The organism is Weissella thailandensis, assembly GCF_001932615.1.
Taxonomy (GTDB): Bacteria; Bacillota; Bacilli; order Lactobacillales; family Lactobacillaceae; genus Weissella; species Weissella thailandensis.
Map to the genome: position 1 here is coordinate 1,842,121 of NZ_CP014332.1, position 115,343 is coordinate 1,957,463.

Below are 115,343 nucleotides of genomic sequence, written 5' to 3' on the forward strand. Positions count from 1 at the left end.
TTCAGTGTTGCAAGTAAATGCTGAACGAATAGTTACTGTTGTAATACCTGCTTCATCAATACGCTTAGCAATATCCTCAGTAATCATTTCATTATGACCAACCAACTTCTCACCAGTTTCTGGATCAAAGACAGACTTTTGGGTATAACGACCTAGGATACGGTCATATAGTGGCTCAATGACTTCGTTACCGTTCAAAATAGCCGTAACATCCAAACCACGATCACTATGGCAGTCTTCTTCACGGATAATGACATCTTGCGCAACATCAACCAAACGACGCGTCATGTATCCTGAATCGGCAGTCTTCAAGGCCGTATCAGTCATTCCTTTACGAGCACCGTGAGTAGAGAAGAACATTTCCAAAACAGATAGTCCCTCACGGAAGTTAGCGATGATAGGTAGCTCCATGATACGACCATTAGGTGCGGCCATCAATCCACGCATACCAGCTAGTTGTGAGAAGTTAGAAATGTTACCACGAGCTCCAGAATCCGACATCATAAAGATATTGTTATCTGGCTCGAATTGTTCAATCAGCTTTTCAGTAATGTCATCTTTAGCCTTATTCCAAACAGCAATAACGCGTTCATAACGTTCTGAATCTGTAATCAAACCACGACGGAATTGCTTTGTTACAGTTGCAACTTGCTTGTGGGCATCAGCGATAAGTTCTGGCTTTTCTTTCAAGTCAGTAACATCGGAAACTCCCACTGTCAAACCAGACTTTGTTGACTCATCGTAACCCAAGTCCTTCATACGGTCCAACAACAATGATGTTTCAGTAACTTTATAAACCTTGTAGACCTCAGCAATGATGTCTGACAAGTAACCCTTCTTAAATGGTGGCAAGATTGGTGTCTCAGCGTAACGTGCCTTGATATCCTCACCTGGCTCCAAGAAGAAACGATTATCAATTTCGTGTAAGTTAGCTTCTGTTGGCTCATTCAAGTATGGGAAGTCTTCTGGCAGAATGTCGTTAAAGAACAACTTTCCAACAGAAGTCATCATAACACGTGAACGTTGCTCAGCTGTAAATGGCTTTGTGGCTGGCAATGAACTTGTTTGAATACCAATACGAGTATGCAAATGTACATACTTATTTTGGTAAGCTGTCCGGACCTCATTAAGATCCTTAAAGATCATACCTTCACCTTCACGACCTGCTTCTTCAGTTGTTAGGTAGTAGTTACCAATAACCATGTCCTGTGATGGTGCAACGATAGGTTGTCCATCCTTAGGTGCCAAAATGTGACCAGCAGCTAACATAAGCAAACGAGCTTCAGCTTGTGCTTCATCAGACAAAGGCACGTGGACGGCCATTTGGTCCCCATCGAAGTCGGCGTTGTAGGCCTCAGTTACCAATGGGTGCAAACGCATCGCTTTACCAGAAACTAGCACTGGTTCGAACGCTTGGATACCCAAACGGTGCAACGTTGGTGCACGGTTCAAAAGCACAGGATGCTCCTTGATAACATCTTCCAAAACATCCATCACATCTTCATCACGACGGTCAATCTTACGCTTTGCGGCACGAATGTTGCCAGCTAATTCGCGGTTAACCAATTCCTTCATGATAAATGGACGGAACAACTCCATAGCCATTGGGCGTGGTAGTCCCATTTGATTCATCTTCAAGAAAGGACCAACATCGATAACTGAACGACCAGAGTAATCAACACGCTTACCAAGCAAGTTTTGACGGAAACGTCCCTGCTTACCCTTAAGCATGTGTGACAATGACTTCAATGGACGGTTACCTGGACCGGTAACTGGACGACCACGACGACCATTATCAACCAAAGCATCAGCTGCTTCTTGCAACATACGCTTTTCGTTTTGCACGATAATTCCAGGTGCGTTTAACTCTAACAAACGCTTCAAACGGTTGTTACGGTTAATCACACGACGGTACAAATCGTTCAAATCTGAAGTGGCAAAACGGCCACCTTCAAGTTGAACCATTGGGCGCAAGTCAGGAGGAATAATTGGAATAACATCCATAACCATCCACTCTGGCTTGTTACCAGACTTAACAAACGCTTCAATGATGTCCAAACGACGAACAGCACGAACACGCTTTTGTCCAGTTGCTTCACGCAACTCAGCCTTTAGTTCAGTAACTTCTTCTTCCAAGTCAACTTGAGATAGCAAGGTTTGAATAGCCTCAGCTCCCATGCCGGCTTCAAAGGCATTACCATATTCGGCCTTTAGTTCACGATATTCACGTTCTGAGATCAATTGCTTTTCAGTTAGTGGTGTATCACCACCCTTTGTAACCACGTATGAAGCAAAGTAAATAACTTCTTCAAGTGAACGTGGTGACATATCCAAAACTAGTCCCATACGTGATGGGATACCCTTGAAGTACCAAATGTGTGATACTGGCGCAGCCAATTCAATATGACCCATGCGCTCACGACGAACCTTAGCTGACGTTACTTCAACACCACAACGATCACAAACGATTCCCTTATAACGGATTCGCTTATACTTACCGCAGGCACATTCGTAATCTTTTGTAGGTCCAAAGATACGTTCATCAAAAAGACCATCTTTTTCGGGTTTAAGTGTTCGGTAGTTGATTGTCTCAGGCTTTTTTACTTCACCATAAGACCAGCTGCGAATCTTATCTGGACTAGCCAGACCGATTTGCATGCTTTCAAACTTATTGACATCGATCAATGGTTCGACCCCTTTCATAGGTTCTTTATACAAGTCCGATCCATAACGCCACTAGATTTGTGCTTAGTATTATTGTCAATTCAGACCCTAACACTAAGCACAAACCTAGCAAACGCTAGGTCGGCTAACACTTTATTTAATTCGTATATTAATTAGCAGAATTATTAGTGTTTGTAACACTATCTGAATTTGCCGTCTTGCCAGCACCTTCAGCGTTAAATTCTTGTGCTAATTTGTCAGTTTTCTTATCTGCTGAATCGATGTTAAGAACTGTATCATCCTCATCCATATCACGTAATTCAATTTCACGTTCATCGGCATCTAAGACCTTCATATCCAAACCAAGTGCTTGCAATTCCTTAACTAACACACGGAATGACTCAGGCACACCTGGCTTAGGAATCTGTTCACCCTTAACGATAGCTTCGTATGTCTTAACACGTCCAACAACATCATCAGACTTGTAAGTCAAGATTTCCTGCAACGTGTGTGCAGCACCATAAGCTTCAAGGGCCCAAACTTCCATTTCACCGAAACGTTGACCACCGAATTGTGCTTTACCACCAAGTGGTTGTTGCGTAACTAATGAGTAAGGTCCGATTGAACGAGCGTGAATCTTGTCATCAACCATGTGGGCTAGCTTCATGTAGTGCATGATACCAACAGAAATACGCTTATCGAACGCTTCACCAGTACGACCATCATACAAGATTGACTTTCCATCGGCTGGTAAGCCAGCTTCTTGGATAGCATCCCAGATATCCGTGTCAAGGGCACCGTCAAAGACAGGTGATGCAACGTGGATACCAAGTTCACGTGCGGCCATACCTAAGTGTAATTCAAGCACTTGACCAATGTTCATACGTGAAGGCACACCCATTGGTGACAACATAATGTCAATTGGCGTTCCATCTGGCATGAATGGCATATCCTCAGAAGGAACAATCACTGAAACCGTTCCCTTGTTACCGTGACGTCCGGCCATCTTATCACCAACTTGAATCTTACGACGTTGTGCAATATAGACACGGACCATTAGGTTAACACCTGGTGACAACTCATCACCGTTTTCACGAGTGAAGATACGAACATCTTGAACAACACCGCCACCACCGTGAGGAACCTTCAATGAAGTATCACGTACTTCACGAGCCTTCTCACCGAAAATAGCATGTAGCAAACGCTCTTCGGCTGATAGTTCAGTTACACCCTTAGGCGTTACCTTACCAACCAAAATATCACCGTCTTCAACTTCAGCACCAATACGGATAATACCGCGTTCATCCAAATTCTTTAACTGATCTTCACCAGTATTTGGAATTTCACGAGTAAATTCTTCAGGGCCAAGCTTTGTATCACGTGCTTCTGATTCGTATTCCTCAATGTGGATTGATGTATAAACATCATCACGAATCAAACGCTCATTAATAATGATGGCATCCTCGAAGTTATATCCTTGCCAAGTCATAAAGGCAATCAATGGGTTTTGACCCAATGCCAATTCACCTTGCTCCATTGATGGACCATCAGCCAATACTTCATCGGCATCAATCTTATCACCAACTTTAACAATTGGACGTTGGTTGTAGTTCTTACCGGCGTTTGAACGACGGAACTTCATCAATGAATACTTGTCTAATGAACCATCTTCACGACGAACACGAATTTCGTTACCATCAACGTACTCAACAACACCAGGATATTGTGAAATAAGCGCAACACCCGCATCATGAGCAGCCTTATATTCGATACCAGTACCAATTAATGGTGCATGTGGATCAATCAAAGGAACCGCTTGACGTTGCATGTTCGCACCCATCAAAGCACGGTTTGAGTCATCGTTTTCCAAGAAAGGAATAGCGGCCGTAGCAACCGCAACGATTTGCTTAGGAGAAACGTCCATGTAATCAACTTGGTCAATTGGTACTTCAGTGTTCACATCACTATTACGCGCCAAAACAGTATCCGTAGCAAATGAGCCATCTTCGTTTAAGACAGAATTTCCTTGTGCAACCACAAAGTTATCCTCTTCATCGGCTGTTAAGTAATCGATTCGGTCAGTAACCTTATGCGTTGTCCAATCAACACGACGATATGGTGTTTCAATAAATCCATACTTATTAACACGTCCATACGTAGCCAATGAGTTAATCAAACCAATGTTAGGACCTTCGGGTGTTTCGATAGGGTCCATACGTCCATAGTGAGTATAGTGAACGTCTCGAACTTCATATCCGGCACGGTCACGAGTCAATCCACCAGGTCCTAAAGCTGACAAACGACGCTTGTTAGTTAACTCACCCAATGGGTTTGTTTGATCCATGAATTGTGACAATTGTGATGAACCAAAGAATTCCTTAACAGCGGCAACAACTGGACGAATGTTAATCAATTGTTGTGGTGTCACAGTATCTGGATCTTGAATTGACATACGCTCACGAACAACACGTTCCATACGGCTCAAACCAATACGGAATGTATTTTGTAGCAACTCACCAACACGGCGGATACGACGATTACCCAAGTGGTCAATATCGTCAGTAACACCAACGCCCAATGGCAAATTCAAGAAGTAGTTCATACCAGCGATAATATCAGCTGGCTTTACTGTACGAATAGCTGGATCGAATTGACCATTACCAATAATTGGTAGTGTCTTTTCAGGATCTTCTGGATTCTCAACCAAGATTGTTTGCAAAACCATTGGTTCAGTAACAACTGCATCATCAGAAGGTGTGAAAGTTGTCCGCTTGAAATCTTCACGATCCAAGTAAGGAGACAATGCTGACATAACCTTCTTGTCAATGACTGTACCCCTTTCGGCAATAATCTCACCTGTATCTGGATCAGCCAAAGTCTCACCCAAAGTCCAACCCATCAAGCGTGACTTTAGTGATAACTTTTTGTTGATCTTGTAACGACCAACTGGTGCCAAATCATAACGCTTTGGATCGAAGAAACGTGCAGTCAACAAGGCACGTGCTGAATCCGCTGTCTTAGGTTCTCCCGGACGTAAACGTTCGTAGATATCCTTCAAAGACTCTTCAACTCGTGAATCCTCGATGTCCTTATGCACATCTTTATCCAAGGTTAATGAAATAGAATCATATTGATCACCTAACATTTGTAGGATTTCTGAATCTGATCCGTAACCCAATGCACGTACCAACTCTGTGATTGGTAACTTACGAGTACGGTCAATACGAACATAGCTAAGACCCTTAGCATCTGTTTCAAATTCCAACCAAGCACCACGACTTGGGATGAATGTCGTACCGTAATTTGGGCGTCCGTTCTTATCTAATTCTTCATTGTAGTACACACCAGGAGAACGTACTAATTGTGAGACAATAACACGTTCAGCACCATTAATAATAAATGTTCCTGCTGGTGTCATTAATGGGAAATCACCAAAGAACACGTCTTGTGATTTGATTTCACCAGTTTCCTGATTGGTTAAGCGCAACGTAACGTGCAATGGTGCTGAATAATTAGCATCATGGTTACGAGCTTCTTCTACTGTGTACTTTGGCTCCATGAGCTTATAGTCCACAAATTCTAGAGACAACTTACCTTGGAAATCCTCAATTGGCAAAATGTCCATAAACATTTCACGTAATCCTTCATCCAAGAACCAGTTGTATGAGTCCGTTTGAATTTCGATCAAGTTAGGCAAATCAAGAACTTCCTTGATTCGTGCATAACTACGACGAACACGGTGTTTACCATACTTTACAAGCGTTCCTACCAAGTTTTCCACCTCGCTTTGAATTGGCCAACTGTGCACCCAGTTATATTACAGTTTGTTAACAATTTCTGATTTTTACTGGTTTTTAAGTGCAAAAAAGACAACAGCATCCCCATACCTGAAAACGCTCTTGTCGTTAATATGCAGGCTTCCAGGGACAATATTTCCTATCAGCCGTTGTCTTATACACAATTAAACTAATGATAAGTATACAAGAAAAAGTAAGCATTAGCAAGAAAAACAAATCTTGTCAACGCTTACTTTTTAATTATTTATCCAGTGACGGTTTCAACGTCTTTTTTGGGTTGTTTTACCGTGATATTGATCTCACCACTCTTAGCACCAATCGTCACTTGATCGTTAACCGTAACCTTACCAGTTAACAATTCTTCAGATAATGCATCTTCAATCTTCGACTGCAATGCTCGTCTAATTGGACGCGCACCATATTCTGGATCAAAGCCAGCTTTGGCAATCACATCAATTGCCGCTGGCGTAATTTTAACCTTGAATCCTTGTTCACCAATACGTTGCAGAACTGACTTTGACATCAACTTAACAATTTGGTGAAGTTCATCCTTATTCAATGAATGGAAGACCACAACTTCATCCAAACGGTTGATAAACTCAGGGCGGAAAGTTTCCTTAACTGTCTGCATAATCGTATCACGCATTGCATTATAGTCAGACATCTTATCAACAGCGCCGAATCCAACTGACTTTTCATCACGTAGACGAGTTGCACCAAGATTTGACGTCATGATAATAATCGTATTCCTAAAGTCGACCTTACGACCCTTAGAGTCCGTTAAGAAACCATCGTCAAAGACCTGCAGCATCAAATTGTAGATATCTGGATGTGCTTTTTCGGCCTCATCAAGCAATACGACTGAGTATGGTTGACGACGAACTTTTTCAGTTAGCTGGCCACCTTCCTCATAACCAACGTAGCCAGGTGCTGATCCAACCAAACGGCTAGCTGAATAAGCTTCACGGTATTCTGACATATCAACACGAATCATATTATCTTCTGAGCCAAACATTGCTTCAGCTAAAGCCTTCGCTAATTCAGTTTTACCAGTTCCGGTCGGTCCTAAGAACAAGAAGGTACCAATTGGTCGTTTAGGATCTTTCAAGCCTGAACGCGCCCGGCGAATTGAACGTGCGATGGCTGAAACTGCTTCATCTTGGCCAACAACGCGATCATGCAGCACCTTTTCCAAATTGATCAAGCGATCTTTTTCAGACTTTTCCATTTGTGTTACTGGCACACCAGTTTGCTCAGAAACGACCTCGGCAATATCATGCAACGAAAGTACCAAGTCATACTTTGCTTGAGTATCACCATCACTATCAGCCTGTGCATCTAGTTGTTTATCAATACGTCGCTTTTGACTCATCTCTTTCTTACGCAATTCTGCAGCTAACTCAAAGTCTAAGCGTTCAATGGCCGCATCTTTTTCTTGACGCAACGTCGCTAACTTCTCTTGCTGTTTTGCTAATGGTGTTTCATGACCAACTCGGTCAATTCGTACCTTAGCTGCTGCTTCATCCATAATATCAATGGCCTTATCAGGTAGGTAGCGTTCCGTGACATACCGCTCTGAAAGTTTAACCGCTTCAATAATCGTTTCATCAGGAATAGCTACTTGATGATGCTTTTCGTAACGATCCTTTAATCCCTTTAGAATTACGATAGCATCGGCCTGCGTTGGTTCATTAACGCCAACCTGGGCAAAACGACGCTCAAGGGCTGCATCTGTTTCGATATATTTTTGATACTCATTTAGTGTTGTTGCACCAATCGTTTGCAATTCACCACGAGCCAAAGCTGGTTTCAAAATATTCGATGCATCAATGGCACCTTCCGCACCACCTGCTCCAATCAGCGTATGTAACTCATCAATAAACAAGATAACTTGGCCATCGTGCTGAATTTCATCAATCACCTTTTTCAAACGATCTTCAAATTCACCACGGTATTTTGTACCCGCGACCAATGATCCCATATCCAGCATCATCAAGCGCTTTTGTGTCATATCTGATGGTACATCACCAGCAATAATTTTTTGTGCCAGTCCTTCAGCAATCGCTGTTTTACCAACACCTGGCTCACCAATCAAAACTGGGTTGTTTTTTGTACGGCGTGACAGAATTTGGATGACCCGCTTAACTTCGGTCTCACGGCCAACAACTGGATCCATTTTCTTATCACGCGCTAATTGGGTCAAGTCACGTGCTAAGGCATCCAAAGTTGGTGTTCCTTCAGTTTGCTGAGCTTGGTTGCTACGCTTACGACGAGGGTCACGTCGCTTAGGCGCTTCACTAACACCTAGTTTACGTAAAATAGCTCGGCGCATTTCTTGTGGGTTCACCCCTAAATTGATCAAAATACGCGATGAAAAAATCGTTTCATCCGATAATAAGGCCAATAGCAAATGCTCAGTTCCTGTACGCTCTTGATGCAATTTTACAGCACTCTCGTTTGCTAGACGTAGTATCTCAGCTGCCTTTGGTGAATAAGGTAAATAAGATTCTTTTTCAGCACGAGATAATGTACCATAACCCGTAAATTGTTCAATTTGACTTTTAATGTCATCATCAACCACATTGAATTGTTGCATAACCTTGCTAGCAATACCTTCTTTTTCGATTGCTAAAGCAAGTAACAAATGCTCAGTACCAACGGCTTGATGTTTAAAATATTTTGCTTGTTCCTGTGCAACGACTAAAACGTTTTTTGCACTCGGTGTATATTGATTATCCATATTAATCACGCTCACTTTCAAACCGTAAACGGTTCAATAATTGCTGTAATAATCTTGCTCGTAGTTGATCTTGTATCGCTACGTCACCAACGGCTAACGCTTCCTTCGATAACATTGTTAAAAGGAGCTCACCTTCACGTTGCGTCAAAATCTTTTCTCGATACAAGCTAGATATCACGGCTGTTGCTGTTCTAAAGCTAACAATCTCAGGGAGACTCTGTCTCATTTCGTCAATGAGATCAGGCTCTGTTCGTAATGCCATTTTTACAATACGAATATAGCCACCACCGCCACGCTTTGATTCTACCAAATAACCATTTTCAGCACCAAATCGTGTTTTAATAACATAATTAATCTGTGATGGCACGACGTTAAAGCGGCGGGCAATTTCAGCCCGACGAATTTCAACTTCATTCGCCTGCTGTAAAATTTGTTTCAAGTATGCCTCAATATTATCCGACATATTTGAATCAGCCATGTCCTTCACCCCCTTGACCAATATTGACATAATTATAAAACGCATTGCAAGTCAATGCCACTAAACATTCACATCTTTTTTAAAAAATGTGAATTTGGCATAAAAAGAGGTTGAGACAAGTCTTGTCTCAACCTCTTTAATTGATGCACCTAGAAGGATTCGAACCTTCAACCTTCTGATTCGTAGTCAGACACTCTATCCAGTTGCGCTATAGGTGCATATTATTTAAAACTTCCCAAATTGGAAGAAAGCGAACAACGGGATTCGGACCCGCGACCTCTACCATGGCAAGGTAGCGTTCTACCAGCTGAACTATGTTCGCATGGGATGCCGACTACTGGATTCGAACCAGCGACCTCTTCATTACTAGTGAAGCGCTCTGCCAGCTGAGCTAAGTCGGCTTCTGTATCGATAATCGATATACGGATGACAGGAATCGAACCTGCACGCCCTAGGGGCACTGGAACCTAAATCCAGCGCGTCTGCCAGTTCCGCCACATCCGCAACAGACGTCTAACGAGTGAAACACTCGAGACAACTTTTATAGTATATCCAATCTATGAACAAGTGTCAACACTTTTTCAGATCTTTTACACTTTGTGGTTAGTGCGCTATGACTAACAACAACTTACTACTTGATATATAATACTAGGTTTTATCACTTCTTGCAACTCTTTTTTAGTTATAATCTGTTATAACGCGTTTATGCTACATAATTTATAGAATTATTGTTAATGCATTTAAAAAAGAGATTGGGACATTTATTCTGTCTCAATCTCTCTACGTTCAACTGTTATTAATTACAAAGAATCTTCAGACACGATCTTATCAGCACCAAAGTATGGGCGCAAAACTTCTGGAATCGTCACTGTACCATCTTGATTTTGGTAGTTTTCTAAGATTGCAGCAACCGTACGACCAACGGCCAAACCAGATCCATTTAAGGTGTGGGCAAATTGCAGCTTACCGTTTTCATCACGATATTGAATACGTGCACGACGAGCCTGGAAAGCTTCCGTATTTGATACAGAAGAAATCTCACGATAAATATCTTGTTGTGGCATCCAAACTTCCACATCATATGTTTTAGCTGCTGAGAAGCCCATGTCTCCTGTTGATAGGGTAATAACGTGGTATGGTAAGTTCAACTTTTTCAACAAGCTTTCTGCATTGACCGTCATATCTTCTAATGCTTGATATGAATCTTCTTGCTTAGTGAATTTTACCATTTCAACTTTATTGAATTGGTGCATACGAATCAAACCACGCGTATCACGTCCAGCTGAACCAGCTTCTTGACGGAATGCTGGTGATAAAGCAGTCACGCTATAAGGTAATTTATCAGCGTCAATAACTTCTTCACGGAAATAGTTAGTCAAAGGCACTTCAGCCGTAGGAATCAAGGTCATATCGTCATTAGTACCGACACGATAAGCATCATCCATAAACTTTGGATATTGTCCCGTACCATACATTGCTTCATTTTTAACAAGGTAAGGCGTGATCATTTCCTTATAACCTTCTTTTTGATGTTCATCAAGCATAAAGTTATAAACTGCTCGCTCTAAACGGGCCCCTTGACCAACATAATAAACAAAGCGCGCACCAGATACTTTGGCACCACGTTCAAAATCCAAAATACCTAAGTCTTCACCAATTTCAAAATGGGCTTTTGGTGTAAAGTCAAAGCTAGGAATTTCACCCCACTTGCGCTCTTCACGGTTTGAGTCCTCATCTGGTCCAACGGGGATCGTCTCATTTGGCAAATTTGGGAAGTGCAAGGCACGATCTTTAATTTGCTTGTCTAACACTGTGACCTGTTCATCCAGTTCTTTAATTGTAGCTGAAACTTGTTGCATCTCAGCAATCACGTCACTAGCATCTTCCTTTTGGCGCTTCTTAAGACCAATTTGATCTGACACAGTATTACGACGTGCTTTTAGTTCTTCAGTTTGGACTAATAGCTCACGACGCTTCGCATCATCGGCTACCAATGCATCAACTTCTTCCGGAGCAACCCCACGCGTTGCTAAACGTTCTTTTACTTGTTCCGTCTCATGACGAATTAGCTTCATATCTAACATAACATTTACTCTCCTATTCACCCTGTAAGCCCAATTCACTAATTTTTTGGTCAATTAATGCTAATACTTTTTTTGCTGCTGACTCATCAGCCACAAAATCATATTGGTCACCATCAATACTTAACTTTGGGGACCGGTCATAAGCATCAAACCAAGCCACATAGCGTTCATTCAAACTCTTATAATAGTCGTACAATGATGGATCATTGGCTATTTGTTCATAATCACGTCCACGCTTTTTAATACGTTCTAGCATCGTATCAAAACTAACATGAATATAAATCAACAAATCCGGTGTTTTGACAATGGCTTCATCTGAAAAGTCGACTTGCTCCATAATGTTATTTAACAAATCACCATAAATTTGCACTTCAGTTTGCGTTGCTCTATCTAAGTCTGCATTTAACTTGAATAACAACAAATCTTCAAAGATAGATCGATCAATCACGTTTAATTGACTACCTTGTGCATCTTTGATGTTATCCAAACGCTTATTCAAAAAATAATTTTGCAACAAGAATCCGTAACGTTTTGGGTCCTCATAAAACAATGGCAGAATAGGATTGTCATCAACGGATTCGTATAAGGCTTCGCTTCCTAAATGTTCTGCGAGCATCGTTGTTAAGCTGGTCTTCCCAGCACCAATAGTTCCCGATAGTACGATCATCCTGTTGTCCTACTTTCTTTAATCAATATTAAGTCTATTTTATCAAATTTTACGACGACTAACACACCTAGTTTTATTAACTCGACATTTACACAAAAAATACGTCCGTACAGGAAAATTCCCACACGAACGTATTTTATTGATAAACGTTTATTCGTTCAACTAGTTACTTGTTACCAGTAACTGCATGAATACGATTAACCGCACGCATTAAAGCAGCTTGTGCACGCTCAACATCATCTGTATCACCGGCAGCTATATGCTTTTCAGCACGTTCCTTAGCTTGTTCAGCACGCTTGACGTCAATGTCTTGCGTACGCTCTGCACTGTCAGAAACGATCGATAATTGATTTTCAGAAAACTCTGCAAAACCACCACTAATTGTAACGGTTTCTTGTAAGCTTTCTTCTTCGTTAATGACCTTCACTTCGCCAATGTGCAACGATGTAATAATTGGTGCATGGTTCGCCATGATTCCTTCTTCACCATTGATTGTATCTAGTACAACCAACGATGCAGTTTCATGTCCAAACACCACACCATCTGGCGTTACCACCTTAACATGTAGGGTGTGTTCACTCATGGCACCGCCCCCTTTGTTTAGTTAGCCATCTGAGTAGCTTTTTCAGCTACCATTTCAACGGCACCAACGTTACGGAAGGCATCTTCAGGATATTGGTCATACTTACCATCCAAAATTTCCTTGAAGCTGCGAACAGTTTCATTAAGTGGTACGTATTGTCCTGGCAATCCCGTAAATGTCTCAGCAACTGAGAATGGTTGTGACAAGAAGAATTGAATACGACGAGCACGATTAACAATCGTCTTCTCTTCGTCTGACAATTCATCCATTCCTAAGATAGAAATGATGTCTTGCAACTCACGGTAACGTTGTAATGTATGTTGTACTTCAGTTGCGACATCATAATGCTCTTGTCCAACAATTTCTGGGGCCAAGGCAGTTGATGTTGAAGCCAACGGATCCACGGCTGGGTAGATTCCTTGTTGCGTCAATGAACGCTCCAAGTTAGTTGTCGCATCCAAGTGCGCGAATGTCGTCGCAGGAGCAGGGTCAGTATAATCATCGGCAGGCACGTAAACGGCTTGGATTGATGTAACTGAACCCTTCTTCGTTGAAGTGATTCGCTCTTGTAATTGACCCATTTCAGTAGCCAAAGTTGGTTGGTAACCAACGGCTGATGGAATACGCCCAAGCAAAGCAGAAACCTCTGAACCAGCTTGTGTGAAACGGTAAATATTATCGATGAACAATAGCACATCTTGACCGTTAACATCACGGAAATGCTCAGCAATCGTCAAACCAGTCAAGGCAACACGCATACGTGCACCAGGAGGCTCATTCATTTGACCATAGACCATGGCTGTTTGTTTCAAAACGCCAGATCCTTGCATTTCATAGTACATGTCGTTACCTTCACGGGTTCGCTCACCCACACCAGTAAAGACAGAAATACCATTGTGACCTTGTGCGATGTTGTGAATCAACTCTTGAATCAACACCGTCTTACCAACACCGGCACCACCGAATAGACCAATCTTACCACCACGAACATATGGTGCTAAGAGATCAATAACCTTGATACCAGTTTCTAGAATTTCTGTTGATGTTGACAATTCATCGTATGCTGGTGCATCACGGTGAATTGGGTCACGTTGTACGTCGTCTCCTAATGCTTCTCCGCCATCAACTGGCTCTCCTAGCACGTTAAACACACGTCCCAACGTCGCCTCACCAACAGGGACACTGATTGAACTTTCAGTGTCTGTTGCCGTCATTCCACGCCGCAATCCATCAGTTGAATCCATGGCAATCGTACGTACGACACCATCACCCAATGACAAAGAAACCTCAACTGTTAATGTGCTTTCATCATCTTTCTCAATAACCAAAGCATTGTTAATATCTGGAATCTTTGCATCTGATGGAAAGGCAACGTCAACAACGGGACCAATGACTTGAACAACTTGTCCGGTATTCATTGTCGTTTCCTTCCTTCATTTGTAATAAACCTGATGCTGGATACTTCTAATCCAAAGCGGCCATTCCACCAGTAATTTCTGTAATTTCAGTCGTAATTGCACCCTGACGCGCACGGTTGTACTGTAATCCAAGTGAATCAATGATTTCCTTGGCGTTATCAGTCGCTGAAGACATCGCATTTGCAGATGCCGCATGTTCAGCGGTTTTCGCATCAATAATGGCACCATAGACTAAACTCTCGGCATATTGTGGTAACACAACATCCAAAATCTTTTCAGCTGATGGCTCCATCTCATAGTCAGCCGTATACTTATTATCGTCTTTAGATTCTTCCAAGTTTTCTGTTGAAACGGGAAGCATCTTTTCTAGACGAACTTCATTTGAAATACGACTCAAGAAATGCTGATAACCCACGATTAATTCATCAAAGACTTCGTTATCATACATTGTCGTAGCTGTCTTAACGATTTCACGAACCTCTGTAAAGGTTGGCACATCAGACACACCACGGTATTCGTATGCAACATCAAATCCGCGCTTCTTAAAGAAGTCGGCACCATTACCACCAACTGCCAAGATGACAACCTGATCAGGTGTTAATTGGCGTTCATTGATTCGAGCCATTAATTCCTTTAATAGCGTTGAATTATAACCACCAACCAAGCCACGGTCAGATGATAGGACTAAAAATCCTACCTTTGACACGTGTCGTTGTTCAAGCAACGTACCTGCCACATTATCAATATGAGCAGTTGCTAGGTGTGCCACAACGTCATGAAGGGCATCGGCATAAACCGTATATGAACCACCATGACGTTGAATTTGACTTAATTTAGCAGTCGAGACCATTTGCATGGCACTCGTGATTTGACGCGTCTTTTTCGTTGAGGCAATTCGGCGTTGAATATCTTGTAAAGAAGCTGCCATTTATCGCCCCTCCTTTATTATTCTGCTGAGCCAGCAAATGTTGCTTTGAATTCCTTAATTGCTGCATCCATTGCATCTGTATCAGGCAAGTTCTTTGTCTCGACAATCGTCTTAAACAAATCATCATGTGATGCATGAACAGCAGAAATTAATTCTGACTCAAAACGTAGAATATCATCAACCGCAACATCATCCATAAAGCCATGTGTCAAAGCATATAATGCTAACACTTGTTCTTCAACTGGCAATGGTTGGTGTAATGGTTGCTTCAATAGTTCAACGGTACGACGACCACGGGCTAGCTTAACTTGCGTTGCTTCATCCAAATCTGAACCGAATTGGGCGAATGACTCAAGCTCCTTGTATGAAGCCAAGTCCAAACGTAGTGTACCAGCAACCTTCTTCATAGCTTTGATTTGTGCATCACCACCGACACGAGAAACAGAAGTTCCGGCATCAATGGCAGGACGAACACCAGCATAGAATTGGTCGGCATCCAAGAAAATTTGACCGTCAGTGATTGAGATAACGTTGGTTGGAATATATGCAGAAACATCACCAGCCTGTGTCTCAATAATTGGCAAGGCCGTCATTGACCCACCACCTAGCTCGTCGGATAACTTAGCCGCACGCTCTAACAAACGTGAGTGCAAGTAGAAGACATCACCAGGGTAGGCTTCACGTCCAGGTGGACGACGAAGAATTAATGACAGCTCACGGTATGCCGTTGCTTGCTTTGACAAATCATCATAAATGATTAGCACGTGCTTACCGTTGTACATGAATTTCTCACCCATAGCAGCCCCAGCATAAGGTGCTAAGTATAGCATTGGAGCTGGTTCAGAAGGGTTAGCAGTAACAACGATTGTGTAGTCCATAGCTCCCATACGACGCAAAGTTTCAACTTGTGTACGAACAGTTGAAGCTTTTTGACCAATAGCAACATAGACAACAATCATGTCTTGATCTTTTTGGTTCAAAATCGTGTCGATGGCAACTGATGTCTTACCAGTCTTACGATCACCGATAATTAACTCACGTTGACCACGTCCAATTGGTACCAAAGAATCCACAGCCTTTAGACCAGTTTGTAGTGGTTCAAACACAGATTTACGCTCCATAACACCTGGAGCTTTAACTTCAATAGGACGTGTCTTTTCTGTTTCAATTGGGCCCATACCATCAACAGGTTGTCCCAAAGCGTTAACAACACGACCAATCAGCTGCTCACCAACAGGCACTTCCATGATACGACCAGTACGCTTAACGGTATCACCTTCACGAATACTGTCATAACCACCTAGAATAATGATACCAACATCATTTGATTCCAGGTTTTGTGTCATACCATAAACACCATTCTCAAATTCGACAAGCTCACCGGCAAGGGCATTTTCCAACCCAGTTGCACGAGCGATACCATCACCAATATAGGTAACAGTTCCAGTTTCTTTAACTGTTAAGTCGTCTTGATAATTGGCTAATTGCTTTTTGATGAGTGAACTGATTTCTTCAGCTTTGATGCTCATTTCAGCAGTTCCTCTTTCTTTATAGTGTGTCTATTCATCACACACAACATCAATTTCGACTAGAATTTCGATTACTAGCGGATGATACTCTGACGAATAGCAGCTAACTTAGTTGCTAATGATCCATCCAAAATTTGGTCATTGGCTTTCACAATGGCCCCACCAAGTAAGTTCTCATCAACGCTTTGCGTCAAACGCACTTCGTTAGCCTGATAACGCTGAGCAAGTTTCTCTTTCAAACGTGAAACTTGTTCATCACTCAATGGCACCGCTGTTTGTACCTCTGCATTCACAATACCAGCAGCTTTATGAACAAGTTCTTCATACTTAGTAATAATCACTGGTAAGTTTTGGATACGGCGATAGTCATAGGTCATCTGAATTAGATTACCTACGACTTGGCTCGTTCCTTCAGATAAAGCCGCCAACATTTTTTGCTTAGCAGCTTCATCAATACGCAAAGATAGCAATGCTTTCGTAAATTCTGGATTTTGTTCTAATACATCACGAAGCGCTGTCAATTCAGCCAACGTTTCTGTATCAGTACCTTGATCATGGGTTAATTCGAACAAAGCAACGGCATATCGCTTAGCAATCGTTGCTTTATCTAATGCCATTACTTGTTACCTAACCCTTCAATATAAGCGTCAATAAGCGCTTTTTGATCATCTAACTTTAGTTCTTTTTGGATAATCTTTTGTGCGATGGTTACTGATAGGTCAGCAACTTCACCCTTGACGCCAGCCATTGCTTCAGAACGTTCTTGTGCAATTTGTGCACTTGCTTGTTCTTTTGTAGCTTGAGCATCTGCCTGGGCGTCAGCAACGATTTGATCACGTTGCTTGCCGGCTGCTGTCTTCGCATCGGCAACGATACCATTAGCTTCAGTACGTGCCGATTGTAACTGCGTTGACCGCTTAGAAGCCATCTCTTCGGCTTGTTGACGTGCTTCTTCAGCAGTGTCTAAGTCGTGAGCGACCTTCTCCGCACGTTTTTCCATCATTTTTACTACTGGACCCCAAGCGTACTTCTTTAATAGAAGCATCAAAACTAGGAATGCCACTAGCACAAACAACATGTTACCCAAAGCCAACCCTTCGCTAGCACCTGCTAGAACAATTTGATTTAACATAATTTAGTTGGCCTCCGTATCTCAATTAGCGTGCAAGCAACATAAATGCAAGCGCAATCGCAATAATTGGTACGGCCTCGACTAGTCCAACACCAATGAACATGTTGGTACGTAACTTACCTTCTAATTCAGGTTGACGTGCCATACCTGAAAGCATACTTGAAATAACAATACTGTTACCAATACCAGCACCGATAGCAGCGCCAGCAGCAGTAATTCCAACACCTATGGTTGCAACATCCATTTTTATAATCCTCCAATTAAATATAAACAGTTACTGTAGTTACTCTGTCTTTTCAGAAACATAGACAGTTGTCAAAGTGACGAAGACGAACGCCTGAATGGCCCCGATAAACAGTGAAAATCCTTGCCAAAGCATTGTTAGTAAAAATGCCGGTACAAACGAAACAACGCCAGCTGATTGTGCCAATTGCCACAATAGTGATAGCACCATTTCACCAGCAAAGATATTACCGAACAAACGCAATCCCAAAGTCAAAAAGCTTGTGAATTGCTCGATTAAATTGATTGGCAATAATGCACTGAATGGTGAAAAATAAACTGACTTAACATATCCTTTGAAGCCAAGCTTCTCAACTCCCAAGAAATGGGCAATGCTGATCGCAATCAATGCTAATGTCATCGTAACCAACGGATTAGCCGTTGGTGAGTTAAGGAATGTATCGCCACCAACACTTACGCTGAAAGCAACTCCTAACTGATTTGACATAAAGATGAACATAAACATCGAGAATGCAAAGAACTTTAAGTTATTACCAGTTTTATTTGGTAATGATCCATCAACAATATTATTTGTAAAATCAATGACCCATTCTAACATGTTCTGCTTGCTCTTACCGGATGGCTTGATTACTAACTTACGAGACATCCAAAACGCTAACAGAAAAACAACGAGCACTGAAATTGTTGTTGATATAATTACGCTCCAATCAAACGTCAACCCTGCAATGGTAAAGGTTGCGCTTTCCTCCACTGAAATTCACCTCTTTCCCTTTTGAAATATCATCAAGCGGTATACAAAATCATACAGCACCGTTTAACTTTTACCCCCTAATATTACCCCTTTTTTGAGCTAATTCAATCATTAACAATCACCCCTATTTGTCCCATTATCGAAACGCCATTTTATAAAGCTTGTTATAACACGATTTCTGTTATTCCAAAAAAGAATAGGACGAATTTAATATCCAAAAATGAAATATTCACTACAAAGAAATAGCCATAAATAAAATAAAAAAACAGCTTTTTTACAAAAACTGTTCTCAATTATTATTTTTCAGAAGCTGCTTTTTCAGGCAAAATCAAATTCAACACAATACCCAAAACTGTTGCAATAGCAACACCTGAGAACTGTACAATGTTATTTCCGTGACCAATTTGTAGGTAGGCATTTCCAATACCGATCACCAAAACTGATGAAGTGATCATCAAATTACGCTTTGAATTAAAGTCAAGTTGATTTTCAACAATGATGCGTAAACCAGATGCAGCGATAACACCAAATAACAGGAATGATACCCCACCAGTTACGGCGCCAGGGATACTTTGAATAACTGCTGATAACTTACCAACGAATGAAAATAGGACCGCAAATGTTGCTGCACCAATCAAAACGTACACTGAGTGAACTTTCGTGATTGCCATAACACCAATATTTTCACCATAAGATGTCACTGATGGTCCACCAACTAATCCAGCAAACAGAGAAGCAGCTCCGTCACCAGCTAAAGTACGGTGTAGACCAGGATTCTTAATATAATCACGTCCTGTTAAATCATCCAAAACCATCAAATGACCTAAATGCTCTGTGATCGTAACTAATGCAATTGGCGCCATGACTAATACTGCGCCCCAATGCATCACCGGTTTGTAATCAACAAATGGGATATCAAATTCTGGTAAGGCAAACCAAGCTGCATCTGAAACTGGCTTTAAATCAACTAAGCCAACCATAATTGCTAGAACATAACCAACGATAATACCCAATAGAATTGGAATCAAACCTAGAAAGCCACGCAGATACATATTAAAAAAGATCGTCACACCCAACGTAACCATAGCAACTAAAAATACGCGAATATCGTATTTACCATCTAATAAAGTTGCTGATTCTGCGGCTGATCCTGATAATGACAATCCGATAACCATGATAATTGGACCAACAACGATTGGTGGTAATATTTTTTCAATCCAGTCGGTACCAATTAATCCAACCATTGCTGCCACAATCAAATAAACAATACCAACAGATATAACCCCAGTGGCAACACCTGGATAACCAGTCGTTTTCATCAAAGCAACCATGGGAATAATAAAGGCAAAACTTGAACCCATGTAAGCAGGAATTTGACGTTTCGTAATTAAAATATGCAATAGTGTTCCAACACCAGAACTAAACAGGGCAATCCCTGGGTTCAATCCAACCAATAATGGGACAAGAACCGTTGATCCAAACATTGAGAACATATGCTGTAACGACAGCCCTACCCATTGCCAGAAACCTGGCTTTTCATCCACATCTAATACGACATCACGTTTAACTTCCATCGTGTTATTCCTTTCATATATAAACTTATAACCTGAAATAAAAAAGTTGAGGTATAAAAATACCCCAACTTGATAGTTTTCTCTAATATGATAGTTTCGCTTACCGCCAAATCAACACGACAGCACCAAAATAATCTTATTAGCCTCACAGGACCAAGTTAAAGTTATTTTCAACGGTTATAATTATATATCAGTTAACAAAATTAGTAAACAGAATTAAACAAAGGTTAAACGTTTAAATTATTATAATTTGGCAATGGCTGTCGCAATATCAGTTTCACCATCCCCCATTGGCAATAATTTGCCATAGGTATTTTCAGCATTCAAAATGCCGGCTAATACATCAGCAACATTTTCAATACTATTAGCAGTTGCTGACTTTGGGTTAAATTGCACCTTACCTGAACCAGTTTCTTCTAACAAAGCACCTGGTTGCAAAATCGTGTAATTTAATGTCGTATGATCCATCAACCAATTATCAGCAAAGAACCGTGCAATATAATAATCCCTTAATTCTTCACCCCAACCTTTAGGATTAGTTGATTGCCATGCACTCAACATGATAAATCGCTTAATGCCCGCTTTTTCGGTCGCATTTTCTAACTTAACAGCACCGAAAGCATCGACTTGTAATACGTTCTTACCGCGCGATCCGGCAACAAAATAAACAGCATCCAACTTTAAATCAGTTAATTGAGTTACTAGTTGCTCTTCATTGACTAATAGATCAATGTTAGCTAGCTCGACCTTGTCGCTATTAAACTTGTCGTCCAAGTGACGGGTACCTGCAATGACTTCATGCCCTGCAGCGGCCAATTTGTCGACTAATAAATGACCTACTCGTCCACTTGCACCAGATACTAAAATTCTCATAATTTCCCCTTTCCAAATAAAACAAAAAAAGGTTGGTAAAAAATTTACCAACCTCCCCAACATTTCAATAATGATAAAGTTTTGCTATTAATGAGTACCAAACAAACGATCACCCGCGTCACCTAGACCCGGAATAATATAACCATGTTCGTTAAGTTTCTCATCCAAACCAGCTGTATAAATATCAACATCTGGATGAGTTTTTTGCACCGTCTCAACACCAATTGGAGCTGAAACTAGTGTAATCAGCTTAATTCTTGTGGCTCCACGCTTCTTTAATGCATCAATCGCCATCACAGCAGATCCACCAGTTGCTAACATTGGATCAACAACCAAAACTTCACGTTGATCAATATCTTCAGGCAGCTTTACAAAGTATTCCACTGGCTCAAGTGATTCTTCATCACGATACATACCAATATGTCCAATTCGAGCGGCAGGAATTAACTTCATAATACCGTCAACCATTCCCAAACCAGCACGCAAAATTGGTACAATTGCTAGTTTCTTACCAGCAAGTGTTTTTTGTGTTGTCGTTGCAACAGGTGTTTCAATAACCACATCTTCAACTGGTAAATCACGTGTTACTTCATAAGCCATCAATGAAGCAATTTCGTCAACAATTTCACGAAATTCTTTTGTACCAACATCTTTATTACGAATAATCGTTAATTTGTGTTGAATTAGTGGGTGATCAAAAACCGTTAGCTTACTCATTTCAAAGCTCCATTTCATTTTTCTCTATTATACGCTTTTTTAATTTGCGTGTTCAATCCCCGATAATGGGAATCGACTTGTTAAGTCCAATACTGACTGTTCAACTGATGCAAGGGTTGCTTCATCTTCTGGATTAGCCAGCACCTGTAAAATCAACTCGGCAACTTCTTTAGCATCCGCTTCTTTGAAACCACGGGTGGTAATGGCAGGTGTTCCAATACGAATACCTGATGTCACAAATGGACTACGTGGTTCATTTGGAATAGCCTCTTTGTTCGTTGTAATATGCACACTATCTAAAATGTTTTGAGCCTTTTTACCAGAAATACCTGTCTTTGTCAGATCCAAGTTAAACAAGTGATTATCTGTACCACCTGAAACAACGCGTACAAGATCTGATTGTGCAAAAACATCAGCCATCGCTTTAGCATTAGCAACAACTTGTTGGCCATATGCCTTAAAACTTGGTTGCATTGCTTCATAGAAAGCTGTTGCTTTACCAGCAATCACATGTTCTAGTGGTCCACCTTGTGTCCCTGGGAAAATTGCTGAATTAATGGCCTTACCCAATTCTTTTTTGGCCAAAATCAAGCCACCACGTGGTCCACGTAATGTTTTATGCGTTGTTGATGTCACAACATCAGCAATCCCAACTGGTGATGGATGTACACCTGCAGCAACTAAACCAGCAATATGAGCCATATCAACCATTAAGTAGGCACCCACAGAATCAGCAATTTCACGGAATCGATCAAAATCAATAAAACGTGAATAAGCTGAAGCACCAGTAACAATTAGTTTTGGTTGGTACTCTGCTGCTAATGCAGCTACTTGGTCATAATCAATTCGCTCGTCATCATTTAATCCATAGGCATGGAATTGATAAGTTTTACCAGAAAAGTTAACTGCAGATCCGTGTGTTAAATGGCCCCCCGCATTAAGGTCAAGTCCTAAAACATGATCACCAGGTTCTAACAAGGCAGCATAAACAGCAGCATTTGATTGTGAACCAGAATGAGGTTGCACATTGGCATACTCTGCTCCGAATAATTCTTTTACACGATCAATCGCTAATTGTTCTACTTGATCAATATACTCCGTACCACCATAGTAACGCTTATTAGGATATCCTTCAGCGTACTTATTAGTTAGAACACTCCCTTGCGCAGCTCGTACACCTGCAGATGCAATGTTTTCTGAAGCAATCAACTCGATATTATGTTCTTGACGATTGGCTTCACGATCGATTGCAGACCATAGTTCGGGATCAAAATCACGGTAATTTGTCATTGGGGTTGACCTCCTTTAAGTCAAAAAAGCTTAAACATGTAACAACTCACTAATCCAGTGTCCACCTGATGCTTTACCTAAGCGGTTATTATAAGCGCCATTCACATCAACTTGTGGCATAGCAGCAACAAGAATCGTTTGCACATCCTTCTTATCATCAAAATAACGCAAACCGGCAAACAATTTTGCTGCAGCTGTGTCATTATTATCGCCTAATGACCAGATAAAATCCATCCCTGCTAGCTGATGCTTTTCAATTAGATCATTCGTCAACATCAGTCCAACTGGTTCTAATTGTGACTGCATCCAAATAATTGCTTGTGTCCAATCTTCTGGTGCAACCATATAAACTGCTTTATCAGGGGCATAGTGGCGATATTTCATTCCTGGTGCTTTGGGCGTTTCGTCATCAGCAACGTGATGAACTTCAGAATCAATAGCCATCCCAATGACCGCTTCTATTTGTGCTGGCGTAATTTTTCCAGGACGCAAAACTGCTGGCATATCCGATGATAAGTCTAACACCGTTGACTCAACACCAATCTTAGTTGGCCCATCATCTAAAATACCCGCAATTTTACCATGTAAATCATGGTAGACATGCTTGGCCAATGTTGGTGAAGGTTTTCCAGATGTATTGGCTGAAGGGCCAACAAGTGGCTTACCGCTCTCACGAATCAATTGGCGAGTAGCATCATTGTCAGGCAAACGAACGGCTACTGTATCTAGTCCACCAGTGACTGTCATTGATAATACGCCTGGCTTTACTGGTAAAATCATGGTCAATGGACCTGGCCAGTAAGCCGACATCAATTTTTGTGCGCGCTCATTAACAATTGCAAAATCAGACACTTGTTCTGGATCCGCAACGTGCACAATCAAAGGATTATCTGAAGGACGTCCTTTAGCTGCATATACTTTACCAACTGCCTTTTCGTTATAAGCGTCGGCACCAAGCCCATAAACAGTTTCTGTCGGAAAAGCGACTAACGAACCACGTTGAATCGCACGCGCCGCCGCGTCCATTTCGTTAACTGTCCATATTTTTGTTTCTGTCATTTCTACATCTCCCGCAATACTTTAATCATTCGATCATGACCACTTAAATCTTGATGTAACGTTACTGTGACCTGAGGTAATGTTCCAAATAAATCAACAAGTTTGCCCCCTTGTTGATAACCGATTTCAAAGTATGCAGCCCCACCTGGCTTCAAAAAAGCCAGCAGGTCTGTTGCCATTTTCTTATATAACGCCAATCCATCATCATCCGCGTAAAGGGCAACGTCTGGTTCAAACATAACCACTGATTCATCCATCACTGATTGTTCACCACGGCTAATGTAAGGTGGATTAGCAACAATAATGTCAAAAGTGCCTGTAACATCTGTAAACAGATCACTTTGCACCAACTGTACTGTTGGTGCGTATAACTGCGCATTTTCTTTCGCAACGGCCAAAGCATCTGTTGAGATATCAGTACCCGTAACATCCCAATTCGTACGTTCTGCATTTAGTGAAACAGCAATTGCACCAGAACCAGTACCAATGTCTAATACGCGTTGTTTGTCATTTGATGGATGGTCTTTGAGCACCCATTCCACTAGTTCTTCCGTCTCCTGTCGGGGAATCAACACACGACGATCAACTTGAAATTCACGTCCATAAAACGCAGCATGTCCAAGTGCGTATTGCACTGGTTGACCACCTTTAATGGCACGAACAGCGACCATAAATCGTAGTCGTTTTTCGTCTTCTAGAACTGTGTTTAAGTTGTTTCCTAATTGTGCGTAATTCCAATCCATCATTCCTGTTAACAAATAATCGATTTGAGCCATACGCTCTTCTTGATCATGAATGTAGGGTTCTAATTGCCAATCGCCCCATTCACGAACAGCTTGAATCGTCCATTGTTCATCAAACATACGTTTATTCTATCCTTGCTTCAAGGCTTCCAGCTTTGCTGTCTGATCAGCAATCAACAAAGCGTCGATGACATCTTCTAATTCACCATTCATAATACGATCCAACTTATTCAATGACAGACCAATACGATGATCAGTCACACGATTTTGTGGATAATTGTATGTACGAATACGTTCAGAACGATCACCAGTTCCAACAGCTGTCTTACGTTGTTCAGCATACTCAGCTTCATTCTGTGATGCGTAGTAATCGTAGACACGTGTCTTCAAGATTTCCATCGCCTTCGCACGGTTCTGTTGTTGTGAACGTTGATCTTGCATCGCAACAACAATACCAGTTGGCAAGTGGGTCATACGTACAGCTGATGATGTCTTGTTAATGTGTTGTCCACCAGCACCAGATGAACGGTAAACATCCACACGCAAATCCTTGTCTTCAATCTCAATATCGACATCTTCATATTCCGGCATCACACCAACAGTGGCTGTCGAAGTGTGCACACGACCAGCAGATTCAGTTTCGGGTACTCGTTGCACACGATGGGCACCATTTTCAAACTTTAACTTTGAATAAACATTATCCCCAGTGATCATCAAGACAATTTCTTTATAACCACCAATTTCGGTCTTGTTTTCATCAATGATTTCAACTGTCCAGCCTTCTTTTTCGGCATAGCGAAGATACATGTCATAAAGATCAGCCGCAAATAAAGCACCTTCATCGCCACCAGCTGCGCCGTGAATTTCCATGATAATGTTCTTGTCATCATTTGGATCCTTAGGCAGTAGTAAAATCTTGATTTGCTCTTCTAATGATTCTTTTTCAACACGTAAGTCTTTTAATTCTTCTTTGGCTAACTCTTCAAGTTCAGAATCATTGGCTTCTTCACGCAAAATCTCTTCATTTTCTTCGATACTTTCAACGACTTGCTTGTAGTGCTTGAAAGTTTCAACCGTCTCACGCAGACTACCCTCTTCTTTAGATAGCGCCAAAAAACGTTTTGTATCGGCAATAACGTCGGGATCAGAAATCATTTCGCTGACTTCGTCATATCGATCCACAACAGATTGCACTTTTTCAAAAATTTCATCCATGTGTTTTTTTATTCCTTTATTTTTATTTTGTATTTAATCCAGTCCGACGGGCTAATGCTTCTAAATCAGGATGATTATAATGGTTACGGCAGACCGGCATGTAGGTCTCATCCCCACCAATCTGAACTTGTTCACCTTCGTAGACCGGTTGTCCATTTGAAATGCGCAAGTTCATAACGGCTTTACGTCCACAAAATGAACAGAGAGTCTTCATCTCTTCAATTTTGTCAGCATAAATTAGTAATGCTTCTGAACCGGGGAATAACTCGTTAAACGCATCGTTTTTCAATCCAAAAGATAGTACTGGAATATTTAATTCATCGACTACCCTGGTTAATTGCAAAACTTGTTCTTTGGTCATAAACTGCGCTTCATCAATCAACACAGCGGCAATTGAATCACTTTCTGAAATCAATTTAAACAAGTCGTCTGTGGGATGAATCGCCTGTGCTGCACGCTGCATACCTATTCGTGAGGCAATTGCGCCCACTCCTGATCGGTCATCAAGCGCACTTGTTAGGAGCAAAACGCGTCTTTGTTGCACTTCATAATTATGTGCAACTTTCAAAATTTCAATGCTTTTACCACTGGCCATTGCACCATAACGAAAGAATAATTGCGCCATATTTTTCTGCCTTTCTCCTGTAAAAATCCAGTTTGCACTCCAGTCTAGTATAACAAAAATGTCAATAAAAAAAAGAGAATGGCGCTATCGTTCCATCCCCTTTTCGATTTTGCAAAATTGCTTAAAAAAATTCTGGCGTAATCGCTGCAATTTTATCTTGCCAATTAACATCTGGATATCGTCGCTCTAAAGCTAGTTGCAAGATGTGTAAGGCTAAATTACCATTACGCGTCAAGATAGGACCATGGAAATATGTCCCATAAACGTTGCGGTACACCAAACCTTCACCACCGTCTTCACCATTGTTACCATTACCCTTGATAACTTTACCAAGTGGGCGTTCATCATCTCCTAAGAAAGTACGTCCTTGATGGTTTTCAAATCCACGGTATTCCAAATCATTCACTTCATCATGAATGGTTATGTTACCGATGAAACGATTATCCGGTTGATTTAATGTATAGTGACTTAGCGCGCCGATACCATTTACTCTAGTACCATCAGCTAGCAAGAAATACTGTCCTAATAATTGAAAACCACCACAAACACCTAAAAATGGGCCATCAGTTTCAATATATTGTTTCAACGCAGGTGCTTTATCTGGCAAATCATCAGCCACAATCATTTGCTCGTAATCCTGACCACCACCAAATAGCACAAAATCATAAGTTGTCGGATCAAAATCATCGCCTAATGAGATAATTTTTTCATCCACTTCGGCTCCAATTTGATGCGCATAATATCTGAGAGCAACAATATTCCCAAAATCACCATACGTATTCATCAAATCACCGTACAAATGTGCTGTATGTAACTTATAATCAGCCATTGGATTATTCCCCCATTCCTGTATGAATATAACCTTGTTGCTTCAATTCAGTACGTAACTGTAACATTGCCGTATACGTTGCAAGTATATAAACGCGCTTGGTTGGCATTTTTTTAATTGCTGGCACAATCTGCTTTAAGTCTTGATAAACCGGATGATCGCCAAAGTTGGCCATCTTCAAGCGAACATACAAATCTTTATATCGTTCACCACCTGTTGCTACTGCTTGGATGCCAGTATCGTGTAATGACTCAAAATCTGCATCCCAAATCCAACTGGTATCAATACCATCAGCATAATTTGCATTAAGCAAGGCAATCATTGAGAAAGGTTGATCATCCGTTTTCATCATGTCAATGACCTGATTTGCACCCACCGGATTTTTGATCAAGACAATCGTGACTTCTTTATCATCGACTTTAACTGCTTCTTGACGTCCAAATATTTGCGCATTAGATGAAAATGCTTGCTGAATCTGGTCAGCTGATACACCCATAAAACGCCCGACAGCATATGCTGCTAGCGCATTATAAATATTGTACATACCACCAATTTCAATTTGGAAAGTTTTACCATCAATATCAAAATTCGATGAAATTGGTGTTAGTTTATTAAGCTTTGTGACTGCATAATCTAAGGCTGGACGCTTAAAATCATCAGTAACTGAGAAATAATCTCCTTGATTACCGAATGTCATAAAATGATAATGCAAAATTGAATGGTCTGTTGGCGATAACACACCGTCAGTATTATGCGGCGCTTTCATGTCACCAGTAGCTGGTACATGATTAAAGCCATAATAGACTTTTGGATTTGGTAAATCCCCCCGCATAAAAATTGGCGAATCCGCATTCGCAATAACAGTTGCTTCAGGAAATAAACGAATTCCCTTTAATATCTTTTCATATGTTGTGTAAATCTCACCGTAGCGATCCATCTGATCACGGAAAATGTTTGTTAACACAAAGGCTTTAGGTTTTAATTGTTTAGCAACTGCCTCCACGTTGGCTTCATCGACTTCTAGTAAAGCCACCGGGCGTTGTTGTTTATCTGTGACCTTTGATGTCAACATCGTTCCTGTAATACCCTGCATCATATTCGAACCCGAAGGATTAGTAATGACATCGGCATATTTTTCTCGTAAGACGCGCGTTGTTAACGTTGTTGTCAAAGTCTTACCATTCGTTCCCGTAATCAGAATAACATCATATTTTTCAGCATAGCTTTGCATAACATTGGGATCGATTTTTGTTGCTAACTTACCAGGCAATGATGTACCACCCCGACGTAAGATATCATGCAATACAGTATATGTTCCCTTCCCAACCAAAGTTGCTAATCCACTTTTAAGGCTCATGTTATCCTCCTAATTGTGCAAACAAATCACGCACGCCTTTATCTGCAATATCTTTTCAATAATCATCTATCAAATTTTACCATTTTGAAATAAAGAAAGACACCACTGTTTATGCAACAGTTAGCGCCTTTAACATAAATGTTACTATCCTATTTTTACAGTGACTTAGGGCCTGGTGTCGATGTAATTAGTGTGGCATGTCCATTGAGTTTCCATGTCTCAACATCATTCGGCAAAATAAAACTGGTTCCTTTTGCCAAGTGATAAGTCACACCAAAGACGGTTAATTCAACATCGCCATCAACCACTGTTGCCAATGTATAAGGAGCCGTTGCATCCACCGTTGCACGACCAGCAATTTGCCACTTCACCACATTAAAGTATGGGGCTGTAACTAACTCTGTGAGCGTTAAATCTTCAATATGTGAAACTTTTTGCGTTGGTTTATTAGGAATAAATGGCACAGTTGTCACATTTTTAGCATCAGCCAAATGCAAATCACGCTTAGCACCTGTCTTGGCATCAACCCGATCAAAATCATAGACCCGATAAGTCACATCTGAAGATTGCTGTGTTTCTAACGTCAAAACACCCTCACCAAGCGCATGCAACGTTCCAGCAGGCACATAAAAGAAATCGCCAGCCTTCACAGGAACTTTCTGTAACAAGTTATCCCAATCTGCATCATCAACTTCTTGATCAAATGTTTGTTTGTCTTGTGCTGTGTGACCATAGTAAATAGTGGCACCTGGCTCCGCAGACAAAATATACCATGATTCAGTTTTGCCTAACTCACCAGCATGTTCATTAGCATATTTATCATCTGGATGTACCTGTACTGATAAATCACGATGGGCATCTAAAATTTTTACCAATAAAGGAAATGGTCGATCCACATCTTGGTTAGCAAATAACGTTGGCTCATCATGCCATAATTCTGCCACGGTTTTACCCGCATGTTTACCATTAGTTACGGTAACTGGACCATTAGAATGTCCAGAAATTACCCACGCTTCACCAGTACTTTCTGATGGTATATCAAAATCATAAACGTCACGTAATGCGGTACCGCCCCAAATTTTTTCATGTAATGCTGGTTTTAATATCAATGGTTCTGTCATAATGTCCCCCGACTAATTACCATAATTAATTACTTATTCAACAACAAATAAATAGCCGATAACCATCCTTGCTGCGCAACATGGTACCATGTAACGCCTGAAGGATCGACGACTTGTTCCGTCACTTCTACCGAAGTACCATGCTGTATGCGACCTATTTCATGTCCATACGGCTGTGAATAAACGACCACTTCTTGACTAGGAATATAGTCGATTTTACCCTGAGCACTGATTGGCGTTGGCTGCCAAACTGTTGGTCGCTTCCATTCAGCAACCGGTTGATTATGCTGACCATCATTATCAGTGAGCTTCATAGTCTGCATATCATACTTGATCCATCTTGAATCAGCTAATTGATACCAAAAATCACCTGTTCGTGTCGCCATGCGTTGCGAAACCTTAACAACAGAGCCAGACCACAATTTCTGACCAGTTTCAGTTAAATCTTCCACATCAACAACAGGCTGTACATTTTCCAAAATACGTAAATATTTATGTGTCAGCTGCTCTGTTTCAGCAACATCCTCACGTTGATAGTAAAATGTCGCCGAATACATGGTTTGTTCATCAAAGGTTCCGGTTAACGTCCCCTCTGAAGACACAAAACGGTAACCTGATATTGATTCCGGATCAATTGAAAAAGTGTCACCAATATAACCTTCAATCAATCGTGCACGTGTCAGCGCACTTTTTGTATCAACATCTTTTGCATACACCCATACGGGCATCCCTTTTAGTTGAAAGTCAGCCATCTGCGCTGCCCCCTAATCGTCATTTATTAACTCTATCATACCAATTAAATGAATTTTTTTCTTGTTTTATTGACATCCTTTTACTTTTTATTTAATATTATTCTCGTTCCAGAATAATTATTAAATTTTATTCATTTATGTGGTTGACTTTTAATTTATCACAGTGTATATTTAATGTATTCGCTGGTTAATTATTGCTCTGTAGTTCAGTGGTAGAATAACTCACTGTTAATGAGGAGGTCGCTGGTTCGAACCCAGCCAGAGCAGTTATATAAAAGCAATACCAAGACTATCTCAAGGCATCACTTTTATATTCAGGTAAATTAAAGAAATTTCATTTACCTAGTTGACTTTTAATCATAAGCGTTGTATATTTATCACATTGCTTGATGCGATGATTGCTCTGTAGTTCAGTGGTAGAATAACTCACTGTTAATGAGGAGGTCGCTGGTTCGAACCCAGCCAGAGCAGTAATTAAGAAAGAAACCGAGACACAAGATGTTGTCTCGGTTTCTTTTTGCATAATATTTATTAATTGTAATTTAGTACATTTCATATCCGCATATCACATAATAAAAAACCTGTCACCGATCAACAAATCAGTAACAGGTTTAGCAATTAAAATTGTTTTAATGAACTAAATTTATTTTAAATTTATGTGAATTCATCATGGTCGTAATTCGTTTCACAAGACGAATGCGACACTAAAATGTTTTAATCTAATCATTTTCTAGAACATTGTCCGACTAATCAAAGTCCATTTGATTCTTATACAATTCAGCATAAAAGCCATTTTGTGCTAATAGTGTCTCATGGTTACCCTGCTCGATAATCCGACCGTCCTTCAACACAACAATCTTGTCAGCATTCAAAATCGTTTTCAAACGATGGGCAATAACAAAACTTGTCCGACCAGCAATGACATTATCCATCGCCCGTTGAATTTTTTCTTCGGTCACTGTATCCACGTTAGAAGTTGCTTCATCTAAAATCAACAAATCCGGTTGCGTCAAAATCGTACGGGCAATTGACAATAGCTGCTTTTGTCCCGTAGAGAACACTGAATTTTCATCAGAAACTTCTGTCTCATAACCATTTTCAAGGGTCATGATGAAGTCATGAATATTTGCTTGCTTGGCAGCATCAATGACTTCTTCATCCGTCGCATCAGTTTTTCCAAAGACGATATTATCACGCACTGTTCCCGTAAATAATACTGACTCTTGCAAAACAATTCCGACATTATCACGTAATGATTTAATATTCATATCACGAACATCAATGCCATCAAATAAGACCGCACCTGATGTCACATCATAAAAACGATTCAATAAATTCATGACCGTTGTTTTACCTGATCCGGTTGGACCAACTAGCGCAACCATCTCGCCCTTTTCAACATCAATATCAATGCCATGGATAATTTCACGTTCCTCATTGTAGCCAAAATGAACATCTTGTAACTGGATATTGTTTTTCACGCCATCAAATTGTACGCCGTCCTCAGGATTGACTTCTTCATCTTGGTCAAAGATAACATTCAAACGATGAACACCAGTCATCGCTTGTTGCATCATATTATATAATGAAGTAATTTGCGAAATGGGTTGAAAGTATTGTTGTGAGAATGAAACGAAAGTGACGATCAAACCTAAGCCAGCCGCACGTGAAGCTACATCCCCAGTTAACGCTAACTTGGCACCGAAGAAAATAACAATCGCCAAATTAAACAATCCTAGTCCCTGCATAATCGGATTAAGCACACCGGACCAAGCTTGTGAACGGACCATAGCTCGGCGAACTTTTTCATTATGTTCAACAAAGCCATTAATGGAATCTTCCTGTAGACCATTCGTAATAATCACTTTTTCACCATTAATTTGCTCATTAATGTAACCATTCAAGTGACCCACTTCAGCTTGTTGGATATCAACATATTTCTTCGCTTGAATCATAATGACAATCCCAACAATGATAACAAGTGGCGTTGTGGCCATCGTGGCCATCGCCATTTTAGGACTCTCATTAAACATCATCCAGATAACACCAATAAACATCACGACTTGTTGCAAAATTTGGAACAAGGCATTATTCATCGCATTAAAAATGTTATCCAAATCTGATGTAAAACGAGATAAAATCTCACCATCCTGATGGTTATCAAAATAACGTACGGTCATCCGTTGCAGTTTGGCAAACAAGCCGGTACGCATATCATTTACTGATTTAGGTGCCACAATAGCTTGTAGCAAACCATTCAGGAACAAGGCAATCAAAATCATTAAAGTAAACAGACCAAACAGCAATAACGCTTGGTGAAAATCACTTAAACTGGCTTGGCTTTTGGTTACCGGGTTAAGATAAGTCATCAAATACTTTGACAGCTCAGTGATTGAACGACCCATATAAACAGGTGCTTTAACTTGCAACCAAGTCGCTAAAATCGTTAATACAACAATAAAGAACAGCGCTACTTTAAAATGTTTCAAGTAATGGGCAAAGAATTTTGCAGACTCTTTAACATTATTCTTCATTATTCTTTGCCTCCTTTGCTTTTTGCGTTGCATAGATTTCTTGATAAACCGGTGAAGTCTGCATCAATTCTGAATGTGGTCCATAAGCGACCATTTCACCATTATCCAAAACCAAAATATTATCCGCATTAATCACTGAAGAAACTTTTTCTGCAATAATAAACGTCGTCGTATCACTTAATTTCTCATCCAATGCTTGCTTGACTAACTTTTCAGACCGTGCATCCAGTGCTGACGTTGAATCATCTAGAATCAATATCTTGGGTTGGCCAATCACACCACGGGCAATTGACAAACGTTGTTTTTGACCACCAGAAAAATTAGCTGAGCGTTCCTCAACAACATGTTCATATTGATCATCATATTGCTCCACAAATTCTGATGCTTGTGCAATATTGGCCGCACTTTTCATATCTGTCAATTGTGCAGTAGACATTCCTTGGCGCAAATTATCAGCAATTGTTCCAGAGAACAATGTCGCTTTTTGTAGTACAAAAGAAACGGTCTCACGTAAGGAATGTTCATTAACATGTTTCAAATCGACGCCACCGACCTTCACCGTTCCGGCGCTCGGATCATAAATACGTGGAATCAACTGTGCCAAGGTTGATTTACCAGAACCCGTGGCACCCACAATTCCAATCATTTCACCAGGCGCTGTTTTAAAGCTAATATGCTTTAGCGTTGGTTGATCGTCATCTTGATAAGTAAATGACACATCATCAAATTCAACGCGGCCATCTAAGTTTTGTTCGTTGTCGTTATCATAAGTAAAGGTTGGCTCAGTATCCATAATTGATTGAATACGACCCATCGATACAAACCCACGGGTTGCAAATGACATCATCATTCCACCAACAATAATAGCGTTCATAATAATCATAATATAATTGGTAAACCCGGTGATTTGCGCCAATAACTCTGGTTGCGTATTTACCATATTACCAACTGAGTAAATCGCAACAACCATTAGGCCTTGGCCAACAAACATAAAGGCTGGCATAATCAATGCAAAAAAGTAACCAATTTGAATGTTAACATCACGCAATTCATTCGAGACATTTGTGAAGCGCTGTTCTTCATTCGCTTCTTGATTGAATGATTTAACAACCCGCATCCCTTGCAGATTCTCTTTCGCCTTAGCATTAACTTTGTCCATCAACCATTGGATTTTTCCAAAACGTTTTCCCAAATTCTTAACAACAAAGTACGAAATACCGCCGACCAGAATGACCATCAAAATGATGATCCACCATAGTTGCGGAATTGATCGTACGGCTAAAATAAAGCCACCAATAAATAAGATTGGCATACGCATCAATGGCTGTAATACAAGCATTAATACGTTTTGAATTTGAGTCACATCATTCGTTAGTCGAACAACTAAGTTTCCAACTGAAAATTTTTCAATATTTGAAAATGAAAATGTTTGAATTTTACGATAGGCACTTTCACGGACATCTGCTGAAATCCCCTGTGATGCCCGAGCGGCAAAAATCGTATTCAAAATACCAGCAGCCAGTCCAATGATTGCTAGTACCAACAATTGCGCCCCAATCTTATTCACTTTCTCCATATTGTCATCTGTAATTGCTTGTACAATATTACTGAGTAATGTTGGTTGTAACAGCATCGCCACTGATGCAATAGCAACCATCAAAATAGCAACTGTCAAATCAAGTTTATAGCGCCCGATAAAAGGCTTGAGCAACTTCATTTGCTTTCCTCCCATTAACCTTATGTTTTATCCGCTTAGTACGCCATTGTATCACTTTTGCGCTGACAATTGTCAACCAACTTCACAAAGCGACAAAAATCGTTTTGAACCATAATAAAAAAAGGTTGAGACGTTTTCGTCCCAACCTTTTTGGATCTACAATTTTACTTTTTCACTTCATATTCTGAAAAACGAGCAGCTTGAATTGGTGTCAATGTCACTGTCAAAATCGTACCAGTTTCATCATAGTCTAACTCGTGCACCGCTGCCTGCTCATTCAATTCATTAACAACTTGTCCTTCATCAAATGGGACATGTAGTGTTAGCGTCACGTAATCAAAGAAAACATGTTCTTTGATCACATCTACCAATAAGTCTTGTGAGGCATCATCAGTTGCAGATAATATCAGCGTATCAGCTTCACGCTCAGGGTATGTTTGCTCAGGTATTTTGTCAGCCTTATTGTATACCGTAATCATTGGGACATCCCCAACACCGATTTCTTTTAGCGTTGCAGCCGTTGTCGCCATCATCTCTTGATAATGCGGATCTGAATAATCAACAACTTGCACTAGTAAATCAGCATCCGCTGCTTCGGCTAACGTTGCACGGAATGCTGCTACTAACCCATGCGGTAACTTCGAAACAAACCCAACGGTATCAGATAATAAGAAGTTCTGCTTGTCTGGCAATTGGATTTTGCGGACCGAAGTCTCTAAAGTTGCAAACAACATATCTGCTTGAAAAACCGTCTTATCTGGATTGTCACCGAAACGTTCAAGTAACCCATTCATAATAGTAGACTTACCGGCGTTAGTATAACCAACCAAGGCAACATTACGAATACTCTGTTTGGTTCGGTATGCGCGGCGCGTCTCATCGTCGGCCTCAATATTAGCCAATTCAGCTTGCAATAATGATATCTGATGTTGAATATGCCGACGATTAGTTTCCATTTTTGTTTCACCAGCACCACGACTCGTGAAACTACCACCGCCACCACCAGTTTGCTGATCAAGGCGCACATTCATCGATGTCCGCAAACGAGGCAGTTGATATTTTAATTGCGCAATTGCCACTTGTAACTTCGCCACTTTGGTCTTTGCTCGTGAAGCAAAAATATCTAAGATCAATGCGGTACGATCCATGATATCAGCAGATGTGCCGGCTTCTAAATTACGAAGCTGTGAAGGTGACAATTCATCATTAGTCACCACCATATCAGCGTCATAGTATGTCAAAGCTTCCTTTAATTCGACCACTTTACCCTTACCAAAATAGGTTGAGGCATTGGGCTTTTCTAACTTTTGAACAATCTGACCGACAACAGTCATATTATTAGCCGCAGCTAAATTAGCTAATTCAGTCATCTCATAATCAAAATTTTCATTTTGTTGATCGAGACCAGCCAAAATCACCTGACGAGTCGGTTGCTGTTCGTTTTCTATCATATTATTCTTACCATCTTGTTGTTGTGTCATTATATACCTTCAGTTTCAAATCATCATCGGTTACTTCCCAAACCGTAATCGATCCATTTAACGGTTTTTCAGCAGCTAATTCATGTGATGCATAATGGTCAACCAAATTACGAATCAATGTGCCGTGTGAAACAAGTAAAACATTTTGACCATCGCGCGTATTTCGACGTAGCATTTCTAATCCCTTGTTAAGACGGGCCCAAAATGTTTGCGCATCTTCAGCATCATCAGTTGGGTCAGCTATATGCATCGCATCCATGACTTCATCTTGACTCAGATTTGCCATAATATCACTGTATGTATCAATATCCTTCAAACCGTTTTTTTCTGCAATTAATTGTGAACTTTTCGCACTTGGCAATCCTTCAAAAAAACCGAAAAATTGTTCACGAAATTGTTGTAGTTGCTCTGGCTCTGTTAAATCGCCACTTTGCTTGTTACGTGACAGGACGAACTCCGCTGTCTGAATCGCACGTTGTAAGTCAGAAGAATAGGCAGCATCAAAACGAATATTCTCTAGGCGGTCACCAGCAGCGTATCCATCTGCAATTCCCTTATCGGTTAGTGGTGCATTACTCCATCCTTGCATACGTTCGTAATGATTAAAAATTGTCTGTCCGTGACGTACAAGATATAAATTGAATGACATTGTTCTGACTCCTCTTCACTGTTCACATTTTATTTTGTAAGCTATCAATTAATATTGTAACATTAAGTCCTCTATTCCTCATTAACTTAACGACCACACTTGATTTAAAAAAATGCAAATAATACACAATATTTATTAAACAATCATATTGACAGAAAGCTTGTTTCACTGTATAGTTAATTATTGTTGTTAAGACAAGGATGATAGCATTGGCCCAATGGTCAAGTGGTTAAGACGTCGCGTTCTCAGCGCGGAATCCAGGGTCCGACTCCCTGTTGGGCTATTTTATTAGATAGCTTTGCTACAATTTATCATCATGGCCCAATGGTCAAGTGGTCAAGACGTCGCGTTCTCAGCGCGGAATCCAGGGTTCGACTCCCTGTTGGGCTATATATTAGAGATCACACCTAGTGATTACACGTTAAAAGGTTGGGACATTAAAAATGTTCCAACTTTTTTTGCGCTAAAAATGTCTTGCATATAAAAAACTAGCGGCCTGACATGACTTTATTTTGGTCATCTCAGTTCGCTAGTTTTTATTTTTATTATTACAAACTAAAGCCATCAGCCATTTCTAACTTGATTGGGGCGTGATCCTGCCGAGCACCTGTATCAATCACTGACAATTCACTGATTTGGTCAGCTAACCGGTTAGAAGTTAAATAGTAATCAATCCGCCAACCAGAGTTATTAATCTTTGATGTTTTTGAAATTTGTGCCCACCAAGTATAGACGCCTGTCTGATCAGGATGAAGATAACGGAATGTATCTGTGAAACCAGCGTCTAGTAACCGACTGAAATGCGTCCGTTCCTCATCAGTAAAACCAGCCTTCTTATGGTTAGACTTTGGGTTCTTTAAATCAATTTCTTGATGAGCAACGTTAAAGTCACCCGAAAAAATAACTGGCTTTTTAGCATCTAGCGTCTGGATATAGGCGCGATAAGCATCATCCCAGGCCTGCCGGTCGCCTAAACGTGCTAACCCACTACCAGAGTTTGGTGTGTACACAGTTGATACATAATTATTTTCAAACTCCAGAGTAATGACCCGTCCTTCAATGTCCATTTCACCAGGTGCACCAATCACTGGCATATCAACACTGAGTGGTTCATGGCGTGTCAACATCATGGTTCCTGAATAGCCTGAACGTCCAGTACTCATCCGTAAATACCGGTAGTAATTTGGAAATAATTCATCCAAGGCTGTTTCCTGCTTTTTAGTCAATCCAGTTGCTTTTAGTTTGGTTTCTTGAATCGCCAGCACATCAGGACGTTCTAAGGCAATGTTTTGCAACACTTCCCAGGTCATTTCACCACGTACTGACTTATGCTCAACAGCTGCATTGATACTATCAATATTCCATGATATAAAATTCATTTTGCCACCGTTCCTCTTTGAAAAATCATTTTTCTTCATTATAACAAAAAACAAGCCCAGACTAACGGACTGATTTGTTAGTCTAAGCTTGCTTCATATTACTTATTAAAATTGATCCTTCAACAAATGTTCGATCTCATTCAAACGTGGTTGACGGGGATTTCCTGGTGTCGTTTGATCATTGTAAATCAAGTCCATCAAACCTGAAAGCTCACGATCAAAGTCTTCCTTCTTCACACCATTACCAGAAAGTGTCAGATCCATATTCAACTTTGTAGCCAAATCCTTAATCTTATTGATCAATGCTTGTACCAATTCGGCATCATTCTTACCAGTCAAACCAATGTGACGAGCAATATCAGCATAATCCTTTTGCGCTGTATATGTCTCATAACGTGGGAACGGTGTCCGCTTCACATTACCTGTCACACCATTAAACTTAATAACATGTGTCATCGCAATTGAGATTGCTAATCCGTGAGGCAAACCGAAAGCACCACCAGTCTTGTGGGCAATCGCGTGGTTCAAACCTAAGAAGGCATTTCCAAATGACATACCAGCTAAGGTTGATGCATAATGCATCTTTGAACGAGCAAGTTCACCTTCCTTCGTTGGATTCTTTGCATCGTATTTGTATGATTCTTCTAGATAATCAAAGATTAACTTGATAGCTTGCAAAGCCCATGGACGAGTAAACTCTGAAGACATGACTGAAACATAAGATTCTAAGGCGTGTGACAAAGCATCCATACCTGAATAAGCAACTGTACGGCTAGGCACCGTCATGACAAATTCTGGGTCAACAATTGCAACTTGTGGTGTTAACTCATAGTCGGCCAACGGGTACTTAACATGGCTGTCATCATCAGTAATCACCGCAAATGGTGTTACTTCAGATCCAGTACCAGAAGTTGTTGGAATAGCAACCATCTGCGTTAAGCGTTGGTGCTCAAACTTAACAATACGCTTACGGATATCCATAAACTTTTGTGCTAATTCTTGGAACAACTTCTTTAGTCCTTCATCATCATACAAGATGTCAGGGTTAGTTGCTGAATACTCATATAAGAAGCGGGCAATCTTACCGGCATCAAGGGCTGAACCACCACCTAGAAGTACAACTGTATCTGGCTTAAAGTCTGCCATTTGGCGGGCGATTTCAATTGCTTGTGAGATAGTTGGATCAGGGCTTACTGAACCATAGAATGATGTCTTCACCTGATCTTCACGTAGTGCAAATTGATCCAAAATCTTATCAACAAAACCAAACTTTACCATACCAGGATCGGCCACGATAAAGGCACGGTCAACATCTGGCAATTCTTGCAGATAAGTAATCGCATTCGTTTCGTAGTAAATGTCCTTTGGCAAACGGACCCATTGTGGACGATTACGACGGCGAGCAACTGTCTTAACATTTAACAGATCATAAGTTGATAGATTATGCGACAATGAATTCTTCCCCCAAGTACCAGTTCCAAGTGTTAGTGATGGTCGCAAAGCGTCTGTATAAATGTCCCCGACACCACCAATTGAATCAGGTTGGTTTACTAGGATACGTGATACTTCAACGCGATCGGCATATTCTTTTACAAACGGATCGTCTTGTGCCCCAATTTGAATAGCCGCATTGTGACCAGCCCCCTGGTAGTTCAATAATGCGCGCACAATTTCAACTGCTTCATCACGATCCTGTGCCTTGTAAATTGACAATAATGGACTCAACTTCTCAGATGATAATGGCTCACCAATGCTACGCTTCTCAAGCTCGAATAGTAAGACATCTTTATCTTCTGGCAACTTCAAACCAGCTTGTTCGGCAATCCAACGACCTGAACGTCCAGCAACTGGTCCAGTTACACCATATCCCTCGCCAGTTGGCTTGAAAACAAAGTCAGAAATCTTTTGATAATCTTTCTTTGGTGTTAAGTAAGCCCCTTGCTCTTGCAGCTTCTGTACCATTTCATCATAAATTGATGCATCAATAACAACTGAATTTTCTGATGCACAAATCATTCCGTTATCAAAACGCTTTGATAGTAACAAGTCAGAAACAGCCCGATCAACATTAGCTGTTTTATCAACATAGACTGCACCATTTCCAGCACCAACCCCCATTGATGGATTTCCAGAATGCAATGCTGCGTTGACCATTGATGGACCACCGGTTGCCAAAATTGAAGCAATCTTCGGATTCTTAATCAATGCATTTGTCGCATCAATTGAAGGTGTTTCGATCCATTGAATGAAGTTTTTAGGTGCACCCGCTGCAACCGCTGCGTCATAGACGACCTTAGCCGCATGAACTGAAGAACGTTGTGCTTGTGGGTGAAAGGCAAAGACAATCGTGTTACGAGTCTTTGCTGTTAACATCGACTTAAAAATAGCCGTCGAAGTTGGATTCGTTGTTGGGACGATTCCGGCCAAGATACCAAGTGGTGCCACTAATTCGACCTTTCCACTAACCTTATCTTCTGAAATCACACCAACTGTTTTATCATTTTTAATCGCATTATAAACAGATTCTGATGCAAAACGGTTTTTAGTGTCTTTATCTTCAATAACACCACGTCCCGTTTCATCATAAGCTTCGTGAGCAAGTAGCAAAGCATTTTCAGAACCAGCTAAGGCCATGGCTGCGACAATCTTATCAACTTGCTCTTGCGTGTAAGTTTGAAATTTTTGTAGAGCAACTTCTGCCTGGTCGACTAACTTATTAGTCATTTCTTCAGCAGCTGCATAATGAGCTGCTTTTTCCTCAGGTGTCAGTGTCTTCTTTTTCTTAGTCGTAGTAGTCATTATATCTACCTCTCAAATTGTTTGGATTCGTTAACTTTGCTCAACTTTTAACAATGTTAATTATAGCAAATGCACCCTGTGTGTCAATAGATTAAAACGCATTTTATCAAGCTTTCATCGTAGTTTTCACTATTTTTCACAAACTTTATAAATATCAAAAACGTCGACTTTGCTCATTTATTAACAAATGAAGCGCTTACAAATTTTTGCGTTTTCAAATAGTAAACAAGCCAAATATTTAAAAAAAAATTGGAACAAAATAATTGTTCCAATCTCCTGATTGCTTAAAGCACATTATACACAAATTTGTAATTCTTACACATAAATATGTTCCAGCCAAATGCCAGACATCTTTTGCCTTACTCGCGACTCTATTAGCTAGTCGTCAGTTTTGACTGACCAAGTAGTACTGAACTAATCACAACAGACAACGAACTAAGTGCCATTGCAACACCTGCAATTTCTGGGCTCAAAATAAAGCCAAAACCATAAAATACACCGGCCGCAACTGGAATCCCCAGCACATTGTACACAAAGGCCCAGAAAAGATTTAATTTGATTCTGCTAAATGTCTTTTGACTCAAAGCTAAAGCAGTATCAACATCACGTAAATCATTTTTGACCAATACGATTCCACCAGCATCAATCGCAACATCTGTTCCTGCCCCCATGGCAATACCAACATCTGCCGTAGTCAAAGCTGGGGCATCATTAATACCATCCCCAACAAAGGCAACCGAATAATTTTCCTGTAATTTTTTAATTTCATCGGCCTTTTCTGCTGGCAACACATCGGCGATCACATCATCAATGCCGACTTCGTCAGCAATTGCTTGCGCAACTTGTTGGTTATCACCGGTTAACATAACCGTCTTTAAACCACGCGACTTTAACGCAGTAATGGCTTTTTCAGAGGTCTCTTTGGGTGTATCTTGAATGGCAATCAAGCCAATAACTTGTTGTTGTTGACCAACCAAGACAACGGTCTTGGCTTCTTTTTGCAGTTGCACCATCTGCTGTTGCAGCTGATCATCAATGGTTGCATCTTCTAATAGCCGACTATTACCGACAAAGGCACGTTGGCCATCTACAGAAGCCTGCACGCCTTTTCCGGACAATGCTTGAAAATCGGAAACTGTAGGCACATCAATTTTTTGTGCTTGCGCTTCCTCGTTAATTGCTAACGCCAATGGATGTTCAGAGCTAGCTTCTAATTGCGCAGCCAGTGTCAGGACTTGCTTTTTATCCCCAATAATATCTGTGACCTTAGGCTTACCGACAGTGATAGTACCAGTCTTATCGAACACCACTGTATCCACAGCATTAACTTTTTCAAGTACTTCACCATCTTTAATTAGAATACCCATTTTGGCACCACGACCAGTTCCCACCATTAAGGCGGTTGGAGTCGCTAAACCAAGGGCACATGGACAGGCAATCACGACAACTGAAACAGCAAAAATCAATGAATTTGCAACATCATGGCCAATAAAGACATACCAAATCAAAAAGGTTAAGATGGCAATCATCAACACAACGGGTACGAAAACATCAGACACACGATCCGTTAATTTTTGAATCGGCGCATGACTAGATTGTGCTTTTTTAACTAACGTAACGATTTGGGCTAACATTGTTTGGTCACCCACTTTTTCAGCACGAAAGACAAAAGTCCCGGTCATATTAATGGTCGACCCAATCACATCATCACCAACTTGTCTAGTAACTGGCATGCTTTCACCTGTTACCATCGACTCGTCCACGGTTGACGTTCCCTCAACAATTTTACCATCGACTGCGATTTTCTCTCCGGGACGTACCCGAATCAAATCATCAGCGACCACTTTATCTAATGATAAACGAACAAATTTCCCATCACGCTTCACTTCCGCATCTTTTGCTTGCAGATCCATCAACTTCTCAATCGCTGACGAAGCATTATCACGCATTCTCTCTTCAAGAACTTGTCCAAGCAAAACAAAGGTAATAACAAAGGCAGCACTTTCAAAAAAGACCGCTTTACCGGTAAACATCGCATAAATACTGTAAACATAGGCAGTACCTGTTCCAACAGCAATCAGCGTATCCATATTTGAGTGATGCTTTTGAAAAGACGACCAGGCACTCGACAAAAACGGCCGAGCGGAAATCAACATAATCACTGTCGTTAAGACCAGCATCGTCACTTCACCACCCGGTAGCATCCAATCCGTGAACGGCATGACAATCATGGCAATTAACATTGGCAATGACAGAATTAATGATATCCAAAAACGTGTGGTGATTTTCATATGACCACCTACTTTACAATAACTTTGCCATGGAACATATCCATCCCACAGCTAAAAGCAAATTCGCCAGCCTTCTCTGTATTAATTGTCACTGTTTTCGGTTCATCAATGGGCAAATCTTCTTCAAAACCCAATTCTTTAGAATGAACAACGTCTAAACAACCCTGTGTACTGGTACGAGTAAACGTCACTTCAGCTGGGACACCACGCTTTAAACTAACAACTTCTGGTTCATAACCACCAGCAACCGTTACATCTACTTTTTGTAATTCACTCATTCGTTTTTACCTCCTGGATATAAAACTTATTTAATGATGACTTTGCCGTGGAACATATCCATCCCACAAGCCCATTCATATTCACCTGGTTTATTTGTATCAATCGTGACCGTCTCTTCTTGATTTTGTGGTAAGGCTTGATTGATCCCAAAATCAGGGAAAACAACATGATCCAGACAGCTAGATGGATCAGTCCGCGTAAAATGTAATTTCGCCGGCACACCTTGCTTTAAGACCACTTGCTCAGGTGAATAACCACCCTTAACCAAGATATCGACATCCTGTTGATCTGATGCGACAGCTGCCGTTTCAGTTTTTGCCTCATGCTTACCAAAGAACCACCAAGTAATAAAGCCAATCATCAATATACCAATAATTAATACCATTATTCTTGCCATGCATGACTCCTTTCTAGACCATCATTGGATGATCTTCACAATTTTCACAACTCATTGGTGCAATACAATCACAAGCCACTTTTTCCGGTGCGGTCGTTACTTTTTCTGCCAAAATTTGCTGCAATTCTTGAATGTCAGTTTGGCTCAACGTTGTATCGGCGACTAACTTTGCAATGGCGTGTCCTCTTTTCATCCGACACAAACGATCAAAAGTTTCAGCCGTCATCTGATCCATTGCCTCCTCTTCACCAATCAAAGGTTGATAAATAAACTTTCGCCCAACTTTACGCGTTGTTAAGGCTTCTTTCTTTACCAAACGACGTAACAAAGTTTTGATAGTTGATTCAGTCCAATCCTTTTTACTCTGAATCACTCTAATAATGTCACTGCTACCGGCTTCATGCATTGTCCAAATAACTCGCATTAATTCCCATTCAGCAGTAGACATATCCTGTGCCTGTGCCATAACATCATCTCCTCATTCTCGTTTACATTTGTAACTATATTAAGTATATAATTTTTTGTTTACAACTGTCAACAAATACGCAAAAAGGAGGTCAGGGCTAATTAAATGCCCCAACCTCCTTGTGCTAATCATGTATTAAATTTTATAACACCGATGCGCTTTTCTCTTGGTATCGTATAAACACGTCCCAAAAGTCTGAAGCTTCGATGTAATACGTTTACCAAATCATTGTCCGATCACTTGGTGCCCGATACATCCCATCATTCTCTTTCACATCAAATGTCTTGTAGAAATCATTAAAGTTCGAAACAATGACATTAGTACGCGCTTTATTAGGTGCATGAACATCCACCGCGGCAAAGAACTTCATCAACTCTGGACGAGCCTTCATACGCCAAATCGTCGCCCAGCTCACAAAGAACTCTTTAGCCGAAAAGTCTGCTTCTCGTTTTGCCGCTGCCAACGCCGCAGCAAAGCCACCTAAATCAGCAACGTTTTCAGAAACCGTCAACTTACCGTTCACCTTAGCACCATATGAATCCAACCCGTCAAATTGGTCAATGATTTTTTGTGTCCGTTCCTTAAAGGCCGCAAAATCCTCATCAGTCCACCAATTATTTAGGCTACCATGTTCGTCAAACGATGACCCATTTGTGTCGAACGCGTGTGAAATTTCATGAGCAATCACTGCCCCAATCCCACCATAGTTTGCTGAATCAGATTGATCCAAACTGTAGAATGGTGCTTGTAAAATAGCCGCTGGGAAAACAATTTGGTTTTGCTGTGGATCATAATATGCGTTTACGATATGGGCTGGCATATGCCATTCATCACGATCGACTGGTTGATGCCATTTTGCCCATGTACGTGCAATACTTTGTTGCGTGAACTTTTGCATGGCTTCAAATAATGTTGCACCATCCGCAACCACTTTATCTTGATAATAATCCGGCAACTTTTCGGGATAACCAATATGTGGTTTGATAGCATTCAATTTAACCACTGCTTGATCGCGTGTCGCTTGTTGTAACCAAGTTGTTTGCTGCAAACGCTCTTTATAAACATCAATCATCGTGGCAACTTTATCCTCAACATCAGCCTTTGCCGCTGGTGAGAACTTTTTATGGGCATACCACAAACCTAATGCTTGGTTAAATGGTCCTTCAGCTAGATAATAAGCTGACTTTTGACGATTCTTTGGTTCTGGTATACCAGATAACGCCCGACCATAAGCACCCCCTAGTATCCGGACATCATCTGATAAGTAACCCGTATAGCTGTTAGCAATACTAATAATCAAAGTAGCCCGCAATAATGGCCAAGCCACTTCTGAGAAGAATTGGTCAGCTGCATGCCAGAAACGTTCTTCAGGCACAACGACCATGTCTGGTTCCTCACCAATCATCTCAGTCACAATTTCATTTAGTGGTAACGCTGGTGCCAAAGCAGTGAAGTCTGCCCATTTATAAGGTTTGTATAACTTCACAAACTCTGAAGACTCTTCCTGACTCAACACAACTTTAGCCACACGTGCATCAAATGCAATGGCTTTATCTAGCAAGTCTTTAATTTCACTTTCACTAAAGCCAAACTTAGGCAATAGTTGTTCTTGAGACTCACGCCACTTCTTCAACAACTCTGCCCCTTGTGGATGACCAGGTTCATAATAAGTTGTATCTGGCAAAATCGTGCCTAAGGCATCTGCCCATAAAACATAAGTTTGGGCATCTTTAAAATCAGGTGCAATTCCTAATGGTAAAGCATTAGGCAATCCTTCTTTTTCCAAAGTAGCAATGTTTTGCGCAAAATCTGCAAATGATTTAAATTGTTGATAACGTTTGATAATTGGCAAAACAGGCGCAGTACCGACCTGATTACGTGTTTCCCAATCTGCTGCTAATCGATGATATTTGATAAAGTTGCGTAACACCTTATCATCTGGAACATCTTCACCAGCTAACCACTTATCAGTTGTTGCTAACATTAAATCTTCAATTTCATCAGCTAAGTCAATGAAGCCACCAGTTCGTGACTTATCATTAGGAATCACAGCTTGTGCGACCCAATCTTCATTGATTGCTTCATAAAAATCGTCTTGTTGACGTGTCCCCATATTTTCACCTCAAAATTTCATTTTTCTTATAGAATAAGATACCACAAAGAACAGAGCGTGACAAAAGACGCCTTGCAGCCATTTTAAATATAAAACGGGGTTGGAACACTTATTTCTGTTCCAATCCCGCTTCGTTAAAATTATTAATATTAATTCTTTAAATGACCTATTGTTCTTGTTGCCATTTACTAATTTGATTAACGATATCTACCTTCAACTGCTTCTGTGAATCGCTAGTTACTTTCTTAACGATATCATCTTTCAATTTATTTTGACCGTCCTCATCATCAACAAAGTCTTCGTCCGCTTTAACCTTTTTAGCAACCTGCTTATTGATTTCATCACGAACTTTGTCTGAGATGTCAGATTCATTGTCCTGTACCATCTTTTGTAAATCATCAACCTTGTCCTTAGGCACAACATACCATCCCTCAGGAAGTGTTAACTTATAGGTTGTATCACCTTTTTCAACTGTTTTTTGTCCCAAAAGCAAGAATCGACGCCAGGTTGAATTGGCTTGATAAGTCATCACGGTTGTTTTCAAAGTTGGTTTTTGACCAGCAACCACTTTAGTTTTAGCTTGTTGCGTCAATGTTTGATATGTTTTGTCATTTGTTCGGTATGTATAACGCAAGCGTCCATTACTACCTTTTTCTGTTGTTATTAAATTGAAACCATCAATAGTAACAGCAGGCTGAATTTTTTGTGTCTTTGAGAAAGGAACTTCTGCCATTAAAAAATGCTGTTGTTGTGCACGTTGCACACCCAAACCCATAAAAATAGTCAATAAAAGACCAATCGTAATCGGTACCCATCGTACTTGATGATGCACAACCCCCTGGATAGCTGCATAGGCCAACAGCACAATTCCTAAAACAAATAAGACAATCATTAACTTTCTCCTTAAAAACATATTCAACCATTACAAATTATACCAAAAAAAGCTCATAACCGCCAATGTTTAGCGATTATGAGCTTTTATTTTATCGATTCAGCATTGATCTGAATAGTCGATTACTTGTTTAAAGCAGTCCACTTCCAGTCAGTAAACTCTTCGATATCGCGTCCCTCGTTACGAGTAACATCGAAGTGCTTTGCTAAGATAGCATCCATCTTCTTGTCAAAGGCTTCTGCTTCAGCAGCATCAATTACGCCCTTGTCAGCCAAAACGTTTGCAGCTTCCTTAGCTTGGTGGAAACGATCCAATTCTGAGTATACACGCATATCGTAAGTAGTTGTGATATCACCATCTTCACGGTAACCGTGAACGTGTGCACCTAAGTGTTGACGCTCGTAGAAGATTGACTCAATCAAGTCTTCGAATCCGTGGAAGCCGAACATAACTGGTGTTCCTGACTCACCGAACAATGCAGTAAACTTGTCATCTGACAAGGCACGTTCGTGGTTCATCTTACCATTCTTGTTTAGCAAACGGTGCAATTCAACAACGTTGACATAACGCATCTTAACAGCTGGGAATGCTTCGTTGATCAAGTGCAATGCAGCAAGTACTTCGATTGTTGGCTCAACACCAGCTGATGCAAAGACGATATCAGCATCTTCACCTTCAGCAACAGTTGAAGCCCAGTCAATGACCTTAACACCTTCAGTAGCTAGCTCTTGTGCTTCATCAACTGAGAACCATTGTTGACGTGGTTGCTTTGAAGCAACAATGTGGTTGATCTTGTGACGTTCAGTAAATGCACGACCAAAGACAGCCAACAAAGTGTTACCATCAGCTGGCAAGTATTGACGAATAAAGTCAGCCTTCTTCTCAGCCAAGTGTGACAAAATACCTGGATCTTGGTGAGTGTAACCGTTGTGGTCTTGTTGGAAAGCAGTTGATGTTGAAATCAAGTTCAATGATGGGTAATCATTACGCCATGGTTGTTCTGACGCATGACGCAACCACTTGAAGTGTTGTGTAATCATTGAATCAACAACGCGTAGGAATGACTCGTATGATGCGAACACACCAACACGACCAGTCAATGTGTAAGCTTCTAGCCAACCTTCAGCTTGGTGCTCTGACAATTGCGAATCCAAGATACGTCCTTCGTGAGCTTGGTGTTGATCATTAGGTTCTTTGACTTCTTCCATCCATTGACGGTCAGTAATCTTGAACATCTCCCACAAACGATTTGACATCGTTTCGTCAGGTCCGAAGATACGGAATGACGTTGGGTTCAACTTTGAAACTGCAGCGAAGTAAGTTGATAATAGGTTCATATCCATGTTACGGCCGCCTTCTGGCAATTCCGTTCCACGGTTATCAGCCGTCACTTCGTTAGCAAAGTCCTTCCAATTTGGCAATGTCAAATCAGTAGGCTCATCACCACGGCGACGTCCACCATTAGCAACTGGGTTAGCAGCCATACGCTTGTCACCCTTTGGTGCCATTTCAGCAATTTCTGCCTTCAATGAACCATCAGCGTTAAACAATTCAGTTGGCTTGTATGAATTCAACCATTCTTCGAATTCAGGCAAAGTTTCCAACTTTTGTTGTGCCAAAGGAAGTGGCACTTGGTGGGCACGGAATGAGTTCTCAATTGGCTCACCAGCAGCGTTATGAGTTGGTCCACCCCAACCCTTTGGCAAGCGAGCAATGATAACTGGCCATGCAGCAACTTCACCATCAATGTAGCGACCGTCTTCACGGGCAGCCTTTTGAATAGCATGAATATCTTCAATAGCCTTGTCGAATACATCAGCAGCCAACTCGTGGTATGCCATGTAGTCATGGATATCATCATTTTCAATGAAACGTGGTGAGTATCCCAAGCCTTCGAAGAACTTAGTAATTTCTTCATCACTCATACGTGAGAAGATTGTTGGGTTTGAAATCTTAAATCCGTTCAAGTCCAAAATTGGCAATACAGCACCATCGTTCTTAGGGTTCAAGAACTTGATTGAGTGCCATGCAGTCATTGCAGGACCAGTTTCGACTTCCCCGTCACCAACAACTGTGAAAGCAATTTGGTCAGGGTTGTCCAAAACTGCACCAGTTGCGTGTGATAGTGAGTAACCTAACTCACCACCTTCGTGCAATGAACCTGGTGTTTGTGCAGTCATGTGTGAACCAATTCCACCTGGGAATGAGAAACGCTTAAACAAACGGGCCATACCGTCAACATCTTGAGTGATTTCAGGATAGCTTTCAGTATAAGTACCGTCTAAGTATGAGTTCGTAACCATCACTTGGCCACCGTGACCGGGACCACCAATGTAGAACATGTTCAAATCAAACTTGTTGATCAAACGGTTTGCATGAGCGTATAGGAAAGTTTGTCCTGAGATAGTTCCCCAGTGACCGATAGGCTTAACCTTAACGTCGTCTGCTTGAATTGGTGTGTTAGTTACTGAAAACAATGGGTTGCTCTTCAAAAAGATCATACCTGCTGAAAGGTAGTTGGTAGCACGCCACCAAGCATCAACCTTTTCTAGATATGCTTTTGAATCAAAATCTACTGCCATTTTGATTAAATCTCCTTTTTACTTTTGAGAAAGGTTCCATCGCAGAAGTTATCTTCTGGATTACAACTATTATAATAACAGATTTACAAAAGGGGTACAATAAAAAACTACTAATTGGACCGTCCCAATTTGAGACATTGAAAATTTGATTATTCACCATCTAAACTAACGAAACTGTTATAGCGCATATAGCTATAATGAACGCGCATTTGCCCAACTTCAAAAGGTGTCCCATCATCTAAAAAGTACACACCAGACATTACGCCAACTGGTTCTGTCGGTGCCAAATTCAAATATTGTTGATCTTCGTCACTAGATGGTTCAGCTGTAACTGTCATGAATGATTTGGTAACTGCTTTGTTAGTTGTCTGTTCAGCATATTGAAACATAGAATGTGTCATATCTTCAGCCGTTAACATTGGCAACAATTTCACCGGAATAACCGCATTCTCGATCATAAACACTTTATCTTGCAATGTACGTAAACGTTTAATACGATAAACTTCATCGTCAGGCTCTAAAAACAATGCCTCACGATCTTCATCATTCGCAATTTCTTTTTCAAAAACTAATAGTTTGATTGCTGGCGTTTCACCCTTAAAACGAAAAGAATCAGAAACACCTAAATTTTGTCCCACAGCATTAAACATACCTTGGTTTTTTAAATACAGTGGATTAACAAACGTTCCTGAGCCACGTTTTTTAAAAATAATCCCTTGTTGCACCAAAACATTGAGGGCTCTTTTAATAGAACTTCGCGAAACATCATATGAGATAGCCAAAGACCGCTCATCTGGTAACTTTAAATTTGGGAATTCTTGCGCATTGATACGCCGGTTTAAGTCATTAAGCACTTTCATGTACAGTACTTCTCTAGCCATTTTGAACCTCCTGTTCACTTCAGGCTACTATCATAACATAAAAAGTGGTCCAACCAAAATAGGTCGGACCACTTTCTATTTAGTCATTTTCTTGATGAACATGACGATCTTCATCAATGTATTGCCGATCTCGTAATAATCTCGTTAATAGTAGCGCTGTAACAACCAAACCGGTCGCAATCCAAAAAGCGACATGAATTCCGCTTAAGTCAGCCATCACTTGGGTCTGCCCTGCCTTGACACCAGCAGATGTTAAGCCATATGCCGTAATTAAAGCAGCGGTCCCAAACGATGCCGCAACTTGACGAATAGTTGTATAAACCGCCGAGCCATCAGGTACCATTGCGATTGGCAATGAATTAAAAGCCTCTGTTTGAATTGGCATCGTTACCATGACCAAACCTAATTGGCGAATCAACTGACCAAGGGCTGGTAACCATAACGGTGAATCTAATCGCAAGTTCGCTAAAATAATCGTTCCGACGACAACGATTCCTAACCCAATTGGGGCTAATCGGCGGGCCCCAAACTGATCGTACCATTTACCTGAAGTTGGCGATAGAATTGCTGTAATCAACGCTCCTGGTAGTAGAACTAGTCCAGAAATCAGTGCTGATTCACCACGTACCGTTTGCATATATAAGGGTAGCATCAAGGCACCACCATATAAGGCACACATCAACACGACGTTAATAATTGTCGCAATCGTAAAGTTGTGGTATTTGAACACATTAAAGTTTAGCAACGGATTTTTCGCATGGGTTTGTTGGTAGACAAATAGCATAGTGACTAAGATACCCACCAGCAAAAAGCCCCAAACATTTGGACTTGACCATTGACCATCCCCCGCATTCGAGAAACCATACAACAGACTACCTAGCCCGATACTTGAAAGTAACACGCCTAAGAAATTAAAACGCAAGAACTTTTGTGTACCAATATTTTTTAATAGGAAAAAAGCTAATATTAAATCTAAAAAGATGAATGGCGCAATTCCCCAAAACAACCAGCGCCATGAATGACTTGAAACAATAAATCCAGATAACGTTGGTCCAATCGTCGGTGCAAAATTCAACGCTAACCCGATGATTCCCATCGCTTCACCACGTCGATTAGCCGCAAATATGTTCATTACGACAACATTCATCAAGGGACCAAAAATTCCTGCTCCAGCAGCCTGCACCATTCGTCCCAAAATTAAAACAAAGTAAGTTGGTGCAAAACCAGCAATTAAAGTCCCAATAGCAAAAATCAATAATGCGTTTAGATATAATGTTCGCGTTTTTAATCGCTGAATCAAAAAGGCTGTTAATGGCACCATAATACCATTCACTAACATATACCCATTTGTCATCCACTGACCAAGGGAAGTCGAAATTTTAAAATCCGCCATAACTTGTGGCAACGCTGTATTCATCAACGTTTGATTCAAAAATCCTAGAAAAACTCCCACCATCAATATTAACAGGACGCCACGTTCCTTTTTTGATATTGAATTCACACACTCACTCCCTTCTTATTAGATCAATAATCCTTTTGTTGCCATTCTAATTCAAACTGGGTCACAAAATCATGCATTAGCTGATCTCTTTTTTCGCCAATTCGTTTGCCCTCATTTGTGTTTAAATAATCTTTTAGTAAAAATAATTTTTCATAAAAATGATTCATAAGGGTTTCACCATCTGCCTGACGATACTCAGCTTTTGTCTTCGCCTGCCTTGGTTTGATGTCTGGGTTATACAATTCATGGCCATGAGCAACTCCATATTGAATCACTCGTGCAATGGCAATAGCACCAATCGCATCCAAGCGGTCCGCATCCTGAACAATTTGACCAGCTAATGATAATGGTTCTGGCTTGCCAAATCGTTGCTTACTCCATGACATATTATCAATAATTTTAAAAATTTCTAATTGCTTTTCCTCAGATACACCAATCGTTGTCAGCTTATTAGCCACCCGAGCCTTTGCCTGATCAACGTCATCAAACAATTTATCATCATAAGTATCATGTAGAAGCGCTGCCGCTTGTGCAACAAATGCGTCAGCAGTTGGTTCCGTCGTTAAAATATGCTTTGTCATATTTAGGACGCGCTGAATATGTGTCATATCATGCCCCGTTTGATCTGCAGATAATAGTTGTGTCGTAAAATCTGTCATGACCGCCAACTGATCATCTTCTTGTGAATTCATTTTTATTCCCCCATTCAAATTATCAATCTAGAATATGTGCGATTAGTAGCATTAAAACGCCAATACCAATATCAATTAGCCAAACAATACCCAGCCAGTAACCAACCGTTTCAAAAATCAGCCAGGGATCCGAAATAAAGACACCAACGATTAAACTTATCAACAACAGTACCACACTATAATAAGCCAATCCCTGCCAAACGTTTGACCAATCCGAACGACTCAGGTTCATAGCCAAGTTCAAATTGACCACAATGTATAGCCAAATAACTAACTGCCACCAAGGTACACTACTAAAAACTTGCCACTCAATGGTTTGCACAGCAAACAGTTCCGGCCATAATAACTGCGTCGTTAATCCCGTTAATAACGTAATCCCAATCACTGGTGCTAAACCAATAAAAAAATTACCAAACTGTTGGTAAATATTTTTGGGCTGCCATGAATGTGCAACATATCCTAATCGCTGTTCCCGATCTGAACGAAAGGGATTGGTTAAAAGCACCAAGCGATTGATTTTATGCCCAAACAAGATAGCCATACCAGCATGCGATAATTCATGAACAATAACTCCCAGCCAACCAAATAGTAAGGGGGCACGAGTCCCAAACCGATTTATCAAATGCTGATTTGTTTTGGCCGTAATTGCAGAGACACAGTAACTAACAACTAGTGGTCCAATTAGAAAAATGATAAAGAGATACAGTACTGTATGCCAAATAATTACCCCTGACATAATTAGTCAACCGACCGGATATCTGCAAATTGTGCATGGACAAATTCAGCTAAAGTCTCAGCATCAATACGAATTGAGCGACCCACTTCACCTGCCGAAACAGTGATTGTCCCCGCCTCTTTGGCACTATTGTCAAAATAAATCGGAAACTTTTTCGTTTGCCAAATACCGACAGGATTGTTCGCACCATGAATATAACCCGTTGTCTTTTGCAAGTTCTTAGTCGGAATCATATTAACCTTTTTATTACCAGACACAGCGGCTAATTTCTTTTCATTTAAATGATTATCAACCGGAACAACGCCAATAACTGGTCCAGTCACATTACCGTCCAAAGCTAACGTCTTATAAATGTCATGATCTGTTAACCCATAGGCATCCAGTTCTGCCTGGTTACGATTCATTCCTCCTGAAAATACAATCGTTTCATAGGGAATATCCGCCTTATCCAAGATTTGTTCGACAAGAATTTTTTTAATACGTGCTTTCTTTGACATCTTCCTTCTCCTTAATACTCTATGCTTTTTAATATACGCTATTCCTACTTTTTATAAAAGTTTCTGGCCCCTGAAAAATATGACAAAAAACAGGGTGCACATCGCTGTCCACCCTGTTTTGCTATATGACATTCAGGCCAATTAACCTAATGTCTTATCAGATTTACGTAATTTCTTTTCAAATAAGTTTAACAAGCGACTGATTCCAAATGTCAAAATGAAATAGATAATCGCTGTAATAATCAATGGGATAAATGGTTTGAAGGATGCTCCTTGAACCACCGATGTTTGGAAAGTCAACTCACCAACACCAATAACTGAAACAACCGAACCTTCCTTGATGACCGTAACAAATTCATTACCCAAAGCTGGCAAAATATTCTTGATTGCCTGTGGCAAAATCATATAACGCATCGTTTGATTCTTGGTAAAGCCAAGTGAACGCGCCGCCTCAGTTTGTCCGTCTGGCACTGCCTGAATACCTGAACGAATGATCTCTGCCACATAGGCTGCCGAATTCAAGAACATGGCAATTGCACCAGCTAAGAAACTTGAAATATGCAATCCAATGGCTTGTGTACCAAAGTAAACAATGAATACTTGAATCAACAAAGGCACACCACGGACTGCTTCAATGTAGGCTGAAGCCAACCACTTAAATACTTTGATTGAAGATAATTTCATTAAGGCAAATAAGATACCTAAGATAATTCCAAAGAAGACGCCGATGACCGCTAAACCAATCGTGTAAAGCGTTCCCTTAACGAAATAAGGTGAATATTTAGAAAAGAAAGATTCTTTTTTATTCATCAATGCAATGGCATCATCCTGCATCTTTTGCAGTGGTTCACCAATAATGTGGTCATCCAAAATCTTATTGACCTTTGACTGCAATACCGTAGCATTCTTATTCATCACCACTGAAGAACCATTAGAAATACCTGGTAATTTGGCTGGTGAGACAGCAAATTGATCACTTTGTTCTAAATAACTTTTTGCTGTTGTACTAGCAACCACGACACCATCAACCTTTTCTTGGTTTAATTGCGTCACTTCGTCAGTGATTTTCTTTAATGAGACAACCTTTTTATCGGTTATTTCATGTGCGATATCATCTTGCTTAGATGAGACTTGCGCTGCCAATTTTGCTTGACGAAGTTGCTTTAACGTTGACCACTTTTCTTTATTCTGCTTTAAAGTTAGCACAACATTTTTATCAACAAAGTAAGGCTTTGAAAAGTTAACTTCTTCGGAACGTTCTGGCGTTTCCGTCATACCTGCCACAACAACATCAACTTTTCCCGTTTTTACAGCACCCAATAAGGCATCAAAACTCATTTCTTGAATCTCAGTTTTTACACCTAATTGCTTACCAATCTCACGGGCAGCTTCGATATCAAAACCAACAATTTTGTCTTTACCGTGCTCGGTTGTATGGAACTCATAAGGCGCATAATCGGCTGAAGTTCCAACGACTAACTTACCAGATTTTTTAATACGCTCTAATGTTGGATCAGTTTCTTCAGCGTTGACTGTATGCATATTCAGCATACCCATACCGCTGCTCATCACTAGTCCAAATGCCATTACCAACATAATGAGCTTTTTTATCCATTTGTTCATGATTTAATTCCCTCTCTTACAACATCTTTGCTAAGAAATTCTGCGCACGTTCAGAATTAGGATTTTCAAAAAAGCTAACTGGATTATCGTAGGCCATCATGTCGCCGTCACTCATAAACCAAATTTTTGAAGCCACTTCGCGGGCGAATCCCATTTCGTGAGTCACGACTAACATCGTCATCCTCTCTTGGGCAAGCTCACGCATCGTCTTCAAAACTTCCCCAACCATCTCTGGATCCAGAGCTGACGTTGGTTCATCAAATAACATAATTTTTGGATTCATTGCCAAAGCACGGGCGATGGCCACACGTTGTTGTTGCCCACCAGATAGAGATGCTGGATACACATCAACCTTATCGACCACCCCAACTTTTTCCAAGAACTGCTTGGCAGTTGCTGTTGCTTCACCATCAGCAATGCCTTTTACCTTAGTTAGAGCAATTTTTACATTGTCTAAAACGGTCATATTTGGGAACAAATTAAAACTTTGGAAAACCATGCCTAATTCTTGACGAATCTTGTCCAAACCAGCTTCACTAGCTTTGGTAATGTCTTGATCCTCAAAAATCACCGCGCCTGAAGTTGGATATTCCAACATGTTCAATTCGCGTAATAGCGTTGATTTACCTGTACCTGAAGGTCCTAAAATCGCAATAACGTCACCCTCTTCTACTGTGGCATTAATTGACTTTAGAACAGTGTTTTTACCGTACTCTTTATGTAAGTTTTTAATTTCTAAAATTGCCATATTTCTACTCCCATTCATTACTGACCAGTAAATATTACCAGTAGTTGAAAGTATATGCAATAATTTATACTTAAAACCCTTAAACTTTCTCTTTTTATTCAAAAAAGCTGAATATATACACGTGATTTTGTGTATTTTCAGCTTTTTTGTCGGTATTTAATTTTTTATCAGATAGGTCTGTTATCCAAATGATTTATCAGATTTATGCAACTTCTTCTCAAACAAGTTCAACAAACGCGTAATTCCGAATGTCAAAATGAAGTAAATAACGGCTGTGACAATCAATGGTAAGAATGGTTTAAAGGATGCCCCTTGAACAACTGATGTTTGGAAAGTCAACTCACCAACTCCAATAACCGAGACAACTGAACCTTCCTTAATAACAGTCACAAATTCATTTCCTAAGGCTGGCAAAATATTTTTAATTGCCTGTGGCAAAATCATATACCGCATCGTTTGATTTTTAGTGAAGCCAAGCGAACGTGCTGCCTCAGTCTGACCGGCTGGCACTGCCTGAATTCCCGAACGAATAATTTCTGCCACATAAGCTGCTGAATTCAAGAACATGGCAATGGCACCTGCTAAGAAGCTCGAAACATCGAGCCCGATGACTTGTGTACCAAAGTAAACCAAAAATACTTGGATCAATAGTGGTACACCACGAACAGCTTCAATATAAGCAACTGCCAACCACTTCAATGGTTTAATTGTTGACATCTTCATCAGTGCAAACAAGACACCTAAAATAATTCCAAAGAAGACCCCAATTACTGCTAATCCGACTGAATATTCGGTACCCTTAATGAAGTAAGGCATGTATTTTTTAATAAATGAATCTTTTTGGACAGCTTCCTTAAACGCCTTATCTTGCCACTTCTGTAATGGCGCCCCAATAACGTGATCCTTCAGGATTTGATCAACTTTTTCCTTAAATACTGGTGAATTCTTGTTCATCACCGTAGAAACTGCATTTCCTGTTGTAATTGGTAACTTAGCTTTTGTAATGGCGAATTGGTCACTTTGTGTCAAATAACTTTTGGCACTGGTTTGGGCAAGTACAACCGCGTCAACTTTCTTTTGACTTAACTGCATGACCAAGTCAGTAATCTTTTTAACTTGAACAGTTTTCTTATCTGTTAAGCTACTAGCTAACTTTGATTGACTTGACGACACTTGTGCTCCTAATTTTGCCCCACGGATTTGGTCAAGCGTTGCCCATTTATTTTTGTTTTCTTTTAGTGTTAGAACAACATTTTTATCATTATAATAAGGCGTTGAAAAATTAACTTCTTTTGCACGTTCTGGCGTATAAGTCATCCCCGCAATCGCCATATCAATCTTTCCTGTCTTAACTGCACCTAGCAAAGAGTCGAAACTCATATCCTGCACTTCTAGTTTAACGCCTAAATGCTTAGCAAGCGTTCTAGCAACGTCCATATCAAAACCAAGAATTTTATCCTTGCCATTGACCGTCGCGTGAAATTCATAAGGTGCGTATTCGGCAGCCGTTCCAATAACTAATTTACCCGACTTTTTAACTCGTGATAACGTTGGATCAGTTTCAGCAGCACTAACATTTTTTACACTAAACACACCAGCACCACTGCTGATAAACATACCAATCGCCATTAATAATATGGCTACTTTTTTCATCCACTTTTTCATAAATCCATTCCCTCTTTTACAACATCTTTGCTAAGAAATTCTGCGCACGTTCTGAATTAGGATTTTCAAAAAAGCCTGCTGGATCGGTATACGCTGTCATTTCACCATCACTCATAAACCAAATTTTTGAAGCCACTTCACGAGCAAATCCCATTTCGTGGGTCACAACTAGCATGGTCATACCTTCTTGGGCCAGCTCACGCATGGTCTTCAAAACTTCCCCAACCATCTCTGGATCTAAGGCTGACGTTGGTTCATCAAACAACATAATCTTTGGATTCATGGCCAAAGCACGAGCAATCGCCACACGTTGTTGTTGACCACCAGATAGAGATGCTGGATACACGTCAACTTTATCTGCCACGCCAACCTTATCTAAAAACTTTTTGGCTGTCGCTGTCGCTTCATCATCAGCAACTCCCTTAACCTTAGTTAAAGCAATTTTTACATTATCCAAAACGGTCATATTTGGAAATAGATTAAAACTTTGGAAAACCATCCCCAAGTCTTGACGAATCTTATCCAACCCTGATTCATTAGCTTTAGTGACATCCTGATCGTCAAAAATAACTGCCCCAGAAGTGGGATGCTCTAACATATTTAATTCACGTAACAACGTTGACTTACCCGTTCCAGAAGGGCCAAGAATTGCAATCACATCCCCCTCTTCAACTTCAGCGTTAATTGATTTTAAAACCGTATTTTTACCGTACGCTTTATGTAAATCTTTAATCTCTAGAATTGCCATAAATCTACTCCCCGTTCTTGTTGATGAATAAATATTAACAGTTAATGATAATTTATGCAATAAAAAACTAATAATTCGCTTAAAAAACTTTTATATATACAAAAAATCCGAATATATGCATATAATTATGCGTATATCCAGCGTTACTTGTATAAATTATAATTTTTACATCATTTTTTGAGAATTATCAAAGATGATTTTTTTATTACTTGCAACTAACGTAGCCATATATGGCTCACCCAAAGTCATCGGTTCCCCTTTAGTATTTAATAAAAAATGAAATGATGCTAGTTTCACCATGGCTTGATAAACCGATTCACGGTCTAGTGTCATTGCTGGGTGCTTAATCTTGATCACTGATAATTTTTTGGTCGTATCCGTAGCCTGTTGTCCCGGTGCCAAAAATGATAGTTCCAGTACTTGGTTCATATTCAATTCTCCCTTAGTTAGTAATGGTATTTGGATTAAATAAATGCGCTTTTGTGTCCACTGTCGTTATCTTATCAATGGCAATTTCAGCACCTAGTTGTAACATTAACTGAGCTAACTGGTTTAGTTCAGTAATAGTTGTCCCCTGCTTCACATAAAATTGACGGCTTGTAACAACGTCTTCATTTGTCTTACCAATAATTTTGACCTTCAACATATTGTTGGGCAATTGCTTCTTTTCTACCATAACTTTCATCCTCAATTCTTTCGTTTTTTCGAACGGCCATTCGATTATCAGCCAAATGCTGACATCTATACTAACGAAACGGAGGAAGGAATATGTAACACTTTTTTTAGAGAGTGTGAGCGAAAGCGGTTTGAATTCAGGTGTAAGGCTGTTTAGGATAATTTTGTTCGTAGCAACGCGAAGAACAGGATTATTCTAAATTGCCTTACATTGAGAATTCAGCTTTAGTGAGCACGTTTATGAGAGAGTGTGAACCACAACGCTTTGAACTCGGGTGTACACAAAAAAGATTGGGACAACTGAAACTGTCCCAATCTCTTCATGATTTCAAATATTGTTTAGTGATGTGGATACTGACGTCCACGTTCATAGACTTGCTCAGGTTCTTGGCTAATTCGTGTATAAGTATCCAATGCATCAATCGCCGCAATCTCTTCCACCGTCAGTGAAAAATCATAAATATCAGCATTTTCAATCACACGTTGTGGGTGAACAGACTTTGGAATAATACTAGTACCATGTGCCAAATGCCATCTCAGGACAACCTGTGCTGGTGATTTGCCATATTTCTCAGCAATCGAAACAATGGTTGGTTCAGCTAAGACCGATCCACGTCCCAAAGGTGCCCAAGCTTGCGTCACAATATTATTTTCTTGCAAAAAGTCGCGCAATTCGGGTTGAACAAGATGGGGATGGTTTTCAATTTGGTTCACTACTGGCATCTCATTAGCTTGCGTAGCCAAATATTGTAAATGAATCATCCCAAAATTTGACGTTCCCAAAGATTTGACGATACCCTCTGCCTGTAAGCGCTCAAAAGCACGCCATGTATCAAAGAATTGTTCATGTAGTGGCCAGTGAACCATTAATAGATCAACATAATCCATCTGCAAGTCCTTCAAAGACTGTTCAACAGATGCCAAAGTTTTATCATATCCCTGGTTCGCCTCGGCTACTTTAGTCGTCACGAAATAATCCTCACGAGGCATTCCCAATGCACGCAAGCTTTGACCAACTTCGGCCTCATTTTTATACATTTGTGCCGTATCAAATAAACGGTATCCCGATTTCCATGCTGTTTTAATAACCTCAGTCAAGTTATCTTGGTCCGTTACTTTGTATAATCCCAAACCTTGTTGTGGCATTTGATAACCATCTGCTAATTGAAGCTGTGTTGTAATATCCATCTTATGAATTTTGCCCCTTTTGATTGAATTCTATCATTTGCTAATCTCAGTTTCCTCAATACTACATCATAACAGATAACGTAAAAAGTCAGCAATAATATGTCTTAGACCATATCATTACTGACAATTCACATGAGAGATTTTATTTTATATTGTTAACTTTTATATGAGATTTTAGGTTTTATTTTTTGATTTTATTATTAGGTTAGAAATTTTAGATTAATGAATAATTAGTCTTTGATATCAACGTATGTCAAGCCGAACATCTTTGACAAGTCTGACAATTGTTCTGAATCAACATCAAATGATAGAACAGTGTGGTGTCCACCACCAAGAGTCAACCAACCAACTGATCCGTCACGCAAACCTTGCTTTGGTGTCCACAATTGCTTAGCAACTGGTAGGTGTGGCATCTCAGCTTCAGGCTTGTTTCCAGTAACGTCATATGACATCAACTTGAACTCATCACCGTAGTCTGCAAGGGTTGCATCAACTGCATCACCTTCCATACCAGTAAATACCAAACGTGCAGGATCAGCCTTGTCACCAATGTCCAATGGGTGAACTTCAACACGTGGCTTGTCTGAGGCGATTGTTGGATCAACTTCAAGCATGTGTGATCCAAGGATAGCTTCGTGACCCTTACGCAAATCAAGTGTGTAATCTTCCATGAAGACTGTGTGCTTGTTGTGTGAAATGATCTTCATCAAACGATCCAAAGCAGCTGTCTTCCAGTCACCTTCACCAGCGAATCCATATCCTTCAGCCATCAATAGTTGTGATGCCAAACCTGGTAATTGTTCTAGACCGTACAAGTCCTCAAAGTTATCAGTGAAGGCTGTGTAACCATGCTCGTCCATGAAGTGCTTCAAACCGAAGTACTCACGGATTTGATACTTTACACTGTGCTCAAACTTCTCTGGTGTGTTGTCACCAACAACGAAGTCATATTCCTTTTGTAGTTCTTCATACTTAGCATCGATGTCTTCGTCACTAACAGCGTTAACTGCTTCAACCAAGTCACCCATTGCCCAGTAATCTACACGCCAACCAAACTTGATTTGTGCTTCGATCTTGTCACCATCAGTAACGGCAACGTTACGCATCTTATCAGCAAATGCAGCAACCTTGATCTTGAATGATTCGTTGTATGCAACAGCAACGTCCATCCACTTACCAATCTTGTCTTGAACATCCTTATCAGCCCAGTGACCATAAACAATCTTGTTGTTTAATTGCAAACGAGCATTGATAAATGCGTACTCACGGTCACCGTGAGCTGATTGGTTAGCATTCATGTAGTCGAAGTCGATGTCATCATATGGCAATTCTTCTAGGTATTGTGTTGCAAAGTGTAGCAAAGGCTTTTGTAGTAATTGAGTACCACGGATCCAGTTCTTTGCTGGAGAGAATGTGTGCATCCAAGTAATGACTCCGGCAACAGAATCATCATAGTTAGCTTCCTTCATAACATCAGCAATATTTTCTGAAGTTGTTGCAACCAACTTAAATTCTACTGGGTATGGCAAGTTTCCTGATTCATTCAACTTGTCAACAATATCCTTAGCGTCAGCTTCAACCTTATCTAATACTTCTGGACCATAAAGGAATTGTGATCCTGTGATAAACCAAAACTTGTAATTCTCTGTGTTAAACATGTTCTATTTCCCCCTGAAATATATAATATAACAACAACGACTAGTCCTTAGACTTTTGACCATAATATGCATTAGCACCGTGCTTACGCAAATAATGCTTATCCAACAACGTTTGTGAAACATGGATGCTGTGTGGGTTTAACATAATCGTGTGGTAAGCCATCTTAGCTGACTCTTCCAACACAACTGCGTTATATACTGCCTTATCAGCAGATTCTCCCCACGTGAATGGTCCATGATCCTGTGCCAATACAGCTGGCACAGCCATTGGATCAATACCACGCTCCTTGAACGTTTCGATAATTACATTACCTGTTTCAAGCTCGTACTCACCATTGATTTCCTCATCGGTCATCTGGCGAGCTACAGGCACATCACCGTAGAATGTATCTGCATGTGTCGTACCTGCAGCTGGTAGGTCAATCCCAGCTTGGGCAAATGACACTGCCCATGGTGAATGCGTATGCACGATTCCACCCATTTCTGGGAATTCCTTGTACAAAATACGGTGCGTTTCTGTATCACTTGATGGGTTAAGGTCACCCTCAACGATCTTGCCATCAAGATCAACAACAACCATATCTTCTGGCTTTAATTCATCATATGGAACCCCGGAAGGTTTAATGACGAACAAGCCACTTTCACGATCGATTTCAGAAACGTTTCCCCAAGTAAATTTAATCAAGCCATGCTTTGGCAAGGCCATGTTAGCGTCATAAACACGTTGCTTAACGTCTTCTAACATTATTAATTAATCCTCCTTAGATGTCTCAACTGGCATCTGATCAATTGCTGTTTGTTCAATTGATAGACCAGCTTTGTACTCTTCCATAAACTTACCAAATCCAGCAACATCTTCTGGGTCTGGTTCGATTGTCGTACTCTCTTGAGACTGGAATACTTCATCTTCTAGGTAATCAGCAAGTGATTGACCGTCCTTGTGGCTCACAACGAATTGTGACAAAACAGCCATTCCCCAAGGACCACCTTCACCGGCGTTCTTCATTAATGTTACGGGTGCATCCATAACCCCAGCTAAAATCTTTTGGGCAACAACTGGTGTTGTAAAGATACCACCTTGGGCAACAACTGAATCCATGGCAACCTTTTCTTTTGCCAATACATCCAAACCAATCTTCATTGCACCAAAGGCACTATACAAATGCATACGCATCAAGTTAGCTAATGTAAACTTAGCATTTGGTTTACGAACAAATAGTGGACGACCTTCATCCATACCAGTAATGTTCTCACCAGAATGATAACCATAACTTAGCAAACCACCAGCATCTGGATCTGACTTCAAAACACTGTTGAACAATGCGCTGAAGATTTCACCACCGGTAACCGTTGCACCGATTGCAGCGGCAAATTCAGTGAAGACACGCGCCCATGAATTAATCTCAGATGTACTGTTATTAATGTGAACCATGGCAACTGGTGAACCATCAGGTGTTGTTACCATATCGATGTTCTCATTAACTTGTGATAATTCTTTTTCTAAGACAACCATGGCAAATGCTGAAGTACCAGCAGATACGTTTGCGGTACGCTTCTTAACTGAGTTTGTTGATACCATTCCAGTACCAGCATCCCCTTCAGGAGCTGCAGCAACTGCGCCACTCTCCAAAGAACCAGATGGGTCAAGTAACTTTGCACCTTCTTCAGTCAAACGACCGGCTTCCTCACCAGCTAACTTAATTGTTGGCAAGATATCTCGTAACTGCCACAAGTATTGTTGCACTGACTTAAATGCATTGAACTTATCCATCATTGCTTGGTTATAATCATGAGTCTCTTCATCGATTGGGAAGACTCCTGAAGCATCCCCAATACCGATAACCTTTTCACCAGTCAAACGCCAGTGAACATAACCAGCCAAAGTAGTTAAGTAATTGATTTCCTTAACGTGTGTTTCTTGGTTCAAGATTGCTTGATACAAGTGAGCAATACTCCAACGTTGTGGAATATTGAAATCAAACAACTTTGTTAATGCTGCTGCAGACTCACCCGTAATTGCGTTACGCCATGTACGGAATGGTACCAATGACTTATCATTCTTATCAAAGACCAAGTAACCGTGCATCATAGCTGCAATTCCAAATGATGAAAGCTTGGTTACTTTAACATCATATTCGTCAGCAACGACATCTGTTAAATTCTTATACGCACTTTGTAGACCTGACCAGACATCTTCCAAAGAATATGTCCAGACACCATTTTCAAGTTTGTTCTCCCAATTGTGGCTACCAACTGCAATAACTGATGAATCAGTTGCAACTAGCACGGCCTTAATACGGGTAGAACCAAACTCAACACCAAGGGCCGCTTGCCCTGTAGTAATTTGTTCTTGAATTTGTTCTTTATTCATTAATCTATTCCCCTCAAATGAGAATCAAAGTTTTTGTAACCGTTTACAAGTATTATAGTAAATCATTTGTGCGGACAAATCAAGTGTTAAAGCAAAAATTTGTATGTACAATTCCATACATCATCAACAAACGCGATGATACCGCTATTTCTGGCAAAAAATTTTTTTGCCAATTTGCTCAACAAATCACGACATTGAAATACTGATTGATCGTTAACGTTAACATTAGCGTCATCCTCATCGCTAAAAATAATTCAAAACAACTATCTTGCCATTACTAACAATTAATAAATAGCTTTTTAACTATGTGAATTTTTTGTATAATAAATGTATTATATGTTTTGGAAATGGAGCTATCGAAATATGGATACGAAATATGACATCGTGAAGAAAGGGCTCCGCAACGACATTATTTCTGGAAAATTTGCGATTGGTGAAAAATTACCCACTGAAGCAAACTTAACTGAGCAATATAATGTGAGCCGTTACACAGTCAGGCGTGCCACAGCAGGATTGGAACAAGAAAATTACTTATACCGTATCCAAGGGGATGGTATGTACGTTAATGATTGGAAAAAAGTTCCCGCTGCTAAAACTGAAAACAAAGTCATTGGTGTCATTACAACCCATTTAGCTGACTACATTTTCCCAGAAATTATTAGTGGTATTGACCAAATAATTTCGGACGCTGGTTATGCTTTATTTATCAGTAATACACACAATACGTTCGACCGTGAACGACGCAGCCTATTACGGATTATTGAAACTGGCATTAGCGGCTTGATTATTGAACCCACAATGTCGGCACTGCCCAATCCCAATAAAGATTTGTACGATCAAATTAAGCAACTAAATATACCAACAGTCTTTATTAACTCAAAATATGAAAGTTTGGACTTCAATTACCTCGGCGTTAATGATGTTGACTCCGAAGCGCAATTGGTCCGTCACTTAATCGCTCAGGGACACAAAAGGATTCTAGGTGTCTTCAAGGTTGATGACATCCAAGGCGCCCACCGTATGCAGGGCTTTTACAAAGCTTTCCAAACACAACCGGATTACGCCTTAGACAGTAATATCATCATGTATCAATCTGATGATGAAGAAAATAACACCCTCATCTTAAATAAGATTGAAAGCTACTTAGAATCACCCCATCGCCCAACTGCCTTAGCGCTATATAATGACTCATTAGCTATTCAAGCCAGTGATTTAGTAAAGTCACTTGGCTTCCGAATCCCAGAAGACATTGCCATTGTTGGGTTTGATGATTACAGCCTCTCAACGTACATGACACCTAGTTTAACAACTAATCGTCATCCCAAACGTAAAATGGGACGTGATGCTGCCCAAATTCTACTCGATCTCATTGATGGGCAACCTGGTCATGATGTGATTTATGAACCCGATATGATTGTTCGTAACTCGACTGCTACGCCATTAGCTGCAGATGAAACACGAGAATAGTAAGGAAGAGCGAGACAAAAGTCGTTTTGAAGCCGGTGTGTAACAATGGTTGCGTTATTTTGGCTCGTAGCGTAGCGCAGAGACGGAATTGCGCAATCGTTGTTACATTGAGGCTTCAGACTTTTGGAACGCGTTTACGCTATAAAATTTACAGGTTGATAATTAATCCATTTTTAGTAAAAAATAGGTTGGAACAATGATTTTGTTCCAACCTATTTTTCATTATTCTAGCATACTTATTTCCTCTGGATTATGGAGTTTACGCAATCGCTTGACCATCCGTAACCATGCCGGGATCAAGAACAATAGCGAACCTAACCAAGCTAGTGGATTAGCTAAACTAGCTCCAAAGTAACCTAACCAGCCAACCAATGCGAAGGCTGTGACTGTACGCATCACCATTTCACCCATACCGGCATACGTTGGCGTTCGTACATCGCCAAGCCCTTGTAATGTATAACGTAATACGAACAAGGTACTTAAGATAAAGTAGAACGGTCCATTTGCCCAGAAATACTCTTGCGCTAAGTCCATCACGTGATGTTCACCAGCACCAACAAATAAACTAACCAATACACGACCAAAGATAACCTCAATGGCTCCTAATACAAAACTCATACTGATCAACATCTTCAAGGAACTCTTCACACCTTCTAAAATACGATCATATTTACCAGCACCGAAATTTTGCGCTGTATAAGTGGCCATAGCAACACCGACTGCCATCATTAATTGCGTACTAATTTGGTCAACTTTTGAAGCAGCTGTATTCGCAGCTACCGCATCGGTTCCCAAAGTATTCACAGCTGTTGCTAGTGTAACAGCTCCAATGGCAATAATTGATTGTTGAAAGCCCATTGGTAATCCAGCCAACAGATGTTTTCGCAGATCGCCTTTTTTGAGTTTAAAATCCGACCAACTTAACCGTAACGTATCCGTATACCGTGTAATATGTAAGTACGAAATCACAACCGTTACAAATTGTGCAAATACGGTTGCTGTGGCTGCTCCTTCAACTCCCCAATGGAATTTAATAATCAGTACCAACTCTAATGATACATTAACGATCATTCCAATAATTAAATAATACAACGGTGCTTTACTATTACCAACCGCTCGCAGCGCATTGGAAACCACATTATAACCCATCGTCATAATGGTTCCAGCTAAGATAATCCCAATGAATAACTTAGCTTCTCCATAAATCGCTGCCGGCATTTGCATAGCATCCAACAAATTATCAATAAAAACCAGGCTAGTAATTGTTAGGACAATCGATGTAATCAATGCCGCGACGATACTAGCAGCAAATGATTCACGGATACCACGAACATTGTGCGCACCATAACGTTGCGCCGTGATAATAGCCATTCCCGAACTAAAACCTTGCACGAAACCCATAACTAAAAATTGAATACTTCCAGTTGCCCCAACTGCAGCCAACGAGTTAACGCCTAAAGTTTGCCCAACAATCAATGTATCGGAAATATTGTACAGTTGCTGTACCATATTCGTGAGCATTAGAGGAATGGCAAACATTAGAATAACCTTTGCCGGCTTACCACTTGTTAGATCTTGCATGCTTACCGCTCCTTAACTAATTATATATGTATTAGAAACAAGTATAGAATAGCTTTTATTCTTTTGTCTATCGATAAGTTTGCTAGCAACTAAAAATAATAGGACAAAAAAAACGAGACATTTTCATGTCTCGGTTTCTTAATTTTATTTAATGAACAATCAACCAAGTAATATCATTACTTAGCTGCCTTGTCAGCACCAATCTTTTCGATTTCTTCAAGTGAACGACCACGTGTTTCTGGTACGCGGAACATAATGAATGCAACAGCAACCAAGCAAATAACACCGAAGATGGCAAACACAACTTCTTGTGACATTGAAGCAGTCATGATTGGGAAGACCAACGCAACAGCGAATGATCCAACCCAGTTCATTGATGATGCCAATCCTGAAGCACGTCCACGAATAGCTAGTGGGAAGACCTCACCAACTAGAACCCAAGTTAATGGGGCCCATGTAAAGGCATAGAATGCAACGAAGATGCACAAGAAGACAACGATCATCATAGGATTTGTATCCATAAATGAGTTAATAATCGCTGGTAGGATGAATGAAAGACCCATCACACTTCCACCAAGAATCAACAAGCCACGACGGTTAAACTTTTCAGCAATTGCCATGTAGAACAAAGCTCCTACAACCAAGATAATACCTTGAACAATAGGCCATAGCAATGCATCAGAGGCAGCTTGACCTGTAGCCTTTTCAACAATCAATGGGATGTAATAGAAGATTGCGTTAGCACCCATGAATTGTTGGAAGAAGGCAACCATCACACCAGCAATAACTAGGTAACGGTAACGACCATCTAACAATGAAGCCCATGACGTTGACTTCTCAGCTTTTTGCTCAATCTTAGCAGTTTCAGTAATACCTTGAATTTCAGCTTCAATTTCTTCAGGCTTACGAATCCAGCTCAACACTTTACGAGCTTCGTCCTTACGACCAGCCTTGATCAAGAAACGAGGTGACTCTGGCAAACGTAACACACCTAGGAACAAAACCAAGGCAGGAACAGCAGCCATAGCAAGCATCAAACGCCATGCAATATGCTCAGGCAATCCCTTTAGCAAGAAATCAACAACGTATGAAATCAACATTCCAGAAACAATCATCAATTGGTTGATTCCTGACAAACTACCACGCTTCTCAGCTGGTGACATTTCAGACAAGTATGCTGGCACCAAAGCAGAAGCAGCACCAACAGCAACACCCAAAAGAACACGGGTGAAAATCAAGTAGGCAACCCCATTATGAGGTGAAACACCGGCTAGCAATGCACCAATCATAAACAATGCGGCTGAATACAAAACCATCTTACGACGACCTAAACGATCGGACAATTGACCAGCAATCGCACCACCAAACACAGCTCCTAGCATCAATGATGATGTGATCCAACCGGTAACTCCACCACCAGATAGATTCCAATCACTTTGCAAGAATGGCAACGCACCGGTCATAACACCAATATCGTATCCGAATAGGATACCTCCAAAGGCTCCGAAGAAGTAAATAAATTTACTTGAAATTTTCTTCTCAGACATGAACTAATCCCTCCAAAATCATATCCTCTGATATGATCCTAAACTTAAAAAATTTTAAATTGAAAACGACTACGAGTTCCCCAAAATGAAGTTCAAAAATAAATACCTGCAATGATTTAAATTCAAATAAACCCCATGAAAATTTGTAACCGTTTTCATCAACAACATTATTATACATGTTGTGCGGACAAATTAAAAGAGTTTTGTGCAAAACATACAAATTTACGTACAAATATTTAATGATAAACTTCACAAGATGCCGTCATATTGCGTTTTCATCCGGTCAATTAATTAAATATTAAGTTTTTTTAAAGCAACAAAAAAACCACAAATACAGCCAGATAACCGGCTATATTTGTGGGCTTGTACAATACCACTAAAATTTGTTGCTATTTTACCGACATTGTCAGCTATTGCATTTTATAAGATGACATTCTTTGCAGCTAATTGTTTTTGCACTTCAGGGTGATCCATGAATTCATCATAAGTCGTTTCGGCACGATCAACCACTCCTTGATCAGAAACGACAATCACATGATCAGCAATTGTTTGTGCAAATGTGTGGTCATGCGACGTGAAAATCAAACCACCCTTAAAGTTAATTAAGCCATCATTCAATGACGTAATTGATTCCAAGTCTAAATGGTTAGTAGGATCATCAAGAATTAGCACATTAGCCTTCGTTAGCATTAGCTTTGAAAGCATTACGCGAACTTTTTCTCCTCCTGATAAGACATCCAATGTTTTATCAGCATCTTCACCCTTGAATAACATCCGACCTAACAAACCACGAAGGAAGGTATTATCGCTTTCTTCCTTTGAAGCAAAGTCACGCAAGTAATCTAGAATTGGGCGTTCTGGATTAGGGAAGTTAGTTCCCATATCCTTTGCCAAATAATCTTGAGTTGTTGTAACACCCCAAGTGACACTACCAGAATCAGGCTTTACCTTACCCGCAATAATGTCCAAAATCATCGTTGCCGCAACATCGTTATCAGACATAATCAACGCTTTTTCATTTGGACTAACTGTAAATGAAATGTTATCCAAAATTTTGACACCATCGACACTCTTTGAAACGCCTTCAACACGTAACATATCATTACCAATTTCACGTAACGTTTCAAAATTGATATATGGATACTTACGTGATGAAGGTTGGATATCATCCAGCGTAATCTTATCTAATTGCTTTTTACGCGATGTCGCTTGCTTTGACTTTGATGCATTAGCTGAGAAACGCGCAATAAAGTCTTGTAGTTCTTTAATTTGCTCTTCTTTCTTAGCATTAGCTTGTGATTGCAAACGTTGTGCAAGTTCTGATGATTGCTTCCAGAAATCATAGTTACCGACAAAGAGCTTGATTTTACCAAAATCAACATCAAGAATCATTGTTGCCACTGCATTTAAGAAGTGACGGTCGTGGGAAACAACTAGCACTGTATTTTGATAATCAGCCAAGAAATCTTCTAACCAGGCAATCGTCTTCGTATCCAAACCATTAGTTGGCTCATCCAAAATCAAAATATCAGGGTTGCCAAACAAAGCTTGTGCTAACAATACCTTAACCTTGCTTACTTCGGGCAAGTCTGACATCAATGCTTGATGCTTACTCTCAGGAATACCAATACTCTGCAAAAGTTGAACTGCTTCAGTCTCAGCTGTCCAGCCATCAAGTTCTTCAAAACGAGCAGATAGTTCACCAACACGAATACCATCTTCGTCTGTGAAAGGATCATGCATGTAAATGCCATCCATTTCAGTTTTTACATCATATAGTTCTTTATGACCCTTCAAAACAGTATCCAAAACTGTAAATTCATCAAACGCAAAGTGGTCTTGTACTAATGATGACATACGTTCATTTGGACCCATTGAGACATTTCCAGTAGTTGGTTGTAGTTTACCTTCCAATACCTTCAAAAAGGTTGACTTCCCGGCACCATTGGCACCAATAATACCGTATGTATTACCAGGGGTAAATTTTAAGTTAACATCGTCGTATAATTTTTTCCCAGTGAATGATACAGAAACATTCGAAACGGTTAGCATATTTTTATCTTCTCCTACAAAATAGTGTTTTATTTTTTACTCATTAATTACCACTTGCGAAATGCAAGCATACCACTAACAACTCTATCAAATGGCTTATTTATAAGCAAGTTAAATCACTCGAGAGCGTGAGAAAAGACGTTTTGAAGCCGGTTGTAACGATGATTGCGTTATTTTGGCTCGTAGCGCAGCGAAGAGACAGAATTTCGCAATCGTTGTTACATTAAGGCTTCAGTCTTTTAGAACGCGTTTATGCATAAAATAACCAGGACGTCTTTTGTCACGCTCTATCTTCTTTTAATCAAACTAATAAAGTAAACGCCTGCTTCGATAATGGCAATAAAGAATGAGACTGGCAAATCAAGCCAATATGATAGCACCAATGCCAGCCACACACCAAGAACAGAGAACATAATTGCTAACCCGATAATCTGCCAAACTGTCCGCCCCCACCGCATGGCAGAACTAGCTGGTAAAATCATCAAGATAAAAATTAATAACGAACCAACAATCTGTGCTGAAACGGCAACGGTTGTCGCCATCAATCCAAGAAATAAAACTTCAATCAATTGGATATTCTTTAAACTAAAACTAGCTGTTGTATAGTCAAATGCAAAATGACGCAAAGGTCGGAACATCATTAATGTAATTAGGATAACCAATGTGGCTAACACAACCACTTCCCAAACATCTGTTTGATTAATACTAAAAATCGAACCAAACAGAATACCGGTTGCGGCAGTCGCATTTTTATTAGATAGAGACAAGAAAGCAATTCCTAACCCAATTGCCACCGCACTAACTGCGGAAATCAACGATTCAGAACGCTGCTCCTTCATCCCAAGCTCACCAACACTCATTGACGCTACGACTGAAAATAGCAACATTCCTACCAATGGTGACCAACTCATGAACAAGGCGAAAGATGCCCCTGCAAAACCAATTTCACTTAGTGTATGTGCGAGAAATGACATGCGACGAGCAACAATAAATGGTCCAATCAGACCACTCATAATCGCAATCAATGTACCCGCAACAAAAGCGTGCTGCATAAAAGGAAAACTAAACAAAATTTTCGCCTCCTTCACGTAACTTAGCCACATCTAATTGATCAATATTACCGTACTCACTACCGTGTTTTGTTAGTAACAAATATTCATCTGCATACCGTTGCATAATATCAATATCATGACTAACCATAATAGTCGTTAGCTGATAATTTTCTTGATATGCAGCAACAACATCCATCAAGCCATATTTGGCAACATTATCCAAATTGGCTGTTGCTTCATCCAATATCAACACATTAGGTTTCTGAACCAAAGCTTGCGCCAAATAAGCTCGCTGTCGTTCACCACCCGATGCCCGATCAATTCGTTGATCAGCAATACTTGTCAAATTAGTGATTGCCAAAATATGTTGTAACCGATTTTTCTCTTCTTTCGATAGCCATGGTCGCAATCCCTGATCAAAAGTAAGACCAACAAAATCCCGAATACGTAGCGGAAAAGCTTGCATATCAGGCCGATACTGTGGCACATAAGCTATTTTATGTTGCCCATCGTCATACCATTTAAATTCACCTGTTGTTAAGGGAATTTTACCCAGCATGGCACGAATCATAGTTGTCTTACCAACACCATTATCGCCAATCAAAGCCAGATTATGTGCTTGATTTAACTGGAAATTCACTTTTTGATAGAGCCATCTATCATCAAATTTAATCCCAATATCTTTTCCATCTAAAATCTTCATTCTTGTAGTGCCTCGTTTAATGCGTTTAATTGTTTCAGCTGCCATGCAATATAAGACGTTTGTGCAGGTTTTGTTTCACGTGCTTGTACAATGGGTACATCATGAGCCTTAGCATAATCAACACCTTGCTTAGCCAATTTGCCCGTTGCTTGCGGATTATCAATGACAGCAGCAATCTGACCTTGCTTAATCAATTCTTGCCACTCACGGACATCACTCGGCGTTGGGTCATCACCTTCTTCAACAGCACGAGCAAATTGTTGATCCTGCATATCTGCACCTAAAGCCAACAAAGTATTATCAAAGACTGGTTCAGTTGCTAACAACTTTTTACCGTCCAATCGCGTTTTTACTTGATTTTGCAAATCGACTAACTTTTCAGCCTTTTTCTGGTAATTCTTCGCATTCTTCTCGAAATAAGTCTTTTTTGCTGGCATTAATTGGCTGTATTTTACGGCGAGCTGATTCGTTAGGCGGGTCGTGAGATCAGTTTTATACCAAAAATGTTCATTACCACCACTGGTACCGTCCTTATAGTTATAAAGATGAGCCAAATTAATTGTTTTAGCAGCTTTATTTTGTTTTGCGAAATTTAAACTCCAATTATCAAAACCACCACCATTAGAAACAATGACATCAGCTTTCTGGTATTGTTTCGCAACATTGGCAGTGGGTTCATACTCATGTGGATCCATATTCTGTTTATTAATGATGCTTGTTACCGTTCCTTGCTTACCTAGGACAGCCTCGGCCATCTCACCATAACTATCTAAACTAGCCACAACAGTAATCTTATTTTTACTTGTACTAACCTTAGTTTCCTGTCGTTGCCAAGCACTGTAGAAAATCATCCCCAGTAAGATAACCACTAGAATAGCTGGCACCCAAATGAATTTTGTTTGTTTATTACTCAATCTTCTCTCCTGTTAAGCATGCAGATAGTTGGGTCAAAAAGCGACTAATAACCGCTTGTTCGTCATCAGAAAATTTGGTCAATATCTTTTTATATTCATCAATCGTCTCACGATGTCGTTGTGTATGAGCAGTCGCTAGTGAGCCACCTAATGTTGTCAATGACCAACGACTAACTCGACCATCTTCTGGATCGGGGATGACATTAACCATAGGTTCATCACGAATATACAGACTTTTCATTGCCTTGGTGACGGCTGCACCAGACACATGCAGGGCACGTGACAACTCTGAATTAGTTTGCGGCCCATTCTGAGCTAACAACATCAGTAAATGACCTTGTGTGGTAGTAATATTAGTTTCATTTTCGCCAATTAATACTTCTCGTTGGTTTTCAGAAAGTAATTTTAGATGATTTAAAAATTGGTCGATTTGTCCGGCGTATGATTGTGTTGTCATCGTTTACATCTCCTTAACTGGTTAATTAACCAGTTAATAATAACACGTACAAAAAGTTAGTGCAACTTTCTATGAAATAAAAAAATCCGCGTACCCACCGAATAGTATCGGTAAATACGCGGATTAGAAAACAACAAAAATTTCTCTTACTTTTTCTGGCCCTGCTCGGCCATCGCTTTGGCAATCAAACTAGTATATTGTACAGAACCCGTCTGGTTTGGATGAACGTGATCGTCACCCAACCAGTTAGAATGGTCCTTAACAAGTGCTGCCCAATCAACAATATGTAAGTTTTTGTGTGTCTTAGTTTGCTCCGTTAAGAAGTTATTATTTTGTGATACCCAGTCACGATCAGCATAGCCATTGATCCAATAAACCTGGCGATCATGACCAATAATATCCATAATCTTTTTAAAGTCATTTTCACCAATCGCACCATTGGTACCAATTGAAATCACAACATTTTGTGATAATAGTCCTTGGCCATCATATGATTGTAAAATCTCTGGTACTGAATAAGGTTGTCGTCCAACTGTTGCATTCGCAACGGTATTGGGCATCAACTCTTGTAAATCAGGAGCGACATCGACCATAACTGAATCACCAACTGCCGTCACTCGATTATCACGGATTGTTGTAAACTGCTCCGCATTCAAACCATATTTGTCCATCAAATCGCGATCTTGTTGTGATAACGACTTAGGATCAACCTTTTGGCTAGATGATTTTGCACTACTTGATTCTTTCTGTGCCTTTTTAGCTTGAGAAACGGCTTTCTTATTAGCCTCATTAATGCGGTCTTTATTACTATCCAAGCGTTTTTCTAGATTATTCTTTGGTTTTGCATGGGCGGACTCATTAGCTGAAACCGCATACCCTGTCCCAGCCATCAGCATCACGGCAACTACCAACATCGCTTGTACTGAATGTGAACTAAAAAATGTTTGATACCATGAAGAACCAGTACCTAAGGCCGGTTTCTTAACCCTCCGGAAAACATTCTCAACATAACGATAGCTCAATTCCGACAAAATCAACACAATCATGATTTTCAAGATACCCATCAAAAATGTACTGTGATTGGTAACGACTTTATCAAAGAATACAAAGACTGGTAGTTGGTATAGATAAATACTATACGAACGCGTTCCTAAGTAATTCAAAAACTTATTATCTAATGCATGACTCAAAAATGATGCTGGGTGCGCAGTAATCGCAATCAAACTAGTAATGATCGCCGTTGCGACAAACATCAATCCCATATAGGTTGCACGCCATTCTCCATTTAATCCAAAAAATGTGATAAGGGTCAATGCCAAAGCAATCCCACCAAGGGTATTCAAATTCCGTTTCACACGTGGTGACAGAATATATTTCATACGTCTAGATGGCCAACCAAAGGCAAGGGCTGCTCCAAATAGCACCGCAAATATACGTGTATCTGAACCATAATAAGCCCGGTTGATATTCATTGGATCGTACAACACACCTAGCAAAATGGCAGACACGCCAGCCAATCCAATCAACGCAGCACCAATCGAAATTCTACGAATACGTAATCCTAGCAGAATCATCACAATAATGGGCCAAATTAAATAAAATTGTCCTTCAATAGACAATGACCACAAATGGGTAAACGGTGACGACCCACCCCATGAATCAAAATAAGAGTCACCGTGTTTGGTTGCCCAAATATTATACACATACAACATATTGCTAGTTAAAATTGACCGCAAATTATACAGCAAATCACGAGCAAAAAAAGCAATATACGTGGCTGTTGCAAATAGCATCATCAAAAGGGCCGGGTATAGCCGCTTCAGACGCCGCCGATAAAAGCTCAGCACATCAATATGACCATTACGATCATATTCCTGAATTAAAAGATCTGTAATTAAATAACCTGATAAAACAAAGAACAGTGGCACTCCCATCCAACCACCGGGTAAAGCCTTTGGCCATAAATGAAATACAATTACGCCAATAACTGCAATTGCTCTAAGTCCATCAAATCCAGTAATATAACGTGGCTTATTTGTTACATTTTGGTTCATGTCATCTCTTCCTAAATAAATATTCTACTCTAATAAACTAATAACTTAGATGGATTAATTCTGATTATTATTTAAATAATCGTACCTTACCAATTTTAGCGCTGTTTTGCAGTCACCACAAACAAAACGTGCCGTATTGATGCGCCGTTGCCGATATATTTTATGGCCTTTTTCGCAGACGTAAAGCCAATACTTTTTCTGATTTTGCATCTTCGAAATTCTTGGCGCATATCTCAATCCGTCAACTTGCTTTAATAACTGTTTAAATTCTTTATCGCGATGCATGTGCGGTAAATGACGTGTATGTAAATGATAATGAACCAGTTCATGTTTAATGATGCCAGTAAGATTATTTAAGTCGAACTGAGAAAACATTAAAGGATTGATTTCAATATCATGAGTCGCTAACAAGTATCTACCACCCGTTGTACGTAAACGTTTATTAAACCTTGTTTTATGTTGAAAAGGTTGACCAAATTGTTCAAGTGAAATTTGTTCAATCAGTTGCTGTAATTCTTGATTTGTCATTTTACTGCTTGTCAGTTACAGTTCATCATTCTCATCAAATCGCATGGTTGGGCGTCGTCCTGACTCACCTTTGCGAACGGCTAAATAAAACTGTGCTAATGTTGCCTGGTAGTATGGGACAACAAAAATTGCTGCAATACCATACGTGATGGCCACAAAAATCCACCATAAGATAAAACTAACTTGTAACCAAAATAGCTTCATCCGATAACCACGCATCATCTTTTCTGATTTTTTTAGGTAAGCCGTCAGTGATGAAATTTCACGACCAGCACGCACATCTTCAGCGTACAACAAAGGTGCTTGTGAATAAGAATAGGTTTTCATAATTCCGGGAATTATGAAGACAAATGTCCACAAAATTGTGAAGATAAACCGTAATCCCAGCAAGACAACGATATCAACGATTGTTCGCTTACTCCAAAATTTGAAACTAGCACGGACTGGTCTTTCAGGTGCTTCTTTCTGTCGATGCCACTGAACAAATGTCCAAGTCACTCCTAACGTAAAGACACCTAAAATGACTTCAGACAATAAACTTGTCGTAAAAATCTCCGTAAATATTGGTAGAGCATTTCCCGCTAATTCCGAAGAATACTGTATAGCAGCATTATCCGAATTATTAGCTGTCTGATCGATAGCGCCCGATATTGCTTCTCTATTTGATCGAATTGCTGTACCAATTTGATAAATAATTAAAATAATTGACAACTTTATCGCTGTGCCAAAATTATCACCGCGTACATAACTTTTCGCTTGTTTTTTTAAATCGTAATTAGTAAACATACGTCACCTTTCATTAATTAACTTCTATTAAGTTTACCATATCTTAGGGCTTATTTTATTCGTTTTCACCAAACATTGCACCTTATCATTATCACCATCGGTCACTTTTTTAAAAGAAAAAAGCACCTGTTCAACTGGACAGATGCTTTCACGAATAATTACTGGGATAGCTGGATTCGAACCAGCGAATACACGGTACCAAAAACCGATGCCTTACCGCTTGGCCATATCCCAATGTTTGCGACTTAACTATTTTAGTGCTTTTTATTTTTACTGTCAATAATTATTACATAAAATAAAAAGCCAACAAGCGTAATCGCTCATTGACTCTTTTTAGCTGGGATAGCTGGATTCGAACCAGCGAATACACGGTACCAAAAACCGATGCCTTACCACTTGGCCATATCCCAATAATATAATGGGGGCTATAGGATTCGAACCTATGAACCCGAAGGAATGGATTTACAGTCCACCGCGTTTAACCAGACTTCGCTAAACCCCCATGTTCGTATCAGGCATCTCTGCCCCGACAACTCTTATATCATACCAATTAAAAAAATAAATTGCAAGAGATTTTTTAAATCAATTTAGTAACCCATAAAAAAAGAGTTTGTATGTCATCACATACAAACTCTTTCATATAATTACCTATTGCACACCAGCCATCAATCGCTTGATACGTGGTACTAAGAATACTAATAGGATTCCTAGGGCAACTGAAGCTAGTCCAAACCATGTAAAGTAAGCAACTTCATTATCTGATGAATACAATTTTACTAGTTGGGCATTTAAGGCTGACCCAGCAGATGAGGCCAAGAACCACATTGACATCATTTGCGACATAAATGCCTTTGGTGCTAACTTTGTTGTGACTGATAGACCAACTGGTGAAATCAACATCTCACCAACAATAACTAGGGCCCATGAACCAACTAACCAAAGTGGTGACACATGACCTGAAGTACCAAACAAAGTACCTGGCAAGGCCATCAACAAGAATGAAGCTCCAGTGAACATTAGCCCAATTGCAAACTTCATTGGTGAAGAAGGTTGATTCTTCTGCCACTTTACCCATAACCAAGCAAAGAATGGCGTATATAGCATAATAAATAATGGGTTCAATGACTGGAACCAGGCAGCTGGGAACCATGACGTGTCAACACGTTCAGCAGCAAAGGTTGCCAAAACAATTGATCCTTGTTCCTCAATTGCCCAGAACAATACAGCAGCTAAGAATAGTGGAATATACGAGAAAACTCGTGAACGTTCTTCCTTAGTCACTTTAACCGATGTCGTCATTAACACAAAGTATGAAATCGGCAAAATAATCGCAACAATCGTCAACAAATTAACGTAATTTTGTAGACTATTCCAACCCATCAAGTTCATCAATACAACAATCAATGCAAAGAAAATAATTCCTAAGATGATTTTAACAATTAATGGCTTAACTTCTTCTTCTTGTAGAGGATCTGGCGCATACTTTGAATCTTCATGTAAATGCTTACCACCAAAGTGATACTGTACCAAACCAAAGAACATACCAATAGCAGCCAATGAGAATCCGGCATGGAAACCAACATTTTCTTGTGTCCAACCAACCAATAATGGCGAAATAAATGAACCTAAGTTAATTCCAAACACAAAAATTGAGAATCCTGAATCTCGTGAACTATTATCATCTTCATCATCATATAGTGATCCAACCATTGATGAAACATTTGGCTTTAGCAACCCCGTTCCAAGAACGATCAAAACCATTGAGACAAACATTGCTGTTGCTCCGAATGGTAGTGCCAACGCAATGTGTCCAAACATAATGAGCACACCACCCCAGAACACGGTACGTCGCTGTCCTAGAACACGATCGGCAATAAACCCACCAACAACCCCAGATAGATAAACCATCGAGGCATATATTGCCATGATTGATGCAGCAGTAGCCTTGGTAATATCTAAATCACCAGTACTAATTAAGTGCCACATATAGTAAAGCAAAATGGCTTTCATACCATAGTAACTGAAACGTTCCCACATTTCGGTCATAAATAATGTTTTAAGACCGAAGGGTTGTCCCAGGAATTTCTTTTCCGTTTTCATGATAAAAACTCCTCATTCAAATAAAGTGTTCTTCTACTCTGAACATTGTGACAAAACGTCACTTGTTAAATTTTACTTGAATTTATAACTATCTACAAGCGCAACCATCATTTTCTACTAATTTTTTTATCACTTTTGTTATAATCAGTCTATGAAATAGAGTAGACAAGGAGTTTGTATGACTAAAATTATCGTATCAAGTGATAATCACCTGGATGTTAACAAACAAGATATTTCGCAAGTACTTGTACAACAGGCAACTACACTACATCAATTACAACCTGATTATTACTTAATTGCTGGTGACCTATTTAACGATTTTGAAAAATCATTAAAGTACGTCCATGAATTACAGGATGCTTTATCAACAGATACAAAAGTCCTATTTATCGCTGGTAATCATGATATGGGACGTAATATTTCATTTGCTGAATTAGAGACCCCACTTGACCCACTCTATCTACATAATCAATATTTCGACATCCCCAATACCAACTGGCGCATTATTGGCCATAACGGTTGGTATGATTATAGTTTTACACCAGATATTGCCCACGAAAGCATTGCCCGTTTTCGGTCAGGATTTTACTACGACCGAGTGATTGATCAACCAATGAGCGATCCGGATCGCATGGCCTTAGGACTCTATCAAATGAAGCAACTGTTGGATGATGCAGTGCAACAACACAAACAAGTCATTTTCTTTACTCATTTTGCACCAATTAACGACGAAATTTTTTATCCCGAGCATAACTCACGATGGGCAATGGTCAACGGCGTACTGGGTTCAACCAAAACAGGTGAATTATTAGCGCAATATGATAACATCCAACATGTTTTCTACGGACATATCCATGTCACGGTCCCACCTCGTAAAAAGCACTTAATAACTTATTACAATCCTAGCGTCGGTTATAATCGTCATAAGCTACAAGAATGGACAGCTAATACTTTTTATCAGTCATGGTTAAACAAAATAATACAAATAGTGTTGACAAGTAATTAACTATTCTGTATAGTATATATTCGTTGAGGTGATAAGTTAATTATTACTCATCAGACATATGGGGGTTTAGCGAAGTCCGGTCAAACGCGGTGGACTGTAAATCCATTCCTTCGGGTTCATAGGTTCGAATCCTATAGCCCCCATTATATTATTGGGATATGGCCAAGCGGTAAGGCATCGGTTTTTGGTACCGTGTATTCGCTGGTTCGAATCCAGCTATCCCAGTTAAAAAGAGTCAATGAGCGATTACGCTTGTTGGCTTTTTATTTTGCTCAAAAATCGAAGGTATAATAAAAGAACTGGCTGGAACACACAAACGTTCCAGCCAGTTCTTAAACGATATTAATTAATGTTTCATAAACCTTATTGCATAGTTTCCGTCTTAAATTGCGCGGGCATTTTAGCTGCCTGAACAATGGTAACCATTGCAATTAATGTCCCAATCATTAAGACGCCTGCCATCCCCCAGTCATTCGTAAATTGTGATAGTGAAACCATCATACCAGAGATAATATTTCCCACTGGACGTGTTGCAGCAAACGCACCCGAATAAGCACCAATTTGTTCCGGATTCATCATATCGGCACGCATGGTCTGACTTGACGGCACATTAATGATTTCACCCAAGGTAAAGACCACTGCCACAATAACTAATGGCCAGAAATCACGCAACAAGAATGATAGCGCAAAGCCGAATCCTTGAATAAATGTACCAATAGCAAAGCTTTTAATTAATGGCCAACGATTAGTATAGCGGTTGATTAAATTCATCACCAATACAATCATGACCGTATTAATCACTAACATAAATGATAGCATTCGTTGACCGTAGAAATGAATCCCCATGAAGGTATAATCATGGAAGAATTGTGTTAAATGAGCGGCTAAATAAAAATCGGGCTGTGAGTAAATCACAACGGAGAAAATTGATCCGAACATGAATAATACATACCGCTTATCAGATAAAACGCGACCGTAAGACCGGACAGCACTCCAGACCGATGAATTTGCATGCACATTCTCCATATTAAGCGTCTCTGCCATCCCGAACTTGATGATTGATGCGTTGACAACACCCACAAAAACAGATCCTAACAACAGTTCAAATAGATAATCACGGAAGAACCACCCACCAATGGCTGCCCCTAACATGACACCAATATTGATTACCCAATAAATCAATGCGTAAACAAACTTTCTATTTTTGATTGTTGATGCATCAATCATCATCGCCTGTTCAGCTGGATCGGCTAACGACGACCCAATCGATGCCGTTAAAAAGCCAATAAAAGTGATATATGGATTTGTATACCATGGCGCATTCATTAACATTGCCAGCGTGTAGCCAGATATAATTAATGCTGATCCCGTCAACATTGTCCGTTTACGTCCCCACACATCCGATAAATGACCACCATAGAGTCCTGCAATAAATCCAGCCACGGAAACAACCATTAATAAAAATCCCGATACAAAAGCGCCAAAATATTGTACATAATAAATTGTCATATTGGGACCAATCGAACTACCAAGTAAGACCGTTAAAAAAACCGTTAACGTTCTTAATTTTAAGTTGCGATTTAATGCCATGAATTCTTGCATAACAATTACCCTTCCGTCCTAAAAAAATCAAATTGTAACCATACTATCACAAACCCGCACCACTTGTCCGAATTTTCTTCGGTCCTTTCGAGTCATGACACACCCAACTTTTTAGTCTAGACCCAACCATCATTTAGTTTCACAGTCTAGATGTGATATAATAACAATACAATCTACGATGATACGAGGTGATAAATCATGACTGTAAACAAGTTGAACAAAAATAACTTTGAAGACATCGTTTTCCCACACTGGGATGAACTACCAAATTTTGATCTCTATATGGATCAAGTCGTTGCATACATTAATCAAGTGTTAGCACCACTAGAGATGCCTACTGTAACTTCAACAATGATCAACAACTATGTTAAGAAAAAGATGATTCTAGCGCCCGTAAAAAAGAAGTATCAAACGCTACAAGTAGCTGACATTTTGATTATTTCATTACTAAAGCCCATCTTCTCATTGGACCAAATCCGGGCAGCAATCGATCAAATAACCATCGATAGTTACCCAAAGAAAGCTTATAATTCTTTTGTTGATACCCTTCTAGGGTTTTTCAAAAATCCCACGAATCAACCGCTTGAAGGCGTATCACTAGAAACACAGCTGATGCAATCGGCTGCTAGTGTCCTTTTCCATAAATTAGAAGCCGAAAAAATTTTGGGTACGTTGCAGGAACAACATCCTATTAAAGAAGTACCAACAACTAAATAATGCCATTAGAAAAAAGGTTGGAATGAACTGAACCCCAAAAATTGGAGAGAAGTTTAAGCAACTAGCTGGTCGGAAAGACTTCGGTATTGAACCGGAGTTTTTCCGGCCAGCTTTGTTTTAATCCGCTTATTGTTGTAGTAATAGATATAATTATTGACGGCAGACTTCAGCTCGTCATAGTTTTGATAATGGTTATTATGGACAGTTCCTACCTTCAAGATATGAAAGAAGCTCTCTGCCATAGCATTATCTAGACAGGTCGCTTTGCGACTCATACTTTGAAACACATGGTTGTTCTGCAAACGTGAGACATATTCATAATTTTGATACTGGAATCCCTGGTCAGAGTGAATCGTCAAACGGTAATTTAATTTGGGCCTAGTATTTAATAGTTCATCCAGTGGTTTCGTAACGAAATCAACGGTTGGATGAAGATCAATATTCCAAGTGAGAATCTCACCACTATAAACATCAATATAGGCCGTAAAATATGCTCGTTCAGATACTGTTCCAGAACCCCAACGCATTTCAGTAACATCTGTGAGCACTTTCTGATAAGGTCGGTCTGTTATAAATCGACGTTTAACACGATTTGGTGCAATACGACCAACTGTTCCGACATATGAATTGTACTTACGAGTTATTCGGTTAAATGCAGTACAAAGAATACCGTTCATTTTCATGATTTTCAATACAACCTTATGGTTGGTATTAAACCCTTGGTTATGCAATTCCTGAGTGACACGACGGTAACCATAATCGGGATTTTCATTACGAACTGCAGTAATGGCATTAATCAAATCACGAGGATATTCTTTATATGCTCGCTTGCAAGCATCATAGTAGCTACTACTAGACATTTCTGCTACTTGAAGAATTAATTTCAATTTACATTTCAATTCCTGCCTTAACACAGTAATTACTACCGCTTTGTCTTGGTTTGTAATTTCTTTTTCTCTTGTGCTAAGGCCTCGAGTTTTTCCAGATAGGCTACCTTAATACGCAGTAATTCATTCTCTTCTTCAAGTTTCTTAATTTTATTATCTTCTTGCTTAGTCATAATCTTTTTCCGCCTTTTCTTATTAGATTTCAGGCGCCCAGATTCCAGTGCTCTTTCCCATTGCCAAATGGTAGCTGGGGTACGAATATGAAATTTCTTAGCAGTTACCGGAAGCGAAGCTTTGTGCTCAAGGCGCCATTTAATTACCTTGATTTTAAAGGAATATTGATAATTTGTCTTACTTTGACTAGCGTTGTTTAACCCATAGATACCAAGCTCCTTGATGTTAGTAACCCAGTTACGAATGGTGTCTGTTCCTTTAATACCAAACTTTTTCCGTATTTTATAAGGCGGAATACCTTGTAGGTACATCGTGACTGCTTCAATTTGTACTTCTTTTGAAAACATAGTAAAACCCCGTAAGTTTTGGAAATTACTCCAACTTACGGGGTTCAGTTCAGAACAAAAGCAAATGTTCCAACCTTTTTGTATTAAAAATATTTTTTATTAATCCGGTAATTCGTCTTCTTCTGGCGTTAATGGCAAATTAATAATGAAGCTAGTAATGGCATCATCTGACTCAACTCGCACTTGTCCACCATGCGCATTAATTACGCCGTTAACGATTGCCAAACCAAGTCCTGTGCCACCAGTTTTCGTATTACGAGAGCCTTCTACCCGATAAAAGCGATCAAACAGACGTTTAATGGACTCATCAGGAATTTTAGCGCCATTATTCGTCACACGAATTTCTACCTGATTGTCATCTGGCATAACCTTTGCTGATAATCTAACAAAAGTTGCGCCTTCACCGTACTTAAAGGCATTATTGATTAGATTCATAAAGACACGCGCCAGTCGGTCAGGATCACCAACCATTTCAATAACCGTTGGATTTGAAACAGCCGAAATCACAACACCCTTTTCCTCAGCTTCAAGCTCATAATTCACTGCCAATTGCTGGAGTAACGCTGCTAAATCTAACGGTGCCCAATGAAGTTTGAAATCAACTTGATGAACTTGCGTGTAATCAAATAAATCTTCAACTAATGACTGCATTTGACCCGACTTATCAAAAGCCGTTTGGGCGTATTTCATAATCTCTTCACGTTGCAATTTTTGTTGCTCACTATCGTTAATGATTAATCCAAGGTATCCCAAAATCGACGTCAAAGGTGTCCGCAAATCATGAGAAACATTTGTGACCATTTCATCTTTAGACCGTTCAATTTCATGCTCTTCAACCATTGCTTGTTGCGCAGCTTCAAAAACTCCGTTAACATTCTCTGCTAATGGTTGCAAGCGACGGCCCCAGCGCTTAACCTGTAATCCCTGACTCTTTGTATCACCAACCTGTGGTACTAATTTATTCACTGCTACAATCAATTCTGATAACTTTGTTTGTTGATAAAACTGCCATAGCAATAGCAACCAGACAATTAATAAAATACCCCCGACAATACCGACAGTTGCTGGTGATTGCTGTGATATCCTAACTAATTCTGACCACAAATTATTTGTATCCCAATGTGGTTGAATCATGAGAACAATACCAATTCCCATGCATACAAAAAGCAGGGCGGAAACCACTGCCTTGACCGTTAATTTTAGCCAACTCAGTATTCTTAGTTTCATCCCCACTGCCTTTCTGTATTAAAGTACTTCGATTTTATAACCAACACCCCAAACAGTTTGCACAACCTGGTTACCACCAGTGGCTTCTTCTAATTTATCGCGTAAATGTGACACGTGAACCATCACTGTTTTTGCTGAAACAACAGATTCTTGTTGCCAAACACGTTCAAAAATATCATCAGCGCTAAATACTCTATTTGGATGTGATGCTAGTAGGTACAAAATGCCAAATTCCAAAGCTGTTAAATTAATATCAACACCGTCCGCTGTTCGCACTTCGTGACTATCTTTATTGATTGTCAATGGACCGACATCTAACACCTCTGGTGTTGCCTGTGCCAAGCCATTTTGCGCCCGACGTAGTAATGCACGTACACGCGCCATAACTTCCAATGGATTAAATGGCTTTGTCACGTAATCATCAGCACCCGTAATTAGGCCTTGAATTTTATCCATCGCACCTGACTTTGCCGACAATACTAAAATAGGTACTGAATTATCCTTACGAACTTCTTTTAAGACCTCAGTGCCACTCATTTCAGGCATCATAATATCTAAAATAATCAAACCAATATCGGGATTTGTCCGAATCTTAGACAGCGCCTCTCTACCATCGCTAGCAACAACTGGCTCATAGCCTTCATTTTTCACATAGATTTCTAGCAATTCCGCAATTTCTTGGTCATCATCAACAATCAAAATTTTCATCAATCTACCCTCACTGCTTCTTTGGCTATTTCTTTCGTGATTGCGCTTGTGCGTTTGCCCCAAGGAAACCACCCTTGATTCCTGTCTTTGAACGCCAGTAACGGAAACCAACAAAGGCAAGTGCTGCAATCACAAGATATACCCAACCTGGTAATAGTGGATTAATTACTGGTGGTAAGAAGGCAAAGCCTAGGTATGCCAAGAACCAAATAGCAAAGGCCCCTACTGTGACACTAGCCTTTTTCAAAAACGATACATGTTTACCATCGCGACGTGGTGCAAGGGTCAATGTAACAGCCGAGAAGAAAATACCACCTAAGACTGACGTCAAAATCAATGAAGTAATTCCGGCAGCACCTGCTGAACCATCCGCTGATGACTTCATGCCACTAAAGATCAATGTTAGTCCAAACATGAAACTAAACATCATAAAGAAGGCAATGGCGTTATCAACTGCAAGTGGCCAAAAACCATAACTTGCATAACCACGAGTATCATCGCTCTTTTCTGCCTCAGTCTTTAGCCCCATTGCTTCGGCTGGCGTATTATATAATTGCTTAGCTGTCACCCCTGTTTTTTGGGCAGTTAATAATTTTGCGCCAACTTCAGTAATCAATTGTGCTTTAGACTCATCACCATTAGCCAGGATGACCATTTGACGAATAAATTCTTGGTTACGTCTTGTTAATCCTGACGTTGCAAGTTCTTGGATGGTTGGCAACGTTGGCTTTGGCGCCTGTGATTGTGTTTGTTCCTTTGACTCTGTCATATTTCTCCCCAATTAAACGTTGAACAAGAATTCAATGATGTCTCCATCTTGTACAACGTATTCCTTTCCTTCTGAACGACGACGTCCAGCCTCTTTGATCGCCTTCATTGATACATAATTGTCCAAATCTTCAAATGACACTGTTTCAGCACGAATGAAACCACGTTCGAAGTCTGAATGAATAACACCGGCAACTTGAGGTGCCTTCATGCCAGCACGGAATGTCCAGGCACGTGTCTCTTTACCACCAGCAGTAAAGAATGTGCGCAAATCAAGCATATGATAAGCAGCACGAATCAAACGATTCAATCCGGGTTCAGTAATGCCCTGCAATTCCATGAACTCCGCTTTATCTTCATCATCCATTTCGGCAATTTCTTCCTCAGCACGTGCAGAAATACCGATAACACCGGCACCTTCTGATTCTGCGTATTGCTGAATCTGTTGATAATATTCTGATTCTGATGGATCAGCCATATCATCTTCTGAAACGTTGGCCACGTAAAGCACTGGCTTTGAAGTTAGCAAGAATAAATCATGAATGATTTTTTGCTCATCTTCATCCCAATCAATTGAGCGGGCTGGTTTACCAGCCTCTAATGCAGGCTTTAGTTGTTCTAGAACGGCAAGTTCAGCAATAGCATCTTTATCTTTAGCAGACTTTGCTGACTTTTCAACACGACTGTAACGCTTGTCAATTGATTCTAAATCAGCTAATACTAACTCTGTATTGATTGTTTCAATATCTTCTAATGGATCAATCTTACCTGACACATGGGTAATGTCATCATCATCAAATGCACGTACCACATGGACAATGGCGTTAACTTGTCGAATATTTTCCAAGAATTTATTTCCAAGTCCCTCACCTTGTGAAGCACCTTTCACGATTCCAGCAATATCAGTAAATTCAAAAGTTGTTGGTACAACTTTATCTGCCGGAATCAATTCTTGAATACGATCCAACCGATCATCAGGCACTTCAACCATACCAACATTTGGTTCAATGGTTGCAAATGGATAGTTTGCCATTTCTGCACCTGCTTTAGTAATTGCATTAAACAAAGTTGATTTACCGACGTTTGGCAAGCCAACAATTCCTGCTGTAAGAGCCATTTTATTTACCCATCTCTCTTTTCATTAATTAATCTTGTGCACTTTTTAGTACACGTTTAAAACGTTTATCAAAATCATGACGTGTCATGACAATTTGTCGCTGACAACCTTGACACACGATTTTCATATCAGCGCCAACACGCATAATCTGCCATTCATTTGCACCACATGCATGCGCCTTTTTCATTTCAACAATATCATGTAAATTATACATCACTGCCTCCACTATTCCGCGTCCAAGTCAATGTCTAGTGTTTCAAAAATCCGGTTTAAGTCTTCATCTGACAAATAGGTGATTTCAATTTTTCCAGCACCTTTATTGTTACGTGTCATATGGACTTTTGTCCCGAACTTGTTTTCCAATGCCGTTGTCGATGCTTTAATATAAGGAGACAAACTTGGTTGTTCCTTAGTAGGTGCTGACTGTTCATTTAATTTATTGACCAATTGTTCTAATTGCCGAACTGTCATGCCTTCAGCAACGGCACGCTTGGCAACAGGGACAATCCGACGCTTATTGTGTAATCCTAATAACGTACGAGCCTGCCCCATTGATAGCTGACCTGCATTTAACAATTCTTTGACTTCATCAGGTAGATTCAATAAACGCAAGAAATTAGCAACCACCGACCGAGCCTTACCCAATCGTTTAGCCACTTGTGCTTGTGTCAAATTAAGACCATCCATCATATCACGATAAGCCTGCGCTTCTTCTAATGGCGTCAAATCTTCACGTTGTAAGTTTTCCAGAATTGCCGCTTGCAACATTTGATCATCATCTAGCTTGCGCACGATTGCCGGAATAGTATCTATATTAGCAATCTGTGAAGCTCGCCAACGACGCTCACCAGCAAGGATTTCGTACTGACTACTGTCTTTGGGATTATGTCGAACAATAACTGGTTGTAAGACCCCATTTTGCTTAATTGATTCAGCTAATTCCTGCAGTTTATCCTGATTGAACACCCGTCGTGGTTGGAACGGATTGGCAACCATCTTTTCAATCGCGATTTCACGGACTTCATCACCATTAGAAGCTGAGTTATCAAGACCTTGATCAGCAAATAAGGCTCCTAGGCCACCGCCCTTTTTCCCAAAGCCACCTAATCCTGTTTTTTTAGATTTCACCATGAGATTCTAGGACCTCCTTCGCTAACTTTGTATAGACCTCAGCACCTCTTGATTTTGGATCATAATCAATAATTGACATTCCCCGAGATGGTGCTTCAGACAAACGAACATTGCGCGGAATAACGGTATCGTACACTTCACTACCAAAGTACTCACGCACATTATCAATAACATCAGCTGACAAATTTGTACGTGGATCGACCATGGTCATCAGGACACCTTCAACCTCTAAGTCAGGGTTGAAATGACGTTTGACCAATTTCATATTATTCATAAGTTGGCCAAGCCCTTCTAACGCATAATACTCAGCTTGAACCGGAATCAAAATTGAATCCGCGGCTGAAAATGTATTAATCGTCACTAATCCAAGTGAAGGTGGATTATCTATTAAAATGTAGTCGTATTGTTCGCGAATGTTACCCAGCGCATTTTTCAAGCGTAACTCGCGGGCCATTACTGGTGCTAATTCCAGTTCTGCACCGGCAAGTCGAATCGTTGCCGGTACAATATCAACGCCTTCATGAGAAGTTTGTAAAATGACGTCGGCTATGGGCACGTCATTAATCAAGACGTCATAAATATCTTGCTCAATATTTGATTTATGAACACCAGTTCCTGATGTTGCATTACCTTGCGCATCGGTATCAATAATTAATACTTTTTTGCCAAAAGATGCTATCGAAGCAGCCAAATTGACTGTTGTGGTTGTTTTACCAACACCACCTTTTTGGTTTGCTAATGCAATAATGTGTCCCATTATTTTCCCCTTCCTACAATGGTTTGCGTGCTGGGTCTCCTGGTTTACGAGGATAACGGTTAGGTGTTGAACTTACCTTATCAATGACAATAATCGTCCGAGGGTCACCGTTTGGTAAGTTGACTGGTACTTCTTCGCCAATCTTGCCACCCAACTTTGTAATTGCGCCTTGTGCTTCATGCAATTCTTCGCTGGCAGCACTACCTTTCATGGCCAATAGTGCCCCACCAACTTTAACAAGTGGTAGTGTCAATTCGCCCAAAACATTTAATCGAGCTAATGCCCTAGCAGTTGCTACATCAAATTGTTCGCGATTGGGGGCCTTTTTATGACCAAACTCTTCAGCTCGCGCATGGATGACCGTCACCCCTTCGAGGCCTAGTTCATTCACTAGATCCTGCAGAAAATTTATCCGCTTATTTAAAGCATCAATAATAGTAATCTGTAATTGTGGAAAGGCTATTTTTAGCGGCAACGATGGGAATCCAGCACCTGCACCAACATCAATCATACTAAGTTGGTCAGTTTGTAACTTAGGATAGGCCCATGCTAAAGTTAATGAATCATAAAAATGCTTTAAGTAAACCTCATCACGATCAGTAATGGCCGTTAAATTCATATGCTCATTAACTGCTACCAAACGATCATAATACGTTTGGTATTGCGTTAGTTGTTTATCGTCTAAAATGACGTTTTTATCGCGTAGTGCCGCCGCAAATTCTTCGGGGTTCATTATCTCTCTCCAAACTGATTCCAATACTAAAAGAATACCGCAAAATGCCCATCTATTCAATAGATGGACCGAGTTGAATCATAAAATCAAAAGGCTTATGTTTCACGTGGAACATTAATATTTGTTCTGCTGCCCAACAGAAATTATTATCATAAATCAAGTAATCAATTGCCTGATTTTAGCTTAAGCGACGCCAAATTTTTTCTTGAATTTTAGGTTGTGGATCCTCTTGCAGGTCATCAAATGATCGCCACATACCGCGAACTAACTGTTGTGGTGCTACTTCTGCCGTTAAAATTGTGACCGTCCACTTCAAATGCGTGTACACATGGGTTACTGGACGACCGGTTACCTTCTTTAAATCAGCCACCACACCATAATCAACGGCTAGTCTTTTCTGAGTAGCGGTAATCATTTCATCTTCAGTCCAGTTGGCATCACTATCTGTAATAAAATCTGTTAATGCATACAAGGGCATCGTCCAAAAGTTTCCTAATAAACCATTGGCTGGCCGTTGTTCCCATAAATAACCGGCTGGTGATTTCACAGCAATTGCAAAATAAGTAACTGGTTTAGGCTTAGGTGCTTTTGTTTTTACCGGGTAAAAATCCTCGGTCCCATCTAAGTATGCTGCATTAAATGCTTTGACTGGCGAGTGCTCACTATCATAATTTTTAGCACTCATATATGATGATCCTAAATCCATGATTGCTTGATTAAAATCACCAGGACGTTCTGGATCAATTAACTGTTCCCCTACTTCAAAGAAAACTTTCCTCGTTTTTGCTTGAGCAATATCGGCATCAATTTTGAACAACCGTGAAAATACCCGAAACGCATTCCCATCAATAGCTGGCACAGGTTCATTAAAAGATATACTAGCAATCGCTGCTGCCGTATATGGGCCAATTCCGGTTAATTTCTGCAAAGCGGCCATATTGTTTGGCCAAACACCTGCATAATCATTAACAACTTGTTGGGCAGCTTTTTGCATATTACGTACTCGTGAATAATAGCCGAGTCCCTCCCAGGTCTTCAATAAAACCTGTTCCGGAGCTTTTGCTAAGTCTGCTATTGTTGGAAAGGTCGCCATAAAGCGCTCAAAGTATGGGATGACTGTTTGCACCTGAGTCTGCTGTAACATAATTTCAGATACCCAAACATGGTAAGGTTCATGGTCTCTACGCCACGGTAAATCTGCGCGACCTTCTCTGTCATACCATTCAAGTAATGTTTGACGGAATGCCGCTATTTTATCTTCATGCCACATCTCAATCATGAATTTTGCCACCTTTTTTAAAAGTTATTTATCCAGTGTAACATTTTCTGATTTCAAATTTGCCTAAACCATATGTTATGAGCGATAATGGAAATAAGAAAAAATTAAGAAAGAGGCATTAACCTTATGGCAGACCAAACTGCACTAAAAAAGTTAGCCGGTTATCGTGCAGCTGAATTCGTTGAAGATGGTATGGTAGTTGGAATCGGTTCAGGTTCAACTATCGCCTTTGTTGTTGAAGCACTGGGGAAACGTGTTGCTGAAGAAGGATTAAAAATCAAAGGGGTTCCTACTTCAGATAAGACACGGCGTACAGCAGCAAAACTTGGTATTCCCATGCATAATGTTGATGATGTTGATCATATCGATATAACCATCGATGGTGCTGATCAAATTGATGAAAATTTTGCAGCAATTAAAGGTGGTGGAGCTGCCTTACTTTGGGAGAAAATTGTCGCTGTTAACTCACGACGCAATATTTGGGTCGTCGATGATACAAAAATAGCCCCTCACTTAACGCATTACTTACCTGTAGAGGTTATCCCTTACGGTGCTGAACAATTATTTAAGCGCTTAAAGCAAAAAGGTTATGAACCAACCTGGCGCTTAGACCAAAACGGTAACCCGGTTCGTACCGATTCGGCCAACTTTCTATTTGATTTGCATTTTGATAAAATGCCCGACCCATTCAAACTAGGTCGTGAACTAACTAGTATGGTTGGTGTCGTTGAACACGGTTTGTTCCTAAATATTGTTGACCAAGTAGTTGTTGGTCGTGATGATGAGACGATTGCGGTTTTTGATTCACATCCCCAGCCCTTAATCTAATTAAATAGCTGAGGAAACGTAAATTAAAAGACAGGTAAGAAAAATCCATGGATTTTTCTTACCTGTCTTTTTTCATAAATCACATTATGAGGCACTTTTTTGGCCTTTCGGAATTAACATCTTAAAAATCGTACCATGTGGTTTATTATCCAAAATTTCAATCGCTCCACGATGTCCTTGCACGACCCATTTGGCAATCGACAATCCTAGACCATGACCACCAGTTGAACGTGAACGAGCTTTGTCAATTCGATAGAAACGATCAAATAAGTGTTCCTTATCCTCTTCTGAAACGCCTTTACCAGTGTCCGCTACTGTTAACTTGACCCCACTACTTGTTGCAGCCGCAGTAATAGTGACACTGGCGCCTTCACCAGCATACTTTTGAGCATTATCAGTAAGAATCACCAACAGTTGACGTAGACGCTGAGCATCCCCAACAATCGGCAACGTTTCTGGGACATCAACTTGCAACGTTTGTTGTTTTTCATTGGCATTATATTCATAAATATCGCCAACTTCACGTACCGTCTTAGCCAAATCCATTTCTTCAAACTCAAACATTGGAATATCCGCATCAGCTTGTGAAAGGGTCAATAAATCTCCGGTTAGATGATTCAAATGTCTAACTTCGGTCAATGCATTGGCAACGCTTTCGACTTGATCCATTACCGTATCATTTGGATGTTCCAACATACGTTCCAAATTATTTTGAATAACAGTCATCGGTGTTTTAAATTCATGCGCAGCATCAGCGACGAATGTTCGCTGCTGATTCCATGAACGAATAATCGGACGCATATTAGCTCTCGTTAATGCCATTCCCATCAATAATAGCGCTAATTCAGATAGCACATAAATCCAAAACAAACGCGTCTGATATGATTCTACTAAATCATGCTCTGCCGTGACATCGACATAGGCCAACTCACTACCTTTACGATTGAAGAAATACCAGCTGCCCCGATATTCACGCAAATATACGTGGTTAGATTTAGGTAAATCCAACGTCTTTTGAAAGGCACCCACATAATCGGTAATCTGTGCCGTTTCATTTTGGACAACGGGCCGATCAAAACGATTCGCTTGTACATCAAAAGCACTTTCCACACGTGATTGGGCATTACCATACATCACTGTTCGGAATTGACTAATTGAAAAGGTACCGATCAAAACGAAAACTAAAGTAAAGCCAACCACCATTAAAATAGTCATTTTAACCTGTTGTGACAATGAAGCGCGGATTCTCTGTAGCCACTTTGGTAGTCTTAATTTGTTAAAACAATGGTGTTGCTTTTCAGCCAGTTTCGTTTTGGCCATTATTCCTCAGTCGTCGCGCTCAATGTGTATCCCACATTACGCAATGTTTTGATATTGACTTGGGCCTCCGCTTGACGCAAGTTCTTTCTCAAGTTAGACATGTAAACTTCGACAACCGTCAAAGATGTATCAGAATCAAATCCCCATAGTCGGTCAAAGATTTGATCCTTGGTAACTATTTGACCCACGTGTTGCACTAAGTATACTAACAGACCAAATTCACGACCTTGCAAACTAACTTCTGTATCATCAACTAGCACCTTGTGTTGGTCCACATAAATTTGTACATTACCAACTTCCAATGCGCCATCTTGTCCAAGCACACCTGTATGACGTAATAACGTCTTTAAACGTGCCAAAAGTTCTTCTTTATAGAAAGGCTTCGTAATATATTCATCAGCACCTAGGTCAAATCCTTGCATTTTATCAGCTATTTCACCCTTAGCCGTCAGCATCAGCACTGGCAAATTTGGAAACTGTTCTTTAGCCTTTTTCAAAATAGTGAAACCATCTTGTCCAGGTAACATCACATCCAAAACGACTGCATCATATACCCCTGACTCGATTTCGAACCAGCCTTCATCGCCATCGTGGACCTGAACAACTTCACCTAGGTCAGAAATTGTTTCTTTCACTGTATCATTCAACGCATAGTCATCTTCGACAATTAATAATTTAACCGTATTTTCTGCCATAATGTTACCGTCCCTCTTGCACTTGTTAGTTTTGTTATTTTCAATATAAACACTGAACCTTAAAAACTACCTATTTTCAACTTATTTATACCTTAAATATTTAAGGTTCCTATTTCATATTATAGAGCACTTTCTTGCACAAAAAAACAAACTGCTACCAAAGAAAATGGCACAGTTTGTTTAATGTTTAAAATTTATGAATTGATAAATAGCTACTTTTTCTTACCTGCAACATAACTAATTAATCCGATAATGACCCAAATACCCAAAATAACGTATTCGTAAGGCCAAACTAGGGAAACTGATGTACCCGGAATAATAGTCGATAATGCAATTAGAATAGCAATCACACCACCAATAACGGGCAGTGATAAATGCTTATTACGGAACCCACCCTTTAAATCAGGGTACTTCTTACGGATAGCTAACAAATTAAAGGCGTTGATTCCCCAGGCTAAAGCCATTAAGAAACCACCAATATCCAAGAAATACGTTAGCGCACCTTTTCCTAACCAGCCAAGAGATAATACCAATACTAAGGTCATTACGATAGCACGACTAGGCGTACCATACTTTGGATGTACATTAGCAAAGTAACTTGGCAAGATTTTTTGTTCAGCTAGTGAATAAATCAACCGTGGTGCTGCTGAGAACAATGCTAAGAAACTTGTTCCCAATCCTAAGAAAGAGATAACAAAGGCCGCTGTTCCCAAGATTGGGAAGCCTTCTGCCTTAAAGGCATCGATTGTTCCCATTTCCATGGTTGCAGTACTTTGCCATGGGTGAATCCAAGCTGATGCCAAGAGCACTAATAGATAATAAGCTGAGGCAATCATAATCGCAATCACAACGGTGCGCCCAATTTTTCGTGCTGGGGTCTTCACCTCTTCAGCCATCACACCGATTGATTCCCAACCCGTCAAAAACGTCATTGCTGGCAAAATAAAACGAAAGATTTCAGGTGTTTTAGCTTGATGATCATAGAATGCTGGCCAAAAATTACTTGGTTTCCCATGACTAAAGCCCACAACAACTAGGACCACTCCAATAACAACTAGTAGAATAAATAACACGATTTGCACATTACTTGTCAGGTTTGCACCACGATAATTAATCGCGAAGATAAATAATGTAATCAATACTCCCAAAATTAATTCTGTATAGTGAACTTTGACCCCTGCAAACGAGTAAGTTGGTCCAGTCGCAATTTTTGGAATGATTTGTGAAAGTAACATACTAGATGCTGTAACATAAAAGGCTAACGCACTTAGGTACGACCCCAGCAATGCCCAACCGGCAAACATACCACCTTTTTTCCCAAAGGCCTCATACCCATAAACAACTTCACCACCTGCTTTAGGATAAACCGTTGATAACTCGGCAAATGACAGCGAAACCAGAATCGCTAATACTGATGCCGCTAATAAACCAAAAATTTCTCCACCCGCACCATATTGGTGGAAAAATTGACTATTTGTATAAATCCAACTACTACCAATTACGCCACCAGCACCTAAGGAAATAATTCCTAATGTGCTAATGCTAGGCTTAAGCCCATTCTGTGCCATAAATAATTCTACCTTTCTAAACCTACCTTGAAGTACATGTCTAGCAACCCATTTTCTGTCCTAATTTACCTACTATATTAAAACATATCGCCTTGGGCACATACCACTACTTATCGACCATAATATAATACATTTATTAAGACTTATTTTACCCTAAAAATCCATTAAACAGGACTTTCTTTAGAAAAAACAAAAAAATCCCGAAAACTTGCCAAACAATCTGGTCAGTTTTCGGGTCAATAAACATGCTAATTCTATTTTAATTTCCTATCCTCTACGGATAACTGCGTCAATTGACAATGTTTGCATAGCCTGCAAATACTCCGTTGCCGTAACATCTTCCGTAGTTGCTAGTAGGTGGAAGATACCACCAGAATTTTCAGAAAGCAATTGCTTGTCCTCGAATCCATTACGCTTGTAGAAGGCATAACGCTTAACACGTTGCTCTTCATTTTCTGCTTGGTGGCCAGTCTTTTCAGCTTCCAGAATCAAACCTTTTGGATAACGTTCTTTCAAAATAGCCAAGGCACGGCTACCATACCCCTTGCTTTGAACTTTTGCATCCATCGCGAAATATAGCACAAACGCTTTGTCTACACCAATTTCACACAAATACAAAACACCAATTACCTGATCTTCATCAGTAACCACTTGCATCCTTGTGCCACTCTGTTGATCAGACATTGCAACTAGATCCGCAATGGAACGTTGCTCATATTCTGGGAATGCTTCAAGGTAAATACGTTCCCAGGCTGCTTCAGTCTTTGGCGTAACATCAATGATTTCCATTTTTTAACACCTCATTCTATCGACATAAATTATAAACTATCTACGATTATAACATGGATAGACATTTATAAAAAAAGAGCGAGACAAAAAAATGGTTGGGACATCATTGTGACCCAACCATTCCGATTATGCTGTTATATTACAATCCGCATAATCTATTTAGTAGTTATCTACTAAATTATACAGAACGTATCGCCCTTGTTTCCTTTTACAAGGGCGATACGTTTCGTTGATTGTGTATATCTGCCAAAACGTATCACCCCCTTTCCTAGATTACCAACTATTATAGTAGCTCATTTAGAAAATTCAAGGATAATGCCTATTCTATTTCTGATGCGTTTGCAAGCAAATCGCGTAATTTATGTCGTTGCACTTTACCACTAGCTGTACGTGGGAAGTCTGTCGCCTTGTAAAAATGAGCAGGCACTTTATAATGGGCCAACATATCGCGACCAAAGTCACGTAATGCTTGTCGTGATAGTGTTTGGCCATCCTTAAAGGTAACAAAAGCTACCGGTACTGCGCCCCACTTTTTATCTGGGACACCAACCACCGCAATTTGCTTGATTTCATCTAACTTCGCATAAATTGATTCAATTTCATCTGGAAAGACATTTTCACCACCGGATGAAATCATATCGCCCTCACGACCATCAATAAATAAGAAGCCTTCATCATCCAACCAACCCATATCACCAGTATCGAACCAACCATCCTCAAATGTATTGGCATACTTTTCGGGTTGATTTAAGTACCCCACGGCCAATGTTGGTGATTTAATTTGAATACGTCCATGCTGTTGGTCATCTTGGTGGGCAACACGAATTGAGACAGGGAATAACGGCTTACCTGCTGAACCTAGTTTTCGTTGCGCATTCGCTGCATCCAAAGCAATGACTTGCGAAGCTGTTTCCGTCATACCATACGACTGCACAACTTCAATACCAGCTGCTTTTGCCCGTTGTAAAGTTGTTAAGTCCGTTGGTCCACCACCCAGCAACATCGTGCGGAAATTTTTATGATAACGCGTATTGGCTGGCAACTCAGCTAATAATTGCGTCAACATCATAGGAACCACAGAAATTGTTGTCACTTCACCATTCAATAATGCGTGATTAATCGCGTGAACATCAAACTTTTCGAATAAGCGTACCCCCATACCGTAAATAAGCGAACGCATCATAATTGACAAACCGCTAATATGAAAGATTGGGACTACTGCTAACCAAACATCATCTGCCATAATACCCAAATTTAATGCTGAACCGACGGCTGAGTAAAAGTGATTGCCAAAGGTCTGCATGACTCCTTTAGGATTACCAGTCGTTCCAGATGTATACATAATTGATGTCACTGCATCTAAATCAAACTCGGCAACTGGTTCAATGAGAGTGGTTACCGGTATTGCTAAGACTTCAGTAAAAGATACTTGTTGATCCACTGACAGCGTCAATGCAAAATCATCGTCTTGGACAACTACCTGAACCCCTGCATCCTGTAATTGAAAATTAATTTCTCTGGCGGATAGACGCCGATTAATCAGCACGACTGTTTTCCCTAGTTGTTGGACAGCCAAAATCATCAAATAGCCTTGAAGTTGATTTGACGTAATCACCGCAATGCGTTCTTCATTTTGTGCTAATTGCGCTAATTGGGTTGCAATGCGCTGCACCTTTTCTTTCATCTGTGCGAAAGTTAACTTTGTTTCCTGATACTGGACGGCTAGTCGATCAGGTGATAACTGGGCACGTTTTGTTAGCCAATTTTCCATAATATTCCTTCTATTAATTTTTTAAAGCAAACTAGAACAAAAAACTCGATAACTGACAATCATTTGTCACATACCGAGTCCTAATATTTTTTATGGGAATTTTGGATACTTGTTAAAGTCTGGTTGACGCTTTTCAAGGAAGGCGTTCTTACCTTCTTTTCCTTCGTCAGTTGTGTAGTACAACATTGTGGCATCACCAGCAAACTGTTGCAAACCAGCCAAACCATCTGTATCAGCATTCATGGCAGCCTTAATAAAGCGCAAGGCAGTTGGTGACTTTTGTAGAATGATATTTGCCCATTCTATGGTTGCATCCTCAACTTCAGCCAAAGGAACCACGCGATTGATCCAGTTCATATCATAAGCTTCTTGAGCAGTATAGAACTTGTTCAAGAACCAAACTTCCTTTGCGCGCTTATGACCAATAACACGTGCTAGGTAACCTGAACCATAGCCAGCATCGAATGAACCAACCTTGGGACCAGTTTGTCCAAACATGGCATTGTCAGCAGCAATCGTCAAATCACAAACTAATTGCAAAATGTTACCACCACCAACTGACCAACCCTTAACCATCGCAATGATTGGCTTAGGAATAATACGCATCAAGTGTTGTAAGTCCAAAACATTCAAACGGGCAATGTGATCATGTCCAACATAACCACCATTACCACGTACTGATTGATCACCACCAGATGAAAAGGCCTTGTCCCCTTCTCCAGTCAAAATAATCACACCAATTGACGCATCGTCACGCGCAATTGAAAAAGCGTCGATCATTTCTTGAACCATATCAGGTGTGAACGCATTGTGATGGCGCGGATTATTCATAGTAATCTTAGCAATCGCATCAGCACGTTCAAAGAAAATTTCTGAGTATTCTTTAACTGTTGACCATTCTACTGTCATATTTATTTTGCCACTTCCTATTTTTTATCTCTTATATGCTACTAATGCATTATAATCTTTTCTATTATTTTTTCCAAATTAATATTAAAATGATGGTTAATTATATTCTATATTTAAATGCGAGGTATTACCATGGATGCACTGAAATTTCTAAATGTTGCAAACGATCTGGTCACGGCTGAAAAAACAATCGTGCGTTTACCAATCACCGACAATATCAAGCAACCTTATGGCATCGTGCATGGTGGTATCAATGCTTTTCTTGCCGAAACTGCTGCCAGTTTAGGAGCCAAGGCTAGTTTGACTGATCCAAATCAAGTGCCAGTTGGTGTCGATATTCATACGCATCATTTAAACGCAGCAACAGAGGGCACCTTGCTTGCCACTGCAACCCCTATCAAATTAGGTCACCGTATCCAAACTTGGACAGTCACGACTTTAATTGAGGAAACACAACAGCAGACATCAACATCGATTGTGACAATGATGATAACGACGCAAGGTTGAGACTTGCTATCAAATTAATAATAACTAATCTATTTTCAGCATAAAAGGGTTGGGATACTTATTATATCCCAACCCTTTTTGAATCCTAATAGATTTAATTCTATAATATTCCAACCGTTTACTACTAGACGGTGTTAGTACAGGAAGAAGGCACTCGCTTACATCTCGTCTAGGCGACCCCACTTGGGTTTATCATCGTCCGTATTGTCTGGCTGAGTATCAACATCATCGTTACCCGTGACATCTGTTACAGGTGCATGTTCAGCTGCTAGTACTTTTGTTAACACATCATACAATGCAACGATTTCATCATGGGATAAGGTTAGTCCTTTTCCCATTTTGCTATTATCTGGTGACCATGATCGTAAATCAAATTTAGGTTTATTCTCACCCCATTGCACAAAGTTTAACTGTAGTTCCCAACCACTTTTACTGGTTGATAACGCACCGAACTTTTCTAAAATATCATACGATAGTTTTGCCATTTGAACCTCCTCTGCGACAATACCTACACAAATCCAATATCATGAGCTGTTTGTGTCTGAATCATTTTTGTAATCGTTTGTGGATCGTGGGTCTGATCTAGTACCCACATCAATTTTGCCACAACCGCCTCTGTATTCATATCACCCACAGTGACTCCACCAGCATCCGCCACGCGTTTACCAACTTCATACAAATTGATATCTTGACCCTCTTCCAGAATTTGCGTCGTAATAATCACCGGAATATTCGCAGCAATTAACTTCTCAATACCTGGAATTAAGTTACGTCGTTGGAATGGCAGACCACCATTGCCAAAACTTTCAATAATAACACCATGAGTATTTTCAACTAAATAATCAAATATATCTACAGAAAGACCCGGAAATGCTTTAACAACAAAGATATTTGGATCCAATGAAGTATGAGCTTTTAACAAATGCTCTTCTGGTTCTGGTTCATATAGTGACACCATTTCCCCAGCATTCACGCTCGCCAGGTATGGATAGTTGATACTTTCAAACGCATCGTAACTCTTTGTTTTTGTCTTAACCGCACGCGTTCCCATCATGACTAAACCGTTAAATACAAGATAAACACCGGTCAAATGCGTTTGACTAGCAAACGTAACAGCATCATCCAAATTACGAATAGCATCCGACTTTGTCTCACTGATTGGAATTTGCGAGCCAGTCAAAACGACGGGTCTTTTAATACCATACAATAAATACGACAATGCCGCCGCTGTGTAGCCCATTGTATCTGTCCCATGAGTTACCACAAACCCATCAAATTCATCCTGTTGTTCTAAAATACGTCCAGCAATAATCAGCCAATCCTCTGGTTGCATATTGGTTGAATCTTTCCCCATGATATTTTCAACAGATATCGTCACATTATCACGTGGCACAACATATGTCATCAGTTCATTAGCTGTCATCCCCGGCGCTAAGCCTTGGGCAGTTTTCGTTGAGGCAATGGTCCCTCCAGTAGTTAAAACCAATAATTTTTTCATCGGCTTTTCTCCCATCAATTTCAATGACTAGTATTTAATTATTATCGCATATTTTTATTGGCGAAATATAGTCATTTTGATTTTACTTAGCTGTGCCGACTACCATAAAATAGGTAAACTAGAACACCGAGACCTAACCAGCCCAATGTTAAGAAAATTGCAGAAATATTTAATGAGCATAGTAACAAGAACGCTGCTAAAGCTGCCAATATTGGTAGTATCGGATAATACGGCATCTTATACCCACTATGGTCGATATCTGAACGATGGCGGAGTTTCAAAACAGCTAATCCAGCCACAATAAAGGCAATCAATGTTCCCGCTGAAACTAGATTTGCCAACATACCGATTGGAAAAATACCACCTAGAACGATCGCAATAATCGTAATAACAATCGTGGCAACCTTAGGTAGTCCCGTCTGATCTAACCGTGCAAACCGACGGGGCATTAGGCCATCACGACTAAATGAGTATACCAACCGCGACCCACCAATCAACAAGGCAACCAAACCAGAAAACATTCCCACTAAGGCTACCACCGACAACAAGTTAGCTGTAAATAAATGACCTGATTCACGTAATGCCCATGCAGCTGGCTCGGCATTACCGGCAAATTTTTCATATGGATACATCCCCGTCAAAATTGCTGCGACGCCAACGAATAGGGCTGTCGCGATCACTAAAGTCCCCACAATTGCTTGTGGCATTGTTTTCTGCGGATTTTTGACCTCTGCTGAGTTAGCAGCAATCGTATCAAAACCAATATACGAAAAGAAAATTTGGGTGGCACCCGCTATGATTCCGGTTAGCCCACCAAAGTGCGTCCCTGCTTGATGATGAGGAATAAAGGGCAACCAGTTATTTACTTGTATTGCGGTGGCACCCACAACAATAAAAATAATGATGACCACAATTTTCCCAATAACTAGCCAATTTTCGATCCGCGCAATATTTCGCATCCCACGAGAAGCTAATATACCAACTGCTAAAATCGCTAGTGCGCCAAACAAGTCGAAGCCAGTACCTTGCGCTAAATTAAAAGATGCCTGGAAAAATTTGGGTAATTCAAAACCAAAGCTTGCTAAAAATCCTTGGAAATAAGATGACCATGCTGATGAAACTAACGCCAAAGCAATCAAATACTCTGCTAAAATGGCCCAGCCGGCAACCCAACCAACAAATTCACCAAAAATAACATTTGCCCAAGAATAGATCGAACCTGCAAAAGGCATCGCTGAGGCTAATTCGGAATATGCTAAAGCTGATAACCCAGCAATCAATGCTGCGATAATAAAAGAAATAACAACTGCCGGACCAGCATACTCGGCTGCCACAATACCGGGCATCGTAAATACACCAGCACCGACCACCGTACCAATCCCCATGGCAATCATTTCCTTTTTACCCAATATTGGCTGTAATTTACCATCCTTATCAGCATAATTACTGGGATTTTCACGTCGAATCATTTTTTGCCATAAATTCAATTGCGCCATAATAAACCTCTAATCTCTCATGTAATGTACTATTCATTGTTCGTCATGCCCGGCATGAATATAACTTGTAAAGTTTCTCATGATACTCAAGCTACCGCTGACTTATTATTATTATTTGGTAAATAAATACGTCATTCATGTTGATGAGATTTTAAATTAACTCTTGTCATCTCGGAATAATGGTGCTATTCTTCTAATTATTAATTAATGCACGGAGGGAAATCGTTATGTTAGTTCATGCAGTTAAAAACTTAATCTTGGCAGACCACCAAACGACCACCACCTCAACCACCATTTTGGCTGGTTGGGTTATTTAACATGCTGTTAGTAAATATCGATTATTAACAAACCGTCCAACCAGCTCGACACCCCCTTGCGGTGCAAGTTGATTGGGCGGTTTTTTGTATACTTTTTTAGTAGAAAGAGGAGTTTGGCAGATGAAAAGTGAACAGGGAAAACCTGAACGTCAGTTAAAACGTTCGTTAACGAGTGGGCAAATGCAGATGATCGCACTTGGTGGCACAATTGGTGTTGGTCTATTTATGGGGTCAACATCAACCATCCAATGGACTGGTCCATCAGTGCTATTAGCCTATGCTTTTGTTGGTATTTTGTTGTATCTAGTGATGCGAGCACTAGGGGAAATGATCTTTATTAACCCAACAACTGGCTCATTTGCTGATTATGCAACGAATTATATTCACCCTTTAGCTGGTTATCTAACAAAATGGAGTAACGTTTTTCAATACATCGTTGTTGGAATCAGTGAAGTTATTGCCGTTAGTACTTATCTAAATTATTGGTGGCCGAACTTACCCGGCTGGATTTCCGGCGTTGTCGTCATTGCTACACTAGCTTTTGCAAACCTAACTTCTGCTAAAGCTTACGGTACGATGGAATTTTATTTTGCCATGATCAAGGTGGTCACGATTATTATCATGATTGTGCTTGGTGTAATGGTCATTTTCTTAGGATTAGGTAATAATTGGCATGCGATCGGGCTGTCAAATTTGTGGTCACACGGCGGATTCTTCACAGGTGGCGTTAAGGGATTCATCTTTGCGCTATCAATTGTCGTTGGTTCTTACCAAGGAATTGAAGTATTAGGTATCACTGCTGGTGAAGCAGAACATCCAAAGCATGCCATCGTTGCATCAATTCGTTCAATCGTTTGGCGTATTTTGATTTTCTATATTGGTGCTATTTTTGTTATCGTCACAATCTATCCTTGGAATCAACTGGACGCTGTTGGCTCACCCTTCGTTGAAACATTTTCAAAAGTCGGTATTTCAGGAGCCGCTGGTATTATTAATTTCGTCGTACTAACAGCTGCAATGTCAGGTGCCAACTCTGGTATCTACAGTTCAAGCCGGATGTTGTTTAAGTTATCAAAAGATGGTGAAACAGCAAAATCATTATCAAAGTTGTCATCACATCAGGTACCTTATGTTTCAATTCTTGCTATTTCTGGTGGTATTCTACTTGGCTTGATTTTAAATACGGTCTTTTCTGCATTAAGTAAATCAACTGCCGATTTGTTCGTCCTAGTTTATAGTTCAAGTGTGTTACCTGGTATGGTGCCTTGGTTTATTATCCTGCTCTCAGAATTAAGATTCCGCGCATCTAATAAAGCCTTGATGAATGAACATCCTTTCAAAATGCCACTATATCCATTAACGAACTACTTTGCTCTGATATCACTAGTAATCATCGTTATTTTCATGTTTATTAATCCAGACACTCGTATTTCTGTCTGCATCGGTGCTGGCTTCCTAGTTCTGTTGTCAATTATCTTCTTTGCTCGAGAAAGAAAACAACAAAACTAGAGAGCGTGACAAAAAATGTTTTGAAGCCGGTGTGTAACGATGATTGTGTTATTTTGAATCGCAGCGCAGCGAAGAGTCGGAATTACGCAATCGTTGTTACATTGAGGCTTCAATTTTTTGGATCGCGTTTATAGAGAGCGTGACAAAAGACGTTTTGAAGCTGGTGTGTAACGTAGTTTGCGGCATTTTTGGCCGTAGCAAAGCGCAGGACAGGAATGGCGCAAACTGCGTTACATTGAAGCTTCAGTCTTTTGGAACGCGTTTATGTAGAGCGTGACAAAAAATGTTTTGAAGCCGATAGGTCATTTACCAAACTATAATTAATGCATTTTAAATAAACCAGGCTAGGTATAATCTCAATACCTAGCCTGGTTTTTTTATTTATCAGTAAATTATTTAGCCAACACTACCCACCATTTGGAATTTAATCAACCGGTTGAGTTCGACCGCATATTCCATTGGTAATTGTTTGGTAAATGGATCCAAAAAGCCCATCACAATTAGTTGCGTGGCTGTTTCTTCATCTAACCCACGGCTTTCCAAATAGTAGAGTTTTTCTTCAGAAACTTTAGAAACGCGTGCTTCATGCTCAATCGTGCCATCACTAGTGGCAATATCGTTCACTGGGAATGTATCACTACTACTTTGATTATCCATAAGAATCGTGTCACATTCAACATGCGAATGGGCTCTCGCTGCTCGTTTCGTATATTTTACCAAGCCACGATAATCAGCGCGTCCGCCATCATGACAAATAGCTTTCGATATAATCGTACTATGCGTATCTGGTGCCATGTGTATCATCTTCGCTCCAGTGTCTTGATGCATGTCTTTACCGGCAGCTGCAATTGACAACATTGAACCGGTGGCGCCACGACCAGCTAAAAAAATACTTGGGTACTTCATGGTAACTTTAGAACCTAAGTTACCATCGACCCACTCCATCGACGCTGCCTCTTCCGCACGCGCCCGTTTTGTCTCCAAACTATACACATTCGTTGACCAATTTTGAATCGTCGTATAGCGGCAATAGCCGCCTTGCTTCACAAACACTTCAACCACAGCAGCATGCAAGCTATCTTCTGAGTAATTCGGTGCGGTACATCCCTCAACATAATTCACTGAACCACCTTCATCCACAATGATCAAAGTCCGTTCAAATTGCCCAGTTCGGCCAGCATTAATTCGAAAATAGCTTTGAATCGGAACATCTGCATGAACCCCTTTTGGTACATACAAAAAAGTTCCCCCAGACCAAACTGCTGTATTCAATGCTGCAAATTTATTGTCACTTGCCGAAATCAGGGTACCAAAATATTGTTTCACTAAGTCAGGATGTTCACGCAATGCCGAATCAGTATCCATAAAAATAATCCCCTGTGATTCAAGATCATGTTTTAAGTTGCTATACACCGCTTCAGATTCATATTGTGCTGCAGACCCAGCAAGATATGCTCGTTCCGCCTCAGGTACACCGATTCGTTCAAAGGTTTCTTTGATGGTATCCGGCACATCTTCCCACTGCCGAGCTACATGATTGGTTGCTCGTTGAAAATACTTAATATTATCCAAGTCAATTGGGCTTAAATCAGGGCCAAAACTTGGCAAGGGCATGTTTAAATAAATCTGATATGCCTTTAAGCGTAAGGCTAACATCCACTCTGGTTCCTGTTTAGCGAGTGAAATTTTGCGAATTGTCTCCTCATTGATTCCAGCACCCGTCGAAAAAATGGGGTCAACATCATCTACATTGCCTCGCTCCTCATTGGTATTGTGTGTTTGCAATGATTTGGATTCTTCAACCATTAGCTGTCCTCCAATCATTAAGAATTGCTGCCATCGTATGCCAAGCTAACGCACCACATCGCACGCGCGTTGGAAATTCACTGAGCGTGCTAAATGCCACACTATCGCCTAACTCGCTCTCGTTAACCGGCTGCCCCATAATAAGGTATTGGAAATTTCGTATTGTATCATCTGCAACATCTATCGTCTGACCAATTAACAAATCTGTTAACATACTGGCAGATGCTTGGCTGATAATACACCCATTCCCGGTGAATGAGATGTCGACTATTTCATCGTCTACAATCGTTGCAAATACGGTAATTGTGTCACCACAATCTGGGTTACGGTAAGTTTTTGTGAAATTAGCTGATTGCAATTCACCATAGTGATGGGGATGATTAGCATGATCAACAATAATTCGTTGATACAATTGCCTAATATCACTCATGCAATAGCTCCTTTACTTGTTGGATACCTGTCAATAATTGGTCAATCTCACTTAGTTTATTCTCAAAACTGACACTAACCCGAACAACACTTTCTGTGCCTAGAAAAGTCATCAGAGGTTCTGCGCAATGATGACCGGCGCGAACAGCCACACCAGCTGCATCCAAAATGGTTGCAACATCATGGGCATGCACTTTGCCAACATTAAAGCTGACCACAGCCCGGTGATCAGTAGCTAGTGGCGAACCATAAATGGTCACTGCTGGTATTTGCGATAACCCTTTCATCAAATAATCAACCAATTCATGATCAATTTGGCTAATCTTTGGATAACCAATCTGAAGAATATAATCGATTGCCGCCCCTAAACCTAATACACCGGCTATGTTCGGCGTACCCGCCTCAAACTTTAAAGGTGCCGGCTGAAAGGTCGCCGTTTGTTGGGTAACTTGATCAATCATCTCGCCGCCAAATCTCGTTGGCGTCATGTCAGCCAATAAATCCGTACGTCCATACAGAACACCAATACCTGTCGGCCCAAACATTTTATGACCAGAAAAAGCTAAAAAGTCCGCGCCCATCGCTTGGACATCAATAGCCATCTGAGCCACCGCCTGAGCAGCATCCACCATCAACACTGCCCCAACCTTGTGCGCAGCTTCTGCAATGGGACGCATATCTGTATACGTCCCTAATACATTGGACACTAATGTTAGTGATACGATTTTTGTATGTTTGTTAAGCAGTTTTTGCAATGCAACCATATCAATTTGACCATCCGGGGTAATATCAACTACTCGTAATTTGCTTCCGGTCATCGCCGCAACCTGTTGCCAAGGCACTAAGTTCGCATGATGTTCCATGACGCTGATAATAATCTCGTCATCCGCATGAAGATGTGTCGTCCCATAACCAAATGCCACCAAATTGAGCGCATCAGTAGCACCACTAGTAAACACAACATCTGACGCATTAGGCGCATGAATAAACTGCGCAACTTGTTGACGGACATGTTCGTATTGTTGCGTCACTTCATTAGCCAACCGATACATCCCCCGATGAACGTTAACTTTTTGTGTCTGATAATAGTTATCAATAACCTGCAACACACTATCCGGCATCGGTGTTGTTGCTGCATTGTCTAAGTAAGCTAATTGATCATACTTTGTCATAGAGATCCTCACCTGCACCTTTCTCAACAGCAGCCACAACCATTTTTTGGAAATCATCATTTAGTTCGTGCACCACTGGTGCAATGAAATTATAGACTAAAATTTTCCTGGCTTGCTGTTTCGTAATGCCTCGACTTAACAAATAATAAAGTTCTTCTGGATCATACTGGCCAACACTAGCCGCATGCCCAGCATTCACATCGTTTTCATCAATAATTAGTAGTGGATTAACAGTTCCTTGTGCTTTTTTGCCAACCGTCATTAGGCGACCTTCTTGTTGTGAATCAGAGCCATAAGCACCATGGTTAATTTGCCCAATGCTCGTAAAATTGACCTTTGACTGACCAAACAACACCCCACGCATGTTAATGCGACTGGTTGTATGGGGGGCCCAATGGTTCACGCTTCCTTGCAGCCCACAATAATCTTGGTTTATGCCAATTTTGACTGCGTTAAGTTTTGCTGTACTTCCTTGGCCATTTAAGTTTATCGCCACATCCCCCAATAACTTGCCATAAACATCAGGCACCAATGACCAATTCGTCTGACAATCCCTGTCCACATCGAGCGTACCAAACAATGATAGTTTCATCGGTGTCTGATTCTTGATTGCCGTCGCCAATGTTAATTGGCTATTATTCGCTTGCTGGCCAATAATCACGCAGCTATCCTGGGTTGCTGCTCCATGCATATTAATTGTTTGCTGCAGTGTCAGTTGACTACCTTCACCCAGTAAGACAGCTATCGTAAAAGCACCTGGGTGTGAGTTCATCAAATCAATTATCAAATTTAAGGGCTGTTTGATCACAACGTTATCGGGAATAATAATTTTTAGACCACTTAGCTGTTGTTGAAAATGCTGCAAAATATATTTATTTGCTTGATGATTCCGAACAAATGCTGCTACTTGTTCAGGGAATTGGTTTTCATCTTCAAGACGCGAAACCGTTATACCATAATCAGCTATTGCCACCCTGGTTGTTTCATCAACTGACCATTGCCAATCCACAGCTTCGTCAGGAGTGACAAATTCGTAATCCTTGGGTTCATACTTAATTCCCATGTAATAGGGATGTTGGGCCTGTTGTAATACATCTGTTGTCATTAACTCATCTAAAGACATCCTGACTTACTCACCCCTTTACATCTTGTTCGAGCCCTTCATACCCATTTTTTTCAAGCTCCTTGGCTAATTCCGGACCCCCCGTTTTAATAATGCGGCCACCCATCATGACATGAACCACATCTGGCACCACATAATTTAGTAGTCGTTGGTAATGTGTCACCATTAAACAACTGAAAGATTGGCTGCGCATTTCATTAATACCACGAGCAACAATTTTTAATGCATCAATATCTAAACCGGAATCAATTTCATCTAGAATGGCCATCGAAGGTTGTAACATCATTAATTGTAAAATTTCATTACGTTTTTTTTCACCACCAGAAAAATCCTCATTTAACCCACGGTCAGCATAGTCTTCATCCATGTCTAAAAATGCCATATTCTGGTTTAATGCTTTTAAAAATTTTAATACGGGTACTGCTTCATGATGATCACGTGCATCCATTGCTGAGTGAATAAAATCGGCATTCGTAATACCCGCTACTTCAACTGGATATTGCATTGCCAAAAAGACACCTGCCCGAGCACGTTCATCTGTCGCCATCTCAGTAATATCCTCACCGTTTAGTAAAATCCGACCGCTCGTAATTTGATAGCGTGGATTTCCCATAATGGTTTCTGACAATGTTGACTTTCCAGTCCCATTTGGGCCCATAAGTGCATGAATTTCACCATCATTAATCGTTAAATTAACATCATTTAAGATGACCTTATCCGCCACTGCTACTTCTAAGTGATCAATAATTAATTCAGCCACTGTTATCCTCCAAGTTATCTAATTAATCTATCCCAAATCTTCACTTCATCAGCTGCTAATGATTTTGGCACGTCAATGATTCTTTGATTAGAACTACCACGAAACTGTAAAGTTAAATCTTTCTTTTCCTCTAAAAATCGACCATCTACCAAAATATCAATAATACTCAACAGCTGTAATTTATCATAGGACTCTTGCATCAATTCATCCCATGTATAACCTGTCCAAGACCAGATATCTTTGGTATGACCAAATTCCTGTCGAATTCGCCGACATAGTTTTAAACAAACTTGCGTATTTAAAAATGGTTCGCCGCCCAGCAAGGTCAATCCCTGGACATAACTATGCGACATGTCAGCAATAATTTTATCCTCTAACTCCTGCGAATACGGCCGACCGTAATGAAAATTTTGAGCAACACGGTTATAACAACCTGGGCAATTAAATAAACACCCTGATACGTAGAGGCTACAGCGAATGCCTTCACCATCGACCATATTAAATGGTTTGTAGCTGGCTACATATTGTAAACTGCGTTCAGATGCTAACCATTCTTGTGGTTGCGGGTCATTGGGTTTCCTCACATGTCGCGGCCGATTAGAACGCACCATCATCAAGTCCCCCTAACTGCATATGTTTAACACGGGATGTAATTTCCTTATGCCGCCCATGAACCATTGGCCGAATCATTGGGTTTCCTAAATAGCCACAAGTTCGCTTAACGACATCACACGTCTTCGGATCTCGATTACCACATTGTGGACACTCAAATCCTCTTGCCGTTGCTTTAAATTCACCATCGAAACCACATTCAAAGCAGTGATCAATTGAAGCATTCGTGCCTAAATAACCCACACGGTCATAAGCCCAATCCCACACTGCCTCTAATGCAGCAGGATTTTGCTTCAAATTTGGGTACTCACAGTAATGAATAAATCCTCCCGCTGCATACTGCGGATAATCTTGCTCAAAGGCTAGCTTCTCAAAAGGTGTTGGATTTTTGCGTACATCATAATGAAAACTATTTGTGTAATATTCCTTGCTGGTAATATCTGGAATCATACCGAAACGTTCAATATCATCTTCACAAAAAGTATCCGTTAATGACTCAGCTGGCGTTGAATAAACACTGAAATGATACCCGTATTGCTTTTCCCACTTCAAACAGTAATCATGTAAGTACTTAACAATCGACACAGTAAAATCGTGTGCTTCTTGATTGTGTTCCCAATCACTGCCATAAAAAGCTGCACCAACTTCGTATAAACCAATATAACCAAGTGAAATCGTTGCCCGACTATTTTTAAACAATTCATCAACTGAATCAGTGGGTTTTAATCGCTTACCAAAGGCACCATTTTCATATAAAATTGGGGCATTCTCCGGCTTAGTTTCCTTACAACGATTCAAACGATTCATTAATGCTTTTTTAGCAACATGAATCCGATCGTCCATAATTTCCCAAAATACCTCTTTGTCACCCTTAGCTTCAATAGCCACTCTGGGCAAATTAATTGTGACCACCCCTAAATTCATCCGGCCGCTATTAACTTCCTGGCCATTTTCATCGTGCCAACCTTGCAAAAAGCTCCGGCAACCCATCGGACATTTGAAACTACCAGTCAATGCAATGATTTTGTCGTACATCAAAATGTCTGGATACATCCGCTTGGTCGCGCATTCCACAGCCAATTGTTTAATATCATAATTTGGGTCAGTCTTTGCTAAATTCAAGCCACGTTTCACAGTAAAAATCAGTTTTGGAAAAATTGCGGTTTGATGTTGCTTACCCAATCCCTTAATTCTGACCTGCAAAATAGCTTTCTGAATTTCTCGTTCGATCCACGACGTCCCTAGCCCAAATCCAACCGTTGTAAATGGTGTTTGGCCATTAGATGAAAATAGCGTGTTGACCTCGTACTCGAGTGCTTGCATGGCATCATAAATATCTTTTTTTGTTTTCTCGCGCGCAAAGGTCTCGCGTTTTTCTGGCAAAACCCATTGCCCAGCTTCCGTGAGATGCTTTTTATAATTCAAAGCCGCATATGGCGCTAATACCTCATCCGTTCGATCTGATGAACAACCACCGTACTGACTTGATGCAACATTCGCAATGATTTGTGACATCTGAGCCGTTGCCGTTTGAATCGACCGTGGTGGTTCGACATCAGCATTACCAATCTTAAATCCATTTGCTAACATATCTTTAAAATCAATCAAACAACAATTAGTCATCGATGTTAGTGGTGAATAATCCAAATCATGGTAATGAATGTCACCACGTAAATGTGCTTTGGCGACAGTCTGTGGCATCATGGTTAATCCCAGTGACTTACCGACCATGCCGGCTGTCAAATCTCTTCGTGTACTAAAAATATTACTATCTTTATTAGCATTTTCATGAACAACCGTATCCTGACCATTAAATAACTGGTGCAATTTATTACCTGGATTAATAACCGATTGCCATTTTTCAACATCCCTAGCACGATAATCGACATATTGATTGGCTAATGTCGTTTCTCCCATTGAAGTCAATGCACTAACAAACATGTCTCGAATACTTGATGATGACAACTCATCGTCTACTCCATTAATTTGTGAAAAAATACGTTGACGCAATTCATCTTTTAACGTCTGATTTTCAGTCAATGCATCAATGACTAAATCAATTTTATATGCATAAAATGGCGTCTTTTCCCCATTACTTTTTTCGACGGTTATTTGTTTTAATGATCGCCAGTCAATTTTTTGTATGACTTCTATATTTGCCATAAGGCTATCTCCTTTCTATTTTTACCAAATGCCAAGTGTTGGTCCCACCATATAGATACCAAATGCCATCACAATCAGACAAGCACCGGTTACTAAGAAACGATATATGCCGTGCATCCGATACTCTTTTGGCAGTGCTTTAGCTTCTAACATTAGTAAAAATCCTAAAACAATTGGCAACAATAAAGCATTCATCACTTCGACCGAAACAGCAATATCAACTAAATCAATGTTCATTAATACGATAATTGCCCCAATCACGTGCGCTAAGCAGTAAATTGTATAAAAACCAATGTTTGATTTATTCAGTGATTCATTCAAACTGTGGCGCCAATTTAAAACTTCGGTAACCCCCAAGTACCAGCTAAAGCAACCACTAGTGCTGCCACTAATGATCCTCCCATCAAACTTAATCCGGTAACAATTTTTGCTGGTGCTGATCCGATATAGGGTGATATAGCGGCCGCTAAATCACTAACAGAGCTTAACGAAACGTGCTTCCCAGCAACACCAACCGTTGCTGCAAAGGTCACAACAAACATAATCATGATACCTTGGGTTAATAAGGTACCGATTAATGTGTCATGTTTTTCTTTTGGAATATCATCCTTACTAAGATTTTTATCAATAACCGCACCTTGTTGGT

At 40.2% G+C, this 115,343-nt stretch carries 99 protein-coding genes, 13 tRNA genes and 1 pseudogene (2 of these 113 only partly in view); 12 read left to right on the top strand and 101 right to left on the bottom strand.

The window, feature by feature from the left end; genetic code table 11:
• The 30 genes from rpoC to FOL01_RS09345 all read right to left on the bottom strand — a co-directional run.
• Positions 1-2,685 carry the 5' portion of a DNA-directed RNA polymerase subunit beta' gene (rpoC, locus tag FOL01_RS09200; protein WP_075270349.1) on the bottom strand. Its footprint begins 960 nt before the window's first position, so the window shows 2,685 of its 3,645 coding nt (coding positions 1-2,685); the start codon lies at positions 2,683-2,685; its stop codon lies off the left edge, out of view.
• Positions 2,686-2,833: 148 nt separating this feature from the next.
• Positions 2,834-6,436: a DNA-directed RNA polymerase subunit beta gene (gene rpoB, locus FOL01_RS09205; protein WP_156835015.1), complete on the bottom strand. Its 3,603-nt coding sequence runs from the start codon at positions 6,434-6,436 to the stop codon at positions 2,834-2,836.
• Between the two features lie 269 nt (positions 6,437-6,705).
• On the bottom strand, positions 6,706-9,201 hold the full coding sequence (locus tag FOL01_RS09210; protein ID WP_075270351.1) for an ATP-dependent Clp protease ATP-binding subunit: 2,496 nt from the start codon (positions 9,199-9,201) through the stop codon (positions 6,706-6,708).
• Between the two features lies 1 nt (position 9,202).
• The gene (locus FOL01_RS09215; protein WP_075270352.1) at positions 9,203-9,679 is read right to left on the bottom strand and encodes a CtsR family transcriptional regulator; all 477 of its coding nucleotides are present in this window, start codon (positions 9,677-9,679) and stop codon (positions 9,203-9,205) included.
• A 144-nt stretch (positions 9,680-9,823) separates the two neighbouring features.
• Positions 9,824-9,897: transfer RNA gene (locus FOL01_RS09220), tRNA-Arg, on the bottom strand.
• A gap of 31 nt (positions 9,898-9,928) precedes the next feature.
• Positions 9,929-10,001: transfer RNA gene (locus FOL01_RS09225), tRNA-Gly, on the bottom strand.
• Positions 10,002-10,007: 6 nt separating this feature from the next.
• Positions 10,008-10,080 (bottom strand) — tRNA-Thr (locus tag FOL01_RS09230).
• Positions 10,081-10,100: 20 nt separating this feature from the next.
• Positions 10,101-10,183, bottom strand: a tRNA-Leu gene (locus FOL01_RS09235).
• Between the two features lie 296 nt (positions 10,184-10,479).
• On the bottom strand, positions 10,480-11,763 hold the full coding sequence (gene serS / locus FOL01_RS09240) for a serine--tRNA ligase (protein WP_075270353.1): 1,284 nt from the start codon (positions 11,761-11,763) through the stop codon (positions 10,480-10,482).
• 13 nt (positions 11,764-11,776) lie between these two features.
• Positions 11,777-12,430, bottom strand: coding sequence for a deoxynucleoside kinase (locus FOL01_RS09245; protein ID WP_075270354.1), 654 nt, complete (start codon positions 12,428-12,430; stop codon positions 11,777-11,779).
• A 166-nt stretch (positions 12,431-12,596) separates the two neighbouring features.
• Complete coding sequence (locus FOL01_RS09250) at positions 12,597-13,013, bottom strand: F0F1 ATP synthase subunit epsilon (protein ID WP_075270355.1); 417 nt, start codon at positions 13,011-13,013, stop codon at positions 12,597-12,599.
• 17 nt (positions 13,014-13,030) lie between these two features.
• A complete protein-coding gene (atpD, locus tag FOL01_RS09255) occupies positions 13,031-14,431 on the bottom strand; it encodes a F0F1 ATP synthase subunit beta (RefSeq protein WP_075270356.1) in 1,401 nt (466 codons plus the stop codon).
• Between the two features lie 46 nt (positions 14,432-14,477).
• Positions 14,478-15,359, bottom strand: coding sequence for a F0F1 ATP synthase subunit gamma (locus FOL01_RS09260; protein ID WP_075270357.1), 882 nt, complete (start codon positions 15,357-15,359; stop codon positions 14,478-14,480).
• Between the two features lie 17 nt (positions 15,360-15,376).
• Positions 15,377-16,888, bottom strand: a complete 1,512-nt coding sequence (atpA, locus tag FOL01_RS09265) for a F0F1 ATP synthase subunit alpha (RefSeq protein WP_075270358.1) — start codon at positions 16,886-16,888, stop codon at positions 15,377-15,379.
• Positions 16,889-16,962: 74 nt separating this feature from the next.
• Entirely contained in the window at positions 16,963-17,505 is a 543-nt protein-coding gene (gene atpH / locus FOL01_RS09270; protein ID WP_075270359.1) for an ATP synthase F1 subunit delta, read from the bottom strand.
• On the bottom strand, positions 17,505-18,020 hold the full coding sequence (gene atpF / locus FOL01_RS09275; RefSeq protein WP_075270360.1) for a F0F1 ATP synthase subunit B: 516 nt from the start codon (positions 18,018-18,020) through the stop codon (positions 17,505-17,507). The genes atpH and atpF overlap by 1 nt, the downstream gene beginning before the upstream one ends.
• 25 nt (positions 18,021-18,045) lie before the next feature.
• Positions 18,046-18,264 carry a F0F1 ATP synthase subunit C gene (gene atpE / locus FOL01_RS09280; protein ID WP_075270361.1) on the bottom strand — a complete coding sequence of 73 codons (219 nt, stop codon included), beginning with the start codon at positions 18,262-18,264 and terminating at the stop codon, positions 18,046-18,048.
• Positions 18,265-18,303: 39 nt separating this feature from the next.
• Positions 18,304-19,014, bottom strand: coding sequence for a F0F1 ATP synthase subunit A (atpB, locus tag FOL01_RS09285; RefSeq protein WP_075270362.1), 711 nt, complete (start codon positions 19,012-19,014; stop codon positions 18,304-18,306).
• Between the two features lie 296 nt (positions 19,015-19,310).
• Positions 19,311-20,588, bottom strand: coding sequence for a solute carrier family 23 protein (locus FOL01_RS09290; RefSeq protein WP_075270363.1), 1,278 nt, complete (start codon positions 20,586-20,588; stop codon positions 19,311-19,313).
• 243 nt (positions 20,589-20,831) lie between these two features.
• A complete protein-coding gene (locus FOL01_RS09295) occupies positions 20,832-21,461 on the bottom strand; it encodes an NAD(P)H-binding protein (protein ID WP_075270364.1) in 630 nt (209 codons plus the stop codon).
• Positions 21,462-21,548: 87 nt separating this feature from the next.
• A complete protein-coding gene (upp, locus tag FOL01_RS09300) occupies positions 21,549-22,178 on the bottom strand; it encodes a uracil phosphoribosyltransferase (RefSeq protein ID WP_075270365.1) in 630 nt (209 codons plus the stop codon).
• A 39-nt stretch (positions 22,179-22,217) separates the two neighbouring features.
• Positions 22,218-23,468 carry a serine hydroxymethyltransferase gene (gene glyA / locus FOL01_RS09305; protein ID WP_075270366.1) on the bottom strand — a complete coding sequence of 417 codons (1,251 nt, stop codon included), beginning with the start codon at positions 23,466-23,468 and terminating at the stop codon, positions 22,218-22,220.
• A gap of 30 nt (positions 23,469-23,498) precedes the next feature.
• Positions 23,499-24,527 carry an L-threonylcarbamoyladenylate synthase gene (locus FOL01_RS09310; RefSeq protein WP_075270367.1) on the bottom strand — a complete coding sequence of 343 codons (1,029 nt, stop codon included), beginning with the start codon at positions 24,525-24,527 and terminating at the stop codon, positions 23,499-23,501.
• A 2-nt stretch (positions 24,528-24,529) separates the two neighbouring features.
• Entirely contained in the window at positions 24,530-25,390 is an 861-nt protein-coding gene (gene prmC, locus FOL01_RS09315; RefSeq protein ID WP_075270368.1) for a peptide chain release factor N(5)-glutamine methyltransferase, read from the bottom strand.
• A gap of 9 nt (positions 25,391-25,399) precedes the next feature.
• Complete coding sequence (gene prfA, locus FOL01_RS09320; protein ID WP_075270369.1) at positions 25,400-26,485, bottom strand: peptide chain release factor 1; 1,086 nt, start codon at positions 26,483-26,485, stop codon at positions 25,400-25,402.
• Between the two features lie 22 nt (positions 26,486-26,507).
• Positions 26,508-27,110, bottom strand: coding sequence for a thymidine kinase (locus tag FOL01_RS09325; protein ID WP_075270370.1), 603 nt, complete (start codon positions 27,108-27,110; stop codon positions 26,508-26,510).
• Between the two features lie 121 nt (positions 27,111-27,231).
• Positions 27,232-27,939, bottom strand: coding sequence for a type 1 glutamine amidotransferase (locus FOL01_RS09330; protein ID WP_075270371.1), 708 nt, complete (start codon positions 27,937-27,939; stop codon positions 27,232-27,234).
• 4 nt (positions 27,940-27,943) lie between these two features.
• Positions 27,944-29,296 carry a MurT ligase domain-containing protein gene (locus FOL01_RS09335; RefSeq protein ID WP_075270372.1) on the bottom strand — a complete coding sequence of 451 codons (1,353 nt, stop codon included), beginning with the start codon at positions 29,294-29,296 and terminating at the stop codon, positions 27,944-27,946.
• 155 nt (positions 29,297-29,451) lie between these two features.
• A complete protein-coding gene (gene manA / locus FOL01_RS09340; protein WP_075270373.1) occupies positions 29,452-30,417 on the bottom strand; it encodes a mannose-6-phosphate isomerase, class I in 966 nt (321 codons plus the stop codon).
• Positions 30,418-30,446: 29 nt separating this feature from the next.
• Entirely contained in the window at positions 30,447-31,169 is a 723-nt protein-coding gene (locus FOL01_RS09345; protein ID WP_075270374.1) for a MucBP domain-containing protein, read from the bottom strand.
• A gap of 195 nt (positions 31,170-31,364) precedes the next feature.
• Between FOL01_RS09345 and FOL01_RS09350 the strand changes: the two genes are divergently transcribed.
• Positions 31,365-31,436, top strand: a tRNA-Asn gene (locus FOL01_RS09350).
• A gap of 132 nt (positions 31,437-31,568) precedes the next feature.
• Positions 31,569-31,640 (top strand) — tRNA-Asn (locus FOL01_RS09355).
• 275 nt (positions 31,641-31,915) lie between these two features.
• On the opposite strand, the gene FOL01_RS09360 is transcribed toward FOL01_RS09355, so the two are convergent.
• From FOL01_RS09360 to FOL01_RS09375, 4 genes are all read right to left on the bottom strand, one after another.
• The gene (locus tag FOL01_RS09360) at positions 31,916-33,703 is read right to left on the bottom strand and encodes an ABC transporter ATP-binding protein (RefSeq protein ID WP_075270375.1); all 1,788 of its coding nucleotides are present in this window, start codon (positions 33,701-33,703) and stop codon (positions 31,916-31,918) included.
• Positions 33,693-35,420, bottom strand: a complete 1,728-nt coding sequence (locus FOL01_RS09365; protein ID WP_075270376.1) for an ABC transporter ATP-binding protein — start codon at positions 35,418-35,420, stop codon at positions 33,693-33,695. The genes FOL01_RS09360 and FOL01_RS09365 overlap by 11 nt, the downstream gene beginning before the upstream one ends.
• Positions 35,421-35,584: 164 nt before the next feature.
• Positions 35,585-36,901, bottom strand: a complete 1,317-nt coding sequence (gene hflX, locus FOL01_RS09370) for a GTPase HflX (RefSeq protein WP_237342629.1) — start codon at positions 36,899-36,901, stop codon at positions 35,585-35,587.
• Positions 36,879-37,550 (bottom strand): histidine phosphatase family protein, encoded by a 672-nt coding sequence (locus FOL01_RS09375; RefSeq protein ID WP_075270377.1) that lies wholly within the window; start codon positions 37,548-37,550, stop codon positions 36,879-36,881. The genes hflX and FOL01_RS09375 overlap by 23 nt, the downstream gene beginning before the upstream one ends.
• Positions 37,551-37,761: 211 nt before the next feature.
• On the opposite strand from FOL01_RS09375, the gene FOL01_RS09380 reads away from it, so the two are divergent.
• Positions 37,762-37,833: transfer RNA gene (locus FOL01_RS09380), tRNA-Glu, on the top strand.
• Positions 37,834-37,868: 35 nt separating this feature from the next.
• Positions 37,869-37,940 (top strand) — tRNA-Glu (locus tag FOL01_RS09385).
• Positions 37,941-38,098: 158 nt separating this feature from the next.
• On the opposite strand, the gene FOL01_RS09390 is transcribed toward FOL01_RS09385, so the two are convergent.
• The 24 genes from FOL01_RS09390 to FOL01_RS09505 all read right to left on the bottom strand — a co-directional run bounded on the left by FOL01_RS09390 (position 38,099) and on the right by FOL01_RS09505 (position 65,731).
• Positions 38,099-38,929: an exodeoxyribonuclease III gene (locus tag FOL01_RS09390; protein WP_075270378.1), complete on the bottom strand. Its 831-nt coding sequence runs from the start codon at positions 38,927-38,929 to the stop codon at positions 38,099-38,101.
• A 105-nt stretch (positions 38,930-39,034) separates the two neighbouring features.
• Positions 39,035-41,728, bottom strand: coding sequence for a bifunctional acetaldehyde-CoA/alcohol dehydrogenase (adhE, locus tag FOL01_RS09395; protein WP_075270379.1), 2,694 nt, complete (start codon positions 41,726-41,728; stop codon positions 39,035-39,037).
• A 374-nt stretch (positions 41,729-42,102) separates the two neighbouring features.
• Positions 42,103-44,019: a copper-translocating P-type ATPase gene (locus FOL01_RS09400; RefSeq protein WP_075270380.1), complete on the bottom strand. Its 1,917-nt coding sequence runs from the start codon at positions 44,017-44,019 to the stop codon at positions 42,103-42,105.
• A gap of 8 nt (positions 44,020-44,027) precedes the next feature.
• On the bottom strand, positions 44,028-44,297 hold the full coding sequence (locus FOL01_RS09405) for a cupredoxin domain-containing protein (RefSeq protein ID WP_075270381.1): 270 nt from the start codon (positions 44,295-44,297) through the stop codon (positions 44,028-44,030).
• Positions 44,298-44,323: 26 nt separating this feature from the next.
• Positions 44,324-44,695, bottom strand: a complete 372-nt coding sequence (locus FOL01_RS09410; protein WP_075270382.1) for a cupredoxin domain-containing protein — start codon at positions 44,693-44,695, stop codon at positions 44,324-44,326.
• Between the two features lie 13 nt (positions 44,696-44,708).
• Complete coding sequence (locus tag FOL01_RS09415) at positions 44,709-45,161, bottom strand: CopY/TcrY family copper transport repressor (RefSeq protein ID WP_075270383.1); 453 nt, start codon at positions 45,159-45,161, stop codon at positions 44,709-44,711.
• 217 nt (positions 45,162-45,378) lie between these two features.
• Positions 45,379-47,274 (bottom strand): M13 family metallopeptidase, encoded by a 1,896-nt coding sequence (locus tag FOL01_RS09420; protein ID WP_075270384.1) that lies wholly within the window; start codon positions 47,272-47,274, stop codon positions 45,379-45,381.
• A gap of 166 nt (positions 47,275-47,440) precedes the next feature.
• Positions 47,441-48,166, bottom strand: coding sequence for a DUF4811 domain-containing protein (locus FOL01_RS09425; protein ID WP_075270385.1), 726 nt, complete (start codon positions 48,164-48,166; stop codon positions 47,441-47,443).
• A gap of 122 nt (positions 48,167-48,288) precedes the next feature.
• Positions 48,289-50,748 carry a phosphoketolase family protein gene (locus FOL01_RS09430; protein ID WP_075270386.1) on the bottom strand — a complete coding sequence of 820 codons (2,460 nt, stop codon included), beginning with the start codon at positions 50,746-50,748 and terminating at the stop codon, positions 48,289-48,291.
• Positions 50,749-50,897: 149 nt separating this feature from the next.
• Positions 50,898-51,629 (bottom strand): GntR family transcriptional regulator, encoded by a 732-nt coding sequence (locus FOL01_RS09435; RefSeq protein WP_075270387.1) that lies wholly within the window; start codon positions 51,627-51,629, stop codon positions 50,898-50,900.
• Between the two features lie 79 nt (positions 51,630-51,708).
• Positions 51,709-53,085, bottom strand: a complete 1,377-nt coding sequence (locus FOL01_RS09440; protein ID WP_075270644.1) for a DHA2 family efflux MFS transporter permease subunit — start codon at positions 53,083-53,085, stop codon at positions 51,709-51,711.
• A gap of 68 nt (positions 53,086-53,153) precedes the next feature.
• A complete protein-coding gene (locus FOL01_RS09445) occupies positions 53,154-53,822 on the bottom strand; it encodes an HD domain-containing protein (RefSeq protein WP_075270388.1) in 669 nt (222 codons plus the stop codon).
• A gap of 22 nt (positions 53,823-53,844) precedes the next feature.
• On the bottom strand, positions 53,845-54,558 hold the full coding sequence (locus tag FOL01_RS09450; protein ID WP_075270389.1) for a hypothetical protein: 714 nt from the start codon (positions 54,556-54,558) through the stop codon (positions 53,845-53,847).
• A 2-nt stretch (positions 54,559-54,560) separates the two neighbouring features.
• Positions 54,561-55,055: an aminoacyl-tRNA deacylase gene (locus tag FOL01_RS09455; protein WP_075270390.1), complete on the bottom strand. Its 495-nt coding sequence runs from the start codon at positions 55,053-55,055 to the stop codon at positions 54,561-54,563.
• Between the two features lie 141 nt (positions 55,056-55,196).
• Positions 55,197-56,678, bottom strand: a complete 1,482-nt coding sequence (locus FOL01_RS09460) for an ABC transporter substrate-binding protein/permease (protein WP_083603482.1) — start codon at positions 56,676-56,678, stop codon at positions 55,197-55,199.
• A 16-nt stretch (positions 56,679-56,694) separates the two neighbouring features.
• Complete coding sequence (locus FOL01_RS09465) at positions 56,695-57,426, bottom strand: amino acid ABC transporter ATP-binding protein (protein WP_075270392.1); 732 nt, start codon at positions 57,424-57,426, stop codon at positions 56,695-56,697.
• Positions 57,427-57,606: 180 nt separating this feature from the next.
• Positions 57,607-59,091, bottom strand: coding sequence for an ABC transporter substrate-binding protein/permease (locus FOL01_RS09470; protein ID WP_075270393.1), 1,485 nt, complete (start codon positions 59,089-59,091; stop codon positions 57,607-57,609).
• A gap of 16 nt (positions 59,092-59,107) precedes the next feature.
• On the bottom strand, positions 59,108-59,839 hold the full coding sequence (locus FOL01_RS09475) for an amino acid ABC transporter ATP-binding protein (protein WP_075270394.1): 732 nt from the start codon (positions 59,837-59,839) through the stop codon (positions 59,108-59,110).
• A 165-nt stretch (positions 59,840-60,004) separates the two neighbouring features.
• Complete coding sequence (locus FOL01_RS09480; protein ID WP_075270395.1) at positions 60,005-60,268, bottom strand: hypothetical protein; 264 nt, start codon at positions 60,266-60,268, stop codon at positions 60,005-60,007.
• 13 nt (positions 60,269-60,281) lie between these two features.
• The gene (locus FOL01_RS09485; protein WP_075270396.1) at positions 60,282-60,515 is read right to left on the bottom strand and encodes a hypothetical protein; all 234 of its coding nucleotides are present in this window, start codon (positions 60,513-60,515) and stop codon (positions 60,282-60,284) included.
• A gap of 338 nt (positions 60,516-60,853) precedes the next feature.
• Positions 60,854-61,702 (bottom strand): aldo/keto reductase, encoded by an 849-nt coding sequence (locus tag FOL01_RS09490; RefSeq protein WP_083603483.1) that lies wholly within the window; start codon positions 61,700-61,702, stop codon positions 60,854-60,856.
• Between the two features lie 230 nt (positions 61,703-61,932).
• A complete protein-coding gene (gene araA, locus FOL01_RS09495; RefSeq protein ID WP_075270398.1) occupies positions 61,933-63,360 on the bottom strand; it encodes an L-arabinose isomerase in 1,428 nt (475 codons plus the stop codon).
• 40 nt (positions 63,361-63,400) lie between these two features.
• Positions 63,401-64,105, bottom strand: coding sequence for an L-ribulose-5-phosphate 4-epimerase (locus FOL01_RS09500; protein WP_075270399.1), 705 nt, complete (start codon positions 64,103-64,105; stop codon positions 63,401-63,403).
• Between the two features lie 6 nt (positions 64,106-64,111).
• Positions 64,112-65,731: a xylulokinase gene (locus FOL01_RS09505; RefSeq protein WP_075270400.1), complete on the bottom strand. Its 1,620-nt coding sequence runs from the start codon at positions 65,729-65,731 to the stop codon at positions 64,112-64,114.
• 363 nt (positions 65,732-66,094) lie between these two features.
• Here FOL01_RS09505 and FOL01_RS09510 point away from each other — a divergent pair, with 363 nt between their 5' ends.
• Positions 66,095-67,198, top strand: a complete 1,104-nt coding sequence (locus FOL01_RS09510) for a GntR family transcriptional regulator (protein ID WP_075270401.1) — start codon at positions 66,095-66,097, stop codon at positions 67,196-67,198.
• Between the two features lie 222 nt (positions 67,199-67,420).
• Here FOL01_RS09510 and FOL01_RS09515 read toward each other — a convergent pair whose 3' ends face one another.
• The 14 genes from FOL01_RS09515 to FOL01_RS09585 form a co-directional block, all read right to left on the bottom strand.
• Positions 67,421-68,779: an MATE family efflux transporter gene (locus FOL01_RS09515; protein ID WP_075270402.1), complete on the bottom strand. Its 1,359-nt coding sequence runs from the start codon at positions 68,777-68,779 to the stop codon at positions 67,421-67,423.
• Between the two features lie 176 nt (positions 68,780-68,955).
• Entirely contained in the window at positions 68,956-70,326 is a 1,371-nt protein-coding gene (locus tag FOL01_RS09520; protein WP_075270403.1) for a sugar porter family MFS transporter, read from the bottom strand.
• Between the two features lie 420 nt (positions 70,327-70,746).
• On the bottom strand, positions 70,747-72,378 hold the full coding sequence (locus FOL01_RS09530; protein WP_075270405.1) for an ABC-F family ATP-binding cassette domain-containing protein: 1,632 nt from the start codon (positions 72,376-72,378) through the stop codon (positions 70,747-70,749).
• Positions 72,379-72,665: 287 nt separating this feature from the next.
• Positions 72,666-73,448: a metal ABC transporter permease gene (locus FOL01_RS09535; RefSeq protein ID WP_075270406.1), complete on the bottom strand. Its 783-nt coding sequence runs from the start codon at positions 73,446-73,448 to the stop codon at positions 72,666-72,668.
• The gene (locus FOL01_RS09540; protein WP_075270407.1) at positions 73,441-74,133 is read right to left on the bottom strand and encodes a metal ABC transporter ATP-binding protein; all 693 of its coding nucleotides are present in this window, start codon (positions 74,131-74,133) and stop codon (positions 73,441-73,443) included. Before FOL01_RS09540 ends, FOL01_RS09535 begins: the two co-directional genes overlap by 8 nt.
• A complete protein-coding gene (locus FOL01_RS09545; RefSeq protein WP_075270408.1) occupies positions 74,130-75,047 on the bottom strand; it encodes a metal ABC transporter solute-binding protein, Zn/Mn family in 918 nt (305 codons plus the stop codon). The genes FOL01_RS09540 and FOL01_RS09545 overlap by 4 nt, the downstream gene beginning before the upstream one ends.
• Complete coding sequence (locus FOL01_RS09550) at positions 75,040-75,504, bottom strand: MarR family winged helix-turn-helix transcriptional regulator (protein ID WP_075270409.1); 465 nt, start codon at positions 75,502-75,504, stop codon at positions 75,040-75,042. The genes FOL01_RS09545 and FOL01_RS09550 overlap by 8 nt, the downstream gene beginning before the upstream one ends.
• 146 nt (positions 75,505-75,650) lie before the next feature.
• A complete protein-coding gene (locus FOL01_RS09555) occupies positions 75,651-77,558 on the bottom strand; it encodes an acyltransferase family protein (protein WP_075270410.1) in 1,908 nt (635 codons plus the stop codon).
• A gap of 54 nt (positions 77,559-77,612) precedes the next feature.
• On the bottom strand, positions 77,613-78,086 hold the full coding sequence (locus FOL01_RS09560; protein ID WP_075270411.1) for a SprT family protein: 474 nt from the start codon (positions 78,084-78,086) through the stop codon (positions 77,613-77,615).
• A 15-nt stretch (positions 78,087-78,101) separates the two neighbouring features.
• Entirely contained in the window at positions 78,102-78,872 is a 771-nt protein-coding gene (locus tag FOL01_RS09565; protein ID WP_075270412.1) for a DUF975 family protein, read from the bottom strand.
• A gap of 161 nt (positions 78,873-79,033) precedes the next feature.
• Positions 79,034-79,106 (bottom strand) — tRNA-Gln (locus FOL01_RS09570).
• 103 nt (positions 79,107-79,209) lie between these two features.
• Positions 79,210-79,282 (bottom strand) — tRNA-Gln (locus FOL01_RS09575).
• 9 nt (positions 79,283-79,291) lie between these two features.
• Positions 79,292-79,374, bottom strand: a tRNA-Tyr gene (locus FOL01_RS09580).
• A 146-nt stretch (positions 79,375-79,520) separates the two neighbouring features.
• On the bottom strand, positions 79,521-80,972 hold the full coding sequence (locus FOL01_RS09585; RefSeq protein ID WP_075270413.1) for a peptide MFS transporter: 1,452 nt from the start codon (positions 80,970-80,972) through the stop codon (positions 79,521-79,523).
• 178 nt (positions 80,973-81,150) lie between these two features.
• Between FOL01_RS09585 and FOL01_RS09590 the strand changes: the two genes are divergently transcribed.
• From FOL01_RS09590 to FOL01_RS09600, 3 genes are all read left to right on the top strand, one after another.
• Positions 81,151-81,978, top strand: a complete 828-nt coding sequence (locus tag FOL01_RS09590) for a metallophosphoesterase (RefSeq protein WP_075270414.1) — start codon at positions 81,151-81,153, stop codon at positions 81,976-81,978.
• A 60-nt stretch (positions 81,979-82,038) separates the two neighbouring features.
• Positions 82,039-82,121: transfer RNA gene (locus FOL01_RS09595), tRNA-Tyr, on the top strand.
• Between the two features lie 9 nt (positions 82,122-82,130).
• Positions 82,131-82,203: transfer RNA gene (locus tag FOL01_RS09600), tRNA-Gln, on the top strand.
• A 138-nt stretch (positions 82,204-82,341) separates the two neighbouring features.
• Here the strand turns inward: FOL01_RS09600 and FOL01_RS09605 are convergent.
• Complete coding sequence (locus tag FOL01_RS09605) at positions 82,342-83,580, bottom strand: MDR family MFS transporter (RefSeq protein WP_075270415.1); 1,239 nt, start codon at positions 83,578-83,580, stop codon at positions 82,342-82,344.
• A 198-nt stretch (positions 83,581-83,778) separates the two neighbouring features.
• Between FOL01_RS09605 and FOL01_RS09610 the strand changes: the two genes are divergently transcribed.
• Positions 83,779-84,297 (top strand): DUF1836 domain-containing protein, encoded by a 519-nt coding sequence (locus FOL01_RS09610; protein ID WP_075270416.1) that lies wholly within the window; start codon positions 83,779-83,781, stop codon positions 84,295-84,297.
• A 53-nt stretch (positions 84,298-84,350) separates the two neighbouring features.
• On the opposite strand, the gene FOL01_RS09615 is transcribed toward FOL01_RS09610, so the two are convergent.
• From FOL01_RS09615 to mutY, 11 genes are all read right to left on the bottom strand, one after another.
• Complete coding sequence (locus tag FOL01_RS09615; RefSeq protein ID WP_083603484.1) at positions 84,351-85,184, bottom strand: IS3 family transposase; 834 nt, start codon at positions 85,182-85,184, stop codon at positions 84,351-84,353.
• Between the two features lie 35 nt (positions 85,185-85,219).
• A complete protein-coding gene (locus FOL01_RS09620) occupies positions 85,220-85,705 on the bottom strand; it encodes a helix-turn-helix domain-containing protein (RefSeq protein ID WP_075269074.1) in 486 nt (161 codons plus the stop codon).
• A gap of 99 nt (positions 85,706-85,804) precedes the next feature.
• The gene (locus FOL01_RS09625; RefSeq protein WP_237342630.1) at positions 85,805-86,860 is read right to left on the bottom strand and encodes a sensor histidine kinase; all 1,056 of its coding nucleotides are present in this window, start codon (positions 86,858-86,860) and stop codon (positions 85,805-85,807) included.
• A 90-nt stretch (positions 86,861-86,950) separates the two neighbouring features.
• On the bottom strand, positions 86,951-87,640 hold the full coding sequence (locus FOL01_RS09630; RefSeq protein ID WP_075270419.1) for a response regulator: 690 nt from the start codon (positions 87,638-87,640) through the stop codon (positions 86,951-86,953).
• A 25-nt stretch (positions 87,641-87,665) separates the two neighbouring features.
• Complete coding sequence (locus FOL01_RS09635; protein WP_075270420.1) at positions 87,666-88,409, bottom strand: DUF1129 domain-containing protein; 744 nt, start codon at positions 88,407-88,409, stop codon at positions 87,666-87,668.
• A gap of 12 nt (positions 88,410-88,421) precedes the next feature.
• Positions 88,422-89,525, bottom strand: a complete 1,104-nt coding sequence (gene ychF, locus FOL01_RS09640) for a redox-regulated ATPase YchF (protein ID WP_075270421.1) — start codon at positions 89,523-89,525, stop codon at positions 88,422-88,424.
• Between the two features lie 28 nt (positions 89,526-89,553).
• Complete coding sequence (locus FOL01_RS09645) at positions 89,554-89,739, bottom strand: DUF951 domain-containing protein (protein ID WP_075270422.1); 186 nt, start codon at positions 89,737-89,739, stop codon at positions 89,554-89,556.
• 11 nt (positions 89,740-89,750) lie between these two features.
• Complete coding sequence (locus tag FOL01_RS09650; protein ID WP_075270423.1) at positions 89,751-90,656, bottom strand: ParB/RepB/Spo0J family partition protein; 906 nt, start codon at positions 90,654-90,656, stop codon at positions 89,751-89,753.
• Positions 90,643-91,413 (bottom strand): ParA family protein, encoded by a 771-nt coding sequence (locus FOL01_RS09655; RefSeq protein WP_075270424.1) that lies wholly within the window; start codon positions 91,411-91,413, stop codon positions 90,643-90,645. Before FOL01_RS09655 ends, FOL01_RS09650 begins: the two co-directional genes overlap by 14 nt.
• Positions 91,414-91,426: 13 nt before the next feature.
• On the bottom strand, positions 91,427-92,146 hold the full coding sequence (rsmG, locus tag FOL01_RS09660; protein WP_075270425.1) for a 16S rRNA (guanine(527)-N(7))-methyltransferase RsmG: 720 nt from the start codon (positions 92,144-92,146) through the stop codon (positions 91,427-91,429).
• Positions 92,147-92,324: 178 nt separating this feature from the next.
• Positions 92,325-93,425, bottom strand: coding sequence for an A/G-specific adenine glycosylase (gene mutY, locus FOL01_RS09665; RefSeq protein WP_075270426.1), 1,101 nt, complete (start codon positions 93,423-93,425; stop codon positions 92,325-92,327).
• A 126-nt stretch (positions 93,426-93,551) separates the two neighbouring features.
• Here mutY and rpiA point away from each other — a divergent pair, with 126 nt between their 5' ends.
• Entirely contained in the window at positions 93,552-94,253 is a 702-nt protein-coding gene (gene rpiA / locus FOL01_RS09670; RefSeq protein ID WP_075270427.1) for a ribose-5-phosphate isomerase RpiA, read from the top strand.
• An 84-nt stretch (positions 94,254-94,337) separates the two neighbouring features.
• On the opposite strand, the gene FOL01_RS09675 is transcribed toward rpiA, so the two are convergent.
• The 6 genes from FOL01_RS09675 to menB form a co-directional block, all read right to left on the bottom strand.
• Positions 94,338-95,573 (bottom strand): sensor histidine kinase, encoded by a 1,236-nt coding sequence (locus FOL01_RS09675; RefSeq protein ID WP_083603486.1) that lies wholly within the window; start codon positions 95,571-95,573, stop codon positions 94,338-94,340.
• On the bottom strand, positions 95,573-96,268 hold the full coding sequence (locus FOL01_RS09680; RefSeq protein ID WP_075270428.1) for a response regulator transcription factor: 696 nt from the start codon (positions 96,266-96,268) through the stop codon (positions 95,573-95,575). The genes FOL01_RS09675 and FOL01_RS09680 overlap by 1 nt, the downstream gene beginning before the upstream one ends.
• Before the next feature lie 212 nt (positions 96,269-96,480).
• Entirely contained in the window at positions 96,481-97,836 is a 1,356-nt protein-coding gene (locus FOL01_RS09685) for an APC family permease (protein WP_075270429.1), read from the bottom strand.
• Positions 97,837-98,103: 267 nt separating this feature from the next.
• Positions 98,104-98,625, bottom strand: a complete 522-nt coding sequence (locus FOL01_RS09690; protein WP_075270430.1) for a GNAT family N-acetyltransferase — start codon at positions 98,623-98,625, stop codon at positions 98,104-98,106.
• Positions 98,626-98,944: 319 nt separating this feature from the next.
• On the bottom strand, positions 98,945-100,396 hold the full coding sequence (locus FOL01_RS09695; RefSeq protein WP_075270431.1) for an o-succinylbenzoate--CoA ligase: 1,452 nt from the start codon (positions 100,394-100,396) through the stop codon (positions 98,945-98,947).
• A 90-nt stretch (positions 100,397-100,486) separates the two neighbouring features.
• A complete protein-coding gene (gene menB / locus FOL01_RS09700; RefSeq protein WP_075270432.1) occupies positions 100,487-101,305 on the bottom strand; it encodes a 1,4-dihydroxy-2-naphthoyl-CoA synthase in 819 nt (272 codons plus the stop codon).
• Positions 101,306-101,437: 132 nt separating this feature from the next.
• Between menB and FOL01_RS09705 the strand changes: the two genes are divergently transcribed.
• On the top strand, positions 101,438-101,812 hold the full coding sequence (locus FOL01_RS09705) for a PaaI family thioesterase (protein WP_075270433.1): 375 nt from the start codon (positions 101,438-101,440) through the stop codon (positions 101,810-101,812).
• Positions 101,813-101,970: 158 nt separating this feature from the next.
• Here the strand turns inward: FOL01_RS09705 and FOL01_RS09710 are convergent, their stop codons facing one another.
• From FOL01_RS09710 to FOL01_RS09720, 3 genes are all read right to left on the bottom strand, one after another.
• The gene (locus tag FOL01_RS09710; RefSeq protein ID WP_075270434.1) at positions 101,971-102,297 is read right to left on the bottom strand and encodes a YdbC family protein; all 327 of its coding nucleotides are present in this window, start codon (positions 102,295-102,297) and stop codon (positions 101,971-101,973) included.
• Between the two features lie 23 nt (positions 102,298-102,320).
• Positions 102,321-103,310: an asparaginase gene (locus FOL01_RS09715; protein ID WP_075270435.1), complete on the bottom strand. Its 990-nt coding sequence runs from the start codon at positions 103,308-103,310 to the stop codon at positions 102,321-102,323.
• Between the two features lie 86 nt (positions 103,311-103,396).
• Complete coding sequence (locus FOL01_RS09720; protein WP_075270436.1) at positions 103,397-104,806, bottom strand: APC family permease; 1,410 nt, start codon at positions 104,804-104,806, stop codon at positions 103,397-103,399.
• A gap of 437 nt (positions 104,807-105,243) precedes the next feature.
• Between FOL01_RS09720 and FOL01_RS09725 the strand changes: the two genes are divergently transcribed.
• Positions 105,244-106,632 (top strand): amino acid permease, encoded by a 1,389-nt coding sequence (locus tag FOL01_RS09725; RefSeq protein WP_075270437.1) that lies wholly within the window; start codon positions 105,244-105,246, stop codon positions 106,630-106,632.
• A 396-nt stretch (positions 106,633-107,028) separates the two neighbouring features.
• Here FOL01_RS09725 and sufB read toward each other — a convergent pair whose 3' ends face one another.
• The 8 genes and pseudogenes from sufB to FOL01_RS09765 all read right to left on the bottom strand — a co-directional run.
• Positions 107,029-108,438 (bottom strand): Fe-S cluster assembly protein SufB, encoded by a 1,410-nt coding sequence (gene sufB, locus FOL01_RS09730; protein WP_075270438.1) that lies wholly within the window; start codon positions 108,436-108,438, stop codon positions 107,029-107,031.
• On the bottom strand, positions 108,431-108,868 hold the full coding sequence (gene sufU, locus FOL01_RS09735; protein WP_075270439.1) for a Fe-S cluster assembly sulfur transfer protein SufU: 438 nt from the start codon (positions 108,866-108,868) through the stop codon (positions 108,431-108,433). Before sufU ends, sufB begins: the two co-directional genes overlap by 8 nt.
• The gene (locus FOL01_RS09740; RefSeq protein WP_075270440.1) at positions 108,861-110,039 is read right to left on the bottom strand and encodes an aminotransferase class V-fold PLP-dependent enzyme; all 1,179 of its coding nucleotides are present in this window, start codon (positions 110,037-110,039) and stop codon (positions 108,861-108,863) included. The genes sufU and FOL01_RS09740 overlap by 8 nt, the downstream gene beginning before the upstream one ends.
• On the bottom strand, positions 110,026-111,162 hold the full coding sequence (locus FOL01_RS09745; protein ID WP_075270441.1) for a SufD family Fe-S cluster assembly protein: 1,137 nt from the start codon (positions 111,160-111,162) through the stop codon (positions 110,026-110,028). The genes FOL01_RS09740 and FOL01_RS09745 overlap by 14 nt, the downstream gene beginning before the upstream one ends.
• Positions 111,163-111,172: 10 nt before the next feature.
• Positions 111,173-111,922, bottom strand: a complete 750-nt coding sequence (gene sufC / locus FOL01_RS09750; RefSeq protein ID WP_075270442.1) for a Fe-S cluster assembly ATPase SufC — start codon at positions 111,920-111,922, stop codon at positions 111,173-111,175.
• Positions 111,923-111,936: 14 nt separating this feature from the next.
• Positions 111,937-112,533, bottom strand: a complete 597-nt coding sequence (nrdG, locus tag FOL01_RS09755; protein WP_075270443.1) for an anaerobic ribonucleoside-triphosphate reductase activating protein — start codon at positions 112,531-112,533, stop codon at positions 111,937-111,939.
• Positions 112,520-114,697: an anaerobic ribonucleoside-triphosphate reductase gene (gene nrdD, locus FOL01_RS09760; protein WP_075270444.1), complete on the bottom strand. Its 2,178-nt coding sequence runs from the start codon at positions 114,695-114,697 to the stop codon at positions 112,520-112,522. The genes nrdG and nrdD overlap by 14 nt, the downstream gene beginning before the upstream one ends.
• A gap of 21 nt (positions 114,698-114,718) precedes the next feature.
• Positions 114,719-115,343, bottom strand: a pseudogene (locus FOL01_RS09765) (NRAMP family divalent metal transporter) (it continues 658 nt past the right edge of the window).

What these genes read in the sequence shown, in the direction of transcription:
- FOL01_RS09210 (WP_075270351.1), bottom strand. Translation starts at nt 9,201, where the DNA reads ATGGATAATCAATATACACCGAGTGCAAAAAACGTTTTAGTCGTTGCA.
- FOL01_RS09215 (WP_075270352.1), bottom strand. Translation starts at nt 9,679, where the DNA reads ATGGCTGATTCAAATATGTCGGATAATATTGAGGCATACTTGAAACAA.
- serS (WP_075270353.1), bottom strand. Translation starts at nt 11,763, where the DNA reads ATGTTAGATATGAAGCTAATTCGTCATGAGACGGAACAAGTAAAAGAA.
- FOL01_RS09245 (WP_075270354.1), bottom strand. Translation starts at nt 12,430, where the DNA reads ATGATCGTACTATCGGGAACTATTGGTGCTGGGAAGACCAGCTTAACA.
- FOL01_RS09250 (WP_075270355.1), bottom strand. Translation starts at nt 13,013, where the DNA reads ATGAGTGAACACACCCTACATGTTAAGGTGGTAACGCCAGATGGTGTG.
- atpD (WP_075270356.1), bottom strand. Translation starts at nt 14,431, where the DNA reads ATGAATACCGGACAAGTTGTTCAAGTCATTGGTCCCGTTGTTGACGTT.
- FOL01_RS09260 (WP_075270357.1), bottom strand. Translation starts at nt 15,359, where the DNA reads ATGGCAGCTTCTTTACAAGATATTCAACGCCGAATTGCCTCAACGAAA.
- atpA (WP_075270358.1), bottom strand. Translation starts at nt 16,888, where the DNA reads ATGAGCATCAAAGCTGAAGAAATCAGTTCACTCATCAAAAAGCAATTA.
- atpH (WP_075270359.1), bottom strand. Translation starts at nt 17,505, where the DNA reads ATGGCATTAGATAAAGCAACGATTGCTAAGCGATATGCCGTTGCTTTG.
- atpF (WP_075270360.1), bottom strand. Translation starts at nt 18,020, where the DNA reads ATGTTAAATCAAATTGTTCTAGCAGGTGCTAGCGAAGGGTTGGCTTTG.
- atpE (WP_075270361.1), bottom strand. Translation starts at nt 18,264, where the DNA reads ATGGATGTTGCAACCATAGGTGTTGGAATTACTGCTGCTGGCGCTGCT.
- FOL01_RS09290 (WP_075270363.1), bottom strand. Translation starts at nt 20,588, where the DNA reads ATGGAAGTTAAACGTGATGTCGTATTAGATGTGGATGAAAAGCCAGGT.
- FOL01_RS09295 (WP_075270364.1), bottom strand. Translation starts at nt 21,461, where the DNA reads ATGAGAATTTTAGTATCTGGTGCAAGTGGACGAGTAGGTCATTTATTA.
- upp (WP_075270365.1), bottom strand. Translation starts at nt 22,178, where the DNA reads ATGAGTAAGCTAACGGTTTTTGATCACCCACTAATTCAACACAAATTA.
- glyA (WP_075270366.1), bottom strand. Translation starts at nt 23,468, where the DNA reads ATGACAAATTACCGTGATTTTGATCCCGAACTATGGTCTGCAATCGAT.
- FOL01_RS09310 (WP_075270367.1), bottom strand. Translation starts at nt 24,527, where the DNA reads ATGACAGAAACAAAAATATGGACAGTTAACGAAATGGACGCGGCGGCG.
- prmC (WP_075270368.1), bottom strand. Translation starts at nt 25,390, where the DNA reads ATGTTTGATGAACAATGGACGATTCAAGCTGTTCGTGAATGGGGCGAT.
- prfA (WP_075270369.1), bottom strand. Translation starts at nt 26,485, where the DNA reads ATGGATGAAATTTTTGAAAAAGTGCAATCTGTTGTGGATCGATATGAC.
- FOL01_RS09325 (WP_075270370.1), bottom strand. Translation starts at nt 27,110, where the DNA reads ATGGCGCAATTATTCTTTCGTTATGGTGCAATGGCCAGTGGTAAAAGC.
- FOL01_RS09330 (WP_075270371.1), bottom strand. Translation starts at nt 27,939, where the DNA reads ATGGCTGATTATAAGTTACATACAGCACATTTGTACGGTGATTTGATG.
- FOL01_RS09335 (WP_075270372.1), bottom strand. Translation starts at nt 29,296, where the DNA reads ATGAGCCTTAAAAGTGGATTAGCAACTTTGGTTGGGAAGGGAACATAT.
- manA (WP_075270373.1), bottom strand. Translation starts at nt 30,417, where the DNA reads ATGACAGAACCATTGATATTAAAACCAGCATTACATGAAAAAATTTGG.
- FOL01_RS09345 (WP_075270374.1), bottom strand. Translation starts at nt 31,169, where the DNA reads ATGGCTGACTTTCAACTAAAAGGGATGCCCGTATGGGTGTATGCAAAA.
- FOL01_RS09360 (WP_075270375.1), bottom strand. Translation starts at nt 33,703, where the DNA reads ATGAAGAATAATGTTAAAGAGTCTGCAAAATTCTTTGCCCATTACTTG.
- FOL01_RS09365 (WP_075270376.1), bottom strand. Translation starts at nt 35,420, where the DNA reads ATGAAGTTGCTCAAGCCTTTTATCGGGCGCTATAAACTTGATTTGACA.
- hflX (WP_237342629.1), bottom strand. Translation starts at nt 36,901, where the DNA reads ATGACACAACAACAAGATGGTAAGAATAATATGATAGAAAACGAACAG.
- FOL01_RS09375 (WP_075270377.1), bottom strand. Translation starts at nt 37,550, where the DNA reads ATGTCATTCAATTTATATCTTGTACGTCACGGACAGACAATTTTTAAT.
- FOL01_RS09390 (WP_075270378.1), bottom strand. Translation starts at nt 38,929, where the DNA reads ATGAATTTTATATCATGGAATATTGATAGTATCAATGCAGCTGTTGAG.
- adhE (WP_075270379.1), bottom strand. Translation starts at nt 41,728, where the DNA reads ATGACTACTACGACTAAGAAAAAGAAGACACTGACACCTGAGGAAAAA.
- FOL01_RS09400 (WP_075270380.1), bottom strand. Translation starts at nt 44,019, where the DNA reads ATGAAAATCACCACACGTTTTTGGATATCATTAATTCTGTCATTGCCA.
- FOL01_RS09405 (WP_075270381.1), bottom strand. Translation starts at nt 44,297, where the DNA reads ATGAGTGAATTACAAAAAGTAGATGTAACGGTTGCTGGTGGTTATGAA.
- FOL01_RS09410 (WP_075270382.1), bottom strand. Translation starts at nt 44,695, where the DNA reads ATGGCAAGAATAATGGTATTAATTATTGGTATATTGATGATTGGCTTT.
- FOL01_RS09415 (WP_075270383.1), bottom strand. Translation starts at nt 45,161, where the DNA reads ATGGCACAGGCACAGGATATGTCTACTGCTGAATGGGAATTAATGCGA.
- FOL01_RS09420 (WP_075270384.1), bottom strand. Translation starts at nt 47,274, where the DNA reads ATGGGGACACGTCAACAAGACGATTTTTATGAAGCAATCAATGAAGAT.
- FOL01_RS09425 (WP_075270385.1), bottom strand. Translation starts at nt 48,166, where the DNA reads ATGATTGTCTTATTTGTTTTAGGAATTGTGCTGTTGGCCTATGCAGCT.
- FOL01_RS09430 (WP_075270386.1), bottom strand. Translation starts at nt 50,748, where the DNA reads ATGGCAGTAGATTTTGATTCAAAAGCATATCTAGAAAAGGTTGATGCT.
- FOL01_RS09435 (WP_075270387.1), bottom strand. Translation starts at nt 51,629, where the DNA reads ATGGCTAGAGAAGTACTGTACATGAAAGTGCTTAATGACTTAAACCGG.
- FOL01_RS09440 (WP_075270644.1), bottom strand. Translation starts at nt 53,085, where the DNA reads ATGGTGGGAGTTTTTCTAGGATTTTTGAATCAAACGTTGATGAATACA.
- FOL01_RS09445 (WP_075270388.1), bottom strand. Translation starts at nt 53,822, where the DNA reads ATGAATTCACAAGAAGATGATCAGTTGGCGGTCATGACAGATTTTACG.
- FOL01_RS09450 (WP_075270389.1), bottom strand. Translation starts at nt 54,558, where the DNA reads ATGTCAGGGGTAATTATTTGGCATACAGTACTGTATCTCTTTATCATT.
- FOL01_RS09455 (WP_075270390.1), bottom strand. Translation starts at nt 55,055, where the DNA reads ATGTCAAAGAAAGCACGTATTAAAAAAATTCTTGTCGAACAAATCTTG.
- FOL01_RS09460 (WP_083603482.1), bottom strand. Translation starts at nt 56,678, where the DNA reads ATGAACAAATGGATAAAAAAGCTCATTATGTTGGTAATGGCATTTGGA.
- FOL01_RS09465 (WP_075270392.1), bottom strand. Translation starts at nt 57,426, where the DNA reads ATGGCAATTTTAGAAATTAAAAACTTACATAAAGAGTACGGTAAAAAC.
- FOL01_RS09470 (WP_075270393.1), bottom strand. Translation starts at nt 59,091, where the DNA reads ATGAAAAAGTGGATGAAAAAAGTAGCCATATTATTAATGGCGATTGGT.
- FOL01_RS09475 (WP_075270394.1), bottom strand. Translation starts at nt 59,839, where the DNA reads ATGGCAATTCTAGAGATTAAAGATTTACATAAAGCGTACGGTAAAAAT.
- FOL01_RS09480 (WP_075270395.1), bottom strand. Translation starts at nt 60,268, where the DNA reads ATGAACCAAGTACTGGAACTATCATTTTTGGCACCGGGACAACAGGCT.
- FOL01_RS09485 (WP_075270396.1), bottom strand. Translation starts at nt 60,515, where the DNA reads ATGGTAGAAAAGAAGCAATTGCCCAACAATATGTTGAAGGTCAAAATT.
- FOL01_RS09490 (WP_083603483.1), bottom strand. Translation starts at nt 61,702, where the DNA reads ATGGATATTACAACACAGCTTCAATTAGCAGATGGTTATCAAATGCCA.
- araA (WP_075270398.1), bottom strand. Translation starts at nt 63,360, where the DNA reads ATGTTTAACACAGAGAATTACAAGTTTTGGTTTATCACAGGATCACAA.
- FOL01_RS09500 (WP_075270399.1), bottom strand. Translation starts at nt 64,105, where the DNA reads ATGTTAGAAGACGTTAAGCAACGTGTTTATGACGCTAACATGGCCTTG.
- FOL01_RS09505 (WP_075270400.1), bottom strand. Translation starts at nt 65,731, where the DNA reads ATGAATAAAGAACAAATTCAAGAACAAATTACTACAGGGCAAGCGGCC.
- FOL01_RS09510 (WP_075270401.1), top strand. Translation starts at nt 66,095, where the DNA reads ATGGATACGAAATATGACATCGTGAAGAAAGGGCTCCGCAACGACATT.
- FOL01_RS09515 (WP_075270402.1), bottom strand. Translation starts at nt 68,779, where the DNA reads ATGCAAGATCTAACAAGTGGTAAGCCGGCAAAGGTTATTCTAATGTTT.
- FOL01_RS09520 (WP_075270403.1), bottom strand. Translation starts at nt 70,326, where the DNA reads ATGTCTGAGAAGAAAATTTCAAGTAAATTTATTTACTTCTTCGGAGCC.
- FOL01_RS09530 (WP_075270405.1), bottom strand. Translation starts at nt 72,378, where the DNA reads ATGCTAACCGTTTCGAATGTTTCTGTATCATTCACTGGGAAAAAATTA.
- FOL01_RS09540 (WP_075270407.1), bottom strand. Translation starts at nt 74,133, where the DNA reads ATGAAGATTTTAGATGGAAAAGATATTGGGATTAAATTTGATGATAGA.
- FOL01_RS09550 (WP_075270409.1), bottom strand. Translation starts at nt 75,504, where the DNA reads ATGACAACACAATCATACGCCGGACAAATCGACCAATTTTTAAATCAT.
- FOL01_RS09555 (WP_075270410.1), bottom strand. Translation starts at nt 77,558, where the DNA reads ATGAACCAAAATGTAACAAATAAGCCACGTTATATTACTGGATTTGAT.
- FOL01_RS09560 (WP_075270411.1), bottom strand. Translation starts at nt 78,086, where the DNA reads ATGACAAATCAAGAATTACAGCAACTGATTGAACAAATTTCACTTGAA.
- FOL01_RS09565 (WP_075270412.1), bottom strand. Translation starts at nt 78,872, where the DNA reads ATGTTTACTAATTACGATTTAAAAAAACAAGCGAAAAGTTATGTACGC.
- FOL01_RS09585 (WP_075270413.1), bottom strand. Translation starts at nt 80,972, where the DNA reads ATGAAAACGGAAAAGAAATTCCTGGGACAACCCTTCGGTCTTAAAACA.
- FOL01_RS09590 (WP_075270414.1), top strand. Translation starts at nt 81,151, where the DNA reads ATGACTAAAATTATCGTATCAAGTGATAATCACCTGGATGTTAACAAA.
- FOL01_RS09605 (WP_075270415.1), bottom strand. Translation starts at nt 83,580, where the DNA reads ATGCAAGAATTCATGGCATTAAATCGCAACTTAAAATTAAGAACGTTA.
- FOL01_RS09610 (WP_075270416.1), top strand. Translation starts at nt 83,779, where the DNA reads ATGACTGTAAACAAGTTGAACAAAAATAACTTTGAAGACATCGTTTTC.
- FOL01_RS09620 (WP_075269074.1), bottom strand. Translation starts at nt 85,705, where the DNA reads ATGTTTTCAAAAGAAGTACAAATTGAAGCAGTCACGATGTACCTACAA.
- FOL01_RS09625 (WP_237342630.1), bottom strand. Translation starts at nt 86,860, where the DNA reads ATGGGAATTGGTATTGTTCTCATGATTCAACCACATTGGGATACAAAT.
- FOL01_RS09630 (WP_075270419.1), bottom strand. Translation starts at nt 87,640, where the DNA reads ATGAAAATTTTGATTGTTGATGATGACCAAGAAATTGCGGAATTGCTA.
- FOL01_RS09635 (WP_075270420.1), bottom strand. Translation starts at nt 88,409, where the DNA reads ATGACAGAGTCAAAGGAACAAACACAATCACAGGCGCCAAAGCCAACG.
- ychF (WP_075270421.1), bottom strand. Translation starts at nt 89,525, where the DNA reads ATGGCTCTTACAGCAGGAATTGTTGGCTTGCCAAACGTCGGTAAATCA.
- FOL01_RS09645 (WP_075270422.1), bottom strand. Translation starts at nt 89,739, where the DNA reads ATGTATAATTTACATGATATTGTTGAAATGAAAAAGGCGCATGCATGT.
- FOL01_RS09650 (WP_075270423.1), bottom strand. Translation starts at nt 90,656, where the DNA reads ATGGTGAAATCTAAAAAAACAGGATTAGGTGGCTTTGGGAAAAAGGGC.
- FOL01_RS09655 (WP_075270424.1), bottom strand. Translation starts at nt 91,413, where the DNA reads ATGGGACACATTATTGCATTAGCAAACCAAAAAGGTGGTGTTGGTAAA.
- rsmG (WP_075270425.1), bottom strand. Translation starts at nt 92,146, where the DNA reads ATGAACCCCGAAGAATTTGCGGCGGCACTACGCGATAAAAACGTCATT.
- mutY (WP_075270426.1), bottom strand. Translation starts at nt 93,425, where the DNA reads ATGATTGAGATGTGGCATGAAGATAAAATAGCGGCATTCCGTCAAACA.
- rpiA (WP_075270427.1), top strand. Translation starts at nt 93,552, where the DNA reads ATGGCAGACCAAACTGCACTAAAAAAGTTAGCCGGTTATCGTGCAGCT.
- FOL01_RS09675 (WP_083603486.1), bottom strand. Translation starts at nt 95,573, where the DNA reads ATGGCCAAAACGAAACTGGCTGAAAAGCAACACCATTGTTTTAACAAA.
- FOL01_RS09680 (WP_075270428.1), bottom strand. Translation starts at nt 96,268, where the DNA reads ATGGCAGAAAATACGGTTAAATTATTAATTGTCGAAGATGACTATGCG.
- FOL01_RS09685 (WP_075270429.1), bottom strand. Translation starts at nt 97,836, where the DNA reads ATGGCACAGAATGGGCTTAAGCCTAGCATTAGCACATTAGGAATTATT.
- FOL01_RS09690 (WP_075270430.1), bottom strand. Translation starts at nt 98,625, where the DNA reads ATGGAAATCATTGATGTTACGCCAAAGACTGAAGCAGCCTGGGAACGT.
- FOL01_RS09695 (WP_075270431.1), bottom strand. Translation starts at nt 100,396, where the DNA reads ATGGAAAATTGGCTAACAAAACGTGCCCAGTTATCACCTGATCGACTA.
- menB (WP_075270432.1), bottom strand. Translation starts at nt 101,305, where the DNA reads ATGACAGTAGAATGGTCAACAGTTAAAGAATACTCAGAAATTTTCTTT.
- FOL01_RS09705 (WP_075270433.1), top strand. Translation starts at nt 101,438, where the DNA reads ATGGATGCACTGAAATTTCTAAATGTTGCAAACGATCTGGTCACGGCT.
- FOL01_RS09710 (WP_075270434.1), bottom strand. Translation starts at nt 102,297, where the DNA reads ATGGCAAAACTATCGTATGATATTTTAGAAAAGTTCGGTGCGTTATCA.
- FOL01_RS09715 (WP_075270435.1), bottom strand. Translation starts at nt 103,310, where the DNA reads ATGAAAAAATTATTGGTTTTAACTACTGGAGGGACCATTGCCTCAACG.
- FOL01_RS09720 (WP_075270436.1), bottom strand. Translation starts at nt 104,806, where the DNA reads ATGGCGCAATTGAATTTATGGCAAAAAATGATTCGACGTGAAAATCCC.
- FOL01_RS09725 (WP_075270437.1), top strand. Translation starts at nt 105,244, where the DNA reads ATGAAAAGTGAACAGGGAAAACCTGAACGTCAGTTAAAACGTTCGTTA.
- sufB (WP_075270438.1), bottom strand. Translation starts at nt 108,438, where the DNA reads ATGGTTGAAGAATCCAAATCATTGCAAACACACAATACCAATGAGGAG.
- sufU (WP_075270439.1), bottom strand. Translation starts at nt 108,868, where the DNA reads ATGAGTGATATTAGGCAATTGTATCAACGAATTATTGTTGATCATGCT.
- FOL01_RS09740 (WP_075270440.1), bottom strand. Translation starts at nt 110,039, where the DNA reads ATGACAAAGTATGATCAATTAGCTTACTTAGACAATGCAGCAACAACA.
- FOL01_RS09745 (WP_075270441.1), bottom strand. Translation starts at nt 111,162, where the DNA reads ATGTCTTTAGATGAGTTAATGACAACAGATGTATTACAACAGGCCCAA.
- nrdG (WP_075270443.1), bottom strand. Translation starts at nt 112,533, where the DNA reads ATGGTGCGTTCTAATCGGCCGCGACATGTGAGGAAACCCAATGACCCG.
- nrdD (WP_075270444.1), bottom strand. Translation starts at nt 114,697, where the DNA reads ATGGCAAATATAGAAGTCATACAAAAAATTGACTGGCGATCATTAAAA.